This window comes from Acinetobacter sp. YH12100, from assembly GCF_013419135.1.
Classification (GTDB): domain Bacteria; phylum Pseudomonadota; class Gammaproteobacteria; order Pseudomonadales; family Moraxellaceae; genus Acinetobacter; species Acinetobacter pseudolwoffii.
In genome coordinates, this window is the sequence record NZ_VPAQ01000010.1 from 1 (window position 1) to 115343 (window position 115343).

108 protein-coding genes, 1 pseudogene and 1 riboswitch (1 of these 110 running past the window's edge) are annotated in these 115343 nt (G+C 42.7%); of the genes and pseudogenes, 41 read left to right on the forward strand and 68 right to left on the reverse strand.

The window, feature by feature from the left end:
- Window positions 1–552 precede the first annotated feature (552 nt).
- From FTU40_RS08230 to FTU40_RS08255, 6 genes are all read left to right on the forward strand, one after another.
- A complete protein-coding gene (locus FTU40_RS08230) occupies window positions 553–1443 on the forward strand; it encodes a VacJ family lipoprotein (RefSeq protein ID WP_005095841.1) in 891 nt (296 codons plus the stop codon).
- A gap of 102 nt (window positions 1444–1545) precedes the next feature.
- Window positions 1546–2514 (forward strand): RsbU family protein phosphatase GigA, encoded by a 969-nt coding sequence (gene gigA, locus FTU40_RS08235; RefSeq protein ID WP_180040471.1) that lies wholly within the window; start codon window positions 1546–1548, stop codon window positions 2512–2514.
- Between the two features lie 112 nt (window positions 2515–2626).
- Window positions 2627–3145, forward strand: a complete 519-nt coding sequence (gene gigB, locus FTU40_RS08240; protein ID WP_004647542.1) for an anti-anti-sigma factor GigB — start codon at window positions 2627–2629, stop codon at window positions 3143–3145.
- Between the two features lie 20 nt (window positions 3146–3165).
- Entirely contained in the window at window positions 3166–3993 is an 828-nt protein-coding gene (locus FTU40_RS08245) for a carbon-nitrogen hydrolase family protein (protein ID WP_180040473.1), read from the forward strand.
- Window positions 3994–4098: 105 nt separating this feature from the next.
- A complete protein-coding gene (locus tag FTU40_RS08250; RefSeq protein WP_005095836.1) occupies window positions 4099–4524 on the forward strand; it encodes an organic hydroperoxide resistance protein in 426 nt (141 codons plus the stop codon).
- Window positions 4525–4700: 176 nt separating this feature from the next.
- On the forward strand, window positions 4701–5093 hold the full coding sequence (locus FTU40_RS08255; protein WP_005095834.1) for a DUF4951 domain-containing protein: 393 nt from the start codon (window positions 4701–4703) through the stop codon (window positions 5091–5093).
- A gap of 49 nt (window positions 5094–5142) precedes the next feature.
- On the opposite strand, the gene gspE is transcribed toward FTU40_RS08255, so the two are convergent.
- Window positions 5143–6630, reverse strand: a complete 1488-nt coding sequence (gspE, locus tag FTU40_RS08260) for a type II secretion system ATPase GspE (protein ID WP_005172539.1) — start codon at window positions 6628–6630, stop codon at window positions 5143–5145.
- Window positions 6631–6774: 144 nt separating this feature from the next.
- Between gspE and FTU40_RS08265 the strand changes: the two genes are divergently transcribed.
- Window positions 6775–7554 carry a hypothetical protein gene (locus tag FTU40_RS08265; protein WP_167381259.1) on the forward strand — a complete coding sequence of 260 codons (780 nt, stop codon included), beginning with the start codon at window positions 6775–6777 and terminating at the stop codon, window positions 7552–7554.
- A gap of 9 nt (window positions 7555–7563) precedes the next feature.
- On the forward strand, window positions 7564–8487 hold the full coding sequence (locus FTU40_RS08270) for a mechanosensitive ion channel family protein (protein ID WP_180040475.1): 924 nt from the start codon (window positions 7564–7566) through the stop codon (window positions 8485–8487).
- A 47-nt stretch (window positions 8488–8534) separates the two neighbouring features.
- On the opposite strand, the gene FTU40_RS08275 is transcribed toward FTU40_RS08270, so the two are convergent.
- Window positions 8535–11243, reverse strand: a complete 2709-nt coding sequence (locus tag FTU40_RS08275) for a DUF2339 domain-containing protein (protein ID WP_180040477.1) — start codon at window positions 11241–11243, stop codon at window positions 8535–8537.
- Between the two features lie 161 nt (window positions 11244–11404).
- Here FTU40_RS08275 and polA point away from each other — a divergent pair, with 161 nt between their 5' ends.
- The gene (polA, locus tag FTU40_RS08280) at window positions 11405–14167 is read left to right on the forward strand and encodes a DNA polymerase I (RefSeq protein ID WP_180040479.1); all 2763 of its coding nucleotides are present in this window, start codon (window positions 11405–11407) and stop codon (window positions 14165–14167) included.
- A 304-nt stretch (window positions 14168–14471) separates the two neighbouring features.
- Here polA and FTU40_RS08285 read toward each other — a convergent pair whose 3' ends face one another.
- Genes FTU40_RS08285 through ppx form a run of 5 tightly spaced genes read right to left on the reverse strand, consistent with a single transcriptional unit; the run spans window position 14472 to window position 19591 of the window.
- On the reverse strand, window positions 14472–15041 hold the full coding sequence (locus FTU40_RS08285) for a YggT family protein (RefSeq protein WP_005095820.1): 570 nt from the start codon (window positions 15039–15041) through the stop codon (window positions 14472–14474).
- A 19-nt stretch (window positions 15042–15060) separates the two neighbouring features.
- A complete protein-coding gene (gene proC / locus FTU40_RS08290) occupies window positions 15061–15900 on the reverse strand; it encodes a pyrroline-5-carboxylate reductase (protein WP_005095818.1) in 840 nt (279 codons plus the stop codon).
- 2 nt (window positions 15901–15902) lie between these two features.
- Window positions 15903–17279: a tRNA lysidine(34) synthetase TilS gene (tilS, locus tag FTU40_RS08295; protein ID WP_180040481.1), complete on the reverse strand. Its 1377-nt coding sequence runs from the start codon at window positions 17277–17279 to the stop codon at window positions 15903–15905.
- A complete protein-coding gene (locus tag FTU40_RS08300) occupies window positions 17216–18040 on the reverse strand; it encodes an acetyl-CoA carboxylase carboxyltransferase subunit alpha (protein WP_005095813.1) in 825 nt (274 codons plus the stop codon). The genes tilS and FTU40_RS08300 overlap by 64 nt, the downstream gene beginning before the upstream one ends.
- 30 nt (window positions 18041–18070) lie before the next feature.
- Window positions 18071–19591: an exopolyphosphatase gene (ppx, locus tag FTU40_RS08305; protein WP_074384073.1), complete on the reverse strand. Its 1521-nt coding sequence runs from the start codon at window positions 19589–19591 to the stop codon at window positions 18071–18073.
- A 259-nt stretch (window positions 19592–19850) separates the two neighbouring features.
- On the opposite strand from ppx, the gene trxA reads away from it, so the two are divergent.
- From trxA to FTU40_RS08320, 3 genes are all read left to right on the forward strand, one after another.
- Window positions 19851–20177 (forward strand): thioredoxin, encoded by a 327-nt coding sequence (gene trxA, locus FTU40_RS08310; protein ID WP_004278266.1) that lies wholly within the window; start codon window positions 19851–19853, stop codon window positions 20175–20177.
- Between the two features lie 322 nt (window positions 20178–20499).
- The gene (rho, locus tag FTU40_RS08315) at window positions 20500–21768 is read left to right on the forward strand and encodes a transcription termination factor Rho (protein WP_005095808.1); all 1269 of its coding nucleotides are present in this window, start codon (window positions 20500–20502) and stop codon (window positions 21766–21768) included.
- 402 nt (window positions 21769–22170) lie between these two features.
- Window positions 22171–22461 carry a hypothetical protein gene (locus FTU40_RS08320; RefSeq protein ID WP_180040483.1) on the forward strand — a complete coding sequence of 97 codons (291 nt, stop codon included), beginning with the start codon at window positions 22171–22173 and terminating at the stop codon, window positions 22459–22461.
- 102 nt (window positions 22462–22563) lie between these two features.
- Here the strand turns inward: FTU40_RS08320 and FTU40_RS08325 are convergent, their stop codons facing one another.
- The 3 genes from FTU40_RS08325 to pheS all read right to left on the reverse strand — a co-directional run bounded on the left by FTU40_RS08325 (window position 22564) and on the right by pheS (window position 26355).
- The gene (locus FTU40_RS08325; RefSeq protein ID WP_004783565.1) at window positions 22564–22860 is read right to left on the reverse strand and encodes an integration host factor subunit alpha; all 297 of its coding nucleotides are present in this window, start codon (window positions 22858–22860) and stop codon (window positions 22564–22566) included.
- Window positions 22857–25238, reverse strand: coding sequence for a phenylalanine--tRNA ligase subunit beta (gene pheT / locus FTU40_RS08330; protein WP_180040492.1), 2382 nt, complete (start codon window positions 25236–25238; stop codon window positions 22857–22859). The genes FTU40_RS08325 and pheT overlap by 4 nt, the downstream gene beginning before the upstream one ends.
- Before the next feature lie 136 nt (window positions 25239–25374).
- Complete coding sequence (gene pheS, locus FTU40_RS08335; protein ID WP_005095803.1) at window positions 25375–26355, reverse strand: phenylalanine--tRNA ligase subunit alpha; 981 nt, start codon at window positions 26353–26355, stop codon at window positions 25375–25377.
- A 158-nt stretch (window positions 26356–26513) separates the two neighbouring features.
- On the opposite strand from pheS, the gene FTU40_RS08340 reads away from it, so the two are divergent.
- On the forward strand, window positions 26514–27536 hold the full coding sequence (locus FTU40_RS08340) for a hypothetical protein (RefSeq protein ID WP_005095801.1): 1023 nt from the start codon (window positions 26514–26516) through the stop codon (window positions 27534–27536).
- 455 nt (window positions 27537–27991) lie between these two features.
- Here FTU40_RS08340 and rplT read toward each other — a convergent pair whose 3' ends face one another.
- The 5 genes from rplT to FTU40_RS08365 all read right to left on the reverse strand — a co-directional run bounded on the left by rplT (window position 27992) and on the right by FTU40_RS08365 (window position 30169).
- Window positions 27992–28351: a 50S ribosomal protein L20 gene (rplT, locus tag FTU40_RS08345; RefSeq protein ID WP_005095799.1), complete on the reverse strand. Its 360-nt coding sequence runs from the start codon at window positions 28349–28351 to the stop codon at window positions 27992–27994.
- A gap of 11 nt (window positions 28352–28362) precedes the next feature.
- Entirely contained in the window at window positions 28363–28557 is a 195-nt protein-coding gene (gene rpmI / locus FTU40_RS08350) for a 50S ribosomal protein L35 (RefSeq protein WP_004278281.1), read from the reverse strand.
- 196 nt (window positions 28558–28753) lie between these two features.
- Window positions 28754–29176 (reverse strand): YqaA family protein, encoded by a 423-nt coding sequence (locus FTU40_RS08355; protein WP_180040494.1) that lies wholly within the window; start codon window positions 29174–29176, stop codon window positions 28754–28756.
- A 7-nt stretch (window positions 29177–29183) separates the two neighbouring features.
- The gene (locus FTU40_RS08360; RefSeq protein WP_005095794.1) at window positions 29184–29474 is read right to left on the reverse strand and encodes a hypothetical protein; all 291 of its coding nucleotides are present in this window, start codon (window positions 29472–29474) and stop codon (window positions 29184–29186) included.
- A gap of 74 nt (window positions 29475–29548) precedes the next feature.
- Window positions 29549–30169 (reverse strand): glutathione binding-like protein, encoded by a 621-nt coding sequence (locus FTU40_RS08365; protein ID WP_180040496.1) that lies wholly within the window; start codon window positions 30167–30169, stop codon window positions 29549–29551.
- A 281-nt stretch (window positions 30170–30450) separates the two neighbouring features.
- Here FTU40_RS08365 and FTU40_RS08370 point away from each other — a divergent pair, with 281 nt between their 5' ends.
- Together FTU40_RS08370 and FTU40_RS08375 are read left to right on the forward strand one after the other, a co-directional pair.
- On the forward strand, window positions 30451–30906 hold the full coding sequence (locus FTU40_RS08370) for an Hsp20 family protein (protein ID WP_074384066.1): 456 nt from the start codon (window positions 30451–30453) through the stop codon (window positions 30904–30906).
- A gap of 102 nt (window positions 30907–31008) precedes the next feature.
- Window positions 31009–31560, forward strand: coding sequence for a hypothetical protein (locus tag FTU40_RS08375; RefSeq protein WP_074384065.1), 552 nt, complete (start codon window positions 31009–31011; stop codon window positions 31558–31560).
- 43 nt (window positions 31561–31603) lie between these two features.
- Here the strand turns inward: FTU40_RS08375 and infC are convergent, their stop codons facing one another.
- The 4 genes from infC to FTU40_RS08395 all read right to left on the reverse strand — a co-directional run bounded on the left by infC (window position 31604) and on the right by FTU40_RS08395 (window position 36773).
- Window positions 31604–32101, reverse strand: coding sequence for a translation initiation factor IF-3 (gene infC, locus FTU40_RS08380; RefSeq protein WP_004647518.1), 498 nt, complete (start codon window positions 32099–32101; stop codon window positions 31604–31606).
- Between the two features lie 59 nt (window positions 32102–32160).
- A complete protein-coding gene (gene thrS, locus FTU40_RS08385; RefSeq protein ID WP_005095787.1) occupies window positions 32161–34083 on the reverse strand; it encodes a threonine--tRNA ligase in 1923 nt (640 codons plus the stop codon).
- Window positions 34084–34307: 224 nt separating this feature from the next.
- A complete protein-coding gene (locus tag FTU40_RS08390; RefSeq protein ID WP_180040498.1) occupies window positions 34308–35477 on the reverse strand; it encodes an alanine racemase in 1170 nt (389 codons plus the stop codon).
- Between the two features lie 12 nt (window positions 35478–35489).
- The gene (locus tag FTU40_RS08395) at window positions 35490–36773 is read right to left on the reverse strand and encodes a D-arabinono-1,4-lactone oxidase (RefSeq protein WP_180040500.1); all 1284 of its coding nucleotides are present in this window, start codon (window positions 36771–36773) and stop codon (window positions 35490–35492) included.
- A gap of 233 nt (window positions 36774–37006) precedes the next feature.
- Here FTU40_RS08395 and FTU40_RS08400 point away from each other — a divergent pair, with 233 nt between their 5' ends.
- Window positions 37007–38647 carry an acyl-CoA synthetase gene (locus FTU40_RS08400; protein WP_180040502.1) on the forward strand — a complete coding sequence of 547 codons (1641 nt, stop codon included), beginning with the start codon at window positions 37007–37009 and terminating at the stop codon, window positions 38645–38647.
- A 123-nt stretch (window positions 38648–38770) separates the two neighbouring features.
- Here FTU40_RS08400 and trpB read toward each other — a convergent pair whose 3' ends face one another.
- Both trpB and FTU40_RS08410 read right to left on the reverse strand, forming a co-directional pair.
- Window positions 38771–40015 carry a tryptophan synthase subunit beta gene (gene trpB, locus FTU40_RS08405; protein WP_180040504.1) on the reverse strand — a complete coding sequence of 415 codons (1245 nt, stop codon included), beginning with the start codon at window positions 40013–40015 and terminating at the stop codon, window positions 38771–38773.
- The gene (locus tag FTU40_RS08410) at window positions 39996–40640 is read right to left on the reverse strand and encodes a phosphoribosylanthranilate isomerase (protein WP_100329207.1); all 645 of its coding nucleotides are present in this window, start codon (window positions 40638–40640) and stop codon (window positions 39996–39998) included. Before FTU40_RS08410 ends, trpB begins: the two co-directional genes overlap by 20 nt.
- A gap of 144 nt (window positions 40641–40784) precedes the next feature.
- Window positions 40785–40996, forward strand: a riboswitch (cobalamin riboswitch).
- 36 nt (window positions 40997–41032) lie between these two features.
- Here FTU40_RS08410 and FTU40_RS08415 point away from each other — a divergent pair.
- From FTU40_RS08415 to FTU40_RS08450, 8 genes are all read left to right on the forward strand, one after another.
- Window positions 41033–42892, forward strand: coding sequence for a TonB-dependent siderophore receptor (locus FTU40_RS08415; protein WP_180040506.1), 1860 nt, complete (start codon window positions 41033–41035; stop codon window positions 42890–42892).
- Window positions 42893–42984: 92 nt separating this feature from the next.
- A complete protein-coding gene (locus FTU40_RS08420) occupies window positions 42985–43569 on the forward strand; it encodes a cob(I)yrinic acid a,c-diamide adenosyltransferase (protein WP_005172582.1) in 585 nt (194 codons plus the stop codon).
- Between the two features lie 142 nt (window positions 43570–43711).
- A complete protein-coding gene (locus FTU40_RS08425) occupies window positions 43712–44425 on the forward strand; it encodes a glycerophosphodiester phosphodiesterase (RefSeq protein WP_005095772.1) in 714 nt (237 codons plus the stop codon).
- 440 nt (window positions 44426–44865) lie between these two features.
- On the forward strand, window positions 44866–46029 hold the full coding sequence (locus FTU40_RS08430; protein WP_005095770.1) for an acyl-CoA desaturase: 1164 nt from the start codon (window positions 44866–44868) through the stop codon (window positions 46027–46029).
- Between the two features lie 134 nt (window positions 46030–46163).
- Window positions 46164–47609, forward strand: a complete 1446-nt coding sequence (locus tag FTU40_RS08435) for a YdiU family protein (RefSeq protein ID WP_180040508.1) — start codon at window positions 46164–46166, stop codon at window positions 47607–47609.
- Window positions 47610–47682: 73 nt separating this feature from the next.
- Window positions 47683–48054, forward strand: coding sequence for an MmcQ/YjbR family DNA-binding protein (locus FTU40_RS08440; RefSeq protein ID WP_064102305.1), 372 nt, complete (start codon window positions 47683–47685; stop codon window positions 48052–48054).
- A 48-nt stretch (window positions 48055–48102) separates the two neighbouring features.
- A complete protein-coding gene (locus FTU40_RS08445) occupies window positions 48103–49587 on the forward strand; it encodes a DKNYY domain-containing protein (protein WP_064102304.1) in 1485 nt (494 codons plus the stop codon).
- A gap of 164 nt (window positions 49588–49751) precedes the next feature.
- Window positions 49752–50306, forward strand: a complete 555-nt coding sequence (locus FTU40_RS08450; protein ID WP_180040510.1) for a GNAT family N-acetyltransferase — start codon at window positions 49752–49754, stop codon at window positions 50304–50306.
- Between the two features lie 235 nt (window positions 50307–50541).
- On the opposite strand, the gene FTU40_RS08455 is transcribed toward FTU40_RS08450, so the two are convergent.
- Both FTU40_RS08455 and baeS read right to left on the reverse strand, forming a co-directional pair.
- Window positions 50542–51228: a response regulator gene (locus FTU40_RS08455; protein ID WP_004278304.1), complete on the reverse strand. Its 687-nt coding sequence runs from the start codon at window positions 51226–51228 to the stop codon at window positions 50542–50544.
- 13 nt (window positions 51229–51241) lie between these two features.
- Entirely contained in the window at window positions 51242–52894 is a 1653-nt protein-coding gene (baeS, locus tag FTU40_RS08460) for a sensor histidine kinase efflux regulator BaeS (protein ID WP_074384056.1), read from the reverse strand.
- Between the two features lie 135 nt (window positions 52895–53029).
- Between baeS and FTU40_RS08465 the strand changes: the two genes are divergently transcribed.
- The 3 genes from FTU40_RS08465 to FTU40_RS08475 all read left to right on the forward strand — a co-directional run bounded on the left by FTU40_RS08465 (window position 53030) and on the right by FTU40_RS08475 (window position 57697).
- On the forward strand, window positions 53030–53641 hold the full coding sequence (locus tag FTU40_RS08465; RefSeq protein ID WP_180040512.1) for a hypothetical protein: 612 nt from the start codon (window positions 53030–53032) through the stop codon (window positions 53639–53641).
- 303 nt (window positions 53642–53944) lie between these two features.
- Window positions 53945–55747: an acyl-CoA dehydrogenase C-terminal domain-containing protein gene (locus FTU40_RS08470; protein WP_005172595.1), complete on the forward strand. Its 1803-nt coding sequence runs from the start codon at window positions 53945–53947 to the stop codon at window positions 55745–55747.
- A 168-nt stretch (window positions 55748–55915) separates the two neighbouring features.
- Entirely contained in the window at window positions 55916–57697 is a 1782-nt protein-coding gene (locus FTU40_RS08475; protein WP_005172597.1) for an acyl-CoA dehydrogenase C-terminal domain-containing protein, read from the forward strand.
- 62 nt (window positions 57698–57759) lie between these two features.
- Here the strand turns inward: FTU40_RS08475 and FTU40_RS08480 are convergent, their stop codons facing one another.
- On the reverse strand, window positions 57760–57966 hold the full coding sequence (locus FTU40_RS08480) for a hypothetical protein (RefSeq protein ID WP_005095746.1): 207 nt from the start codon (window positions 57964–57966) through the stop codon (window positions 57760–57762).
- Between the two features lie 173 nt (window positions 57967–58139).
- Here FTU40_RS08480 and FTU40_RS08485 point away from each other — a divergent pair, with 173 nt between their 5' ends.
- Window positions 58140–58637 carry a phosphate-starvation-inducible protein PsiE gene (locus FTU40_RS08485; RefSeq protein WP_005095743.1) on the forward strand — a complete coding sequence of 166 codons (498 nt, stop codon included), beginning with the start codon at window positions 58140–58142 and terminating at the stop codon, window positions 58635–58637.
- A 38-nt stretch (window positions 58638–58675) separates the two neighbouring features.
- Here FTU40_RS08485 and FTU40_RS08490 read toward each other — a convergent pair whose 3' ends face one another.
- The gene (locus FTU40_RS08490) at window positions 58676–59131 is read right to left on the reverse strand and encodes an RcnB family protein (protein WP_005095740.1); all 456 of its coding nucleotides are present in this window, start codon (window positions 59129–59131) and stop codon (window positions 58676–58678) included.
- A gap of 179 nt (window positions 59132–59310) precedes the next feature.
- Here FTU40_RS08490 and FTU40_RS08495 point away from each other — a divergent pair, with 179 nt between their 5' ends.
- Window positions 59311–59763: a hypothetical protein gene (locus FTU40_RS08495; RefSeq protein WP_005095738.1), complete on the forward strand. Its 453-nt coding sequence runs from the start codon at window positions 59311–59313 to the stop codon at window positions 59761–59763.
- Window positions 59764–59846: 83 nt separating this feature from the next.
- Here the strand turns inward: FTU40_RS08495 and FTU40_RS08500 are convergent, their stop codons facing one another.
- Complete coding sequence (locus tag FTU40_RS08500; protein ID WP_074384052.1) at window positions 59847–61310, reverse strand: phospholipase D-like domain-containing protein; 1464 nt, start codon at window positions 61308–61310, stop codon at window positions 59847–59849.
- A gap of 105 nt (window positions 61311–61415) precedes the next feature.
- Window positions 61416–63593: a zinc piracy TonB-dependent receptor ZnuD gene (znuD, locus tag FTU40_RS08505; protein ID WP_180040514.1), complete on the reverse strand. Its 2178-nt coding sequence runs from the start codon at window positions 63591–63593 to the stop codon at window positions 61416–61418.
- 137 nt (window positions 63594–63730) lie between these two features.
- Here znuD and FTU40_RS08510 point away from each other — a divergent pair, with 137 nt between their 5' ends.
- The 8 genes from FTU40_RS08510 to FTU40_RS08545 all read left to right on the forward strand — a co-directional run bounded on the left by FTU40_RS08510 (window position 63731) and on the right by FTU40_RS08545 (window position 70685).
- Entirely contained in the window at window positions 63731–64495 is a 765-nt protein-coding gene (locus tag FTU40_RS08510; protein WP_034609136.1) for a DUF4184 family protein, read from the forward strand.
- A gap of 162 nt (window positions 64496–64657) precedes the next feature.
- The gene (aspS, locus tag FTU40_RS08515; protein WP_180040516.1) at window positions 64658–66442 is read left to right on the forward strand and encodes an aspartate--tRNA ligase; all 1785 of its coding nucleotides are present in this window, start codon (window positions 64658–64660) and stop codon (window positions 66440–66442) included.
- 114 nt (window positions 66443–66556) lie between these two features.
- Window positions 66557–66778 (forward strand): hypothetical protein, encoded by a 222-nt coding sequence (locus FTU40_RS08520; RefSeq protein ID WP_004733007.1) that lies wholly within the window; start codon window positions 66557–66559, stop codon window positions 66776–66778.
- An 18-nt stretch (window positions 66779–66796) separates the two neighbouring features.
- Window positions 66797–67660 (forward strand): lysophospholipid acyltransferase family protein, encoded by an 864-nt coding sequence (locus FTU40_RS08525; protein WP_180040518.1) that lies wholly within the window; start codon window positions 66797–66799, stop codon window positions 67658–67660.
- A gap of 97 nt (window positions 67661–67757) precedes the next feature.
- Window positions 67758–68156, forward strand: a complete 399-nt coding sequence (locus FTU40_RS08530; protein ID WP_180040521.1) for an FdtA/QdtA family cupin domain-containing protein — start codon at window positions 67758–67760, stop codon at window positions 68154–68156.
- On the forward strand, window positions 68146–68628 hold the full coding sequence (locus FTU40_RS08535) for an acyltransferase (RefSeq protein WP_180040523.1): 483 nt from the start codon (window positions 68146–68148) through the stop codon (window positions 68626–68628). The genes FTU40_RS08530 and FTU40_RS08535 overlap by 11 nt, the downstream gene beginning before the upstream one ends.
- Entirely contained in the window at window positions 68621–69736 is a 1116-nt protein-coding gene (locus FTU40_RS08540; RefSeq protein WP_180040525.1) for a DegT/DnrJ/EryC1/StrS family aminotransferase, read from the forward strand. Before FTU40_RS08535 ends, FTU40_RS08540 begins: the two co-directional genes overlap by 8 nt.
- Complete coding sequence (locus tag FTU40_RS08545; protein ID WP_180040527.1) at window positions 69729–70685, forward strand: glycosyltransferase; 957 nt, start codon at window positions 69729–69731, stop codon at window positions 70683–70685. Before FTU40_RS08540 ends, FTU40_RS08545 begins: the two co-directional genes overlap by 8 nt.
- 152 nt (window positions 70686–70837) lie before the next feature.
- Here FTU40_RS08545 and FTU40_RS08550 read toward each other — a convergent pair whose 3' ends face one another.
- Window positions 70838–71770: an IS5-like element ISAba12 family transposase gene (locus FTU40_RS08550; RefSeq protein ID WP_063454701.1), complete on the reverse strand. Its 933-nt coding sequence runs from the start codon at window positions 71768–71770 to the stop codon at window positions 70838–70840.
- Window positions 71771–71811: 41 nt separating this feature from the next.
- Here FTU40_RS08550 and FTU40_RS08555 point away from each other — a divergent pair, with 41 nt between their 5' ends.
- Window positions 71812–72801: a glycosyltransferase gene (locus FTU40_RS08555; protein ID WP_180040529.1), complete on the forward strand. Its 990-nt coding sequence runs from the start codon at window positions 71812–71814 to the stop codon at window positions 72799–72801.
- 57 nt (window positions 72802–72858) lie between these two features.
- On the opposite strand, the gene rfbC is transcribed toward FTU40_RS08555, so the two are convergent.
- From rfbC to glnE, 10 genes are all read right to left on the reverse strand, one after another.
- Window positions 72859–73404, reverse strand: a complete 546-nt coding sequence (rfbC, locus tag FTU40_RS08560) for a dTDP-4-dehydrorhamnose 3,5-epimerase (protein WP_180040531.1) — start codon at window positions 73402–73404, stop codon at window positions 72859–72861.
- Window positions 73401–74285 (reverse strand): glucose-1-phosphate thymidylyltransferase RfbA, encoded by an 885-nt coding sequence (rfbA, locus tag FTU40_RS08565; protein WP_180040533.1) that lies wholly within the window; start codon window positions 74283–74285, stop codon window positions 73401–73403. Before rfbA ends, rfbC begins: the two co-directional genes overlap by 4 nt.
- Window positions 74282–75175, reverse strand: coding sequence for a dTDP-4-dehydrorhamnose reductase (gene rfbD / locus FTU40_RS08570; protein WP_180040535.1), 894 nt, complete (start codon window positions 75173–75175; stop codon window positions 74282–74284). Before rfbD ends, rfbA begins: the two co-directional genes overlap by 4 nt.
- Window positions 75176–75189: 14 nt before the next feature.
- Window positions 75190–76257 carry a dTDP-glucose 4,6-dehydratase gene (gene rfbB, locus FTU40_RS08575; protein WP_180040537.1) on the reverse strand — a complete coding sequence of 356 codons (1068 nt, stop codon included), beginning with the start codon at window positions 76255–76257 and terminating at the stop codon, window positions 75190–75192.
- A 74-nt stretch (window positions 76258–76331) separates the two neighbouring features.
- The gene (locus FTU40_RS08580; protein WP_180040539.1) at window positions 76332–77381 is read right to left on the reverse strand and encodes a hypothetical protein; all 1050 of its coding nucleotides are present in this window, start codon (window positions 77379–77381) and stop codon (window positions 76332–76334) included.
- Between the two features lie 120 nt (window positions 77382–77501).
- On the reverse strand, window positions 77502–78311 hold the full coding sequence (locus FTU40_RS08585; protein ID WP_263576593.1) for a glycosyltransferase family 25 protein: 810 nt from the start codon (window positions 78309–78311) through the stop codon (window positions 77502–77504).
- A gap of 2 nt (window positions 78312–78313) precedes the next feature.
- Complete coding sequence (locus FTU40_RS08590) at window positions 78314–79057, reverse strand: hypothetical protein (RefSeq protein ID WP_180040542.1); 744 nt, start codon at window positions 79055–79057, stop codon at window positions 78314–78316.
- Window positions 79058–79095: 38 nt separating this feature from the next.
- Entirely contained in the window at window positions 79096–79818 is a 723-nt protein-coding gene (locus FTU40_RS08595) for a glycosyltransferase (protein WP_180040544.1), read from the reverse strand.
- 128 nt (window positions 79819–79946) lie between these two features.
- The gene (locus FTU40_RS08600) at window positions 79947–80873 is read right to left on the reverse strand and encodes a branched-chain amino acid transaminase (RefSeq protein ID WP_074384043.1); all 927 of its coding nucleotides are present in this window, start codon (window positions 80871–80873) and stop codon (window positions 79947–79949) included.
- Window positions 80874–80897: 24 nt separating this feature from the next.
- Window positions 80898–83648 carry a bifunctional [glutamate--ammonia ligase]-adenylyl-L-tyrosine phosphorylase/[glutamate--ammonia-ligase] adenylyltransferase gene (gene glnE / locus FTU40_RS08605; protein ID WP_180040573.1) on the reverse strand — a complete coding sequence of 917 codons (2751 nt, stop codon included), beginning with the start codon at window positions 83646–83648 and terminating at the stop codon, window positions 80898–80900.
- 198 nt (window positions 83649–83846) lie between these two features.
- On the opposite strand from glnE, the pseudogene FTU40_RS08610 reads away from it, so the two are divergent.
- A pseudogene (locus tag FTU40_RS08610) lies at window positions 83847–84928 on the forward strand (RNA-guided endonuclease InsQ/TnpB family protein).
- Between the two features lie 12 nt (window positions 84929–84940).
- Here the strand turns inward: FTU40_RS08610 and FTU40_RS08615 are convergent.
- From FTU40_RS08615 to mazG, 10 genes are all read right to left on the reverse strand, one after another.
- A complete protein-coding gene (locus FTU40_RS08615; protein ID WP_180040546.1) occupies window positions 84941–86209 on the reverse strand; it encodes a sensor histidine kinase KdpD in 1269 nt (422 codons plus the stop codon).
- Window positions 86210–87131: 922 nt separating this feature from the next.
- Window positions 87132–87665 (reverse strand): ribosome biogenesis factor YjgA, encoded by a 534-nt coding sequence (yjgA, locus tag FTU40_RS08620; protein ID WP_159516241.1) that lies wholly within the window; start codon window positions 87663–87665, stop codon window positions 87132–87134.
- Window positions 87666–87667: 2 nt separating this feature from the next.
- Window positions 87668–87937, reverse strand: a complete 270-nt coding sequence (locus FTU40_RS08625; protein ID WP_034608740.1) for an HPr family phosphocarrier protein — start codon at window positions 87935–87937, stop codon at window positions 87668–87670.
- A complete protein-coding gene (gene rapZ / locus FTU40_RS08630; RefSeq protein ID WP_005172647.1) occupies window positions 87934–88785 on the reverse strand; it encodes an RNase adapter RapZ in 852 nt (283 codons plus the stop codon). Before rapZ ends, FTU40_RS08625 begins: the two co-directional genes overlap by 4 nt.
- Before the next feature lie 18 nt (window positions 88786–88803).
- Window positions 88804–89652, reverse strand: coding sequence for a pantoate--beta-alanine ligase (gene panC / locus FTU40_RS08635; protein ID WP_005172649.1), 849 nt, complete (start codon window positions 89650–89652; stop codon window positions 88804–88806).
- Window position 89653: 1 nt separating this feature from the next.
- Window positions 89654–90463: a 3-methyl-2-oxobutanoate hydroxymethyltransferase gene (gene panB / locus FTU40_RS08640; RefSeq protein WP_005172651.1), complete on the reverse strand. Its 810-nt coding sequence runs from the start codon at window positions 90461–90463 to the stop codon at window positions 89654–89656.
- 53 nt (window positions 90464–90516) lie between these two features.
- Window positions 90517–91002, reverse strand: a complete 486-nt coding sequence (gene folK / locus FTU40_RS08645; RefSeq protein ID WP_005172653.1) for a 2-amino-4-hydroxy-6-hydroxymethyldihydropteridine diphosphokinase — start codon at window positions 91000–91002, stop codon at window positions 90517–90519.
- Window positions 90999–92471, reverse strand: a complete 1473-nt coding sequence (pcnB, locus tag FTU40_RS08650; protein WP_180040548.1) for a polynucleotide adenylyltransferase PcnB — start codon at window positions 92469–92471, stop codon at window positions 90999–91001. Before pcnB ends, folK begins: the two co-directional genes overlap by 4 nt.
- 136 nt (window positions 92472–92607) lie before the next feature.
- Window positions 92608–93021, reverse strand: coding sequence for a ComEA family DNA-binding protein (locus tag FTU40_RS08655; RefSeq protein WP_005172659.1), 414 nt, complete (start codon window positions 93019–93021; stop codon window positions 92608–92610).
- A complete protein-coding gene (gene mazG / locus FTU40_RS08660; protein ID WP_180040550.1) occupies window positions 92981–93793 on the reverse strand; it encodes a nucleoside triphosphate pyrophosphohydrolase in 813 nt (270 codons plus the stop codon). The genes FTU40_RS08655 and mazG overlap by 41 nt, the downstream gene beginning before the upstream one ends.
- Window positions 93794–93883: 90 nt before the next feature.
- On the opposite strand from mazG, the gene FTU40_RS08665 reads away from it, so the two are divergent.
- On the forward strand, window positions 93884–94654 hold the full coding sequence (locus FTU40_RS08665) for an SDR family oxidoreductase (protein WP_180040553.1): 771 nt from the start codon (window positions 93884–93886) through the stop codon (window positions 94652–94654).
- A gap of 22 nt (window positions 94655–94676) precedes the next feature.
- On the opposite strand, the gene FTU40_RS08670 is transcribed toward FTU40_RS08665, so the two are convergent.
- Window positions 94677–95270, reverse strand: coding sequence for a 4'-phosphopantetheinyl transferase superfamily protein (locus FTU40_RS08670; RefSeq protein WP_370982283.1), 594 nt, complete (start codon window positions 95268–95270; stop codon window positions 94677–94679).
- A 307-nt stretch (window positions 95271–95577) separates the two neighbouring features.
- On the opposite strand from FTU40_RS08670, the gene FTU40_RS08675 reads away from it, so the two are divergent.
- Entirely contained in the window at window positions 95578–96147 is a 570-nt protein-coding gene (locus tag FTU40_RS08675; RefSeq protein ID WP_005095685.1) for a hypothetical protein, read from the forward strand.
- 58 nt (window positions 96148–96205) lie between these two features.
- Here the strand turns inward: FTU40_RS08675 and der are convergent, their stop codons facing one another.
- The 19 genes from der to FTU40_RS08770 form a co-directional block, all read right to left on the reverse strand.
- Entirely contained in the window at window positions 96206–97615 is a 1410-nt protein-coding gene (gene der / locus FTU40_RS08680) for a ribosome biogenesis GTPase Der (protein WP_005095683.1), read from the reverse strand.
- Between the two features lie 171 nt (window positions 97616–97786).
- Complete coding sequence (bamB, locus tag FTU40_RS08685) at window positions 97787–98935, reverse strand: outer membrane protein assembly factor BamB (RefSeq protein WP_005095682.1); 1149 nt, start codon at window positions 98933–98935, stop codon at window positions 97787–97789.
- The gene (locus FTU40_RS08690) at window positions 98932–99627 is read right to left on the reverse strand and encodes a tetratricopeptide repeat protein (RefSeq protein WP_005095680.1); all 696 of its coding nucleotides are present in this window, start codon (window positions 99625–99627) and stop codon (window positions 98932–98934) included. Before FTU40_RS08690 ends, bamB begins: the two co-directional genes overlap by 4 nt.
- Window positions 99628–99657: 30 nt before the next feature.
- Complete coding sequence (hisS, locus tag FTU40_RS08695) at window positions 99658–100953, reverse strand: histidine--tRNA ligase (RefSeq protein WP_005095678.1); 1296 nt, start codon at window positions 100951–100953, stop codon at window positions 99658–99660.
- A 3-nt stretch (window positions 100954–100956) separates the two neighbouring features.
- Window positions 100957–102078 carry a flavodoxin-dependent (E)-4-hydroxy-3-methylbut-2-enyl-diphosphate synthase gene (ispG, locus tag FTU40_RS08700; RefSeq protein WP_180040555.1) on the reverse strand — a complete coding sequence of 374 codons (1122 nt, stop codon included), beginning with the start codon at window positions 102076–102078 and terminating at the stop codon, window positions 100957–100959.
- Window positions 102079–102101: 23 nt separating this feature from the next.
- Window positions 102102–102893, reverse strand: a complete 792-nt coding sequence (locus FTU40_RS08705; RefSeq protein WP_074384029.1) for a DUF4115 domain-containing protein — start codon at window positions 102891–102893, stop codon at window positions 102102–102104.
- Window positions 102884–103684 (reverse strand): type IV pilus biogenesis/stability protein PilW, encoded by an 801-nt coding sequence (gene pilW / locus FTU40_RS08710; RefSeq protein WP_005172689.1) that lies wholly within the window; start codon window positions 103682–103684, stop codon window positions 102884–102886. The genes FTU40_RS08705 and pilW overlap by 10 nt, the downstream gene beginning before the upstream one ends.
- A gap of 14 nt (window positions 103685–103698) precedes the next feature.
- Complete coding sequence (gene rlmN / locus FTU40_RS08715) at window positions 103699–104934, reverse strand: 23S rRNA (adenine(2503)-C(2))-methyltransferase RlmN (protein ID WP_005095669.1); 1236 nt, start codon at window positions 104932–104934, stop codon at window positions 103699–103701.
- Window positions 104935–105056: 122 nt separating this feature from the next.
- The gene (ndk, locus tag FTU40_RS08720) at window positions 105057–105488 is read right to left on the reverse strand and encodes a nucleoside-diphosphate kinase (RefSeq protein ID WP_004647460.1); all 432 of its coding nucleotides are present in this window, start codon (window positions 105486–105488) and stop codon (window positions 105057–105059) included.
- A 110-nt stretch (window positions 105489–105598) separates the two neighbouring features.
- Entirely contained in the window at window positions 105599–105799 is a 201-nt protein-coding gene (gene iscX, locus FTU40_RS08725) for a Fe-S cluster assembly protein IscX (protein WP_005172695.1), read from the reverse strand.
- 87 nt (window positions 105800–105886) lie between these two features.
- Window positions 105887–106438 carry a phosphatase PAP2 family protein gene (locus FTU40_RS08730; protein WP_005095663.1) on the reverse strand — a complete coding sequence of 184 codons (552 nt, stop codon included), beginning with the start codon at window positions 106436–106438 and terminating at the stop codon, window positions 105887–105889.
- A gap of 30 nt (window positions 106439–106468) precedes the next feature.
- Window positions 106469–107740, reverse strand: coding sequence for a glycosyltransferase family 1 protein (locus FTU40_RS08735; RefSeq protein WP_180040558.1), 1272 nt, complete (start codon window positions 107738–107740; stop codon window positions 106469–106471).
- A gap of 277 nt (window positions 107741–108017) precedes the next feature.
- On the reverse strand, window positions 108018–108434 hold the full coding sequence (locus FTU40_RS08740) for a hypothetical protein (protein ID WP_180040561.1): 417 nt from the start codon (window positions 108432–108434) through the stop codon (window positions 108018–108020).
- A gap of 13 nt (window positions 108435–108447) precedes the next feature.
- Window positions 108448–110784, reverse strand: a complete 2337-nt coding sequence (locus tag FTU40_RS08745) for a fimbria/pilus outer membrane usher protein (RefSeq protein ID WP_180040563.1) — start codon at window positions 110782–110784, stop codon at window positions 108448–108450.
- 22 nt (window positions 110785–110806) lie between these two features.
- On the reverse strand, window positions 110807–111511 hold the full coding sequence (locus tag FTU40_RS08750; protein ID WP_180040565.1) for a molecular chaperone: 705 nt from the start codon (window positions 111509–111511) through the stop codon (window positions 110807–110809).
- Window positions 111512–111587: 76 nt separating this feature from the next.
- Window positions 111588–112127, reverse strand: a complete 540-nt coding sequence (locus tag FTU40_RS08755; protein WP_180040567.1) for a hypothetical protein — start codon at window positions 112125–112127, stop codon at window positions 111588–111590.
- A 1210-nt stretch (window positions 112128–113337) separates the two neighbouring features.
- Window positions 113338–114354 (reverse strand): ketol-acid reductoisomerase, encoded by a 1017-nt coding sequence (gene ilvC / locus FTU40_RS08760; protein ID WP_180040569.1) that lies wholly within the window; start codon window positions 114352–114354, stop codon window positions 113338–113340.
- Window positions 114355–114461: 107 nt separating this feature from the next.
- Window positions 114462–114953, reverse strand: coding sequence for an acetolactate synthase small subunit (gene ilvN / locus FTU40_RS08765; protein ID WP_004813125.1), 492 nt, complete (start codon window positions 114951–114953; stop codon window positions 114462–114464).
- On the reverse strand, window positions 114950–115343 hold the 3' end of the coding sequence (locus FTU40_RS08770; RefSeq protein WP_034608751.1) for an acetolactate synthase 3 large subunit. It continues 1334 nt past the right edge of the window; the window shows 394 of its 1728 coding nt (coding positions 1335–1728); its start codon lies off the right edge, out of view; it ends in the stop codon at window positions 114950–114952. Before FTU40_RS08770 ends, ilvN begins: the two co-directional genes overlap by 4 nt.

The following is a 115343-nucleotide window of genomic DNA, read 5'->3' on the forward strand; positions in this document are numbered from 1 at the left end:
AAACTCTTCAGTTTAAAATCAGTAGTGCCTAAAGGACACCAATCTTGGCTCATCAATTTTCTGACAAATATTTCTCAAATAAACTTCGAGTAATTTCTACCATCAATCAATGAAAATAATTTCGATCGATCAACCAGTAAAAATCCACACAAGTTGTTCTTCATAATCTCTTAATGATCTTCTTGCTGATTCGTCACCAGCAAGCTAGGTCGGCTATATTACACTGAATTTCTAAAGTGTCAATCCGTAATTCAAATTAATTTGAACTTAACCAACAAAACCCAATCTTAACACCTCGTGCTAAGTTACTGTTTTATCAGAAGTTTTAATCTTCATCACTGCCGATGGATGTGCATTCTACAGCATTTCAGAGCGCTTGCAACACCTTTTTCAAGAAAATTATTTTGCATGTACATTTTTTACTCTTTTTGTGTATTTTCATTCATTTTTTATACAAATTTGCTTAAATGATGTCTATTCGTGAATATAACGTTTATTATTTTTATACTAATAAGTAGTGCTCTTTACTCAGACAAGGCCTCGGGTTTCCTTATGCATCGTTCTATTTACTTATCTATATGCTTATTTTCTCTAGTATCAAGCGTACATGTTTTCGCAGAGGTCAACACGGATGTGGAAAATGAATCTTTGAAAACGCCACTCAGAACCAAAATATCGGCCAAGGCACAACAATTACAGACACAGCTAAAAGTCGATGCCAGTGCAGCACAGGCTGAAGAAGTCAAAGATCCTTTCCAACCGTTAAATAGAAAGATTTATCAGTTTAATGATGCGATTGACCGTACTGTGGTACGTCCTATAGCTGTTCAGTATGTTGAGAAAGTTCCACAGGATGTCCGCGGTAGCTACACCAATTTCCGTAATAACCTGGGTGAACCCTGGAATGTAGTCAATCAGCTGATTCAGGGCCGTCCGACCCGCGCAGCAAAATCCTTGGGACGTTTTACCATTAATACTTTAACGACCTTAGGTTTGGCTGATCCGGCACGTCGCCTTGGTTTAAGTCATGAAGACGAGAGATTTGGAACTACTTTGGGTTATTATGGTGTTGCGTCTGGTCCTTATATTATGTTGCCATTTTTAGGCCCAAGTTCAGTGCGTGGGGTGATTGGTACTGCTGTAGATAGTCAAACCCGCCCACAAAAATATCTTCTCGAAGATGAAGATGGGCTTTACTGGACCGACCAGTTCTGGCGTGCCATTGATAACCGCTCGGAAATACTGGATGTTGAAGGGGTGCTGACCGGTGATCGTTATGCCCAGATTCGGGATATTTACTTGCAACGCACCAACTACGCGATTGCTGAAAAGAAAGGTACAGAACAAGATACCCTATTCCTAGAAGATGACTTCGAAGAAGATAGTTCTGAAGATGTACCTTTTGATGAGAACAATATTGAATCTTCAGAAGAAGATCTTTAAGTTCATGCTTGATGTATGATTGCTAGTGAAATCTGTTCGCTAGCAATACCTTGCTTGTTATAGTACATCGTATAACCAACCCTGAGATCGAATCACTTTTTTATGTATTTCATTCAACCGACTCGTGATATTCCCTATTTAGATCAGGTACTTGATACGCTTCCGCATATTCAGATGATCTATCTGGATGATCATGAGCTGCATGATTCTACGATTATCGCAATTGCAGATGTACATGACTATCTGAAATATAAGTGGAATCTGCCTACCATTGTGCTGGCCTTAGAGCATGAAGGCACAGCGTTGGCTCAGGCTTGGGAGCAAGGGGCGCTGGCAGGCTGGATCTGGAATAAACTTCCTGAAAATCCTGACCTGGCGCTGCAAAAAATTGATGCGCAATATAAACGTAACCAGGATAGCCGTGATCTGCCTTCTGCGGCAGAACTACAAAAAAGATTGTTACCCAACCCGATTAAACTGACCAATTATGAGGTCGAAACTTATTTTCAGCCTTCAGCCTATCTTTCAGGAGATTGGTATGATTACTGGAAAATTAGCGACAAAGAAGTGATTTTCTATTTGGCCGATGTATCTGGACATGGCGTCACCAGTAGTTTACTCACGTCCTGGATGGCTGCTTTTCACGGTCGCTCCAAAACGCCGCGCGAGCTGATTAAAAAGCTTAACGGCATGCTAATGCAGGAAAATATTGAAAAGCACATCACCATGATTGCCGGGATTTTAAATCTGGAAACCCATGTATTAAAATGGTCCAGTGCCGGACATTATCCCCCACCGATTATATTTGAACCTCATCAAGAACCTAAGATTTTCTCTACCAGCAGCTTCCCTTTAGGCCTGACCGAAGAGCTTGAGGTTGAAGAAAACGAATGGGTATTAAGCCCTAATGCCCGTTTTATTATCTGTTCAGATGGTGCACTGGAACCCTTTGATGGTGGATTAAATGAGCAATTTTCGCAATTATTACATCACTTGCAGAATGAGTCATTTCAGGCTCCAGAACATGTGGCCGACGATATCGCCTTTTTAAGCTTTATCCGCGTAAATTAGCAGTATATTTACAGACTTTATAAGCACTTAATTTGATTACCACTTTCAGCTACTTGAGTATCAATACACCCTATGGGATAATTTAATATCCTTCTCTGCAAATGGCATTTATATGTCAACAGGTCATGTTGAATATGCAAGTCTGAATGGAACGCATATTTTTAAGCTTATCGGCGAAGTGCGTGCCCAATCTTGTATTAGTCTAGACAAATTACTGAACAAAATTGAACAGCAGGACAACGTAGTTGGCGCTATCGTTGATCTCACCGAAACCAGTTTTATTGACAGTACCGTACTCGGTGTTTTGGCCAAGTTAGGACTGAAACTCAAGCAAGTACATAATATTCAAGCTGTTATGCTTTCTACCAATTCCGACATTACTACTTTGGCCAACAGTATGGGACTGAGCCAGGTGTTTGTGATTCTGAATTATTGTGGCGATCCGAATGTCTGCACCCGTGCGCTGATGGAAGAACATGTCACGCATCAAAATATGCTAAATACCGTTCTGGATGCGCATAAAACCTTGATGAAGCTAAATCAAAGCAACCAGAATATGTTTGAACCTTTAGTCAAACAGTTACAGAAAGAGCAAGACAATTTAGATAAAATCTCCGAGCAAAAGGTATAACGACTATATAAGAGGACCGCATGACTTTACTTTCTGTTGCACAAATGAATTCTCAAAATGAAATTGACGCCAATTTTGTGGAGATTGAGTCTTTAATTCAACAAAGTAAGGCCAATGGTGCTGAGTTAATTGTTTTCCCGGAAAATTTCGTCTGTTTCGCAGCAGGCAAACAACGTGAAACTGCTGCACAATTTGAAGTCATTCAACAACGTCTAGAACAACTTGCCCATCAATATCAAACCTGGATTGTGGCCGGGACTTTGCCCTGCCCTTATCGTCCGGATGGTTCAATCATTCAAGATGGCCGGGTGCGTACTGTCAGTCTGTGTATCAGTCCTGAACGAACCGAAGCGCGTTATGACAAAATTCATTTGTTTGATGTGCAAGTCGGCGATGCTGTCGGTGGTTATCAGGAGTCTAAATTCTTTGAACCCGGCACAGATGTGGTCGTTGCCAAGACTCCTTTTGGCAATATCGGCTTGATGGTCTGTTATGACCTGCGCTTTCCAGAACTGGCTTTAAGCTTACGTGCTAAGGGTGCAAATCTCCTGACTGCGCCTTCTGCATTTACCTATACCACCGGTGAAATGCACTGGCAGTTATTGCTGCAAACCCGTGCCATGGATAGCCAGTGTTCGGTACTTGGCGCTGCTCAACAAGGCTGGCATGGTGAAAAACGTCAGACTTGGGGGCATGCAGCTGCCACCAATAGCCGCGGCCAACTGTTGAATATGATCCATACTGATGGCGCACATTTGATTACGGTGGACTTTGATTTAAGTGAACAGCAAAAAATCCGTGAATCCATGCCTTTAATGCAACATCGTAAACTGCTACAACTTTCTTAAGAAACCTGCCCGGATACTTGCATAAATTAACAAAATCCCTGCTTATTCTTCAGGCAAAATCGCCGAGCATAGAAGCTCCATGAACAATAAATAGGGATTAAGCTCATGTCATTAGAAAAAGCCGTCTATACCGCACATGCCAAAGCCACAGGTGGTCGTGATGGCCGCGCCACCTCTGACGATCAGATTTTAGATGTACAATTGGCCGTGCCCAAAGAAATGGGGGGACCTGGTGGTGGAACCAACCCTGAACAGCTCTTTGCCGCAGGTTATTCGGCATGTTTCTTGGGTGCGATGAAATTTGTTGCCAATCGTGACAAACTGAATATGAGTAAAGATGCTTATATCGAGGGTGATGTAGGAATTGGTCCAATTCCGACCGGGTTTGGTATTGAGGTGACTTTAAATATCCATCTTGAAGGTATGGATCAGCAAGAAGCGCAAAAACTGGTAGATGCCGCGCATATTGTCTGTCCGTATTCAAATGCAACCCGCAATAATATTGATGTGAACTTAAACGTCATTACTTAATTTTTCGATTCAACCGCTATCCTGAAAAAATGCTTCAGGATAGCTAGAGCGCTATTATAAAATTTTAATCGCTGCATCTTCCCTTAAAGGCCAATTCTATTTTCAAAACAAAAGCAAAAATCTTAATACTTATATATAATGATTCTTATTTGCAATAATTTATTTTAAATCACCTTATGTTTAAATTATTTATTTCTAGTTCTCTCCTGTTCAGCATTGCGACTGCCTCTTTTGCAGAGCTGCAAATTTCAGAAAAAGTTCGCCCCCAAGTAAAATCTGTAGTTAATGCCGAGATTGAACGTCTGCCCATTCCTGCAACACCCAACAATATGATTCTGCCTGAATTTGGTAAAGGTATCATTGGTTGGGGTGCTGGCCCCAAAGATGCCGAAGTCCGTTTCCAGCGTGTCACCACAGCCGATGTTGAAAAAATGAAACAGGATGGGGTTACTTTAGAAATGGCGCAGGCCTGGCAGACCTTCTATGAAAATGAAACTCAGCGGAATCCGGGTAATCCGACTGCACCTTTTCGGGCCCAACTGATGAAAAAAATCGTCAGCCTCTGGTAAATATCCAGATATCCTGAGGACAAGTCATTAAAAGCAGCAGATTAGAAAATTATTCTGCTGCTTCATTGGTGACCCGTAACACTTCTTCAATGGTAGTTTTCCCTGCCAATACCTTGCGCAGACCATCATCCCGAATCGAACCGGATTGCTGCCGTGCATAACTTTCTATTTCGTATTCGGCCGCATTGCCATGAACCAGACGGCGCATATGATCATCGACGGGCACAATTTCATAAATCGCAGTACGCCCACTAAAACCAGTATTGCCACAGCGTTCACAACCCTGTGGTTGCGGCAGTCTTAAATCCTGTGGATGTTCAATATTTTCAAACAGTTTCTTTTCAAAAGCATCTGCTTCATGCCAGGTCGCGCAATGCGGACATAACGTTCTGACCAGACGCTGGGCAATTACCCCAATCAGGGAACTTGAAAGCAGGAACGGCTCAATGCCCATATCCTTCAAACGCGTGACAGCACCAATCGCGGTATTGGTATGCAGGGTCGACAACACCAGATGCCCCGTCAAGGAGGCCTGCACCGCAATTTCTGCGGTCTCCAGATCACGAATTTCACCCACCATCACCACATCAGGATCTTGGCGCAGCATGGCTTTTAAGGCACGTGCAAAGGTCATATCCACTTTGGTATTCACCTGGGTCTGACCAATACCTTCCAGTTGATATTCAATCGGATCTTCAGCGGTGAGGATGTTTTTGGAACCATCATTCAGGTCAGAAAGTGCGGCATATAAGGTGGTGGTTTTACCCGAACCGGTGGGGCCAGTGACTAAAATAATGCCGTGTGGACGATGCACCAGAGTTTTCAGTCGATCATAGTCATTATTCATCAAGCCCAAATGGGTCATATTTAAACGACCGGCCTGCTTGTCCAGCAGACGCATCACCACACGCTCACCATGAGAGGATGGCAAAGTAGATACACGGACATCGACTTCACGTCCGGCCAGACGCAAGGAAATACGACCATCTTGTGGAATACGCTTTTCCGCAATATCCAGTTTGGCCATGACTTTAATCCGCGAGACCAAAAGCGGCGCAAGTTCACGGCGTGGCTGGACAATTTCACGGAGCTGGCCATCGACCCGTAAACGTACCGACAGTTTTTTCTCAAAAGATTCAATATGAATATCGGAAGCCCCGACCCGAATCGCTTCAGACAATAATGCATTGATCAGTCGTACAATCGGCGCATCATCTTCCTGATCCATCAGATCTTCAGCTTCAGGTACGGAATCGGCCAGACTGAGTAAATCCGGATGATCTTCCAGACCCGCAGCCACCTGTTGTGATTCGCCGCTATCTCCGGCAAAACTGGAGCTGAGTAACTGGTTAAATTCCTGTTCGCTGCACAGCTGAAAATGAGCCGGATAACCGAGCAGACGGCGCGCTTCCTGCAATGCAAGCATCGAGGTATTGTCACGACGCAGAATAAAGGCCTGATCTCCCTCATAACGCAACAGCACACCATGGCGCTTGGCGAAGCTATATGGGATTTGTAATTGTTTAAGTACTTGCATCGCGGATTATAATAATGATGAAAAAATTTAAATTGAGTGTACTCTAAGCATATGACAGCGTGAAGTATGTTTTCAAAGATTTAGCAAGAAAGGGTGCCAACATTGCCGCAAGATAAAGATGAATTAATCCCGAATACAGCGAAAATGCGCTGGTGGGGAGAACAGATTTTTGAAATAAATCAATCCAAAGCCTGGCAGTTTGGTTCCTTGCTGTTTCGTCTGACTCGAGGCATTCAGGAATGGCGACTGGAATACTATCGTCCTGTGGTGCAATATGATTATGAGCAGCAATGGCATCAGATTGATGATCCGAACTTTGCCTTTCCAGCGCCGGTGCACATTGAACGTTATATGTTCAAATCCACCCAAAATAAATTACAGTTGATGCCACGTTTGGCAAACCGTTCGGTGGTGATCAAGCCGGTTGATCCGATTTATATTCCTGCCGGACAACGTGGTACGCTTTATATCAGCACGCCCTTATGGATTGCCGGTTTTGTCGAGGGGCAGCGCGAACCAATTTTTGATCTCCCGGTGATCTTGCCAAAAGACACCTGGTTTGGGCCGAATCATCGCTCAGGTGAAATCTGCTATGCCACTGCAGTCGATGGCAGAACTGAACTGAAACAATTGCATCCACGCGCTTTTCGTGCGGTTACACCGATTGAATTTCACAATACCAGTAACCAGCAATTGCGCTTTGACCGGATGAATGTCCCGGTGCCTGCCCTGCCGTTATTTTACAGTGAAAGTACCGGGCGCTTATGGACCTCGCAAATCCGGGTCTTGCATGAAGGTTCGGACCGCCCACCGCGTATTCGGGTGGAGAACCGTACCCCGCCAAATGCCGGTGAAGTCGCCTATCTGCATCCACCGCGTGATCCGGCGGGCGCTTTATTTAATATGTTTGATTCATTTTTCTAAGGGCGTCTGATGCCAAGTTCAAATATTCCGACCGAAGTCACCAACAGCCTGAAGGGAGTATTTACCAATATCAATACCGACCGTTTAACCGAAATTTTGGTCGCGGTGGTGTTATGTTTTATTGGTTTCCTGATTGCGCGCTTTATTTCCAATACCTTTATTCGGACCATTGGTGTACGTTTTAATGCCCATCAGAAGCTGGTCTGGCGCCGCGGGATTTTCTATTTTATTTTCCTGCTGTTTGTAATGGCCAGCCTGAAAGAAGCCGGTTTTAAACTGAGTGTCTTCCTCGGGGCTGCCGGGATTCTCACCGTAGCCTTGGGTTTTGCGTCACAAACCTCGGCATCCAACCTGATCAGTGGTCTGTTCCTAATTGGTGAAGGTTCATTTGAAGTCGGTGATACTATTCAAATCACCTTGATTCGTGGGCATACCATTGAAGGTGAAGTGATTTCGATTGACCTGCTTTCAGTCAAACTCCTCACGCAGGATAATATCTATGTACGTTTGCCGAATGAACAGCTGATTCGGGCGCCGGTACAGAACCTGTCAAAATTTCCGATACGGCGTATTCCGATTACGCTGGCGATCAATTTCCACGAAGATATTATTAAAGTACGAGAAGTGCTGCTGGATGTCGCCAATAAATATCCACTGGTTCTGGCCGACCCGAAACCGGCCGTCACCGTTACTGCGTTCCGTGAATCTTCGATTGAACTGCTGTTTGCGGTGTGGTGCCAACAGGAAAATTATCTGAAAGTACGTGATGAAATGCAGGAACGGATTCGTAATGGCTTTGTCGATAATCAGATTGAAATTCCGGTGCCGAAAATGGGCTTTGTCGACCATCCATTATCTCGCCCCTTAGAGAATGTTGATATTGACCAATATGCCAATGACAAGGCACTCAAAAGAGAGCCTGATCTGAAATAACCCTTCGATTCCCTCTCCTTTTTAAAGGAGAGGCTTAGGGAGAGGATTCAATCAGTTTTCTCTGGCATCGGCGCAATATAGGCAATCAGCAGCATCACCCCACCTGCCAGCAAGAAGGAAATGACTCGCGTCAGGGTGCCAATATGCGACAGGTCAAATAGTACGAGCTTTAAAGTCACAATCACCAGAATACTGCCGCCTAAAATCCACATCGGTTTCAGTTTTTTGAGTGTCGCCGTCCACATGGTAATCCAGGCCAGTAATACCCAGAGTATGGTCAGACTCAGCTGAACTGTTGCATTATTCCATAATGCCAGCTCATTAAACGGCGTGTGTAAATACATATGTAAAGCTCTTAAAACCATATAACTGGAAAGCCATAACAGGCTTAGTACCATTAAAACTGCAATCATGCCTTTATCACGTCCCACCTTGATTTGCTGTAACAGCATCCAGATAAAACTGGCAAACATGGCAATACTGATCAGGTCAAAAGGATTGAGAATCGGCAGCCAGTAATATTGAAAAGCTTGCTGGCTAAACAGCTGTGAACAAACCAGCCAAGTTGCCATCAGCAATAAACAGCTCTTGGTTTGCCAAAGCTGCTGCCAGCCTGACTGCACATCCTGCCGATAGCACCACAGGCAGAATAATAAAGGTAAAATCACCATGCTCAGATAAGGCATGTTCGGGATCAGGCATAAACTTGCCAGAGCCAGGCTGCTAAAAACACCAAAGCTCATCCATTCTTTGGATAGCTGCAAACCAGCCAGCGGTCTGAGCCACAGCATGGCCAGTAATATAGCTGAAAGGGCAAAAACCCCGCGCTCCAGACCGCTATCCCAGACAATCACCGCATTTTGACTACGATCCAGTGTCAGAATCACTGCAATGACCAGCAAGGGTGAGATACCACTCCACTTCGGTAGCAACCAGGACCATTGCTGATTTTTGCGCAGAATCATTTCATTCAACAGCACATAGCCCAGTGTGATGATGAATAAACTCAACACATAGGCATGCTGACTCGAAAACTCATCTTCCAGCAAGGCAAAGAGCATTAAACTGGCTGCAACACTTAAACTACTTAAAAAACTGATACTCAGGCTATCCAGTTGCTGCTGGTATTTTTCTTTAAGCTGACTGATCGCCACCACTGCCACATAACACAGACTCAAAATCCAGAAAATCATCCGCGGTGTGGGATTGATTTCGACCAGATAATACAGGCTGCTAAATCCGGCCATCAACAATAAGCCCATACTTAAATAATGCGCCACCCGGACATTTTTCTCTAAGGCCCATAGATAAATCAGCACCCCTTCCACAGCCCAACCAACCACACTCCATTGTTCGGTCAATAAGATCGGTGGCACCAGTGCCAGAAAAATCAGCATCAGACTCAGATAACTTTGTGAAATAAGCTGAATCGTTTGTTTTTGGCGCAATAAAGTCCAACAAGTGGCAAAGACCCCTGCGAACAACAGACTTAGACCGGCTTGCCAGAGTTTTTGATCGGGCTGATTAAAGTGAATCAGATACAGAAAAATATAAGCAGTAATCGGTGCGGCAAAAATCAAGGCCAAGTCGAGTACCGGTTTTAGCTGAAAACGGGACAAATCCTGTCGTGCCAGCAACTGGCTAAAACGAAAACCCAGCCAGATAAACAGCGCACTATGCGCCAGAATCAGCGCAGTCATGGCATAACGCTCATGAGTATCACCATGAATCAGGCTATACATTCCACCGACAATCGCCGTAATTAAAAAGGCAATCTGATTGAGAATTTTCCAGGGGCGGAAGCTGCTCAGCACTGCCACCCCGACATTAATCAGCAAGTAATAACTGATCAGCTCAACAGCGGAAGCATCTCGGATTGGCAAGGTAAACGGCGCCAGATAAGCAATCAGCAAAGCCATTATGGCCAGTTCGATACTTTCCTGTTTCAGACTTAAATACAGCGTCATTGCCAAAATGATGATAAATACACATGCTGCCAGCGGTAGTGTTGGAATCACCAGATTGTAATAGGCAAAGAATAATGTCAGAAACAAACTCCCTAAACCTAATCCTTCCAGCGCCAGAGCAAAACTGCGGTTTTTAGGAATCAGCCGATAGCCCAGTCCTGTTACAAACAAACTGGCAAGCGCAACCAGACCTAATTTAGCAGCCAGACTCAGCTGCCAGTGCTCGGTGGCAAAACGCAGCAACAAAATAATCCCGATCACTAAAATACTAATGGCGACTTTTAAGACCGGATTGCCCTGAAAGATCCAGCGCTGCACTTGATCGATGAGATTAGGCGTGGACTGAGAATTTAGAGCCGGTTGAGCAGTCACAGGTGCAGCATCAGACCAGTTCGGTGGTGTCGAGGGTGGTGGATCGGCAGAATAAGATTGCGACTGTAACTGTATCAAGCGCCCTTCCAGACGTTGCAGCCATCGGAGTAAAAAGAACACCCAGGCGGTAATCCCGATGCCCATCAACCAGTCAAGCTCGGCCAGCCCACCGACAATGGCAATAATTGAAGAGACATATAAAGGAACTTTCGAATTGCGTTCCAGAGACCTCTGCTGCTGTGCAGCCAGTTGCTGTAGCGGGGCTTCTACTGCGCTGACATATTGCATCACACTGAAGAGAAAACCCACACCACACAGATAAGTCACAATCTGATAATCCAGATACCAAGCACTGATCCCAACAATTAGCAGAGTAATCAGCCAGATCATGCGTAACTCATTGCGTCCTGCAGCCATTCTTATATTTCTCTTTCCTGAATCATTCCATCATACAACAGCTTGTGCTGCTTATTTCATCTTCAGCCGATATTCGCTAAGCTGTAAACTCAGACTCGCCTCAGCGAGCGCAGTAAAAATCACGTACAATAGCGCTGTATTTTGAATAAGGAATTGATTACATGCCACCATTTGTCTTGGTCGATGGCTCTTACTTTTTATTTCGTGCCTTTCATGCACTGCCACCATTAACCACGTCAACCGGTTTACATACCAATGCAATTCGTGGTGCGATTTCTGCTATTCAAAAACTGATGCGTCGGATCCAACCGACCCATATGGCGGTGATTTTCGATACGCCAGAACCGACGTTCCGGCATGAGCTTTCACCGATTTATAAAGGTGACCGCCCGAGCATGCCGACGGAATTATCCGAACAGATTCCTTATTTGCATGCCTTGATTCGTGCACTGGGTATTCCCCTGCATACCTTGCCGGGTGCCGAAGCCGATGACATTATCGGAACATTGGCCAAACGTGCCGAAGCCTTGGGACATCAGGTGCTGATTTCGACTGGTGATAAAGATATGGCGCAATTGGTCACAGACAAAGTGACCCTGGAAGACAGCTTTAAAGAAAAGCCGCTGGATGTCGATGGCGTGTTTGAAAAGTTTGGCGTATGGCCAAATCAGATTATTGATTACCTGACCCTGATGGGCGATGCTTCTGATGGCATCATGGGCGTGCCGGGTGTCGGTGCCAAAACCGCGGCAAAACTGCTAACCGAATATGGTTCGATTGGCGGCATTTTAGAAAATGTCGACAAGATCAAAGGCAAAGTCGGTCAAAATATTAAAGAGCATGTGGAGGGCATTGCACTGGACCATCAACTGGCCAGTATTGTGATCGATCTGGATCTTAACTTTGGTTATGACGATTTAAAACTGGGTGAGCCGAATGTCGAGACCTTACGTCATTTGTACACCGAGCTGGAATTTCGTAATCAGCTACAATCCTTAGATCACCCAAACAACCCGAATCATTCAAATTATAAACAGGCGGCAAGATCCATTACCGCCAAACCGGCAACTCTGCCAGACACCACAGAAGATCATGCTTCTGTGACCAGTGGCGATGATCAGCTAGGTCAAGCAACCTATCATAGTGTGTTAAACCAGCAGGACTGGGACAAGCTGTTTGCGCGCTTAAGTAGCGAAAAACGTTTTGCCTTTGATACTGAAACCACCAGTCTGGATTATCGTATCGCGCAGATTGTCGGCTTCTCGGTCGCCTTTGATGCCAACGATGCTTACTATGTTCCTTTGGCCCATGATTATGAAGGCGCACCGGAACAGCTCAATCGTGAAGTCATCTTGGCACAGATCAAGCCGATTCTGGAAGATGACAGCGTACAGAAAATTGGTCATCATCTGAAATACGATGCGCATGTACTGGAAAATCATGGCATTCATTTGGCAGGCTGGTATTTTGATACCATGCTGGCATCGTATGTGCTGAATTCTGTGGCAACCCGTCATGGTATGGATGATGTGGCGCGTCTGTATTTGAGCCATCTGACCACGACCTATGAACAAGTTGCCGGTAAAGGAGCCAAACAGAAAACCTTTAACCAGATTCCGCTGGAAACCGCTGCACATTATGCTGCTGAAGATGCTCATGTCACTTATCGTCTTTATGAAGTTTTGGATGAAAAACTCAAAGTCCATCCTGAATTAAGTCAGCTTTTGCATCGCATTGAAATGCCGGTGGCACGTGTATTAACGAAAATGGAAGAAAATGGCATTCAGTTAGACGTGCATTTCCTTGACCAGCTCAGTGAAGAATTTGCACAAACCATTCAGAATCTGGAAAACCAGATTATTGAATTAGCAGATCAAAGTTTTAATGTCAGCTCACCAAAACAAGTCGGTGAAATTTTGTTTGATAAGCTGGGCCTCAAAGGCGGCAAAAAAACCTCGACTGGCCAATACAGCACCAGTGAAAGTATTTTAGAAAAACTGGATCATCCGATTGCCGCATTGATTTTGGAATATCGTGGCCTGTCTAAACTGAAAAGCACCTATACCGATGGTTTATGCAAACAGGCCAATAATGACAGTGGCCGCGTGCACACCAGTTATCATCAAGCGCTGACTGCAACGGGTCGTCTATCTTCAACAGATCCAAATTTACAAAATATTCCCATTCGCGAAAAAATTGGCCGTCAAATTCGTAAAGCTTTTGTAGCACCGAAAGGTCGTGTGCTGCTCGCTGCCGATTATTCACAAATTGAATTACGCCTCATGGCGCATTTTTCCCAAGACGAAGCCTTGGTACATGCCTTTAATCACGGTCAGGACGTGCATCGTCGTACTGCAGCAGAAGTTTTGGGCATCGCTTTTGAAGAGGTGACAAATGATCAACGTCGCCAAGCCAAAGCCGTGAATTTTGGTCTGCTCTATGGCATGTCTGAATTCGGTCTAACCCGTCAGTTGGGCTTTACTCGTCAAGAGTCACAAGAATACATTAAACAGTATTTCCATCGTTATCCGGGGATTTATGAATATATGCAACGCACCCGTCAGGTGGCACTCGATCAAGGTTTTGTCGAAACCGTTTCTGGTCGTCGTTTATATACACCGGATATTGATGCTCGTAATATGATGGTGCGTAAAGCAGCAGAACGTGCTGCAATTAATGCCCCGCTACAGGGTTCGGCTGCAGATATCATTAAAATGGCAATGATTGAAGTCGACAAGATGTTGCCAAAAGATCAGGCCAAAATGCTGTTGCAAGTCCACGATGAACTGGTGTTTGAAGTCGATGAAGCTATTGCCGATGAATTGGCACCGAAACTGGCTGAAGTCATGCAATCGGTATTGCAGATTTCTGTACCGTTGGTGGTTGAAGTCGGTAAAGGTAAAAACTGGGATGAGGCGCATTAATGCGCCTTTAAGCCCCTTCCTCCTTATAGGAGATGAGGCATATATTCGGCAAGGGGATGCAGGTTGGTTTTAAACCCCTCTCCCCCTTGCGCAGCAATGCTTCTCATCCCAAAGGAAGAGGAACTTTCATTTACTTATTCCTATGCCTTTCTTGAAGTCCATAATTTTGAGTTGGAAGATGTAAGGTAAAGCCCCTCTTTGAAAAAGAGGGGTTTGGGGAAATTTAAACCCCTCCCAACCTCCCTTTAGAAAAGGGAGGCGCAAATAAAAAGGACGCCTCAGCGTCCTTTTTATTTGAATCCGATTAAAGTCCGGTCAACAATACAATTGCCACCTGATTCATGATCATTTCAATGATGATCAAGGTTAAAATAGCAAAAATTGGAGAGAGATCGATCATCCCCATATTTGGCATAATCTTACGGAAAGGTGCCAGCAATGGTTCAGCCAACTCCTGAACCACTTCAATATACGGTGAACGAGACTGGGTAAACATCACCACCCAACTTAAGATAATCGTAGCGAAAATCAAATAACGACAGAAACGGATCAAGTCCTGCATCATGGTGACAAAGGTCAAAATCAGTAAATGCACAGGACCATTCGGCATGCCACCAGAGAGATACATCATGCCGAAAATTTTCAGCAAATACAGTACCACCAATAATGCCAAAGCGGCAGTATTGACACGGCCTTTGGCCAAAGTTGGGAAAATTCGACCAAACACATCTACAATTTTAGTGGCTTTTACAGTCGAAAGAACCACGGGATTGTAGGGGCTGACAGCAGCCAATTGCATTAAAAATCGGAAGAATACGAGCAAAATCGCGACGTTAATGATAATGCCAAAAATTAGCGCAGAATTTGCACCCATACTTGAACGTTCCTAAAAATTAAACTGAAGATTTGCTGCTTTCACTGAGCTCTTGTGCCAGTTCTTGACTGCGTTTTTGTGCAGCAGCAAGTGCGGCCTGAATATTTTGAGAAATCTGGGCGCGATCGAAGACTTCAAGGGCTGCCTGTGTCGTTCCATTTGGAGAGGTCACATTTTTACGCAGCTCGGCTGGGGTGTTCGAACTGGTGATCGCCATTTGTGCCGCACCTAAAGCCGTTTGCAAGGTCAGCGCCGTAGCCACTTTTTCATCCAGCCCTAAATTTTTGCCCGCACGAATCATACTTTCCATCATATAGAAAAAGTAAGCCGGCCCCGAACCCGATACGGCAGTCACCGCATCAATTTGCGCTTCTGAATTCACCCAAATGGTCAAGCCCGTAGAGGCTAAAACCTGACTGGCCAAATCACGGTCACTATTTTCTACATCTTCGTGGGCGTATAGACCATGCGCCCCGGTTTGTACCAAGGCTGGCGTATTCGGCATGACCCGTACAATACGCGCTGTCCCCAATAAGCTTGCCAATGTCGCTATTTCCGCACCGGCAACAATGGAAATAATCAGCTTATCATTGACCAGACCTTTTAAAGGCTGTAACACTTGTGCCAAAACTTGAGGCTTTACCGCAAACACCACAATATCTGCATCCTGAATTGCAGCGCTATTATCATCGGTCACATTGATTTCTTTTTCCGCAAGTAAGGCACGGACTTGTTCGACCGGATCAGAAACTGTAATACGTGTTGTTGGCAAACCACGCGAAATCAGGCCGCCAATTAAGGCTTGGGCCATATTACCGCCACCAATAAAACTAATATTACAATTTAAAGCTGCACTCATGTTTAATGCTCGTTGTTGAGTTCTAAAGTTGAAGAAACCGAAATCGGCAGCCATCCCCCTGCTTCACAATATGCAGATTGGGCCAACCAAAATCCTTTAGGGGTAAACACGCCTAGCATAACATTATCTGTGCTTAATATTTGAATAGTATGCCGAACCCAAGGAAATATTTGCGCTTCCTGAATGGCTTTTTTCAGCGGCCAGGCGCCAACACGACCATAGAGATGGATCTTTTCACCCCCCTGACGCTGCTGCAAGTATAAGGGCTGCTGCAATAATGCTGTGGATAAACCCACCTTTGCAGATTCAATGACATATTTTCCGGACAAGACCTGCACATGATCTTTTAACGCAATTTTCAAGGTTTTTAGGCCAGTTTGAAGCTGTTGCTGCTCGGCCAAATAAACCTCTTCTGTCAAACGATATAGTTGCTGCTGATAGCGTACATAGTAATAATCTTTCCAGTGTAAGGCCGCCTGCGCATCGGGTTTGGCATGAATTACCTCGCGTTGCAGACGCTCGACCATATCTAAAGAGGGACGATACTGCGCTTCGCCTTTCATCCAGGCGGAGAGTAATTGACGTTGCCGTGATCTTGAAAGTTGTAGAAGTTTAGACAAATCAAGTTGCGTATCGGTTCCACACGCCTGTACATCTTGTTGTAGCACTTCTTGCAAAATTTGCTGGGCATCTTGCATCAGTTCACTGGTGCGTACCAGCGCAGACTGCATTTTCGGATAACGTTCACTCAAAACTGGCCAAAGGGTCTGGCGTGCCCAGGCCCGGTCATAATGGGTATCAGCATTGCTCGGATCTTCAATATTTTGAATATTTAAGTGTTTTGCCCATTGGCAAATCTGCTCACGGGAAATATCCAGCAGTGGCCGCCAAATGGTGAGATTTTCACGTACATCAACCTGTTTCATGGCCGCCAAACCATCCACGCCAGTACCAGACAATAAACGTAACATTAAGGTTTCTGCCTGATCCTGTTGATGATGCGCCAGCACCAGAATTTCATCCGTTTGCAAATGTTGTAAATAAGCCTGATAACGGCAATGACGCGCTTGCTGTTCCAGATTGCCATTTTCGACCCGAACCGGCTGGATGATGCAGGGAATATTCAGTCGCAGGCATTGATCTGCCACGAACTTGCCCCAATCTGCACTAAGAACTTGTAATTGATGATCGACATAAATCGCCCGAACTTTTTCCGGGCATAAAAAAAACATCAGATGCAGTAGCAGCATAGAATCCACGCCGCCACTGCACCCGATGAGAAATTTTGTCTCTGCAGGAAAGCCCTGCAGCTGTTTTAAGAAACCAGACCTAAATTGTCGCTGCCAAACTTCATTAAACGTTGGTAACGTGCTTCGCATCGTGCTTGCGCTTCCATTGGTTGCAGTTCATTCAAAGCTTCTTTTAACACTGCTTTCAAGCTGTTCATGACATGATCCGGATTTAAATGAGCGCCCTCACCTTCATCCACCACATATTCTACAATGCCCATTTTCTGCAATTTTTCTGCAGTCAGCGCCAAGGCTTCACTGGCCTGTTCGGCTTTTTCGGCAGTTTTCCAAAGAATCGATGCACAGCCTTCAGGTGAAATCACTGAATAGATACTGTGAGACAGCATCACCACACGGTCTGCCACACCAATACCCAGTGCGCCACCTGAACCGCCTTCACCGAGTACAGTTGCAATCACCGGTACTTTCAAATTAGAAAGCTGCGCCAGACTGGTGGCAATGGCTTCAGCCTGACCACGTTCTTCTGCACCAACACCAGGATAAGCACCCATGGTATCAATAAAAGTGAAGACTGGCAGATTAAAACGTTCAGCCATGTCTAACAGACGCTGCGCCTTACGATAACCCTCAGGATTACTCATGCCAAAATTGTGCTGTAATTTTTCACGGGTACTACGACCACGATGCTGACCGACGATCATCACAGGTTGACCATCAAAACGCGCCAGACCACCAATCATCGCACCATCATCACCATATAGGCGGTCACCATGTAAAGCATCAAATTCAGTGAATATTTCACCCACATAGTCCAGAAATTGTGGACGTTCCGGATGACGTGCAATCTGCACTGTCGCCCATGCTTTTGATGGAGTCGCTTTATTTTTCATAGGTTAACCGTTTTCATCCCTATAAAGGTATTAATTAACAAACTGTTCGGATTGAATCGAGAGTTCAATCTCCCAATTTTTAAATTGCTGCTGTTCATCATGCAGTTCAGCCACCAGCAATGGCCATTGTCGGGCATCACCAGACACGCTGAGCTGCCATTGTTGCGCATTTTCAACCTTGAGTTCAATGGCAGGAAGCATCTCATCACTACGACTGTGATTGACCAAAACCGACAGACGAAGCAGCAAACATAACCATAAAAGTTTCGATCCACCGACTTTCATCACATCATGCTTGGCATCAACGCGCAATTTGCGGCGATGGTGTGCGACCAAATGTGACAAATGATTTTGGTCGACTTGTGAGAAACCGGCAATATCCGAGTGTTGTAATAAATAGGCACCATGACGATGATAACCACTATGGCTGATCGCCAAACCAATCTCATGCAGATAGGCAGCACGACGTAACAGATCGCTATCCTCTATCGTCAGGCCCAGTTCATGTTCCACGTCATTAAACAGTTTTTGTGCAGTCTGGACCACACGCTCGGCCTGTTTGGCATCGGCATTATAACGACCAATCAGGGCATGTACGGAACGATCACGGATATCTTCATGCTTGAAACGGCCAAGCAAGTCATACATCACGCCTTCACGCAGCGCACCATCCGAATAAACCAGATGATTAATTCCGAGCACATCAAACACAGCATAGAGAATGGCAATCCCAGCCGGCAATACCGCGCGGCGGTCTTCTTTGAGACCTTCGAATTCCATATCCGAGACATATTTATATTTGAGCAGTTTGTCTTTGAGTTTTTCCAGGCCTTCACGGGTGAGCTGTTCTTTGTCATTGCTCCAGCCCATATTGATACAAATCTGACGACAGGCCTTGATCGTGCCACTGGAACCGACCACCGCATCCCAGCCGGCTTCTTTATAGGTATTGGCAATTCCGGAGATTTCTTTACGCGCCGCAGTAACCGCTTTATCAAAAGCTTTGGCACTGATCTCACCATCCTGAAAATAAGCCTTGGTAAAGGCGACACAGCCCATCTGCACCGATTCAGTATGAATCGGCTCGAACTCTTCACCAATAATCAGTTCAGTCGAACCGCCACCGATGTCAACCACCAGACGACGACCACTGTTGGCCATGGTATGCGAAACCCCGAGATAAATCAGACGGGCTTCTTCACGGCCGGCAATAATTTCGATTGGTTTGGGTAGAATTTCTGCAGCTTTTTGAATAAATTCATGCCCATTTTTGGCTTGACGCAAGGCATTGGTCGCCACAATCCGTAAACGATTTGGCTGAACTGCACCTAAACGTCCGACAAAACGTGCCAGACAGGCCAAACCCCGTTGCTGTGCAGCTTCGGTTAAATTTTTATTTTCATCGAGTCCGGCGGCAAGCTGAACTTTTTCTGACATTGATGCCACTTTTTTAACTTCGCCATGATCTACACGTGCGATGGCCAAATGAAAGCTATTTGATCCCATATCGATGGCGGCAAGTAATTCTTCATCAATCAAAAAGTCAGACATTCCGGAAATAAACCTTTAACGAATTGTGCTTAGAGTAATTCACATGCATGCAATTTAAAAGCCATTTGTAGCGACAATTTGATGCATGATTCTTTTTATATCGGGAACAATAGTAGGACACGATCATCACTATCGTGATCATCCATTAGACAAAATAACATTAAGCATTGAAAATTTACAGATTCCCCTACATTGTTAAAGATGGCTATGTAATACTAATAATTAGTTATCTTTAAAATATTAATCTGGAGCACATTCCATGTCTGGCAACATCGTAAACACTACTGACGCAAACTTCGAAGCAGACGTTCTTCAATCAGACGTACCTGTACTGGTCGACTTCTGGGCGGGCTGGTGTGCACCATGTAAAGCAATTGCACCCGTACTAGAAGTGCTTGCTGATGAATACCAGGGCAAAGTTAAAATCGTGAAAGTTGACGTAACTTCTTGCGAACAAACTGCCGTAAATTTCAACATCCGTAATATCCCGGCTTTGTTGATGTTCAAAAATGGTGAAGTTGTTGCAACTCAAGTGGGTGCTGCGCCAAAATCTAAACTGACTGCGTTTATTGATGACAATATCTAAGCCCAGCATTTTCAGTAAAAAATACGCGACTGACAATCGCGTATTTTTTTCGGCTATAAATTGACAAAGCCGACATTTTCTCTTATATTTGCTACTCAAGAGATAAAGGATCTTAAATCCTGCCAATTTCTTACAAGACACATTACATAAGATGCCGCTCGGCAATAGAAATTGTTTTTCACATTTTTCTTTGAAACACTCAAACAGATCTCTGAATTGTTCTTTTGCAAATTCAATTGCTTTCGTTTGAATGCTTGTATGCGGCCGAATGTTACTCCCTTTCTAACCTGTACCTCAGAACTTTGATTCTATCTGACCACCTATGAATTTAACCGAACTCAAGAAAAAACCGATTGGCGAACTCATCAAGATTGCCGAGTTTATGGGCCTTGAAGGTATGGCTCGTAACCGTAAGCAAGACATTATTTTTGCCATCTTAAAACGTCATGCAATGAATGGCGAAGAGATTTTTGGTGATGGCGTTCTAGAAATTTTGTCAGATGGTTTTGGCTTTTTACGCTCAGCCGCAGGTTCTTATTTAGCAGGCCCTGACGATATCTATGTCAGTCCTTCTCAAATTCGTCGTTTTAACCTACGTACTGGCGACACCATTACTGGCACTATTCGTCCACCAAAAGAAGGCGAACGTTATTTTGCCTTACTTAAAGTTAATCAGATTAACTACGACACCCCTGAAAATTCACGTAATAAAATCTTATTCGAAAACTTGACCCCATTGTTCCCGACTGAACAGCTGGTGATGGAACTCGGTAATGGTACCACTGAAGATTTAACCACACGTGTGATCGACTTGGTGGCACCGATTGGTAAGGGTCAACGTTCAATCATTGTGGCACCGCCAAAAGCCGGTAAAACCATGTTGCTGCAAAGTATTGCGCAATCGATTGTTCGTAATAACCCAGAAGCTATTCTGATTGTTCTTCTCATTGATGAACGTCCAGAAGAAGTCACCGAGATGGAACGTACCGTTCGCGGTGAAGTGGTTGCGTCGACCTTTGATGAATCACCTGCACGTCATGTTCAAGTCGCTGAAATGGTGATTGAAAAAGCCAAACGTCTGGTTGAGCACAAAAAAGATGTGGTGATTCTACTGGATTCGATTACCCGTCTGGCACGTGCGTATAACACGGTGATTCCTTCATCAGGCAAGGTTTTGACTGGTGGTGTAGATGCGCATGCATTAGAACGTCCTAAACGTTTCTTCGGTGCTGCACGTAATATTGAAGAAGGTGGTTCACTCACCATTATCTCTACTGCCCTGATTGAAACAGGCAGCAAGATGGATGAAGTGATCTACGAAGAATTCAAAGGTACAGGCAACCAGGAAATTACTCTGGATCGCCGTATTGCTGAAAAACGTGTCTTCCCTGCGATGAATATCAAGAAATCTGGTACTCGCCGTGAAGAACGCCTGATGTCAGAAGACAATCTGCGCAAAGTCTGGATTCTGCGTAAGCTGCTGCATACTCAAGATGAATTGGCAGCGATGGAGTTCTTACTGGATCGTATGAAAGAAACCAAGACCAATGATGACTTCTTTGATCAGATGAAACGTAAAGCCTCGAATTAAAATTTCAAATGAAAGGTCACCTAAGCGGTGGCCTTTTTTTAGGTTGACATAAATTACACAATGAAACAATCGAGCCTCATTTATGTAAACTTATTTTTAAGTTTTTGATTAATAAAATAATCAAATTAAAAATTGTATAACTTTTAAAAACTTAACAAGCCTTTCTCCAATCTAAATGTTTCATTCCATTGTTATTTTCTGTTAAAAACTTATGATTTTTTAGCATTTTTCAGTACTTTTTTGAGTCTTGCTAGTAGCAATTAAAAAGGCGCAGTGATAGCATATTTGCAGACCAGTTAGACTGCTCCTGCGTTGTTAGTCCCTAACACAATTAGGAACAATAAAAGCACTTAACAGACTAACTTAGGTTTTTTTTAATCTCAATTTTTAGAGAGTGATGCCATGTTATTCAAAAAAATCGCTATTGCTGCTGCAGTTGCTACTACTCTAGCTTTCGTTGGTTGTGCTAAAAAAGCTGACGACGCTGCTGCTGACGCTAACCAAGCTGCATCTGAAGCTGTAGAAGCTGCTTCTGAAGCTGAAGCTGCTGCTGACGCTGCTGCTGTAGAAGCTACTTCTGAAGTTGCTGTTGCTGAAGCTGACGCTGCTGTTGCTGAAGCTGACGCTGCTGCTGCTGTTGCTGTTGACGCTGCTGCTGACGCTACTGCTGCTTCTGAAGCTGCTGCTCAATAATCTTTTAGATTATTCAGTACAAAAAAAGAGAGCCTTGAGCTCTCTTTTTTTTATTTTAAAAACTGAAATTTAGAAAAATAACAGAATTTAAAAAAAAGCAGATCAGTTGATCTGCTCATTTCCCACACGTTGACGGAACTTCTGTCCCGCACGGAAGGTCACCACACGGCGTGCAGAAATCGGAATTTCTTCACCCGTTTTAGGATTACGGCCTGGACGTTGACGCTTATCACGCAACTCGAAGTTACCAAAACCCGAAAGTTTTACTTGTTCGCCTGAGATCAGCGCTTGGCTAATCTCATCGAAAAACAACTCAACCATTTGTTTTGCTTCACGACGGTTTAAACTCGTGAGCTCACTTAAATGATCAGCCATTTCTGCTTTAGTTAGTGCTGTCATGAAGCCCTCAATGTCGCTTGGTAAGTGTTTTCTAACACTTGAAGGATATTATCCATACCTGATTTAATTTCAGCATCTTCCAGTGTACGGCTTGGATGCTGCCAGAGAAGTGCAAATGCCAGTGAGCGTTTCCCTTCTTCTACTCCTTGTCCAGTGTACACATCGAATAACCACGTCGAGTCTAAAAGCTCCCCACCTGTTTTTTCGATAAGTCCCTGAATTTCGCTAACATTAATCTTATCACTAATTAAAAGCGCAATATCACGTCGAACCGATGGAAAACGTGATAATTCTGTAAAATTAGATACATAAGTTTGCAAAACAGCCGTTTGATCCAATTCTGCCACCCAAGTCGTTGCCAGATCAAGCTCGTCTTCCAGAGAAGGATGTAGACGCCCTAGGTAACCAATTGATTGACCATTCACGAGAATTTCTGCGGATTGACCTGGGTGTAACCAGCTACGCTCTGAACGTACATATTCCACTTTGACACGGCCGGCAGCCAGAATTTCTTCTACATCACCTTTAAAGTCAAAGAAGTCCATTGCAGCAGGTTTAGCATGCCAAGATTCAACATGACGTGAACCGGTTGCAATCAGCGCAAAGGTTGGAATCTGTTTTAAATCATGAATGCTGCTGGCTTCCTGATAGTCAAAACGTAAACCCAGTTCAAAGAAGCGTACACGGCTTTGCTGACGGTTAACATTGTACTGAACACAAGGGATCAGACTAGACAACAAGGTAGAACGCATGACAGCCAAATCACTTGAAATTGGATTTGCTAATGCTAATGGATTCACACCGGAATTAAGTTGCTTTTCAAGCTTCAAGTCAGCGAAGCTAAAACTGATCGCCTCTTGATAGCCTAAAGTCACCGCCGTTTGACGTAATTGACCCAGTTCAAACTGATCCTGGTATTTTGCCAACTTCACATCAATCACAGGCAGACTGATTTGAATGTTGTCATAGCCATGAATACGTGCAACTTCTTCAATCAAATCCTGATAAATCACCATATCATAACGATGTGATGGCGGAACTACAGACCATTCGCCTTCTGCTTTTACCATCACCGTGCAACCAAGGCGTGTCAAGGCATCAGTAATAAAATCGCTTTCAACTTTATAACCTAATAACTGATCGACTTGAGCTTGGTTTAATTCAATCGCATCACGTTTTGGCAAAAGTTCAGCTTTTTCCGCCACGGTGATTGGTCCAAATTCACCGCCAGCCAGCTCAGAAATAAGCTGAGATGCACGGTGCATTGCAATTAATGGCAATTCAAAGTCCACACCACGTTCATAACGTTGTGAGGCATCCGTATGTAAACCAAAGCTACGGGCACGACCGGCAATATGTAATGGTGCGAAGAAAGCAGATTCCAGGAAAATTTCAGTGGTTGCATCACTGACTGCTGAAGACAGGCCACCCATGATACCGGCAATCGCCAATGCTTTTTCGTCATCCGCAATCACCATCACGTTGTCAGAAAGCTCAACTTCTTGCTCGTTTAAAAGCACAAGTTTTTCGTCCGCAGTGGCTTGACGTACATGGACTGCGCCTTGCACCTTAGCAGCATCAAATGCATGTAGCGGTTGACCCAGCTCCATCAAGACATAGTTGGTAATATCGACCAGAATACTGTGCTGACGAATACCTGAACGTGCTAATGCGCGTTCCATCCATACAGGAGTCGCTGCCTTGGTATTGACGTTTTTGATCACACGACCTAAGTAACGTGGACAGCCTTCAGTGCTGACTACAACCTGCTTTTCATCAGCAATGGTTGCAGTCACTTCTTTAATTTCAGGCGCAGTCACTGGCAATTGGTTAATCACACCAATTTCACGTGCGATCCCGCGAATGCTGAAACAGTCACCACGGTTCGGCGTGATACTGATGTCAATCACATTGTCATCAAGATCCAGATATTCACGAATGTTGACACCCACAGCTGCGTCGTCTGGTAGCTCTAACAGACCGTCAATTTTATCTTCGAGATCAATCTCAGAAGCGCCGCACAGCATCCCTTGAGACTCAATACCACGTAGCTTGCCTTTCTTGATTTTGAAATCACCCGGCAATACCGCACCAATGGTTGCTACAGGCGCTTTCATGCCTACACGTACGTTTGGCGCGCCACAGACGATTTGTAATGGCTCAGCTGTACCGATATTCACAGTGGTCACACGTAAACGGTCTGCATCCGGATGCTGTTCTACTGTCAGAACTTCACCAACCACTACGCCTGTAAATGCTTTTGCTGCAGGTGCAAGTTCATCGACTTCAAGACCTAACATGGTCAATTGATCAGAAAGTTTGTCGCTATCGATGGCTGGGTTGACCCATGTGCGTAGCCAATTTTCGCTAATTTTCATTGATATAAAACCTGTAATTCAAATCTCTAGAATCCCCCTCTGACTCCCCCTTTTCTAAGGGGGAGAACCCCATTTATTTCGTGGAGTCCCTCTCCTTTCTTAAAGGAGAGGTTAGGAGAGGATTAAATAAAAAGTTTTAAGCAAACTGGCGTAAGAAACGCACATCATTTTGGAAGAACATACGTAAGTCGTTCACACCGTAGCGCAACATCGCAAAACGTTCTACGCCCAGTCCGAAAGCAAAACCTTTGTATTTCTCAGGGTCAATGCCGGCAGCTTGTAGCACATTTGGATGCACCATACCGCAGCCCAAAACTTCTAACCAGCGACCGCGTTCATCCATGATATCCACTTCAGCACTCGGCTCAGTGAACGGGAAATAAGATGGACGGAAGCGTACTTTCAAATCTTTTTCGAAGAATTCATTCAGCAGGTTAATCAACAAACCTTTCAGTTCTGCGAAGCTGGTATTTTCAGCCACATACAAACCTTCGATCTGATGGAACATTGGCGAATGGGTTTGATCCGAGTCACAACGATAGACACGGCCCGGACACACGATCTGGATCGGTGGCTGTTGTGTTTCCATCGTACGGATCTGTACACCAGACGTATGCGTACGTAGCAAATGATTTACATCGAAGTAAAAGGTGTCATGCATGGCACGCGCCGGGTGATGCCCCGGAATATTCAGCGCTTCAAAGTTATGATAGTCATCTTCAACTTCAGGACCAGTGGCCACCGTAAAACCGGCTTTGGTAAAGAACTGACAAATACGCTCTTGTACCTGGGTTACAGGGTGGATACTACCCACCTGTTGACCACGACCGGGCAAGGTAATATCAATGGTTTCGCTTGCCAATTTTTGTTCTAACGCCGCTTTATGCAGTTCAGCTTGACGTGATGTTAATGCAGCGGTAATGGCTTCGCGTACAGCATGGATTTGTGCACCGAAGACTTTACGTTGTTCAGGATCCATTTTACCAAGCGACTTAGATTGTTCCGCGAGCTGGCTTTTTTTCCCCGTAAATTGCACTCGTACTTGATCAAGTGCAGCAAGGTCTTCTGCTGCTGCAATCGCAGCGAGCGCTTCAGTGGTCAGGGCTTCCAGTGACATAGTAACTCTCAAAGCAACAGGTTAAAAAATATTTTAAAACCCCACATTCTAACAGTTTTTAGACACTTTGATGAAGATACGTTTTAAGGAAAATTAGATTGGCATGATTAAATATAAAAAGTATAAGATAAACACAATATCAATCAGATCAAATCACTATGGCACTCGATCAAATTTGGAAACAGCAGCTGACCTTGGTCACTTATGGCAATGAGTATCTGACTCAGGACCTGAGTTTCAATCGTTGGATTCAACATTCCATTTTTAATCAGCATCAGTTTGCCTTCCGGGATCTGATGTCACAGCACCTATTGGCCCAGCATTTTCAGATTTGGCTGGAAGGACTTAAAAAACAAGGGGTTCGCCGACTAAGCTTGCATCGCTCGGATTTACTGGTTGATGAAAAAAATCCGAATGCCAATGTCGAGCTGCTACCTCTGGCGCATTTTATCGTCAGCCATGGTGCCAAAGCCAAAACTGCCTGGATTATTGGCAAAGAATTGCCGGAATGGTATAGCGCGGACAATGATTACGAAGCGCCTAAATCGCAGCAGTCCCCTTTACGTCATGAAACATTCTGGTGTTATGAGCTGAATCCCAAACTGGCCAAGCGTATTGACACAGATCTGGAAGCACCGAACTGGGATGATATTCAGGCTTATACCAATTATGAGTTATTTGAAAGCAGCCTAGCTCAAGATTTTATAGAACCGGCATATACCAATCTTCCATACTACGGCACGATACCTGCAATTCAGGCAGATACAGAAAGTCATTTGGCCCTGATTCCAACCGACTATTCAGCTGATTATGCGCATCAGACTTTATACCGGCTAGATGCCTTAAATGAGTTTATTCAAACTAAAATTCAACATCCCTATACGTCAGATGGTGAAGTCCTGAGCTCAGATCAGCAGCTCAATTTACGCCACTTTTCACAAAAAATTGATGATTTAAGTGCCAAATTCATCAGCAAAGTTGCCAACCACTATAAAACTGCACAGCTCACCCCAAAAGTTGCGCCTGACCCATTTGTGGGTATGAGTACCGAACACCGTTCGCCCAAAATATCTAAAGCGGAAAAACCTCAAGATCCGGGCAAATCTAATTCTGCAAATGTACTGACCTTGATTGTGATTACCGTGATTATCTGTCTGATTGGCTACTATTTTGGTCTTTAAGATTTCAGCAAGAAAATATTAACTTCTTGGATAAAACTTAGCCGAATCCAGTGGATATATTGATATTCGACAGCAGAGATGAGCTTGAAATAATGCTGTCGGTTTTCGCGATGAGTTTTGATCATTCATCAAACAATTGAATCTCAACTCAACCAGGGTTTGATATTTTTTCGATTATTTGAATTTAACCGCAATTATTTTTTACTCAGCGCTCGAGATAATGCTCTTTTTATTGCTCAGTAAAGATGGGAATAAAAGGTTAAATTCAAGCAGATTACAGTATTAGTTTCAGCCCATTTTTCTGAAATAGTATCGGTGTCGTTATTCGCAAACTTAACTTTTTTTAGTCTGATCGATGGGCGACCATATTTCACGAAAATCGCGCATTAGCTATTTCCCATTTTTCAGGCAAAAAAAGACCGCCAAATGGCGGTCTTTTTTCAAGTCATAAAGACTTATGCAGCCAACGCATCTTTTGCTTTTTGAGCAATCGCAGCAAACGCAACTGCGTCATGCATAGCGATGTCAGCAAGAACGCGACGGTCAATGATTACTTGAGCTTTTTTCAAGCCAGAAATCATGCGGCTGTATGACAAACCGTTTTGACGTGCACCAGCATTGATACGTGCAATCCACAAAGCGCGGAATTGACGTTTCTTCTGACGACGGTCACGGTATGCATATTGACCAGCTTTGATTACCGCCTGGAACGCTACGCGGTAAACGCGTGAACGAGCACCATAGTAACCTTTAGCGCGAGCAAGAATTTTTTTGTGACGGCGATGAGCCTGTACACCACGTTTTACACGAGCCATTTATAATCTCCTTAGATGTACGGGCACATACGACGAACTGAAGCAACGTCACTTACGTGAACCATTACACAGCCGCGCAATTGACGAATACGCTTAGCAGATTTTTTGGTCAAAATGTGGCGTTTGAACGCTTGTTTACGCTTAAAACCGTTAGCAGTCGCTTTAAAGCGTTTAGCTGCACCACGGCGAGTTTTCATCTTAGGCATAACAACCTCTTTTGAACACCTGTTCGGCTCGTTTGCACCATTACAAAACGACCTGCAGGTAAGGGAGCGAGTATTCTAAAGCATCTTTGTTTAAAACAAAAGCATCTTCATCCAATAAGCGAATTTAAACAGGATGATTTTATAATTTCACTTTAAAAATAGTGCGCAAAACGGAATCAGAAAAATCGCTTCAGGTTTAGAACAGGGCAAAAGCCGCATAAATAAACAGATAACGTCCAATTTTCGCCAGGCTGACAATGAGCAAAAATCGGGCAAAGTTTTCTTTCAGTAATCCTGCAATTAAAGTAATGGGATCTCCAATAATAGGCACCCAGCTCAGCAGCAAAGACCAATAGCCATATTTCTGATATATCACTTGTGCCTTGAGCATCTTGTCTTCTGACACCGGAAACCATTTTTTATTTTTATAATGCTCGATTTTGAGCCCCAGATACCAGTTGACACAGGAACCCAGAATATTCCCCAGACTGGCCACCGCAATTAACAGTGCCACACTATGGCTTGCCTGTACCAAAAGACCAAGCAGCACAGCTTCAGACTGTAAAGGCAGTAATGTCGCTGCACCGAAGGCTGATAGAAAGAGCAGAAACAGGCTCATGCCAGTATTAATGGCTTAAACGCAGTTTTTTCTTGGCTTTGCTATATTCCCAGCTGGACCACAGTACTGCTGCCACCATTGCCATGATCCGTCCCCATTTATACTGCTGAGTAATGGGTTCAATCGCTGCACGCAAAATCTGCTGATCTTTGGTATTGAGAGCAGCAATTACCTGATCGATATGTACAATTTCAGCAATATAAAGCACTAAACATGCAGCAATACCGAAGAGAATACTCCAGTAAATTCGGGTATTGCTTTCAACAATCTTGGTAAAATTCAGAAGAAAATCGTTCATATATCCATCCAATAAAAAACCACCTTAAGGGTGGCTTTATTTGTTTAAGGCTATTTTAGCATAAAGGCTGCAGCTTAACTGACCTGTATGGCGAGCGCTTTCTGAACTGCAGGACGTGCATTCAAGCGATCGATATATTTAGCCACTTCAGGATAATCTGCCAGATTAATCTGCTGCCAGTCGTGTCGCAACAACCACGGGAATATCGCCATATCGGCAATCGAATATTCACCAGCCACATAATCCTGCCCGACCAGCTGCTTGTTTAACACGCCATACAGACGTTTGCTTTCATTGACATAACGCTCGATGGCATAGGCGATACGTTCAGGTGCAAAACGGCTAAAGTGATGATTTTGCCCAAGCATCGGGCCTAGTCCACCCATTTGCCACATCAGCCATTGTTCTACCTGAATACGTTTGATTTCATCTGTCGGATAGAACATGCCGGTTTTACGACCTAAATACTGCAAAATCGCACCCGATTCAAAGATTGAAATCGGCTGGCCATCTGGCCCTTCCTGATCGACCATCGCCGGAATTTTATTGTTAGGAGAAATAGCCAGAAAGTCAGACTGGAACTGGTCATTTTCCAGAATATTAATCGGAAAAATTTGATACTTCAGCCCCATTTCTTCCAAAGCAATGCTAATTTTATGGCCGTTGGGGGTGCCCCAATAATATAAATCGATCATTTTTTTAATACTCCCTGCACTTTATCTATGCCATGATGCATTCAACATAGAGGATTCAGCCAGAAACAACAAGCCTGTATTTCAAAAATATTTTTATATAAATATCATTATCTTAATAAAAATTCATGTATTTTTTTATTTTTTATCTTGAAAATTTTTACAGCAGACACATATTTATTTGTGCATAAGGATTGCGTCAATCTTATGTACTGTCGATGTCTGACATGACAGATCTTATTTTCTTGTTTTTATAACTTTGCTTAATCGAGAAGGTTCTAATCATGAGCAACTTAAATCTTCATCCTCTGTTTCGTCGTAGTATCGGTTTTGATCGCTTGAATGACTTTATTGACTATGCCATGCAAAGTGATGCGCCGAATTATCCCCCGTATAATATCGAAAAGCATGGCGAAAATAATTATCGGATTGTGGTCGCAACTGCGGGTTTCCGTCAAGAAGAACTCGACATTCGTCTGGAAAATAAGTTACTGACCATTTTAGGTAAGCCTGAAAACCAGAACAATGACCATACCGAATTCTTGCACAAAGGCATTGCACGACGTACATTTAAATTGTCTTTACGCCTGGATGAATATATTGAAGTACAACAGGCAGATTATGAAAATGGTCTATTGATCATTGACTTGCAACGTATCATTCCAGAAGAGAAATTGCCGCGCCAAATTCCGATTGGCAATAAACTGCTGATTGAAAATGGTGAAAAATCAGTTGAATAAGCTGGATTTGACTTAAAAGAAGGCCCAAAAGGGCCTTTCTTTTTAACTCCAGATTCTCTAAGCTCATTAAAATAATACGCTTTATGATCATAAAAATAAGCTATGAACGCGTCAGAAAAAATCTTGTTTCATCAGAGTAGTCCGATCATGCGCGCTATCGGATATTTACTACTCTGTTATCCGGTTGGCATATTCAGCATTTTTTATTTAAGCAGTCTGCGTAGCAATTCCAGCTTTCTGCAAGGATTGTTATTTTTATGGCAGGAGTCGCCTGGCTTTTATGTTTATATCGGCGGCTTTCTTGGTCTTTCGCTGCTCATGCTGGGAACCAAACTAAAAATAACGTCTCAGGCAATTTATTATACTTTGGCCGGTTTCCGGATCAGCCTCTGCTTAAAACGACACTCGGTACACTATAGCTTTCTGAATCCGCGATACGATTCTCTCAAAGCCCATCTCAAGCGCTGGCTGAGTAGAACTCCAGCGCATCTCATCAGTCAACGCGATGGCACTCTAGATTTTAGATTATGCCAGCCTGATCTGATCAATCAAATCTGTCTCGGATTTTTCCGGATTCAATTGTCAATGTTTTCCCGGCAACAGGCTCAACAGATTATGCAGGCCATACAAACTGCTTGGAATTTTAGGGCATAAAAAAAGCCCTGCATCTGCAGGGCTTTTTTCGCTTCATGAGTGCTTACTTTTTCTTTTTAGGACCAAGCAGCATACCCATTTGACGGCCTTCCATTTTCGGCATCTGTTCAACAGTACCGAATTCAGCCACGTCAGCTTCAATTTTTTGCAATTGAGCCAGACCCAACTGTTGGTGCGCCATTTCACGGCCACGGAAACGAAGGGTGATTTTCACCTTGTTACCTTCTTCAAGGAACTTGATGATTGCACGTAGTTTTACGTTGTAATCACCAACATCAGTACCCGGGCGTAGCTTGATTTCTTTCACCTGGACTTGATGTTGTTTTTTCTTCGCTTCTTTCTGCTTTTGCTTAAGATCAAACAAATGCTTGTTGAAGTCCATGATCTTACATACTGGTGGCTCAGCATTGGCTACGATCTCGACAAGATCAAGTTCCACACTTTCTGCTGCGCGCAGGGCTTCAGCTAAGCTTACAATCCCTTTTTGCTCACCATTTTCGTCTACAAGACGGACTTCTTTCGCACGAATTTCATCATTCAAGGCAGGACGGTTTGATTTGTTACCGCCCTGTTGATTACGGTCAGGCTGTTTAATCGCTGTTACTCCACAATGTACCGGCCGCGTTCGGCAACGGCTGCTTTTACTAGGTCAACGAAAGCATCGATTGACATAGTACCCAAATTTTTTCCTGAGCGGGTACGGACGTTTACTGTACCTTCTTCAACTTCCCGGTCCCCAAGTACCAGTAAGTAAGGAATACGCTCTAATGTACGTTCACGAATCTTAAAGCCGATTTTCTCATTTCTCAAGTCAGAAATTGCACGAATACCGTTTTCTTTAAGTTTTGCGACAACTGACTCACATGCTTCTGCCTGAGAATCGGTAATATTCATCACACACGCTTGCATCGGCGCCAACCAAGGTGGCATGAAGCCTGCGTAGTGTTCAATCAGTATACCAATAAAACGCTCAAAACTGCCAAGAATTGCACGATGTAACATTACTGGCTGATCGCGGTCGTTATCTTCTGTGACATAAGACGCATCTAAACGTTCTGGCAAGTTAAAGTCACACTGAATGGTACCACACTGCCAGACACGACCCAGACAGTCTTTCAGAGAGAATTCAATCTTCGGACCATAGAATGCACCCTCGCCCGGCTGAAGCTCCCATTCAAGACCCGCAGCATCTAAAGCATCTGCTAAAGATTTTTCAGCCATATCCCAAAGTTTGTCATCACCGACACGCTTTTCAGGACGTGTTGATAATTTCATTTGTACTTCTTCGAAGCCAAAATCTTTGTATACGTCGAGTGTCAATTTGATAAAGTCTGCAACTTCAGGCCCAATCTGTTCTTTGGTACAGAAGATATGCGCATCATCTTGGGTAAAGCCACGTACACGCATAATGCCGTGTAAAGAACCTGATGGCTCGTTACGGTGACATGAACCAAATTCTGCCAGACGTACCGGAAGATCACGGTATGATTTTAAACCCTGGTTGAACACTTGTACGTGACAAGGACAGTTCATTGGTTTAACCGCGTAGTTACGGTTTTCAGAATGCGTGGTGAACATGTTGTCTGCATAGTTGGCAGCATGTCCTGATTTTTCCCACAGCGTGAAATCAACCACTTGCGGGGTACGGATTTCTTCATAGCCGTTGTCTTGCTGAACTTTACGCATGTATTGTTCAAGTACCTGGTAAATGGTCCAGCCGTTCGGATGCCAGAACACCATACCCGGTGCTTCTTCTTGCATATGGAACAAGTCTAGCGCTTTACCAATTTTACGGTGATCGCGTTTTTCTGCTTCTTCAATACGTTTTACATAAGCTGCAAGCTGTTTCTTGTCTGCCCACGCTGTACCATAAATACGTTGTAACTGTTCGTTTTTCGCATCACCGCGCCAGTAAGCACCAGAGATTTTAGTCAGCTTGAACGATTTTAAGAATTTGGTATTTGGTACGTGCGGACCACGGCACATATCCAAGTAATCTTGATGGTAGTACAAGCCCATTTGTGTTTCTTCAGGCATGTCGTTGATCAAGCGTAATTTGTATTCTTCGCCACGCGCTGTGAATTCTGCAATCACTTCGTCACGCGGGGTCATTTTTTTCACAACATCATAGTCTTGATCGATGAGCTTTTTCATACGCTCTTCGATGGCTGCCATGTCGTCTAATGTGAATGGACGTGGCATCCAGATGTCATAGTAGAAACCTTCTTCAATGACCGGACCAATGACCATCTTTGCTTCTGGGAACAGTTGCTTAACCGCATGACCCACCAAATGCGCGCAAGAGTGACGAATAATTTCGACACCGGCTTCGTCTTTAGGCGTAATAATTTGTAAGGTTGCATCTTCAGTGATGAGATCAGACGCATCCACTAAACGGTCGTTTACACGACCAGCAACGGTATTTTTTGCAAGACCAGGACCAATGCTGAGTGCAACGTCCATCACAGATACGGCTTGATCAAACTGTTTTTGATCGCCATTTGGCAAAGTGATAATTGGCATAAGAAATCCTTAAGGAGTGATGCCCCGTACCATGGAGCATGTCACCGCGAGATTATGATCGAGGAAAACCTCAAAAGATAAAAACGGTGGATAAATAAAATCGATTCGAATTTTACACGGCTTGGCCGCATGATTAAACCTTTTCCCCAATAAAAATCAGATTTACTCCCAAATCTTTCCCTGATCTTTAAAGACTTAGGCTCATCTTTTAATTCAAAATGTGGTTATTCCCGGAAAGTCTGCCACTCAATAAATGTTCTCTCACGATAAACATAGAGCTGGGCAAATTGTGGAATGATGGCTTCACTTTGTGTCGGCCTTAAAAACACATAATCATCGACATGAATATTGCATTGCCTAGGTACCTGAAGCATTTCCTGATTACTACTGCGACCATACAACAGATGCGGCCGGCTTTTTTCAGGATAAATATAATCTGCCTGCCAATAGCCACCATAGATAAACAGTGCTTTATGCCGATGCGGCAAATGATTCAGCATTTCCAGACCCGGAATCTGGCTATAAGACAATACCTTTAAAATCGGTGTGGCAATCCAGAGCGCACATTTTAAAACGGATAAATTGTCCAGATCGAAGTCACTGGGTTTGAGCAGCATCGAGCCAAAAGCCAGATCATTACAGACACTCTGCTGGCAGTGCTGCATAAAGGTCGGACTGCCACCACCGTTAAAACACAAATCTGCCCGCCATAAATCGGGGAATTGCTGCTGAATAGTATTTTTATATTGTTGATAAATCTGCTGCGATTGCTGATAACTTTTTTCGGGGCTTTTCAAAATATTCGGCAATTTGGCGACATGTGCATCATAGCCCATCAACCCTGAAAGCCTGAGAGCGTCGGGATATTGCTGAATGAGTTTGAGTAAGGCTATTAACTGTTGCTGACTACTCACCCCACCACGATGTAAGCCGACATCAATTTCAATATTGATATTTAACTGAAGATTAGATTCTTGAGCGAATTGCAGATATTGCTTCAAGCGCTTTATGTCATCGACCAGCCATTGAATATTGCTTTGATCATTTGCTTTATTTTGTTCAGGAACGTTTTGATAAAAACCTTGTACCGCATGAATTGGCATCGGTTTACCCAGCAAGATATCAGCCTGTTCAAATGCTCTCATCATTTCTAAAAGATGGGGTAAATGAAATACCATAAATCGTCGGGTATTCAGCTTTTCACTGGCCAGTTTGAGTAGCGGGATACTGGCTAGAGACTTCACCACCAGACGCGGCTTGAGCTGCGCAGGGATTTTTGCCTGTACAATCTCCAGATTCTGCTGATATTGAGCCAGATCCAGAATCAGTTGCGGTGTACCAGTTCCCTGCTGCTGCAAATCTCGGGTCAGTTGCTGAAAATACTTCGATTGCATAATTCGCTCCTGCTATTCAGACAAAAACAACTGCTGTAAATGCGGATTCAGCCATTTTTGCTGCGGATCCAGTTGCTGGCGCAATCTCATAAAATCATCCCATTTTGGGTAAAGATCACACAGCGAAGCGGCTGTCATGCTGTGCAACTTTCCCCAATGTGGCCGTCCCTGATACTTCTGAAAAATCGGCTCGACCAGATCGAAAATAGCTCGGCAATCCTGTTTATAAAACTGATGAATCGAAATCGAAACCGAATCACGCTGATAAAAAGGACTCAGCCATATCTCATCGGCTTTGACATAACGAAACTCGACTGGAAAGAACATCGGCACATTCTGCTTCCTTAAGGTGGCTAAAACCTCCTGCAGACACTGCAAGCCGGAATCGACCGGAAGCTGATATTCCATTTCATTAAATCTGGTCTGACGCGGAGTCGGAAAAATCCGGGATGACCAATCCACATAACAACTCGGTTTAACAAAAACACCCAATAATTTTTGCAGATAAGGATTAGATGCAGGAATAAATCGGGTCAATTCAGAACACAAAGTCAATAACGCATCTTCAGATGGCCAGTTCTCCTGCCTTGGCTGAATTTCATCATTCGTTTCATCCAGGGTTTTTAGCATGACCTGATCAGAATGAAGAAAAGCCCAAAATTCAATATGCCGGTGCTGATGTTTCCATTGATCGATATGCGCAAATACTTCTTTTAATGGACACAGCCGAATCTGTTCTTTTAATTTATAGCGCGGACGATTTTGCAGGGTAATTTTGGTCAATATCCCCAGACTACCTAACGCCACACGCCCCGCTTGGAAGATGTCCGCATTTTGCTGACGATCACATTGCAACAGCTCTCCATCTGCAGTCAGCAATTCAAAACCGTCCACAAAAGCAGATAAACAGGGTAAATCGATGCCGGTGCCATGCGTTCCCGTGGAAATCGCTCCCGCCAGACTTTGCTGATCAATATCCCCCTGATTGGGTAAAGCTTGATTGATCGGGGCAATATATTCACCTAAATCATATAAACGCGTACCAGCGTGCACGGTACATTGAACTTTTGCCTCATCCAAAGCCACCACACCTTTTAAATGATCGAGATGAAGCAGCACATTATTGGTTTTAGCCAAAGCACTAAATGAATGCCCCGCACCTACTGCACGAATCTTTGCCTGTGACTTCACCAAACCTTGTAATTCGCTTATTTCTCTGGGCTGAAAAACTTGAGGAGCGCTGTGCTGACTCCCTGACCAGTTTCGCCAGACTGCATTCGCCTGTTGTATTTTCATTATTATTCTCTGGCTCATATTATTTTACTGACTCAATTAGAGTAAAATACCTAAAAAATCAAATATGGGAACCCACGGGTTCAAAAAAATCAAATAGGGCTAAATATTTTAATTAATATTCAATGACTTAAAATTTATATTAATTTACTCGACTAAAGCATAAATGCAAGATTTCGAAGAAGTGCATATCTTTTCAAAAGGATATGAAAATAACGATACAACGGAGTTTTACCATGGTTAGCGCATACGATGAATTACCGCGTACCCCCGCAAATTTTGTAGCCTTGTCACCTTTACGCTATCTAGATCGTGCAGCTTATATCTATCCGAATCAAAATGCGATTATTCATGGTCAGCGCCGCATTACCTGGCGTGAAAAATACAATCGCTGCCGTCAGTTTGCCAACCAACTCCAAAAATTAGGCATCGGTAAAAATGATACCGTGTCTGTCCTGCTGCCTAACGTCCCTGCCATGATTGAAGCGCACTTTGCTGTGCCAATGGCAGGTGCGGTACTCAATACCTTAAATACCCGTCTGGATGCCAAGACGCTCGCCTTTATGCTGGAACATGCTGAAAGCAAAGTCTTATTGGTCGACCCTGAATTTACTGCACTTGCGACCGAAGCACTGGCGCTGGTTTCACAAGAAATTTATGTGATTGATGTGGCCGATGCAGAGTTTGAAGGTGAAGACAGCCGTATTGGTCAAATCGAATATGAAGACTGGATTGCCCAAGGCGATGCAAATTTTGACTGGCATTTGCCTCAAGATGAATGGGATGCCATCAGCTTAAGTTACACCTCTGGAACCACGGGTAATCCGAAAGGTGTGGTCTATCATCACCGCGGTGCCTACATTAATGCCGCCAGTAATATCATTGCTTGTGGCATGATGCCGCGTGCCACCTATTTATGGACACTGCCACTGTTCCACTGTAATGGCTGGTGCTTTGCATGGACTATGGCGGCCAACGGCGGAACCAACGTCTGCCTGCGTAAAGTCGATGCCGAACTGATTTTCAAACTAATTGCTGAACATAAAGTCGATTATTTCTGTGGTGCACCGATTGTCCTATCAATGCTGATCAACACGCCTGAAGAGAAAAAGACCAAAATTGACCATCGTGTCGAAGTCATGGTGGCGGGTGCTGCCCCGCCGGCTGCAATTATTGAAGGCATGCGTAATATCGGAATTAACGTGACACATGTCTATGGCTTGACTGAAACCTACGGCCCTTCTGCGCTCTGTGCATCACAGGCCGGCTGGAGTGATTTGTCTATTCAGGAACAGGCGCAATTGCATTCACGTCAGGGTGTGCCATATCCGCTACAAGATGGTATGAAAGTGCTTGATCCTGACACCATGCAGGAAGTTCCGCATGATGGTCAGACCATGGGCGAGATCATGTTCCGTGGCAATATCGTGATGAAAGGTTATTTGAAAAATCCGGAAGCGACCGCAGAAGCTTTTGCCGGTGGCTGGTTCCATACCGGCGATCTGGCCGTGTGTCAGCCTGATGGCTATGCCAAAATTACTGACCGATCTAAAGACGTGATTATTTCCGGAGGGGAAAATATTTCCTCGCTAGAAGTCGAAGAAGTGCTGTATCAGCATCCTGCCATTTTAACGGCAGCTGTTGTGGCCAAGCCGGATCCACGCTGGCAGGAAGTACCATGTGCCTTTGTAGAACTCAAAGCAGGACAAACTGCAACAGCGGAAGAGATTATAGAATTTTGCAAACAGCATCTGGCGCGTTTTAAAGTGCCTAAAGATGTTGTGATTACCGAAATTCCAAAAACCTCGACCGGAAAATTGCAGAAATTTGTTTTACGCGAATGGGCCAAAGAACGCGCTGAAGGTGAGTTTTCTTAATTCCATACCAGTGTGTTTTTTCAAAATCTACTCAATAAAAAATCGTGCCAAGTTTTCTTAGCACGATTTTTTTTAACTTACCTTCTCCAAACCTATCCCATAGGAAGAGGCTGATCAGAACAGTTACATCTCAACCATTTCCACGCCATCAATACGTGCCACAGTCATCAAGTCTTTATCACCACGACCTGAAACCGTCGCAATAATGATTTGATCCTTGTCCATGGTCGGTGCAAGTTTAGACACATAAGCCATGGCATGTGCGCTTTCCAGCGCCGGAATAATGCCTTCAATCTTGGTTAAATCACGGAAACCCTGTAGGGCTTCATTGTCCGTGATCGGTACATAGTTCACACGTTCCATATCTTTCAGGAAGCTATGTTCTGGCCCCACACCCGGATAATCCAGACCGGCAGAAATTGAATGCGTTTCAATGATCTGACCTTCTTTATCAGACATCAGGTAAGTTCGGTTTCCATGCAGTACACCGACATGACCGGCATTCAATGGCGCTGAATGTTTACCGCTTTCAATACCCAAACCCGCGGCTTCTACACCGTACATTTGCACATCTTGATCGTTCAGGAATGGATAGAACAAGCCCATTGCATTGGAACCACCACCAACACAGGCTACCAAGGCATCAGGCAGACGACCAGCTTGCTCCTGAATCTGACGGCGTGCTTCACGGCCAATAATCGACTGGAAATCACGTACCAGCTGCGGATATGGATGTGGGCCTGCCACGGTACCAATCACATAGTAAGTTGAATCGACATTGGTTACCCAGTCACGCATGGCTTCGTTCATGGCATCTTTCAAGGTTTTAGAGCCACTTTGTACAGGCACAACTGTCGCACCGAGCAAACGCATACGGTACACGTTCATGGCCTGACGTTTGACATCTTCAGCGCCCATAAATACAACGCATTCAAGACCTAAACGTGCTGCAATTGTGGCGGTTGCTACACCATGCTGACCGGCACCTGTTTCGGCAATAATACGTTTTTTACCTGACAATTTTGCAAGCAAGGCCTGACCAATAGTGTTGTTGACCTTATGCGAACCGGTATGGTTCAGGTCTTCACGTTTCAGATAAATTTGCGCACCACCCAACTCTTTCGACCATCGTTCAGCATGATATAAAGGACTCGGACGACCGACGTAAAACGCCAGATCACGGTCAAATTCTGCCAAAAACTGTGCATCATCTTTCATACGGAAGTAGAGCTTTTCCAAGTCTTCTAAAGCCGCCATGAGTGTTTCTGACACAAAACGTCCGCCATGAATACCGAAATGCCCGCGTTCATCCGGGAATTGGGTATAGTCAACTGCCTGACTGTTCTGGCTAGTATTTTGCTGATCCACGATGGACTCCTTGCATAAAGCGTTCTATGAGTTGTTGGTCTTTAATACCTTTTGCGGACTCGACACCGCCACTCACATCTACGGCATAGGCCTGTGTGGTGAGAATTGCCTGTTCGATATTGTCAGGATTTAAACCGCCTGCCAAGATCAAGGGAATATCAAGTTTGGGAAATGTCTCCCAATCGAAGCTGTGGCCCGTACCACCTTTCAGATCAGGATGCCATGCGTCTAACAGCACTGCACTCGCACCAGCATCTTGATAACGTTGAATTTCTGTAACTACGTCAAGATCAGGTTTGACCTGAATGGCCTTGTACCAGCGGCGTCCGACCTGTTGAGCGATTGTCTGACATTGTTCCGGCGTTTCATCACCATGGAATTGCACAATATCAAGATGAACCGTTTGCAAGATATCCTGAATCTCATTAGCTGAATGATTCACGAACAGTCCAACCACTTGCACATAAGGTGCAATGGCTTGAACCAGTTGAGCAGCTTGCTCTGCTGTAACAGCTCGGGGACTCGGTGGATAAAATACGAATCCTATCGCATCTGCACCTGCGTTCACCACAGCATGAACATCTTCGACTCGGGTGATTCCACAAATTTTGGCACGGGTTCGCATATTATTCTGGCTCTAGATCTACCAATGTCTTGAACAATCTATAAGATTGGGGCAAATCATTGTAATGCAATTTTTCCGGCTTGCGTAAAGTTCATCCGGATTATTCTCTATGCAGATTGTATATAACTCATACTGACTTTATACTGCGCTCACTTTGCAGCAAGTCCAAGCCTTCAGGCTTTAGGGAAGCTGGTGTAAATCCAGCACTGCCCCCGCAACGGTAAAAAATGAAACGGCTATCAATTTAAACTCTTCGGTTTACACCACTGCATCTTGATGTGGGAAGGTGGATATACAGCAAAGTCGCTGCTTTGCACATTTAAGTCCGGATACCTGCTTGTTGTGTTCTATCACCCAATCATTCACGGGGAAGTGAATGTATGGAGCATTTCATGTCTATTCAATTTCAACCTACTGCCTTAGTAGGTGCAATCGCACTTGCGTTGGGTTTTACTTCATCTGTTCACGCTACTGAACAAAAAATTGCCAAAGCTTCTTTAGATACGATTGTTGTAACGGCAACGCGTTCCGAAGAAAAAATTGAAAATGTGCCTGCACGTATTTCAATTATTGAACCACAAATTATTGATCGCTCACCAATTGCATCACTCCCAGAGTTATTAAAAAGCCAAGCATCCGCCAACATTGTACAATTAGGCGGTTATGGTCAACAAACGTCAATTTTCTTACGTGGGACGAACTCAACTCAAGCACTTATTTTAAAAGATGGCGTTCGCCTAAATTCGGCAACGACAGGTGCTGCATCTCTTCCATTTTTAGATACAACTGATATCAAACAAATTGAAGTGTTAGAAGGTCCTGCATCTGTTTTGTATGGCACAGATGCAATTGGTGGTGTCGTGCAAATGATTACAAAAACACCTGAAAAAACAGGTGCTTTTATTACAGGTGAAATTGGTGAAAATAAAACTTATAAATCGCTGATTGGTGCTGATCTCAGTGAAGATGATTTTTACGCACAAATTCGTGGACAACGTTTAGAAACTGATGGTACTCAACTAAAAGAAATTCAAAACGGAAAACGCGCTGCTTTTGACCAAAAAGGCTATAGCGCCAAAGTTGGTGTAGACAAAGAACAATATGCAGCATCTTTAGATTACAGTGAAAATAAAGGTAACAGCCAATACGACAATTCTGGCGCTTTGACCGATCAGGATTTTAAAAATGAACTTCTGAACCTCAAAGGCCGTATCAATATTGGCTCTCAAGTTGAAGTCAATGCACGGATGTCCCAATTTAAAGATGATCTACTACAAAACCAAAAAAATTATATTGGTCAATATGACTATGTATTCAGTAAAACTCAAGAAGCCGATGTATATGCAAAATGGCAGTTGACACCTGAACAGAATATTGCTTTAGGAAGTACTTATCAGAAGATAAAAGCGGATGCGCTCTCTTATGGGACTAAAATTAATTCAAGTGTTGATTCCAAAGGCTATTATATTCAACATCAATACAATACGGATGGGATTCATACCCAACTCGGCTTACGTCTAGAAGATAATGATAAATATGGAACTAATACCGTAGCCCAAGCTGGTATTCGTTATCAAATTTCACCACTAACAAGTGTTTACACTAATATTGGCAGTGCTTTTAGAGCACCAAATCTAAATGAACTTTATGCGTATGGTGGTAATCCTAATTTAGATCCAGAAAAAAGTATTTCTTATGAAATTGGTTTAGATCAACAACTTAATTACGGCGTTAGTACAGGTGTTTCGACATATAAAACTAAAGTCAAAAACCTAATAGACTCCGAATGTATCTCATTATGTGACGGATATGATGCTGTTTATCAAAATCTCAATATTGATAAAACCACAATAAAAGGTGCTGAAGCTTATCTGAAATGGACAGGTGACCATCTGTACCTGAGCACAAGCTATAATTATATTCGTGCCAAAGATGATTCCACAAATGAAGATTTAAGCCGTCGCCCTCGCCAAAAAGCAGCATTTACAATGGGATGGGATGAGGCTCAATATGGCTTCTCAACAACATTAACGGCAGTCTCATCTTCAGATAATAGCGCTTATGACACAGTTGTAATACCAGGTCATTTCAATATTGATATGAGTGGTTATTATAATATCAATGACATAATCAAAGTATTTAGCAACATTCAAAATGTCAGCGATAGTAAATACCGCACAGGTTATGGGAATAGTAGCTATTACATCAACGGTGGTCGCTTAGCTTCTGTAGGTGTAACGTTTAAATACTAAGTTCAGCGTTTCAATAAATACTTTTGAGCATCATGTCATGCCTATGGCATGATTCTTTTTATATTTAGCATATTAAAAATGAAGGAACTCACATGGGTCACCGTTTAAGTAAAATTTACACCCGCACAGGCGATTCAGGCACCACAGGTCTGGGTGATGGTTCACGCGTCGCCAAAGATGATTTACGTATTGATGCACTCGGTGATGTGGACGAACTCAATGCCGTGATTGGTGTACTACGTGCACAGATTTCAGCAAGCACGATTGAAGATAAAGCCACTTGGGACAAATCTTTAAGCCTGATTCAACACTGGTTATTTGATCTCGGTGGTGAAGTGTGTATTCCGGGTTTTAATCTGGTACAACCTGTGTCGATTGATTTTCTAGAAAATGATATCGACCGAATGAATGAAGCTTTGCCAATGCTCAAAGACTTTATTCTGCCTGCTGGCACTTTAGTCTGCAGCTTTGCCCATCAGGCGCGCGCAGTCTGCCGCCGGGCAGAACGTAGCGTGATGTCAGTCCACTCTCGCGACCAGAATATTCAGGCAGCGTCGCTACAACTGCTGAACCGTTTATCAGACTGGCTATTTGTAGCATCGCGCACCTTGCAACGCAGCGAGGGCGGTTCAGAAGTGCTGTGGCAAAAAAATATCAATGACAGCATCGAAAACTAGAATTATTTCTTGATTCTAAATCTAAAAATACGCGTCAGATGTATCTTGATTTTACAGTGCATCTGACGACAATAAGCCTTATCATCTTTTTGTCACATAGCACGCATACAATGAAATCAACTTCTCAATTTATGGGCAGTCTATGCGCATAATTGGTCATCGTGGTGCACGTGGCGAAGCCCCTGAAAATACCCTAGGCGGTTTTCAATATATTCAAGACATCGGTATTCGCGCCGTTGAGTTTGATGTGCGTCAGCTCAAAGACAATGCCTTAATCATCATGCATGATGATGATTTTGTGCGAACCACAGGTTTGCAAAAGCATTTATATGAATGCAATCGTCAAGATCTTGCACACTATAATCATGCTGTGACCTGGTCAGACTGGAATAAAGTCGAAGCCACTCCCCTTTTAAATCAGACCTTAAATGTCATTCGAGACTTTGAGCATATTGAAGTCGAAATCAAAAGTGTCGATTCCGAAGCTGCGGCTGAGAAAATTGCACTGGGCGTTGCACAGCAACTGCAAGGCTATGAGCAGGCGGCCATCATTACCAGTTTTGATGCCAAAGTCCTGCAAGCCTTCAAACAGCAAAATTCCCGGCTAAAACGCGGTTTACTCATCGAAACCGACCTAAAATATCAAGCGATTGATCAGGCGCTAGAACTGGATTGCTGTCATATTGGCTGGATGAATGAGCTGGCCAGCAAAGACCTGATTCAGGCCACCCAGGCTGCTGAATTGAATATCAGTGTCTGGACGGTCAATGATGTGAGCCGAGCCAAAGAGCTGCGTGATTGGGGAATTCAAGGGCTGATTACCGATTACCCAAAACTGATGCTGCAGCAACTCTAAAAAACAGCCTGATTATTGATCAGTTCAAATCGTTTTATTTAAGACAGCTCGATTTCATGTCAAGCTATTAAAGCGTGTCTGACTTTTAGATTGATTCGACTTGAATGTTAAATTAATTTTCTATGAGATATATTCTGCAAATTTTCTGGCAATATTGTAGAAATGATGAACAGTTAAATCGCTTAATATTAGCCCAATTAAATAGTCTAAAAGACCGATAATCCTCAGTCACTTAGTCGGAAATCAAGCCCCGTCTAGACTGGCAAAATGGTCGTTTTTGCCCTACTTATCCTGTTACTGACAAGTACAATACAACCGTACAATAATGCTAGTGATGCTATAGGCCACATGCTAATATAAACAAGATAGGCTGCTGTTAAAATCAACAGTGGTTTCTGCTTTTTGTTAAACCTTCCGAGGTTCTAGGAGTGCTGTTGGAGATGAATGCTCCCTTACCCAAAGCCCCCATTAACTGGATTGCGGTGTTTGCATTGGTGTTATTACCCATTGTCGCCCTGATTGCAATTCCGTTATATGCGTATCACCATGATTTTAGCGCCGCCGCTTGGATCAGCATGTTTGTTTTACTGGGCGTAAGCAGCCTTGGCATTACAGCAGGATACCATCGCCTGTGGGCACATCGTGCTTATGAAGCCACTCTACCATTAAAAATCATCTTAATGATTATGGGTACATTTGCTGTACAGAATAGTATCTTGTTCTGGGCATCTGGTCACCGTACTCATCATCGTCATGTCGATGATGTGGATCAAGATCCGTACTCGATCAACAAAGGTTTCTGGTATGCACATATCGGCTGGATGTTACGTGATTATCCATCAGGTGTGGCCAATTATAAAAATGCGCCAGATCTGTTAAAAGACAAAGTCGTCATGTTTCAGGACAAATACTATATTCCATTAGTGATTGCCGTTCATGCTGCTATTTTGCTTCCAATTGGCTGGGCAGTCGGCGATGTCTGGGGAGTCTTGCTGCTGGGTGGATTAGTGCGTTTAATCCTGAGCCATCATGTGACTTTCTTCATCAACTCGCTGTGTCACATGTGGGGTAATCGTCCTTATACCGACGAGAACACTGCACGTGACAACTTCGTACTTGCGATTGCCACCTGGGGTGAGGGTTATCATAATTACCACCACATTTTCCAGTACGATTACCGTAATGGCGTGAAATGGTGGCAATACGATCCAACCAAATGGTTGATCTGGACCTGCTCTAAACTGGGTTTAGCCAAAAACTTACGTCGTATTCCTAGCTTTAATATCAAAAAAGCGGAACTGGCGATGAAGTTTAAATATGCTGAACAGGATCTTGCGGTCTATGGTCATGATGTTTCTGAAGACATCATTACTGTGAAAACCAAGATTGCTCAGGAATATGATGCCTTTACCCAAACTTTAAATGACTGGGCCAAACTGAAAGAGCAAGAAATTCAGGTGAAAAAGGCTTCTATGGCAGAAAAAATTCACCAGATGGATGACAAACTGAAAGTTGAATTCCAGCTGGTTGAACAGCGTTTATCCCATCACCGGGCAACCTTGAATTTACTGGTTCGTAATTTGAAAAAATCAGCAGTATCTTAATAAAACTGCTCACAAAAAAGCCCCAATCGGGGCTTTTTTTATGTCTGAAAGATAACTTGAACTCTCGTTTATACAACAGTTTTCTACAGGCAACTTTGTTATAGTCAAGGTATTCCAAGCCTGTACTGAGTGCCATGTATTTTAACTCTCGTTATCAAACCCTTCCTGCTGCCCTTTACCACCATCAAGTTCCGCTACCGTTGAAAGGCGCAAAAGCCGGGCATTTTAACGTAGCTTTGGCAGAACAACTGCAATGGTCAGATGAAGACAAAGCGCAATGGGTCGAGATGTGTAGTGGTCAGAAAGTCTTTGCTGAGTTTCAACCCTTGGCCATGGTCTACGCAGGTCATCAGTTTGGTCAATGGGCTGGACAATTGGGAGATGGTCGCGGCCTGTTAATTGCACAGATCCTTGATCAGGAAGGTCAGACTATTGACCTGCATTTAAAAGGTGCGGGTGCAACGCCCTATTCGCGTATGGGTGATGGGCGTGCAGTACTGCGTTCGGTGATTCGTGAATATCTGGCGGGTCATGCTTTAAATTCTTTGGGTGTAGCGTCGAGCAATGCGGTTGGCTTTACTTCCTCAACGCAAGGCATTCAACGCGAAAAGCTCGAACCCGGTGCAATGATGTTACGTACCTCAGACTGTCATATTCGTTTCGGGCATTTTGAATGGATCAATCAATATCAGCCGGATCTGCTGGCTGAATTTACCCAGAAATGTATTGAATGGCATTATCCGGAATGCCTGCAAGCCGAACAGCCGATTCTGAGCTTTGCCACCAAAGTTATTCAGCGCACTGCCATCATGATTGCCAAATGGCAATTGGTTGGTTTTGCACATGGCGTGATGAATACTGACAACCTGAATATTACCGGTTCAACTTTGGACTTTGGTCCTTATGGCTTTATGGAGCGCTTCCGTCCGAACTGGATCAATAACCACTCGGATTATCAAGGGCGTTATACCTATCAGCAACAACCAAGTATCGGGCACTGGAACTTGTGGCAATGGTTAAACAATCTGGTTCCCCTCTGCCCTGCGGATTATGACAAAGAACAATGGAAACAGGATCTGGCCGGCTGTCTGGAACATTATGAGCCGACATTCTTGGAACATTACAAACACGGTTTAAACCAGAAAATGGGTTTACCAGGTTTCCATAAAGACAGTTTTGACTGTGCGATGGCATTTTTACGAATCTTGCAAAGTGAGCAACTGGATTACACCCAGAGTTTTATCCGCCTGCAAAATAAAGACTATGACGCTATTAAAGATGATTGTCTGGATCGCCGTCAGTTTGAAGCTTTCCTGACACAATATGAAACTATTCGTGCACATCAGGATATTGAAGAACTGGATGCCGCCATGAAGCAAGCCAATCCGCATTATATTCTGCGCAATCACATGGCACAGAAAGCCATTGAACGGGCAGAGCGTGATGATTTTTCCGAAGTCGATCGTTTGTTTAAATTGCTCAGCCAGCCTTATCTGAAACAGCCAGATCTTGAACATGCTGAAGATTTAGCACCATTGCCAAGTGATGTGCCAGAAGTAATGGTCAGCTGTTCTTCTTAATTTATTCACATCTAAAATAAAAACTGTGGATAATTTAAACACTATCCACAGTTTTTTTATTTATTCACAGCTTATGACCTTACACACTCTTACTGCCCAAACTGCTTTAAAACTTCCTGAAGTAACAGTCACCCAGCCTTTTGGCAAGGGCTGTGATGTTTATAAAGTCATGGATAAAGTCTTTATGCTGACTTTTCATTTACAAAGTAAAGCTGCCATTAATTTAAAAGTCGAGCCTGAGCACGGTGCAATGCTGCGGGATATTTATCCATATATTCGTACTGGCTGGCATATGAATAAACAGCATTGGATTTCAGTTTACGAGGAGGAAGATCTGGATGAATCTTTGATTAAAGATTTGGTGCTGAATTCTTATGAGTTGGTTGTGGCAAAATTGAAGAAAGTTGAAAGACAGAGAATTTCTCTATTAAATACTAAAAATTAAATAACCTAATACTTCAAGAATAAAATTTCATTGCTCATGTGAGGATGCATGTCAAATATAAAAATGATAGGGATTGCTTTAACCATACTAGTCTTAATCTATCTATTTCCTCAATTCACCAAACCCACTTTAAGCAAGGAGGAACGCTTAGCGCAATTCTCCCCTCCAGGACTCATCACAGATTATTTTAACCGTACAGGGGTCGCTCTTGTTAAAAATGAATCGTCTCATTTTCAAAAATTTAATAATCAAATTTATTACTTTTTCCCCATTCCACTTGCTCGATATGGCGTTCCCATTCCAGAAGCGGATGTAAACTCATTTAAAACATTGGCTCAACATTTCCATTGGAAAGATTCTTTTGATCAAGATCAAAATCGAAGAAAAAATATAGCCCTAGATAAGAACAATGTGTATTGTGGATTTCAAAAAATTCCTAATCTAAGCCCTTCTCGTTTAATTTATCTGGGAGGGGGCTATCTGACTGATCATCAAAATACTTATTTTTGTGATTGGAATTTTAGGGCAAGTTCAGATTCGATCGATCCTACTTTATCTGAAAAAATAGATTCGATGTTATTGGGGAGAAAAATTGCAAAATCAGGATACCACTACCCTCTATATCAGTTAAAAAATGGTAAGCAAAACTATAAGCTAATAATTAAAAATATCGTGACGAATGGTGAATCGACTTATGTTGAAGGACAACAGTTAAAATCAACAGATCCATATCACTTAAGATATTTAACCTCCTTTCAACCCCATGAAAAAATCTGGCAAGAAAACAGCTATATCACAGATCAAAAAAATGTTTTTTATAAACATGAAATTTTAGATTTAAATTACAATGACGCTTTAAAATCCATTCCATTTGACTTCGAAATTTACTTATATGACCCACTAAGCGATCGCTATTTTTATCAATCACATAAAATTGATTATCCAAATCTAAAGATAATTAAAAAAGATGACAATCATACCTTTTTCCCAATTTTTACTTCTGAGGATCAAATCGCTTTTTTTAATACTCAAAAGCTTCAACTTGAAGTCCTCAACAAAAATCCCTTTATCTCAGACCTTCACAGATTATCCCCAAGTGTATTCAGTAATGGTAAGCACATTTATTTTTTTAGAAAATATCAAACCTTCTCAAGCACTTTATTCATGTTTTTTTCTGAATTATGCTCAACAACTTCAGAAATTAGAATGCTAAACAATATGCCCTTCTCTCAATGGAAAAAAGAGGAAGATGTGTTCATTCAGCATCCCTTATATAAAGGGATTTCGCTCAAAGGGAGTTTTTGGATATATAGAAATCGAATTTTTTACCTTCCAGAATATGGAAGCTGGACTGAATCTGTGTTTGAGGTGAGGCAGAGCACTACAATTGATCAATTACGTAAAAATCAACTGAGCTACCCTCAGGCAGAAGAATTGTTAAAAAACAAGGACATATTCAAGCCAGTAAAAGGTAAAAAATTCAGTAAAATTAAGGATGTTCAACGTTTTTGCTTTAAAAATATTTTGTCCTAATGTCATTTGACCCCCAACCGAATGTGTATTGATGTAAGGCATGACTATTTAACGATGAACTTTTATCAACTGAAAAATTAAATTACTTAGGAACATTTAAGCTGTACTTGAATAAACTGATCATATATTTTTAAACTAAAGCTAGAATTTTAAATTAAATAACTATGAAAACTCGCAAAGTATTAGCTTCGCCTATAAAAACTGATCGTCTAAATTTACGTAAATTTCAGACTGGGGATGAAAATTCTCTCTTTACTGAATATTTCGGAGACTGGGAAGCGAGCAAATACCTCCAGAGAATGCCACATAAAAATATAAGTCAGACAAAAAACATGTTGGAAAATTGGTGTGGGGTCAACTGGGAAGACCCAGATGAAAATTTTGCCTGGATTGTCAGCGACCAGAAAACTGATTTGGCTCTGGGAATTGTATTGTTTTTTAATAAAGAGAATTGTGGGGAAACCCACTTTGGACTAGGAAAAAAATTTCAAGGACAAGGGTTCATGCAAGAGTCACTAAAAGCTGTAATTACCTATTTAAAAAATAATAGCACTCTTGAAAGAATTGAGACTTTTTGTGATGCAGAACATAGCAGATCAAAAAACGCCCTGATGAAATCAGGTTTCACCCAAACAGACATTTTAAAAAATTGGGCAAGATTTCCTTTAATGGGTGAGGATACTAGAGACTGCCTTCATTATTATATTGAAATAAATTAAAATATTGATAGCTTAAAGTTTTTCGCACTCAATCAGAATCTAAAAAAGTAATAAATAATTTAGATCAGAATAAATTCTTAACCATCAAAAACCCTAGGTTTCAGAACCCTTTAAAAATGATCCAGGAGGCATTATACAAGTGTCCTGTTCTTTTCATAAAATCAAAAGAATAATGCTTTATAAAAAAAAGCGAATAAGTACTCACCCATTCGCTTTTCTTAAGCCGGACTAAAAATCAGTCTTCAGGATATTCAAAACGGTAACCGACCCCATACACCGCCTGAATCCACTCATGACGGTTACCGGTTTCAGCTGCATCGGAAATCTTGCGGCGCAGGTTTTTGATATGACTGTCAATCACGCGATCCGCGACATCAAAACTGTCTGGATTGATATGATCCAGCAATTGCGCACGTGAATAGACCTGCCCGACATGTTCCAGGAATAATTCCAGTAAACGGAATTCAGTCGGGGTCAGATTCAAGGCCTTTTGTTGATACCAGATACGCTGTTGGGATTTATCCATACGGAACAGATCATTACTTTCCGGTTCTGATTTACGGTCCAGACGACGTAAGACTGCCTGTACCCGTGCAACCAACTCTTTTGGACTAAATGGTTTACACAGATAATCATCTGCGCCCATATTCAGTCCCAACACACGGTCAATTTCTTCGGTACGCGCGGTCACCATAATAATCGGCAAATCTGACTGTTCACGCACTTTACGGCAAATGGTCAGACCGTCCATACGCGGCACCATCAAGTCCAAAATCATCAGACTCGGTTTACGCTGGGTAAAACTGTTATATGCTTCCTGCCCATCATGAAACATACTGACCTCAAAACCAGCAGCTTCCAGATAGTCTCGCACCAATTGTGCAAGTTCGATTTCATCTTCAACCAGCATGACATGTTTCATCAATATATTTCCTTTAGGGTTTCATTTGTTTAGGAAAACTCAGTTTGCAGCGTAAACCACCGAGTGGTGAATGCGCAAAGCTTAAGCTGCCACCCAGCGCCTGCGTAATTTTACATGATAATGCCAAACCAAGCCCAGTTCCGCCAGTCGCCCGGGTACGCGAATCATCGACACGATAGAAACGCTCGCCAATCCGCGCCAGTTGCTCATCGCTCAAACCAAATGGGCTGTCATCGACATATAAGCTCCATTCTTTCTCATCCTGCATGCTATGAATATGCACCTGCCCGCCCGCTTCAGTATAGCGAATACTATTACTGAGCAAGTTGGCCACAATCTGTTTAAAGCGGTCCAGATCCAGATTTAACTCAGTATCTTCGCCTTCTGCAGTGACCGTCAATTTGGCCTGTTCAAAGTTTGGCTGGAAGTTGATCAGTTCCTGCTGTACCACCTCCCACGGATTCACCGTCGAGAAGTAAAATTGCAATTGCTGCGCATCGGCCTGTGCCAATGCGGCCAGATCCTGTGTCAGTTTTTTCAGGCTGGTGACCTGCGCCAGCATGGAAGCAAAATGTTCAGGGGTGGGTTTACGAATCCCATCCTGCATCGCTTCAATCTGTGCCTGCAATACCGCCAGTGGCGTTTTCAATTCATGTGAAGTATCTGCCACCCATTGACGGCGTGAGGTTTCATGCTGATCCAGAATCACAGCCAAGGCATTTAATTCATTGGACAAATCACCCAATTCATCATTGCGGTTGACTTTGACCTGATACTGATAATTGCCTTGGGTCAGAGCACGCGTACCATTCAGCAAACGTTGAATTGGTTTCTTGAAATAAGTCGCCAATAACAAGGAGGCAATCAGACTGGCCAAAATACTGAGCGCATAGACCAAAAATAAATAACGCTTTTGATTACTAAAAAAATTAATACTTAAGGCATCATCCTGATCCAGAACCGGCTTTAAGCCCAGATAGCCAACAATCTGATTATTCACCATAATCGGACGATAGGAAATCTGCTCATCTGAAGCCTCACCGACCACAAAACGCCGTTTTGCATCATACAATGAAAGACGTGAACTGAGACCAAGACGGTCCGGCATCTGGATAAACTGCTTCTTGCCGGTCGGCTGCTGTGCTGCTTGTTCGCCATTCTTACGGTCAGTTCTAAACAGATTCTGATTGGAACTCAGCGGAAATTTTAGGCCTTCAAAGGGCTGAAACTGCGAGGGTAGATTGGAAGCCAGGAGGCGTAACTCTTCTTCATTGACCTGACGCGGTGGCAAAGCCGGATCGACCATACTGGGTGCGACTTGAACCAGGGTCTGTTCCTGAAAATAGCGCTGCTGCAAGGCAATATCATACTGACGGCGCAGCCACCAGCGTGATAAACGGTCATAATCATCTGGCGCAGCTTCCCCTTCCATTTGTAGAATCTGGGCCTGAATCGCATTGCCCCAGTCCTGATACACCGCATAGACATCCGCCAGATTTTTAATCACATAATCCAGTTTCTGCATTTCGACATCAGCCACATAGCGGGCGAAATTACGCTGCATATTCAGATGCAGTACACCCAGACTCACTGTGGTAATAACCAGCGTGGTCAACAGTACGGTCAAAAATAGACGTAATGCAATCGGAATACGGCGAATGTTCAAAACAGAAATCTCAATTTTTCTTCTATATTCATTATTGTAGCGAACATGGCATCAAAAAACTCTTCATTGTTTCTTCATCTTTATCGTTTAATCTTTACCTGACATAAAATCAGGTTCTTGACGGGAATAAATACAATGCAAGCCATGACAAAAATAGCCTTAATCAGTGCCAGTGTTCTTTCTATGGGTGCTTTGACTGCCTGTCAATCTACCAGTAATGTACCGAACAATGAGCATCGCCAAATGATGAAACATCATCATGAGGGTAAAAAACAGCATCATCTTTCGCCTGAACAGCGCGAGCAGTTTAAGGAAAAGCGTGCGGAACGTCTGCAATTTGCCAAACAGCTGCAACAGGCCTGTGACAATAAAGCCGTAGGTTCAGCGGTTCAAATCAAGGCCGGTGATAAAACCATTGATGGCAGCTGCACTATCGTTTTTAAAGCCGATCGTAAAAACATGCAAGGCCAGCGCGGTGAACACCGCGGCATGAAAGGTGAACATCGTCCAATGCGTGCCGATGTCCGTGGCGGCATGATGCGCGGTGAAGCATTAACTGATGCAAAACGTGCAGAATTGACCAAACAGTTTGATCAACGTCTGGCTCAGCGTCAGGCACAACAACAAGCGATGCTGCAAGCCTGTCAAGGCAAGAAAGATGGTACTGCTGCACAGATCAAAGCAGGTGAACAAACAGTGAATGGTCAATGTCATGTTCGTTTCCAGCCCAAAACATCTGCCTATTAATGCATAGGAATCAATGATTCACGACAAGCACCTTCGGGTGCTTTTTTATTGCGTGCTATTTACCCTGGATAGTTGACTATTCGTATCATACAAAATATGACTAAAGCCTTTATACTCAATATGTTTAATACGTCATGCATATTAATCTTTGACTTTACAGTCACCAAGAAATCCCCCTGAAAAGCTTGTACCGCAGGGGAAGATGTTGCAGGATTAGAATCATTCCAAACCGTGTCAGTGAAGATACGTTTTTAGTTCATCTAAGATTATAACGCTGGTTAAACCAGTATTGAGGAAACCGATATGCCACAATACAAAGCGCCTTTACGTGATATGCAATTTGTGTTGCATGAATTATTAAATGCTGAACAACACTATGCAAATCTCCCTGCATTCCAAGAAAACGTAAGCCGTGAACTGGTAGATCAGTACTTAGAAGCTGCGGCTGATTTCTGTGAAAATGAACTTTCTCCGATTAACCAGGCGGGCGACCGTGAAGGTTGTACCTGGAATGACGGCGTGGTGACTACACCAACAGGCTTTAAAGAAGCGTATCAAAAATACATCGAGCTGGGCTTCCCTTCACTTTCTGCTGAAGAACAGTATGGCGGTCAAGGCTTACCGAACTCTTTAGGGATTACCATCTCTGAAATGGTCGGTACTGCGAACTGGGCATGGGGCATGTACCCTGGCCTGTCTCACGGTGCGGTTCGTACTTTAGAACACCACGGTTCAGCTGAACAAAAAGATGCTTACCTGCCTAAACTGGTTTCAGGTGAGTGGACGGGTACCATGTGCCTGACCGAATCGCATGCAGGTTCTGACCTGGGTATTATCCGTACCAAAGCCGAGCCACAAGCAGATGGCAGCTACGCCATTTCTGGCGAGAAAATCTTCATCTCTGCGGGTGAACACGACATGGCTGAAAACATCATCCATATCGTACTGGCACGTTTACCGGGCGCACCGAAAGGCACCAAAGGTATTTCATTATTCATCGTACCGAAGTTCAACCTGAATGCCGATGGCTCTATTGCCGATCGCAATGGCGTACGTTGTGGTTCAATCGAACATAAAATGGGGATCCACGGTAACGCAACCTGTGTGATCAACTTCGATAACGCGAAAGGCTTCCTGATTGGCCCTGAAAACCGTGGTCTGAACTGCATGTTCACCTTCATGAACACCGCACGTATCGGTACGGCAGTACAAGGTCTGGCAGCGTCTGAAGGTTCTTTCCAGGGTGCACTTGCCTACGCAAAAGACCGTCTGGCGATGCGTTCACTGTCTGGCCCTAAGAGCCCGGAAAAAGAAGCAGATCCAATCATTGTGCATCCAGCTGTACGTAACATGCTGCTAACCCAAAAAGCATATGCTGAAGCAGGTCGCGCACTGGTTTACCTATTGGCGCAATATGCGGACGTGGTTGAACATGCTGTAGAAGAAGCCGATCGTAAATTTGCAGACAATATCTTGTCTCTACTTACCCCAATCGCAAAAGCATTCCTGACTGAAACCGGTTCTGAAGCTGCGAAACACGGTGTGCAGGTCTTCGGTGGTCATGGCTTCATTTCTGAGCATGGCATGGAGCAAATCGTACGTGATACACGTATTGCCTGTTTGTACGAAGGTACCACTGAAATTCAGGCGCTGGACTTGTTAGGTCGTAAAGTGTTGGGTACTCAAGGTGCGATGTTGAAAGACTTCACCAAGATGATCCACAAATTTGCTGAAGCGCACAAAGACAATGCTGCAATGAAAGAATTCGTTGAGCCATTGGCTGCCTTGAACAAGGAATGGGGCGACCTGACCATGCAAATTGGTATGCGTGCGATGCAAAACCCTGAAGAAGTCGGTGCAGCTGCGGTCGATTACCTGTACTTCTCTGGTTATGTCACCCTGGCTTACCTATGGGCACGTATGGCACTGGTTGCTCAAGAGCAACTGGCTGCTGGCACCACTGAAGTTGACTTCTACAATGCCAAAGTGACCACTGCACGCTTCTACTTCAAGAAAATCCTGCCACGCGTTCGTTCACATGTTGACGTGATCGCAACAGGTGTAGAGCCATTGATGAACCTGGATGCAGAACATTTCGCATTCTAAGTTAGAATCAGACTAATCGCATCACAGAAAAAGGACGGTCAATGAACAGACAGTCCTTTTTCTTTATAACGAGTTACAGAATTAACCTTTAGTCGTCTAACATTCAGATTTTGAGTGTTTTAGACTGATTAAAACTTATTTAATCAAACAATAAACAGGTGACACACCATGCCAATTTATAACGCGCCACTTGCCGATATGAAATTCATCCTCAACGATGTCTTTAATGCAGAACAATTCTGGCAAGCCAATGAAAATTTAGCGCACCTCGATGCTGCAACAGCAGAAGCTATTCTGGAAGAAATGGCGAAATTTGCGCAAAACGTGACCCTGCCACTCAACCGTAGCGGTGATGAAGAAGGCGCAAAATATGAAAATGGCAATGTGACTACCCCTGCTGGCTTTAAAGAAGCCTTTAAACAATATGCCGAAGGCGGCTGGATCGGGTTGGGCGCAGATACCGAATGGGGCGGCCAGGAAATGCCGAAAATGCTAACGGTACTTTCTGATGAAATGCTGTTTGCCACCAACCCGTCTTTCATGCTGTATCCGCTGCTGTCTGTCGGTGCAGGTATGGCCTTAAACAGCTATGCTTCACAAGCGCAAAAACAAACCTATTTACCTAAAATTTATTCGGGTGAATGGTCGGGCACCATGTGCTTAACTGAACCACATGCCGGTACTGATCTGGGGATTATCAAGACTAAAGCTGAACGCAATGAGGATGGTAGCTATAGCATCACCGGCACCAAGATTTTCATCACTGGTGGTGACCACGACCTGGCGGAAAACATCATTCATTTAGTTCTGGCCAAAACACCAGATGCACCTGCGGGTTCACGTGGTATTTCCCTGTTCATCGTACCGAAATTCCTGGTCAATGAAGATGGTTCTGTTGGCGAACGCAATCCTGTAGGGCCAGGTTCTATCGAACACAAAATGGGCATTAAAGCTTCTGCGACCTGTGTCATGAATTTTGATGGCGCTAAAGGTTATCTGGTGGGTAAAGAAAACGAAGGTCTGGCTGCGATGTTCGTGATGATGAACTACGAACGCCTGTCCATGGGAATTCAGGGCTTAGGTGCTTCTGAATTTGCTTATCAAAATGCTGCACAATACGCGACCGATCGTTTACAGGGTCGCAGTGCGGCTGGCGTTCAATCGCCAAACAAACCGGCGGACAGTATTCTGGTGCATGGTGATGTACGCCGTATGCTGCTGAATGTACGTGCCAACAATGAAGCGTCTCGTGCCTTTGCAGTCTATGTCGGTCAGCAACTGGACATTACCAAGTTCTCTACCGATCCAGAAGCCGTGAAAAAAGCCAATGACCGCGTGGCACTACTCACGCCAATCGCAAAAGCCTATTTAACCGATACTGCCTTCCAGGCAACATTAGATGCGCAAATGGTGTTTGGTGGTCATGGCTATATCCGTGAATGGGGTGTGGAGCAATGTATCCGTGACCTGCGTATTTCCCAGATCTATGAAGGCACCAACGGCGTACAGTCACAAGATTTAATCGGTCGTAAAACCATTAAATGTGGCGGTGAATATATCTCTGAATATATCTCTGAAATCCGTGACTTTGCCAACAGTCTGGATGCAGACCTAAACTTCATTAAAGATGCCACTTTGGATGCAGCGACTGAAGTCGAATCGGTGACTCAGTTTATTCTGGAAGCAGCAAGAGAAAGTCATGATTTCCCGAACTCGACCGCGGTCGACTATCTGCACGCTGTCGGTCTGCTCAGCTTCTCGTATATGTTCGCGCGTATTGCCAATGCTGCGAAAAATAAAGAGGGCGAGTTCTATCAAAACAAACTGGCTTTGGCGAATTATTTTGTGCAACGCATTCTGCCTGAGCTGGCTCTACGCATCACCAAAGTAAAATCAGGTTCTGACCTGATCATGAACTTCTCTGAAGATTACTTCACGACTCAAGCTTAAGCTGAAACAGCCATAATCAAAAACGCCTGCTTGATGCAGGCGTTTTTATTACAATTCGAAACTTAAACTTTCTGAATCATTAAAGAATCCGGTTGATTATTGCTTTTCGGATTCAGATGTTTATTCACAATTTTGATATTCCCCTCTGACTCTAAAGACTCGCAGAGTTCCACCACCTTTTGCATATCTTCAGCCTTAATGCCTACGCCGAGGATTAATTTTTTTCCGGCTTCTAATTGGTCAATTTTTGTTTGAATTTTATCTAACACTTTTTTCTCCTATTTATTCAATGTACCACCCATACAATATAGCAATTTAGTCTAAAAAAAGCGCAAAAGTTCAAATAATTTAATCTTTATTTTTCATCCAATCATTCTGTGCATAATTTTTGCAGGTTATTCTATAAGTATTGTTTATATCACATAAAAATCAGGAGGATCTTATGCCGAAACCCCATCCCAAAGTTGAAAAACTTGAAGCCCTCCTCGACCGTTTTGGTAATCTTGCTGTAGAAAGTTTTCATTATATTGCGCTGTTTATTATTGGCTGTATGGTGATCTGGTCCGCTGGCCATACCGTCATCGATATTCTGACCGTGAAACAGTTCGCCACCATTGACGATATTCTTTTACTGTTCATCTATCTCGAACTCGGTGCCATGGTGGGGATCTATTTTAAAACCAATCATATGCCGGTACGCTTCCTGATTTATATTGCCATTACCGCACTGACCCGCTTGCTCATTGCGGACATTCAGCACACGCATAAAGCCAGTATGGATCTGGTGATTATTACCGGTTCGATCCTGATTATGGCATTTGCCATTTTAGTGGTGCGCTATGCGTCATGGACCTATCCATCGGTAATTCGTGACAAACACAGCGAGAAACCAGTGCCACAAGGCAAAACGCCTCGTCCGGAAGATGATGAGTTGGCTTGATATAAAAAATCCCCCTTGAATAAAGGGGGATTTTTAACTTAACGATTCGGCACCAGCACATAACGTCCATTTTCATAAATCCAGTAACTGCCACGCGGTGGTGCAGGTAAGCCCAGACGCTGCCAGTCACTGATAACGCTATATCTTGAACTTTCAATTCGAGCCACATTCGGATCGCCATTCACCCAGCTATAGCTATTGGAATTTTGATAAATCGTGGTCGGTGCCTGATACTGGATATTGAGACCACTTTGACTTTGAGCAGGCGGATAACCCCAATGGGTCGGTCGTTGTGGGTAATGTGGTCTAGGTGGCATCGGACGCTGCGGATAAGAGTGCCGTGGTGGATCATAAGAGCGTGATGGTGCAGCGCGGTAATTCGGCTTAGAACGTTCAACCCCTGTATATCCGCCCCAAGCGTTTCCGGCCATCGTCTGTGCAGAAGCCCCCAATAGCAATGCAGCAAATATTGCACTCAATAACACTATTTTCATTTGAGCTTCCTCTCAATCACTCGTTTATATTTTAAACAAAATAAATGCAGAAAATATGAATACGCTTACTGACCCTGCAATTTTTTGTAATGTGCCTGCGTATTTTCAATCTAGCAGGCCCATCGGCAGGCGACTGCTTTATGCTAAAATCACTTTTTTAATGTTTCGAGTTGAATACTGTGTCTGATTTAAATTTCGATCGTTTACATGAATATTTTTCTAAAGTGCCGAGTGTTCAAAAAGAACGGATTGATAGCTATGGTTCAGATGGCAAACAGGCATGGTGGTTTAAATTTCAGATCAATGTAGATCATCCGTTGGCTTGGCAGACCGTACAGGAACTAGGTCATGTCCTGAATTATATTTCTAAAAATGAACGTCTTCCGACTCAGTTCCTGCCAGTATCGCCACCACCGTATATGAATGGTGTCGCCAAAGATTTCTTGTCTTGGGTGATTCAATGTAATCATGCCAATTTCCCGCCAGATGTAGTCTGTGACTGGCTAGAAGCGCGTTTACCCAATCCGGTCGACCATGAAGAGCAATGGAAAATTAAAACGGATCTTGCTGAACTTGAAGCATTGTCCGATAAAGAACTGGATGAACTGGTTCCACCGAATCCGGAGCCTTAAAAAATCCCTCCTACCCTCCCTTTAAAAAAGGGAGGTAAAGTCCCTCTTTTCAAAAGAGGGATTTAGGGAGATTATTAGAGATGCTAAAACGTCGACCAGCCGCTCCATTCCATAAAGCGGTACAGCCAATATTTAGACCATGAATTGTCTTCATATTGTCTATAGTCCACACTCATCACACGGCCATTCAGATTTGACCATGCACCATCAAAATATTGTTGGGCATCTTTAAACACTTCTGCCTGATGCTGACCCAGCACGCGCATATTGGTTTCCAGATTATAGTTTTTCAGATTGCGTGCGGTGAAATTGGCCGAGCCTAAAATCATTTCAGCCTGCTGAGCATTACGCTTCATCAATATTTTGCTATGACATTGCTCACCCTGGGTATTGCACCAGCGTACATCAATGCCTGCCTTGTGCAGTTCCGAAGCCACCTGTCGGTTTGGAATCCCGTTTTTCTCACGGCCAAAGGCATCTTTATTGGGATCGAGTAAAACCCGAACCTTAACCCCGCGTTCATGCGCCGCAATCAGACTTTTAATAATCTTACGCTCGGACAGATAAAACATGGCCAGATCAATCTGTTCATTTTCTTTCGCCGTCTGAATCAGATTTAAAGTCGCATCATAAATGGCTTTTTCCGTCAGTACCTGAACTTGTGGCTGGGTATTTTCTGCCTGAAAATCGCCCGCGATAATGGCTGGCATATTGGCCTGTGACATGATGCCGACCGATTGTTCTGTTCTCAGAATATCCACGGCTGTGGTTCCCCAGACCAATAAACCGATATTGGAATGCCGCGAACTCCCATCATGCGGATTCATGGAGGTGACCAGCGCTTTCCAGCCCTGATCGGTGTCTACCACCAAGGTTTTACGATGATTGGCTTTAAAGTTAAATAAATCAAAATAACTGCGCAGAGTAATTTTTTCTGGGCCAAATGGATTCGGCAACCAGCCTTTTTCCGGATTATTACCAATGCCCTGGCAACATAAATACCAGAACCCCGACCAGCTCGGATTGGACGCCCGCAAAGGGATCAGATTGGTTTCAATTACATCGATACCATGCTGACGTAACTTGCGATACTGCTCGGACTGAATTCCGCCATAGACTGAATTGATCGGATCGGTAATGAACTTGATTTCAACTTGCGGTTGCAGCAGACGTTTACTGATTAAGGCATCGCTCAACTGTTGACTCAATGCCTGATGTTCCTGTGTCGAGGCACCGGTTTGCTGATTAAATAAAAACAGATCCAGTACAATCAGTGATTTGGCCTCTTCAATCATCTTCAGCATTTCATTAAAAATACGATGATCTAAGTGCTGTTTTCCTTCGGCATCCAGATAAGTCCGGTCGGCCAGAAACTTGACTTCGGCATGGCGCAGCTTGCCGGTGTAATTCAGACCTTCCGGCAAAGGCTTATAAGTATGATAAACAGCAGATGCCAGATAACTGACCGCCAGTAGACTGATAATCAATGCCGCATAACGGCGATTTGACCAGTTCAGTTTATTGTGAATTCGTTGAAAGATACGCATAAGAAAAAACCTAACCCAATATGCTCAGGCTAGGTTTTATCAGATGATTTTTCAAGTCAATTTCAGTGACATCTCTTTGATTTGGTCAGTTATTTCATCACTGCTTTAGAAATCATACTGCACACCGACGCTAAAGTTACGACCGACTTGCGGAATATTCGACAGGAACGAGGTATGGGAATAGACCTGATCATCGAGCAGGTTATTGGCCTTGAAATACACCCGATAAGCATTGTTATCTGCAAGGGTATTGGTATAGCTTAAGCCCACATTGACCATGTTGTAGCCTTGGGTTTCCTCTTCATAGCTGGCAATCTTGTCCTGATTGAAGACATGATAATATTCAGCCAGACCTGACCAGCCATCGGCAAAATCTGCTTCCACTTTGCTGCCTAAGCGACCGGCAGGAATACGTGGTGCATTCTCAGCTTCAATTTTGCCACACACGTAATCGCCAAAGATACTCAGCTTGTACATATCATTGATCTGATAACCGGCTTGAGCCTCAGTGCCATAGAATCTGGCCTGGTCTTGGGTATATTGCACGCCGCGCAAATTACCTTTCTGCGCTACCGTTTCGCCATAAATATAATCATCAAACCAGTTGTGATAGACATGCACATGGTAATCCAGTTTATCCCCTGCATAGTGCAGACCTAATTCAAGATTATTTGACCTTTCTTTATCAAGATCAGGATTCCCCAATTCATAGGTATTGGTCGCAAAATGCAGACCATCAGCATACAGCTCTTGCGCTAGAGGCAAACGCTGTTGATGTGATCCCACTACAGACAGTTTGTAATTCGGTGCAAACTCCCAATTCGCAGCCGCAGATGCAGAAACACCCGTACCTGAATAATCTTTCTGCTCCGAATCTACTTTTACTTTTTGATGATCGACACGTGCTCCAAGTTCAACATGAACATCGCCGAACTGCTTATGTTCTAAAGCAAAAAGGCTGTATTTTTGGGTTTTGGTATCTGCCATTAACACATCATGATTATGACCCGCATGCTCACTCTGATCGTGCTCATGTCCTTCATGATCGTGTTCTGCATGACTATGCGATTCTGGAGCCGATAAATTAATTTTCTGCTGTGAAAGCTGGGTGCCAATGACACCTTCCCAACCTGCAACAGGAACATGCACCAGTTCTAAACGTCCATCATAACCCTTACTTTTAAAGTTGCTGATGACTGCATTTTCTTCCAGTTCATCATGTTCATAATCGGTAAAGCTGGCATGCGCACGCAACTTGTCAAAACCGGCAAAAGGTTGTTCTAGCTCGGTACGAACATCATAACGCTCAGAGTTTAAATCTACCCACGGCCCTGCTGTTTCTTCATGATCATGCTCATCTTCACCCGGTTTTGGACAGTGAAAATGATCGCCATGAATTTCACAGCCATGATATTCATGGCTGTGTCCTGGCAGACCATATTGGTCTTGGCGGTTACTATAAGATAAGCCGACAAAACCACGGTCATGGATCCATGATCCACCAATATTCACCGTTTGCCCTTCGGCAAAGGTATTGTCTACACGGCGTTTTTTTACACTATGTTCATGCTCATGTATATGAATCTCACCATTATCTTCAACATGCTCTTCTTTGTGGGTATGCGTATCAAAATAACCAGGGGCAATATAATCATTGGCCTTACGTTTTGAGCCTTCTACACGCAAAGCAAAATTTTCACCAATTCCAGCCGTAATTCCTGCACTGGCCAGTTTCTCATCACTACAGGTGTTATAGCGCAGACCGACTGTACCTTCCAGACCATCTTCAGGCATTTGCGTTGGAATTTTCTGATCGGTGACATTGACCAGACCACCCACTGTTCCTGCTGCATAGAGCAACGTCGATGGCCCACGAATCACTTCGACCTGTTTCGCCAAAATCGGATCGACGGTGACGGCGTGATCTGGAGATAACGTGGAAACATCGGCTGTCTCTGAAGCATGCTGCAAGACTTTGACACGTGGCCCATCTTGCCCACGAATCACCGGACGGCTGGCCCCCGTACCAAACTGGTTAGAATATACGCCCAGTTCATCTGCCAATGCATCTCCAATGGTGGTTGCACGTTCAGACAAGGCTTTCTGATCTACAACATGATCCGCTACCGCAAAGTCCGCTGCAGTCTGCACCAATGGATGAGCTTGCACCTGAATCGTGTCCATGGTCTGAACCGGGATAGAAGAGGAAGATTGCTCTGCAAATACTGTAGGCGCAACTACAGCAAAAATTGAAAGTGTTATTAGATTCTTAGGGAAGGACATGACTGAAGCTCAAATTCACCATTTTGGATGAATGTTATAATATAACATTTCATTGTTTTTGCAATCCTTTACGATAATCCATCGCATATTTTATTAGAATGTGTTTTCTGGTTATTTTCATCTTTAAAAAAACTTTTATGCCCTTTACCCTGTCTCATGCTGTACTTGCGCCACCTCTTTCACGTTTAAGCGGAAACCGGCTTCCGATTGCTGCATTGGCGATTGGCTGTATGGTGCCCGATTTACATCGTCTGTTTAGTTCCAGCAATTCGAATGTTACGCATTTATGGTCCTCGCTGATTCATCCGGACCTGTGGATCGGGTTGGGCTTTTGTGCAATCTGGTATGCTCTATATCGGCCAGCCATTTACCGCTTTGTCGGAATTCAGCATGATCTAAATATTCACACTCTCATTTCAGCATTCAAGTTTTTTCTGGCAGTTTGTCTGGCGGTGATCATCGGTACTGCCACGCATTTAATCTGGGATGGTTTGACTCATGTAGACTTTCGTACTTTTGCTTTTCATGATTTTCTAGCACGACCATTTCAGCTTTTTGGACACAGTTATCCGCTGCATCGAATTTTACAAATCGGCACTTCCTTTCTGGCCTTACCGTTTATGCTGTGGATGAGCGTGCATTACTATAAAAAACATCAGCAATATCTGGCAGTGAACCTGAAAATCAAAGCTTATGCCTGCGGATTATTGCTGTTTTCGATATTCACTGGCCTATTTTCAGTCTGGGATTATGCACGTTATATCTCTACAGAAGTCTGGCAATCCGATCTGTACTATTTTACCGGCCGTTCCATCAATCAATTCAGTCAGGGTTTTCTGATCACTTTTAGTCTGGGCTGTTTGCTGTTTTTATTTTTAGATCGCGATCGCCGGATGGGCTAAGCAAAGTGCTGGCTTTTATCTCATTCACTTTAAAATGATATTGTTTTTGACCCAAGTTCTTGTGACAACATGCCCAAAGAGGCATAATCCTACCTCTACTCAAAGCGGTACGCTGTTTACGTATTCGCTGACCTTAACCCATATAGTTGGATTTCTAACGCTATGATGCGAACTCATTACTGCGGTTCTTTAACCGAAACTCAAATTGACCAGACTGTAACATTATGCGGCTGGGTTCACCGTCGCCGTGACCACGGTGGTGTGATTTTCCTTGATATGCGTGACCGTGACGGTCTTGTTCAAGTGGTTATTGACCCGGATACCCCTGAAGCATTCGCAACTGCGGACAAAGTACGTTCAGAATTCGTATTAAAAATTACAGGCCGTGTACGTCGCCGTTATGAAGGCACAGAAAATGCCAATATGGTGAGCGGTCAGATCGAAGTCTTGGGTAAAGAAATTGAAGTTCTTGCTCAGTCAGACACTCCGCCATTCCCTTTGAATGACGAAAACACCAATATTTCTGAAGAAATTCGTTTGAAATACCGTTTCTTGGACATCCGTCGTCCAGAGATGTTAGATCGCCTACGTTTCCGTTCTAAATTGACCAACCTGATTCGTAACTACTTCGAAGACAATGGTTTCCTGGACGTTGAAACTCCAATTTTGACTCGCGCGACGCCTGAAGGTGCACGTGACTATCTAGTTCCAAGCCGTGTTTCTAACGGTAGCTTCTACGCACTGCCACAATCTCCACAGCTATTCAAACAGTTGTTGATGGTGGGCGGTATTGATCGTTACTACCAGATCGCGAAATGTTTCCGTGATGAAGACTTACGTGCTGACCGTCAGCCTGAATTCACCCAGATCGACGTTGAAACATCGTTCATGAGTGACGATGACATTATGGATTTAATGGAAACTTTAACCGTGAAGATGTTCAAAGAACTTCTAAACGTAGAGTTTGATAAATTCCCACGCATGACCTACAACGATGCTATGCGTGACTATGCATCTGACAAACCAGATATGCGTATTCCTTTGAAACTGGTTGACGTTGCAGACCTCATGCAAGACGTTGAGTTCAAAGTATTCGCAGGCCCTGCTAAAGATCCTAAAGGTCGTATCGTTGCGCTTCGCGTACCGGGTGCTGGTTCACTTCCACGTAGCGCGATTGATGAATACACCAAATTTGTAGGCATCTACGGTGCACGCGGTTTGGCTTACATCAAAGTCAACGAACTTGAAAAAGGTATCGAAGGTCTTCAATCTCCAATCGTGAAATTCATCGAGCCAATCGTGCTTGATCTATTGAAACGTGTTGGCGCTGAAAATGGCGACATCGTATTCTTCGGTGCAGACAAAGCCAAAGTTGTAAACGATGCCATGGGCGCGCTTCGTGTGAAGATCGGTCATGACATGAAACTTGCAACTTGTGAGTGGGCGCCACTTTGGGTTGTTGATTTCCCAATGTTCGAAGAAACTGATGATGGTAAATGGACGTCTGTGCATCACCCATTCACGCTGCCTAAATCTAGCGTAGAAGAAGTGAAGAACAACCCAGGCGCTGCTCTGTCTGTTGCTTACGATATGGTATTGAACGGTACTGAAATCGGTGGTGGTTCACTGCGTATTCACAACCTTGAAATGCAAAAAGCGATCTTTGAAGCGCTTGGTATTGGTGAAGAAGAAGCGGAAGAGAAATTCAGCTTCTTATTAAATGCATTACGTTACGGTGCTCCTCCGCATGGTGGTTTGGCATTCGGTCTTGACCGTCTGGTAATGTTGATGACTGGTGCATCTTCAATCCGTGACGTGATCGCATTCCCGAAAACCAAAACTGCGGAATGTCCATTGACGCAAGCACCGGCACCAGTTGAATCAAACCAACTGCGTGACCTTGGTATTCGCTTACGTGAAAAACCAAAAGCTGAATCTCAAGAATAATTCTTGAAGATTTAAGTGAAAAGCCCTGCCTTGCGCGGGGCTTTTTTTGTGTGATTGAGTCGACTCTGGAACAGTGGCATAATAGCGATAGTTTTTAATCTAAGGTAATTCGCAATGGCTATGCGTCCTGCAGTTCGTAATCGCAGCATTATGCTTATTGTATTTTCAGTGGTTCAATGGCTGTTCATGCGTTATATCCTTGCCAACAACCTGTTCAACCTCGATACCAATGAACGTATTGTGTATTTTTGCCTGAGCAGTATTTTAGGTGCCTTACTGATTTTCGTCGGTTTGATTTATATGGTGCTGAAGGGCAATCCAGATAAAGACCTATAATCTGACGCTCTGGATAGCATGTACACCTTACTCAAAAATTTCTCCAAATTTCCATTAAGATTGATTCAAAATCTTGCGCAACTGGCTGGATCTCTTTTGTATCTCAGCCATTCTTCTGCACGCCGAGTAACTGAGATTAATCTGGCCTCTGCCTATCCTGAACTTTCGGAATCTGAACGCGCTGATTTAAGTAAACGCAGCCTGAAAAGTCAGTGTATGACCTATGCGGAATCGGTCAAGATTTGGGGTTCATCACCCGATTATGCGCTGTCTTTAATTCGAGATGTGCATGGTGCAGATTTATTTATTCAGGCTTTAAAAAACCCGCATGGCTGCTTGGCGGTAGTGCCTCATTTTGGCACGTGGGAGCTGTTGAATGTCTGGGTCAATCAACATACCTCTCCTGTGATTATGTATAAGCCCAGCAAAAATGAAGATGTCGATCGCTTTATGCTGGAAGCTCGGCAACGTCTGAATGCGACACTGGTTCCGACCGATGATTCTGGTGTGCGTGCTTTATTTAAGCATCTCAAACAGGGTGGTTTTTCTGCGATTTTACCGGATCATGTCCCGAAAGAATCTGGTGGAATCTATTCTTATTTTTATGGTCAAAATGCGCTATCTTCTACGCTTCTTTCCAAACTTGCGGCTAAAACACAATGCTCTGTGGTTGGACTCAGTTGTTTAAGACGTGAAGATTTATCGGGTTATGATATTTACGTGACTGAATTATCAAATGATATTTTATCTAAAGACTTACAGCTTTCCGTCGATACTTTAAATAAAGAAATGGAGCGCATGATTAATTACGCTCCGGAGCAGTATTTGTGGGGGTATAAGAGGTTTAGGAAGATAAAATCCGGTGAAAAGATGTATATTTAAATATAAGAATTTATTATTTAATATCAACACAATATAAGTTTCTAATTATCGTTAATTATTGTTAAAATATAAAGGAATTAAACTCTATAATCCGCTTATGCAAATTAAATTAATTCCATTACAAACTCATGGTGATGAACGCGGCTCACTTGTAGCATTAGAGCAGGATAAAAATATCCCCTTTAAAATTAAACGTGTTTATTACCTCTTTAATACAGTTGAAGGTGTGCGGAGAGGTTTTCACGCACATAAAAACTTATCACAAGTCGTTATTGCTGTTAGGGGATCATGTCGGTTTCTTCTTGATGATGGAAAAGAAAAAATTAACTTACTTCTAGATAATCCAGCACAAGGTCTACTCATTGAGTCTGCTATTTGGAGGGAAATGTATGATTTTTCAGAAGATTGTGTGCTTATGGTTTTAGCCAATAACTTTTATGATGAAGCAGATTATATTCGTGATTATAATGAGTTTTTAAAAATCTATGGACAATGAGTTAAATTTTTACCAACACCCCTTAAGTGATAATCAATGTAAAAATATCGGTAAAAATACTAAAATTTGGCAATTTGTTGTAATTTTACCAAAAGCCCAAATTGGCGAAAACTGCAATATTTGCGCGCACACCCTAATCGAAAATGATGTAAAAATCGGAAATAATGTCACAATTAAATCTGGTGTTTTTATTTGGGATGGCATTACTCTTGAGGACAATGTATTTGTTGGTCCAAATGCAACTTTTACCAATGACCTTAAACCACGGTCTAAAAAATATCCCGATAAATTTTTAACCACCCTTGTGCAAAAAGGTGCATCTATTGGAGCCAATGCAACAATGTTACCAGGTATAACTATTGGCCATAATAGTTTAATTGGTGCTGGGGCTGTTGTTACTAAAGATGTGCCACCATATGCTATTGTCGCTGGAAATCCAGCTCAAATTATAGGACATACAAATCGTGATTAACTTTTTAGACTTAAAAAAAATTAATCAACAATATCGTCAAGAATTAATAGAAGCATCTACTCGTGTGATTGATTCTGGTTGGTATATCAATGGAAATGAATTAGCGCGATTTGAAAATAATTTTGCACAATATTGTGGTACCCAACATGCAATTGGTGTTGCAAATGGGTTAGATGCGCTTATTTTAGTACTACGAGCATGGAAAGAACTTGGAAAACTCAACGATGGCGATGAAATTCTTGTTCCAGCAAATACCTACATTGCGAGTATTTTAGCCATATCTGCAAATAATCTAAAACCAGTTTTAGTCGAACCCGATATTAATACTTATAATTTAGATCCGAAGCTAATTGAAGAAAAAATTACATCAAAAACAAAAGCCATTATTGCAGTTCATTTATATGGCCAATTGGCAAATATGCCACACATTATGCGAGTTGCAAAAAAATACAACCTTCTAGTTCTGGAAGATTCAGCTCAAGCACATGGCGCAGAAATTGAAGGTAAAAAAGCTGGAAATTGGGGGGATGCATCTGGATTTAGTTTTTATCCAGGAAAAAATTTAGGTGCATTGGGAGATGCTGGTGCAATTACAACTAATTGTGATGAGCTGGCAGAAGTATTGGTTGCACTTAGAAACTATGGCTCACATGAAAAATATGTAAATAAATATATAGGCATGAATAGTCGCTTAGATGAAATACAAGCAGCTCTTTTAAATGTAAAGTTAAAATATTTAGATATAGATACACAGGCTAGACGTAATATTGCTCAAATTTATCAAAGTAATTTACAGAACTTAAATATAGAACTCCCTACTATTAGCAATATATTAGATAATAAAAGTCATGTTTGGCATCTTTTCGTCATTCGTTGCAAACATCGTGAAAAACTACAGGAATATTTATCTAGGAAGAATATTCAGTCACTCATTCACTACCCTATTCCACCACATAAGCAACAAGCATATGCTCATTTAAACCATCTAACATTTTCAATTACTGAAGAAATTCATAATAGTGTGTTAAGCCTACCTATATCTCCTTGTCTAACTGAAAGTGAGGTTCTTTACACATGTGAAATGATTAAGAGTTTTTTTAATGACTAACAATATCCAGCAACGCCCAGTGCCCTCTGTCACGATTGCTCTTTTTTGCTATAACCAAGAAAGCTATATTGAAGATGCTTTAAACTCGGTTTTGAACCAAGATTACTCCCCCTTAAGCATCATAATTTCAGATGACTGTTCAAAAGATAATACTGTTAAAATTATTTCAACAGTCCTTAAAAATTATCAGGGGCCACATACAGTAGTTTTTAATCAAAATGCTCAAAACCTTGGATTAATAAAGCATATTAATTATGTAAGCAGTTTAGTCGATACAGATTTATTAGTTGCCGCTGCTGGTGATGATATATCATTACCAAATCGTGTTTCTGAAATTATCCATGCTTATTGTTTAGCACCAACACAACCAACCTCTATTTATTCATCCGTCACAAAATTAAGTCCTGAAGGCGTGTTATCTGATATTTGGGAACCACCTATTAAGAATATAGGACATTCAATTGAAAATTGTGCACTTGAGGGTGGCCTAATTATTGGTGCTGCACATGCATGGCATAAATCAATTTATGAAGTTTTTGGTGAAATTACTGAGCTAGGAGCTTATGAAGACTTAGTTATTGCTTATCGTAGTGCAATCTTAGGAGGCTTACTATATATCGACAAACCGTTAGTTAATTATAGAACAGATGTTGGTATATCTAATCTAGGCACTCAAAATTTAAATCATGTTGAACAATTTACTCGATATCAAAAAATTATGCTTCCTGTACTAAGACAACGACTCTTAGACTCAGCAAAAATTTCTAATGATCAAACTAGAGAGAGCATTAAGAAAAAAATTGAAAGAAAAATTAATGCAATTTATTTAGAAAAAGCATTTAATCAAGGAATACCTATCAAAGAACTTGTATCACAAGCATTTAAATCAAATACATTAATGCATTTATTTAAGCTTTTTCGTAGAAAAATCAAAAAAAAATTAGTGTAAACATCTACAATTTAAGCTTAATAGGTTAAAATTTTATATACTGAATACGTTGATATAGACAGCAAAATGCAGATAACACCAATTTTTTTCAGTTTTGATAGGCTTTGTTGCACAAAGATTTGAAATGCAAAGCGCCCCTAATTGAGCCAAATTTAAGGCGTAACTTGGGTAAGTGGTCGACCTAATTCCGTAAATCTGTTAAGGACTGCTACACGTGCATGGATCTCATTCACTTGGCTATCAAAACTCCTTGCACTAAGTTTATCTCCTAATAATTTGATGCAATGCATCTTAGTTTCAACCAAACTTCGCCGATGATAGCCTGACCATTTTTTCCATAGTGTCCTACCTAAACGTTTAATTGTTCGAAGTAATTCATTTCGCTCTAGCGAGCTACTCTTTGTATCTTTCCATGGTTTCGCATTTTTTCTAGGTGGAATCACCGCATGCGCTTGCCGATCTGCAATGACCTGACGGCATTGCTTGGTGTCATAAGCTCCATCGGTATAAACAGAGTTAATCTGCTCATCTTGTGGAATCTGATTAAGTAAATCACCAAGCACCTGTGAATCACTGACATTATTGGTTGTAAGCTGAACTGCTCGTATTTGTAGGGTTTTAGCATCTATACCAATATGAAGTTTACGCCATTGGCGACGATATTCAGGTCCATGTTTCTTGCGTTTCCATTCGCCCTCACCTAGAAACTTCATGCCTGTAGAGTCCATGAGTAGATGCAGCCCATCGCTACTTTTTTGGTAGCTGATTACAATATCAATATGCTTTTGTCTTCTACAAAGCGTGGTGTAATCTGGAGCTATCCAATTTAATCCGCAAAGTTTAATCAGACTTTGCACAAAGCCAGTGACCATACGTAAAGACAGACGGAATAAGGATTTAATCATTAAGCAGCATTGGATGGCTGCGTCGGAGTAGGTTTGATTTCGCCCTTGTTTGCCTTTTGATGGCGCATACCATTGCGTAGCAGGATCAAACCAAATGGCAATATTTCCGCGACTCATGAGTGCTCGGTTATATGCGGGCCAATTGGTTGTGCGGTAGATTTTGTGTGTAGGCTTCTTCATTTGAAAATTATATCGCTGAAAAAGCCTTTACAGATAGGTTTGTGCAACAAAGCCGTTTTGATAACAATTATGTTCCTCAGGCTGCTGTCACTTTTGAAAGTTTACTCACCAATGCTAAACCTGACATATTTTATAAACTTTATGTTATCCATTCTGGCATCGACACTTCGAATAGAAACGCATTATTAGCGCAAGTTTCAATACATCAAAATGCAACATTAGACTTTATTGATGTTTCGGGTAAATTCAATATCGATTTCTCAAATCAAAAATTTTGCACAGGTCATGTAGGTTCGATATTCACAGTTGAAACTTTGTACAGATGCTTACCTATGCTTCTTCCTGAATTTGATCAATACGATCAAATTATTTATTCAGATGTTGATATTGTCGTTGTTGATGATATCTCCGAATTATCTTCTATTAATATTACTAACTCTTATATCGCTGGTATTCATTTACCACACTTTCTAAACCATCAAGTAAGTCATTTACCTCAAAATATTCAAGATACTTACATAGGTGGTGGTCTTTGGATTATGAATTTAAAAAAGATGAGAGAAGCTAATCTTGGAAAAAAAATCTTAGATATTCTCGAAAATCCACCTTGCAGACTCATATGGAATGACCAAGATGTTATTAACTTAGCATGTAGCCCACATATTCAATATATTTCATACAGATATTGTTCAATTCCATCATGGCGTGAGCTATTAAAAGAAATGCAATATGAAGATGAGCGATATCCAAATAAAGCATTTTACGATGCAACTTATCGACCAAAAATCATCCACTATGCTGCTCAAAAACCTTGGGCAAAAATAGATAGACCACCTTTATCAGATATTTGGTATTATTGGTTAAGCAAAACATCATTTGCACATTTATTTAATGAAAATATCGAAAGCTCAAAGCCAACTGTTTATTTACTGAATTTTATTAAACTTCCTCTTTCTTGGGTCAAAATTAAAGGAAATCAAATAAAAGTGAAGTGCTTTGGCTTTATCCCGTTATTTAAACTTAAAAAGTAACCAACCCCAAAAGGATCTATCGATATAGATCCTTTAAACAATACACATTCAGTATTATTAAAAAAAAGCAGCTAACTCATCCTTTTTACTCACCAACACTTCATCAACTTGATCTAAAGGCCATTCAATAGCAAGCGTTGGGTCATTCCACATGATCGCGCGCTCACTGTCTTTATGATAATAGTTGGTAGTTTTATACAAGAACTGAGTATTCTCTTCTAAAGCCATAAAACCATGCGCAAAACCTTCTGGAATCCAAAACATGGTTTTATTCTCAGCACTCAGCTCGACACCCACCCACTGACCATAGGTTGACGATTCAGGGCGCACATCCACTGCGACATCCCATGCGCGACCTTGTACAACACGCACAAGCTTACCTTGACCATACGGTGCCAGTTGATAATGTAGGCCACGTAATACGCCTTTTTGTGATAAGGAATGATTGTCTTGTACAAAGTGTGGAATTGGCAAATTCAGTTCTTGTAAGGCTGTCTCAAAACGCTGTTGGTTAAAGCTTTCCATAAACCAGCCACGCTCATCCCCAAATACCTGTGGGTGAAGAATGAGTAAGCCTGCAATTTTGGTGATTTCTACCTTCATTGCGCATCGTCCAACAATTTAAACAAATACTGACCATAGTCAGTTTTCTTTAAAGCTTCGGCACTTTCACGGAGTTCATCTGAAGAAATCCAACCTTGTTGGAAACCAATCTCTTCTAAACACGCAACTTTTAATGATTGACGTTTCTCAATGGTATAAACAAATTGCCCTGCTTCGAGTAACGATTCATGTGTACCTGTATCAAGCCATGCAAAACCACGCCCCAACAATTCCACATTGAGCGATTCATCGTTTAAATAGGCATTATTGATGTCGGTAATTTCGAGTTCACCACGGTGTGATGGTTTCACTTGTTTGGCAAATTCCACCACACGATTGTCATAGAAATACAAACCAGTCACCGCATAAGGGGATTTCGGTTGTGCAGGTTTTTCTTCAATACTGATCACTTTACCTGTCGCATCAAATTCCACCACGCCAAAACGCTCAGGGTCAGTCACGTGATAGCCAAAAACAGTCGCACCATGACTCACATCATTGGCTGCTTTTAATTGCTGGCTAAAGTTTTGACCATAGTAAATGTTATCGCCTAAGATCAAACACACTGGATGCTCACCAATAAATTCTTCACCAATAATAAAGGCTTGTGCTAAACCATCTGGAGAAGGTTGAACTTTATAACTGAGTTTGATGCCGAACTGATGACCATCACCCAGTAATTTTTCAAAATTCGGTAAATCTTCAGGCGTAGAAATAATCAAGATGTCACGGATACCCGCCAACATGAGTACCGACAATGGATAATAGATCATCGGTTTATCGTAAATAGGCAACAGCTGTTTCGACACCCCTTTGGTGATTGGATGTAAGCGTGTTCCCGAACCGCCCGCAAGAATAATACCTTTACGTTGTAAGCTCATTGAATTAATAACTCCGAGATTGTTCGTTGCACATGGGTCGTCCACTCAGGCACATGTAGCTGAAACGTGTGTTGAATTTTTTGAATGTCTAATCGTGAATTATGCGGCCGCTTAGCAGGCGTTGGATAATCTGCTGTAGAAATCGCGTTAACGGTTTGCACTTTGAGTGACATACCCTGCTGTTTAGCCTGCTCAAATACATAATTGGCATAGGCGAACCATGAGGTTTCACCTGCAGCCACCAAATGATAAATCCCGACTTTGTTGAAATCGGCCATTGTCTGTACAATTGCATGTGCTGTGATGTCCGCGATCAACACTGCCGAGGTCGGTGCCCCGATTTGGTCATCAATAATACTGAGTTGTTCGCGTTGTTGCGCCAAAGACAGCATGGTTTTTAAGAAGTTTTTGCCCTTGGCGGCATAGACCCACGAGGTTCGAAAAATCAAATGTCGACATCCTGATGCCACAATCGCCTGCTCACCTTGTAGTTTTGTTTGTCCATAGACGTTTAAAGGCTGCGTCTGATCAGTTTCTTTAAATGGCGTTGTGCCTTGGCCGCTAAACACATAATCCGTTGAATAATGCACCAACAGGATATTTAGACTTTTGCACACTTCAGCGATTTGCGCCACAGTATCTGAATTGATCAGCTGCGCCATCTCTTGGTTCGATTCAGCCAAATCCACTGCAGTATACGCACTGGCATTGACTACAACATCGGGTTGAATCTCACGAATAGTGCGTAGCAAGGCCTCAGGCTGAGCCAAGTCACCGCACCAGCCGCCTAAGCCATGACGATCCAAAGCAATCAGCTCAGCCACTGGCGCTAGCGCACGTTGTAACTCCCAGCCCACTTGACCATTTTTTCCAAGCAAAAGAATTTTCATACGTTTGCCTTGCTTTAGCCTTGGTACTGCTGGTCTAACCAATTTTGATACTCACCGCTTTGCACACGCGACACCCACTGTTGATTGGCCAAGTACCACTGCACGGTTTTGCGTAAACCAGTCTCAAAGGATTCTTCAGGCACCCAACCGAGTTCTTTTTTAATTTTTGAAGCATCAATCGCATAGCGCACATCATGCCCTGGACGATCTTTGACATAGGTAATTAAATCTTGATACTGGGCAACACCTGTCGGCTTGTTTGGCGCCAATTCCTCTAGTAATGCACAGATGCCATGCACCACATCAATATTTGCTTTTTCATTGTGCCCACCAATATTATAGGTCTCACCAATGGCACCCTCGCTCACCACTTTAAACAGTGCGCGCGCATGGTCTTCCACATATAACCAATCACGAATTTGCTGACCATTGCCATACACAGGTAATGCTTTGCCCTGTAAAGCATTTAAAATCATCAGTGGGATCAATTTTTCTGGGAAATGATACGGTCCATAATTGTTCGAGCAGTTGGTTACAATCACGGGTAAGCCATACGTTCGATGCCACGCACGTACCAAATGATCTGAACTGGCTTTAGACGCAGAATAAGGTGAACTTGGTGAATATGAGGTCTCTTCAGTAAATAGATCTGTCGTCCCTTCTAAGTCACCATACACTTCATCGGTTGAAATGTGATGAAAACGGAAGGTCGCTTTGGCTGCCTCAGGCAAGTTGCTCCAGTACTGGCGCGCAGCTTCTAACAACTGATAGGTGCCAATAATATTGGTTTCAACAAAATCAGACGGGCCTGAGATCGAACGATCAACATGTGATTCAGCGGCCAAATGCATCACGGCATCAGGCTGAAACTGATTAAAGAGCGTATCAAGTGCTGCACGGTCACAAATATCAGTATGGCTAAACTGATAACGTTCACTCCCTGCAACCTCAGCCAATGATTCTAAATTCCCTGCATAGGTGAGTTTGTCGATATTTAATACATGATGCGAGGTATGCTGAATAATATGGCGAATCACTGCTGAGCCAATAAAACCTGCACCACCGGTAACAATAATATTCACATTTAATCCTTCAATTACTTTATCTCTAAGCGGTCTGAAATGGCCCATGCCAAGCTCAAACCCTACAATTCATCTTATGTGGTCGTCATCTTGGGTAAATCAATCGGCGTATAGTCACCCAAATCCAATACATAACGAATCCAATTGGCAAAATGATATTTGCGTGCAATCTCATCAGTGACCGTGTTATACGGCTGCGCTAAAAACTGTTGTAGTACACTCGTGTCTTTGCCATCCCACACGAAAATATTATCAGGATGATAAAAGTCATAATGCACAATCGACGCGTTATTGGTAATCAATTTCTTCTTAAACATCAGCGCTTCAAATGTTCTAAACGACAATCCTGTATGCGCTCCAATCACCAAATCAATCAAAATATCGGCATTTTGCACATGAGCCAAATTATCATTGAATTCAATATTTTGTGTAATCTTACTAATTGGCAAATCGAGATATGCCTGCGCAGGCGCATGATTAATAAAGCACTTAATCTCTACGTCATGCTGCGCTAATTCGCCGACCAATTGCTCAATCGCCTGTTGTCGACTCGGATTATGATACCCGACAAAATAAACGATAGGTTTTTGATTGTCTGATATTTTTTGATCAACGACCAATACATCATTCATACAGAAATTGGTGAGCGGTAAAACACGCGCATTACTATTGTTTTGATAGTCTTGCGGATCAAAGACAAAAAAGCGATCAAATAACTTGATACGATGCGAGACATTTGGAAAACGCGTCAGTCCATCCCACTGATAACCCGCAAAGGTTTGATGCGTGCGTGATTTTAATAGCGCCAGCACCTCATCACTAAACATGTCAGCGCGAATGACCAAGGTGTAGTCGCTATAGCCACCCCATGCCTGCAGCTGCTGATCAATATGCTGCATATTTATGGCATTGCGTAAGGTCATTTTATAACTGGTGTCTTTATAGACTGTTTTACGATAGCCCTTATAGATCCGTGAAAACAGATTCGGGTATTTAAAGGGTTCAGGCGACACCAGCTGGTCAAAGCACATCACTTCAAAACCCTGCTGCTGCAAACTTTTTGCAACCAAATGAATCAATCCCAAATGATCGGGCATGGCTAAAATAATTCTAGGTTTTGACATATTGCTTTCCAAAATGACACTCTCAGGTCATCAAATCACATGAGCATCTGCTCTAAAGCTGTGTAAAACCCCATATTTTCTACACGTATTTACAGCATCAACGCCATTCTTATCATCGCGTTAGTTTTTAAATTGCGTCTGATCCAATCGAATTTCACGCTTTTGCGCTTTAAACACAACACTGGCATAGCGACACGCCATCGCCCATTGTCCGGCAAGACGGCGCATTTTAAATGTTCTTTTTTCAGCAGCTGACGCATACACGGGCTTATGATGCTCTGAACGACCAATCACCGATTCAAACTGTTCAGCAGGCACTAAACCATATGCTGACATTTGGTCTTCTTGAATGATTCCAGCAGGCTCTGCTTGGAGGCAGTGCAAGCCATAATGGCTAAAGATAAAACCATCCGCAATTGCGGGTGCTGTTTCTGCTAGACGTTGCAGCAGTTTTTGCGCACCCGATGGATACAACACATAACCTGCTGCTCCAGTACGATCTTGATATAATTCATATAATTCGACCTGAGTAGAACCTAAGATACACACGGGTGTTCGACTAATAATTTTTTTACGACTTCTTACTTCTAGATTAATTAAGTCCACATCTGAAAATTGATGCTGTTCAATTTCGTTTAAAATTTCTTTTGTATTGGAAGCCAATACGGCATCATCTTCAAGAATTAAACAGGGCTGATTCCTTTTTATTACTTCTTCCCAGGCTTTTTGGTGACTGAGAAAGCACGCTACCTCAACTTTACGCAAAGGCCTTTGCCAGCCAAAACCGAATTTTTGGTATTGTTCTTCACTTAAATCGGCAACTGAAAATGCTTCTAATATTTCAAAATCCAGTCCTAATTTCCCAAATTGTCTTTTTTGAAAATCACGACGATCCTGTGAACTTTTTAAATTGATAATTAAAGTATTCACAATTACCACCATCTCGTCTTTTCACGAGTATGACGCTGTTTAAAACGTGAATAAACATTCTCATTCTGCTCAAGTTGAAGACGATCAAAAATTTCTATCACGATTTGACCAAGCTCATGAGCTTTACACACTTGTTCTAGTCGCCAGCGCATATTACGTAAAGTATCATCTGTTCCAACTGCAAATGCAGAAGTACCATCAAATAAGGCATAGCGCTGTTGTTGTAATAACTGCTGATGCTCCTGATTTACAGTTAAAGACTGATCACACAAAAAACGTTCTGTTTCCTGTAACTTAAGCGTATTAATCAATACCACTGCATTCATCAGAATGGCTTTTAGAGTTACGTCTTCATCAAAATCAATAAAAGTATCACAGGCTGAAATCAGCCAGCGTATATTCAATGACTGTACAAGAAAATTTCGTTCAGCCATCCATAATGCCTTGAATTTGTCATAATTATTTTGAGTATCGACTTCACGGCGAATTAAAACAATCAGACTGGCATGGAAATGATTTAATGCAGACTGCCCCACAAACTCCTGTTTGAGTTGCTCAATATGCTCATTGAGATCTTTGGCCGAACCATGCGTATATTGAATTTGATCCCCATCAATGATGGTATTTTTTAACTGATTTAAATCGGCTTGACCAAATTGCGCATAAATCTTTTCAGCACCAAAACGACGCTGATGACGACTAAATGAAAACCATTGTTCGAACTTACTTTTCTTTCTTACCGGCATTTGAAATTAAATCTCTTTCAATTTCTCATTGATTCAGCTTACTGCCAAGCATCCTTAATCCACTGCGATGGCAACACATAACGGTACCATTTCCCACCACCACCATTGACTGCATCTGGCGGATTAATTTCACCATGGAATACAATAATTTTGGCACCTTCAGGCTTCACAGGGGGCTTAAAGTAAGCCATCGGGATTTTTTGCAGGCAATGATACTTATAGCTCTTGCACCAGCTTTCCGGCCAATAGGTCTGTTTACCTTCACGGTCTACATACCAAGACAAATAGGCTTGCTCATTACGGAATTTTTTACGGATTTCATCAAAATTTTCACGGAAATACGGTAAAAGTCCCGGAAATGCACCCAGTTTAAAACGATACACCGAACTGTTACCAGTAATCCGCCAAGGACGTTTCCAGTCATGAATAATCAGAAAATCACCCGGATAGCTAAAGAACTCATCGATGTTATCGACAATCACCACATCAAGATCGAGAAATAGCGCATTGCCCTCTAAACCATATAAATCCGGTTCAAAAGTAGACAGCTTATTCCAGCCACGCTCAGGCGCACCTTCAGGCAATGCCAAAGGTGGAATTGGGAAACATTGTACTTCAGAATTAATTCCTTCCGTACGATCCGTCAGACAGACCATTTTGAAATCGACTGTTGTATGTCGTTTAACCATGTTGTATAAACGATTGACGTATTCAGAACCGTATTTGGTTCCCCATTTCATACAAATAACGATGTTACTCATTGCGTATGCCTAAGCTCATCTTAAAATCTTCTGGATACCGAATATGATGACATAAGTTCGGCAGAATAAGTATATCCCTTAAAAAAAACCTCTCAAATGAGAGGTTTTTTCAATCAGTAAATTATTACTTATTTCACGTAAGTTAGCCAATGTGCATATTTAGGATCTTTACCCTGAACTGCATCAAAATAAGCTTTTTGGATTTGCGTCGTGATTGGACCACGGACACCTTCACCAATTTGACGGTCATCATATTCACGGATTGGGGTCACTTCCGCAGCAGTACCGGTAAAGAACGCTTCATCGGCAATATAGAATTCATCACGGGTAATACGGCGTTCAACCACGTCATAACCCAAGTCTTTGGCAATGGTAATAATGGTTTGACGGGTAATACCATCCAGCGCACCACCAGCAATATCAGGGGTATGAATTACACCGTCAGTCACCAGGAATACGTTTTCGCCTGAACCCTGGCATACATAGCCTTGTGGATCAAGTAACATGGCTTCGTCATAACCCGAATGCGCGACTTCCTGATGCGCCAGAATCGACAGCGTGTAGTTCCCAGATGCTTTGGCTTTACACATGGTCACGTTTGGATGATGGTGGGTAAATGATGAAGTTTTCACGCGAATACCCTTCGCCATGGCTTCTTCACCCAAGTAAGCACCCCAGCTCCATGCCGCAACCACAGCATGAATCGTGTTATCAGTTGCAGCAATACCCAGTTTTTCAGAGCCAATAAAAAGGATTGGACGTAAATAGCAAGATGCCAGTTTATTTTCACGCACCACATCAATTTGCGCTTGTTCTAATGTTGCATGATCAAATGGAACTTTCATTTGATAAATTTTTGCAGAATTCAACAAACGCTTGGTATGTTCTTTTAGACGGAAAATAGCCGTTCCATTCGGAGTTTCATAAGCTCGGACGCCTTCAAACACACCCATGCTGTAATGCAAAGTATGGGTTAATACGTGGGTTTTCGCCTCACGCCAGTCAACCAGTTGTCCATCTTGCCAAATAAAACCATCACGATCAGCCAAATTCATGCCACAAACTCCAATTTTTCACAATTATTCACTATCCAGCGCAAAGCTTGCACTTGGATCAATTAGTCTTTGCCATAACTTGCAAACGGTCATTCGGGTATCGTGCCAGTCGCTTGCAGACACTTGCATGGATTGATTTGCAAGGGCTAAGCGGTGGCTCTCGGCGCGTTCACTGAGATAAGCTTGAATCAGAGCAGTCGCATCGTCGCTGGATAAGCAACCTGATTTTGCGGTATCCTCAAGAATTCTTACATTGTCGGAGAAATGGGCGAGATCTTTATTCGTCCCACTCCAGGCCAACACCGCATACTGTGCCATAAATTCGATGTCTACGATACCACCTGTATCTTGTTTTAAATGAAAAATTCCATCTTTTTTCTGCGCTTTGGAGGAGCCCAGATGATCCTTCATTTTCTGACGCATTTTCAGCACTTCTGCCCGCACATAATTTTCATCACGAGGCTGAATCAAAATATTACGGCGTAAGATTTCAAATTTTTGTCTTAGGCTTAGCTCACCCGCAATTGGACGCGCGCGCACCAAGGCTTGATGCTCCCATAACCAGGCACTCTTAAGCTGATATTGTTCAAAGGCTTTCAGACTGGTGACCAAGAGTCCTGCTTCACCTGAAGGACGTAAACGGGTATCGACTTCATAGACCCGCCCATCCAGGGTTTGCGTGGTCATCAATGACATGAATTTTTGTGCCACGCGCATGGCAAACTCAAAACCACTAATCGGCTTGAGTCCATCCGTATCGGCCTGTTCTCCCATAAAATGAATAAACACTAAATCCAAGTCCGAGCCATAACCCAGTTCAATGCCACCGACCTTGCCATAACCAATGACCGCAAAGGCAGTATGCTCGATTGAACAGCGCTTGCCTTCGGCATCGAGGGGAAAACCATGCCTTTTGGCCACCATCTGATAGGCCAAATGCAGAGCTGCATTGACAGATACTTCGGCAATATCGGTTAAGGCATCAGAAACTTTCATCAAAGGACTTTCAGCCAGAACATCACTGGCTGCGACGGCCAAGACATTGGATTTTTTAAACAGGCGCAATACCCGCATCTGATCTTCAACCTGATCAATCTCAATACGGAGTAATTGCTGGCGTAAAGAATCTTCCAGATCCTGTCGTTTCGGCAACTCAAAATCCATCGACAGAAACTCATCCAGCAATACCGGATATTGCGAGAGTTCTTCACAAATCCAGGGACTCACCGTGGCCATTTTGACCAGTCGTTGCAGTGCGCCTTTACTTTCAATCAGCATGACCAGATAGACAGTACGGCGCATCACCGACTCAACCAAGGGCATGAGACGCAACAACGCCATTTGCGGCTTGGCAGACTCCAGAATCGCTTCAATCAGATAAGGCCAAAAGGTTTTTAAACGTTGAACCGCCTTGGCCGGCAACTTTTTCAATGCATGACCATGCCAGAATTCATGAACCAGATTCTTGGCGGCATCATCCAGAACATCGTTGAGCTTCTTTTCCAGCTGGACAAAACTTTCGACCTGGGTTTCCGGTTCATTTTCCTTAATCAGATGCTCAAACTGATAAATGACTTTGGCTCGCTTCTGGTTCAGGACAGTCATAAAATCTGACCAGTCTGCAAAACCTAAGGTTTCCACCATTCGCTGACGTAAATCAGGCTCAGTCGGTAAAGATTGGGTTTGTTGATCGTTTAAGGCCTGAATCGCATGTTCCACCCGGCGCAGGAACAAATAGGCATCTTCCAGATCTTGGACTGCCTGTTCATCCAAGAGTTCAGCATCATCGAGATGGTTCAGATTGACCAGACATTGGCGATCCTGCAATTCAAGTTTGGCTCCACCATAAATCAGCTGAAAGACCTGCACGATAAATTCAACTTCGCGAATACCGCCAGCACCGAGCTTGATATCATCTTCAATATTACGCCGCTGGACTTCACGCTCGATCATGGTTTTCATTTCGCGCATGGCTTCAAAAGCACTGTAATCCACGTATTTACGAAAGACAAAAGGACGGGTCATGTCAAGCAGAGCATCACCTTCCGGACTTGGATTGACAACACGCGCCTTGATCCAAGCGTAGCGCTCCCATTCCCGGCCATGCTGACTTAAGTATTTCTCTAAGGCCACATGACTAATGGCCAGGGCTGAACCATCACCCCAAGGACGCAGACGCATATCGACCCGAAACACAAAACCATCCGCCGTGATCTGATCCAGCAGGTGAATCAGTTTTTGTCCCCACAGGATGCAAAACTGCTGCACATCGATACATTTGCGTCCATCGGTTTCACCCTGTTCATCGAAGGCAAAAATCAGGTCAATATCACTGGAAAGATTAAGTTCTTGCGCGCCGAGTTTGCCCATAGCGATGACAATAAGATCCTGAACTTTACCGTTATAAGCAATCGGCTGGCCATACTTGGCAGCAATCGGCATACGGGCAAAATCTTTGGCTGCACAAATACAGGCATCGGCAAAATCGGAGAGTTCTCGGGTGAGGGTGATGACATCGGTCAGTTGATTGGCATCCTGCCAGATCCAGCGAAACATCAGGCGGGCCCGCAGAATACGCATGGCGCGCATCCAGGCGGCTTCGTCTATAATATTCAGGATACAGTGCTGCACCAGCTGATCAATATATTCCCGACTGAGTGCAGCCTGAAACTGGTCAATTGCATAATCCTGTTCCAGGAGGCTCTGGTGATTGGCCAATACCTGTTCAGCATATTGGCTTGCTCTTAAGGTTTTTTGCAATTGTGCCGCATTCATCACTCAACTCTTCCCCCGAAACGTTCTGCCTAGTTATAGCAGGAGTTTTGTCTCAGGGGGAGGGTTTTAGTTTGAAATTTATCAAATGAAGCGTCAAACTCTGTCCTTCAGAGCAGAGATATAAGCGACACGACATAAAATGTCGTTTTAAGAATTGCCCAACATAGGGTATAGAGAAAAAATTTTTAATATAACCACATGAAAACACTTAAATTACGCATAAAAGACAAACATTGCAAGGTGCTAGATCAATTAGCATCTGAGGTGAACTTTGTTTGGAATTATGTCAATGATTTAGGGTTTAAGCATCTAAAAAGAAAAGGTGAATTTCTATCAGCTTATGATGTTGCCAAATACACCAAAGGCGCATCGAAAGAATGCAATCTACATAGCCAAACCATTCAGGCTGTTACAGAAGAATTAATCACTCGAAGAAAACAGTTCAAGAAAGCAAAGCTGAAATGGCGTGTGAGCAATAAGAAATCAGCGAGAAGATCACTTGGTTGGATTCCTTTCAAGAAAGTAGCCATCAAATACGCTGATGGATATGTTCAGTACGGCAAGCATCAATTCAAGTTATGGGATAGTTACGGATTAAGTAAATACAGCGTGAGAACAGGCTCATTCGTTGAGGATAGTCGTGGACGGTGGTATGTATGCCTTGTAGTGGATTCATCTAAGCAAAATAAACCTACTGCAACTAAAGCGATTGGTATTGATCTAGGTTTAAAAGACGTTGCCACCTGTTCTGATGGTACTGTAATTTCAAATCCTAAGTTCTATCGGAAATATGAACAGAAATTAGGTATTGCTCAACGAGCCAAGAATAAAAAACGTGTACGTGCATTACACGCTAAAATTGCCAATTGTCGTAAAGATCATTTGCATAAGGCAAGCACCATGCTTGTGAGAGAAAATGCACTGATTGTTGTTGGCGATCTGAGCGCGGGTAAACTTGTAAAAACTAAAATGGCAAAATCTGTTTTAGATACAGGTTTTTCAGCATTCAAAACAATGCTCAAGTATAAATGCGAGAACGCAGGGGCAATGTTTGAAGAAGTAAGTGAGAGATTCACAACCTGAGAAACATTGTTTCGCAAGGTTCGTGCTGTGGTGAGATCACTTCTAGCAGTCCGAAAGGTAGAGCAGATTTGCGAATAAGAGTATGGGAGTGTGAATGCGGAAGTTCCAATAACAGGGACGAAAACGCAGCTAAGAACATACTTGCGCTTGGGCATAAGCGTCTAGTAGTAGGAATCACCTCTGTTTCAGGGAGGTGAGGATGTCAACTTTTAGGATTTCTCAGCATGCAGATCTTCAAGCACCAGTGCCTGATGATCATTGGTGACCATTGGCAAACGCACCGTAAAGGTCGTACCTCGACCTTCTTTAGAATCCACCGCGATTTGACCATGATTCAGATCAATAAAGCGCTTGCACAATACCAAACCTAAACCAGCACCTTTCTCTTCAGCAGTACCTCGAACACTCACCATCAACGTCGGCTTGAACAGATTCTGTATCTGCTCTTCAGTCATGCCCAGACCGGTATCCTGAATGGTGATTTTAACCTGCTCACCGTCCATTTCTGCCTCTAAAATGACTTTACCGCCTTGATTAACCGGGGTGAATTTCAGCGCATTGGAAACCAGATTCTGCAACACTGAAGTAATCATATTGATATCCGCATGGACTTTAATGTCTTCGGGAATATTGTCGATTAATTCAATTTTTTTATTCAACGCCAGACTGTGCAATACACTGCAGACAATTTTACTGGATTGCTTGAGTTCATAATTAATCGGATGATATACAAAGCGTCCGCCCTCGGCCATGGCCCAGGTCAGCAAGCTTTCCAGCAGGTTATAAGTCGATTGTGCATTATCATATAAATAATCCGCGATACTCTGAATACTGGACTCATCCAAGGTATCACGTTCCTGCGCCAGAACTTCGGAAAAGCCCAGCAGGCCATGAAATGGCGCACGCAGATCATGTGCGATGATCTGGAAAAATTTGGTTGTACTAAAGTTTTGTGCACATTGCTGTTCGTATAGCTCTTTCAGCTCAGTATGTTCTTCATTGAGTTGGATTCGAATCACTAAACTTTCAGCAAATTGTTTGATGGTGGCAATATCGTCCTGATCAAACAGTTCGGTCTGATCATCAAAGAAAATGACCTGTCCAAAAGACACACCGCTACTTGATTTTAAATTAAAGGCGACTAATCTCTGATGCGCTACACCGAGATCTTTCACATAATTTGACAATTCTGTATAAGCAGGATGCGTCTGATCGATGACATCTGCCTGTTGCAGATACGTAGGCACATTCACGTCCTGCGGGGCATGCAAGGCCCGGAAACCGCGCGGACAGCTGTACCAGATATACGGTTCCATGTGGAAGCTAATAATGCTGGTTTTAACGTTTAAAACTTTACGGGCGATCTTACAAAAGGTGTCTAATAGGTTGTTGGAGGTATAGACACCTAAAATGAGAGATATACGGCACGAGCTTAATTGCTCCGTATTCTGACCGACCTCTAGCAGTTTTAGTTCCATGTCTGCCTCTCTGAATGTTTATGGAATATAGAAAACACAGCCGACCAAATTCATACAATTAATAACAAAGATTCTATATTTACTCAACGATGAAAACTCACCTATAGGTTAAAGGATTTGTTAACCTGTTTCTATCCAAATACATTCTTAACTGCAAAGCACTGATATTTAATTGATTAAGAATAACTTGAAAATTTACTATTCGAAAAAAATCTACATAAGTATTTGAAACTCAATATCTAAGCTAAAATTAAGCATGTTTATTTGTATTTACTTTAACACACTCTTGACCAAAAAATACTCAGCATCGATTTTTATCCCCTTTTAAATAAAAGTTAATGGTTTTTCAACTATATAGATTTAAATTTCGTTTAAAAAATACTTAACAATGATCTTGAGTCTCAACTTAAAGTCTCAAAAAAACTGTCTGAAAGATAGCCTTTGAATTGTAAAGAAATTACAGTCTTTAACAAATTAATTGCGAAATTTTGTGATTTTTTATCACTCAAGCTTACATTAAAAATGGAAATTTCATGCTGAGGAAGAATGAATCCAATTCAGGGTATTTTTTACACAAGGAACAGTGCACTTAAGGTAAAGACAAAAAAAGCGGCCTAAAAAGACTAATGCTGATCAGTTAAGGAGTTTAGAAATAGACTCTTTAACTTTTTAGTCGTTCACGACGGAGTCTTAAATTTATAAATCAAATACTTAAAAATAATTTGTTACTTTGGTTTCGCCCAAATGAGAAGCGAAGCTTCGCAAGGAAGGCATCTTGTGGTGCAATACACCTCATGCCTCAAACAGTTGCGGATGACTTTTCTATCTATCAGATATAATCATGAATTTGAAAAAGAAAATGCCAGTCAATTCCTTAACTGACTGGCATTAGCCTAAAAAGACCGCTTTTTTTAACGAAGAATTATTTGTCTGAAATTAACGCCACTTGCTGTACATAGTTAAATAACTTTAACTTAGACGCATTGACCTCTGCTTCAGGTGCTTGATTCTTTAAATCACGATGTACGCGAAGATAATGCTGACGCAAGGTATGACGCTCTGTGGCATTATAGGTTTTGGTAAATTCATTAATGGCTGGGTCACCATCTTTGACAATTCGATCGACCCAACGCTGTAATTGGGCTGTCTTTTTAAGACCTTGTTTTGGTGTTAAATAAGATAAAATCACCGTTTCATTTTCATTGCGCAGTAATTTACCAATACGTGAAAATTGACGGCGACGTGCTTCATGTGAGGTAAATTCCTGTACATCGAGCAATGCTTCAATCAAACGCTCTTCAACAGGCAAGTTTTTAATTTGTTTAGCACTCAGCTCAGCCAGCTGTGCACCCAAAGCCGCCATACGCTGGACTGCTTTTTTCTGTTCGGTTTTACTTGCGCGTCCCTCTAAAGAATCGAAATCTTCTTCAGTTAAACTGTTCGGTCGACGTGCCACGATTAATCTGCCTCATAAAATTTTGCTGCAAATAGTGCCTGAATTTCAGATAAGGCTTTGTCCTCATCCGCTCCTTCAATCACCAAGCGTAAAGTAGTTCCTTTGCCCGCACCGAGCATCAGCAAGGACATGATATTTTTTGCATCTACCAGTTTGTCCGTTTTTCCAATCTGGATACTGGAACGAAATTTGGTAGTCACTTCTATAAGTTTACCAGATGCGCGTGCATGTAAACCCAGTTTATTAATTACGTCAACAGTGGTATCAATCATGACCAGTGCTTCATTTCTCGATGGAGGACTTGAATAGACCATTTTGCCTCAAGGGCTTTTTTTAGTCTATCCACAATGTAAACAGAACGATGCTGGCCACCGGTACAGCCAATTGACACAGTCATATAATGACGATGCCCTTCAGAAAAGGTTGGCAACCATTTGTCCAGAAAATGGTAAATATCATTAAACATATCTTCGACCTGATCGCTCTTTTGCAAAAACTCCTGCACCGGTTGATCGAGTCCTGAAAATTTTCGTAATTCCAGTTCCCAATGCGGATTCGGCAAATGCCGGACATCAAAGACATAATCGGCATCCAGTGGAATGCCATGCTTATAACCAAAAGACTGCAAAATCAGGATCAGGTTATCGGTCTGTCCCAACTTGGTCAATAAGGTATGTTTCAGGTCATGCACGCTTTTATCTGTAGTATCGATGTGCACGGTAGAACGCAGCTGGATGGGCATTAGCAGGATTTTTTCTTCCTGAATGCACTCGTTCAGACTCTTAAAGCGCGAAGCTAGAGGATGCGGCCGACGCGAGGCACTAAAGCGCGCAATCAGTTCCTGATCCTGCGTGGTCAGATAGATAATATCGACCGAGCCATGCTGTTGCAGCTGTTCAAAGACATGATCAAATTCTTGCAAATCGGCACGGGTACTGCGTACATCAACACCCAAGGCCAACTGCTCCAGATTGTTCTCACTGTGCAGTTTCGCCACGATTTCGGGAAGCAATGCCAAAGGCAGATTATCAATACAGTAATAACCCAGATCCTCAAGCACCTGCAATGCAGATGATTTACCTGAACCAGATTGTCCCGTGACAATTAAAATGCGCTTCATACATGCTACCCTTTCATCCTATCCGGCAGTGTATTTGACCTGCAGGTTATCGATCAGACGTGTATTACCTATCTTTGCAGCTACAAATAACACAACATCTTGATTAAACGTATGAATTTTTTGTAATTCTGGCGTTCGTGCTTCAACATAGTCTACGACAAACCCGACATCTGTTAAAGTCTGGCGAAGCTCGGCCAATACCGTATCCAGTTCAATCGCAGCATGGAGCTGCTGTTCAGCCTTTTGTAAGCTTTGATAAATGACCGGTGCGATTGCACGATGCTCTTGGCTTAGGTAACCATTTCGAGAACTTAAGGCTAAACCATCTTCTGCACGGGCAATTGGCACGCCAATCACTTCTAATGGAATATTCAGGTCTTGTACAAACTGGCGAATCACTGCCAACTGCTGATAATCTTTTTGCCCAAAGAAAGCATAGTTTGGCTGAACAATGTTAAACAATTTGGTCACCACCACCGCTACACCATCAAAATGGCCGGGGCGCTGCAAACCACACAAGTCATCAGTAATGTCAGAGATACTGATATTGGTCAGACGCGGTTTTTTGCCATACATTTGCTCAACCGTTGGCGCGAAGACGATATCACAACCGACGTCTGCCAAAAGCTGCTGGTCCTGCTCCAGCGTACGCGGGTAGTTATCAAAATCTTCATTGGGTCCAAACTGGATCGGATTGACAAAGATACTGACCACCACCACATCACACAGCTTACGCGCTTCACGTACCAGATTTAAATGACCCTGATGCAGATTGCCCATGGTGGGCACAAAACCAATAATCTTGCGGTTGGCACGTGCCGGATTAAGTGAGGCCGCGAGTCCCTGAATGGTGGTTTCTGTTTTCATCTTACAATTCAACCTGAAAAGTTTGTGCGGGTGCCGGGAAAGATCCATCCAAAACTGCAGCATGGTAAGCTTTAAAAGCATCCAGAATGGCAGTAGCACCCGATTGTTCCTGCATAAAATTACGGACAAATTTTGCAGTATGGCCAAAGGTTAAACCCAGCATGTCTTGTACTACCAAGACCTGACCATCAGTGGCTGCGCCTGCACCAATGCCAATCACCGGAATTTGTGGAAACAGTTCCGTGATTTCCTGACCCAATTGTGCCGGTACACATTCCAGCAATAACAGTGCAGCACCTGCTTCAACCACTGCTTTACAGTCTGCAATCAGTTGATCCGCTGCTGCACGGGTACGGGCTTGCAGCTTATAACCGCCAAAGACATGTACCGATTGTGGCGTTAGTCCCAAGTGCACACAGACTGGAATACCGTTACGGGTCAGCACCTGCACGGTTTCTGCCAGCCATGCACCGCCTTCCATTTTCACCATTTGCGCACCGGCCTGCATCACGGTTTTGGAACTTTGCAAGGCATCATTTAAGGTGGCATAACTCATAAACGGCAAGTCAGTCATGATAAAGGCATGCTGGTTACCACGGCGTACCGCAGCGGTATGATAGGCCATATCTGCAACAGTCACTGGTAAAGTCGAATCGCGGCCCTGAATTGACATTCCCAAAGAGTCGCCAATCAGAATACTGTCTACTTCTGCAATTTCCATGGCTTTGGCCATGCTGGCATCATAGCAAGTCAGACATGAAAATTTGCGTCCATCTGCTTTGAAGCGTCTTAAGTCACTCAGACTGACCATGAAGATGTTCCTCTATGATTGAAGTTCTCGCGAACATACCCATAACTCAAAAATTAAATATTTGCCCAGTTTGTGTCATCGAGTACCGTTAAGGTCGATTGCTTGACGATGTCCAGGTCTTTTAAGGATGTAGCATGAACCTGTATTTCAGCATCAATGTCCAGCAACGGAATGAGTACGAAATCACGCTCTAACACGCCGACATGCGGTACAGTCAGGCGTTGATTCTGTATCTGTTCATCTCCGTAGATCAGCAAGTCCAGATCCAGCGTACGCTCGCCCCAATGACGCAAACGTACCCGACCGGCTTCCTGCTCGAAGGCTTGCAAATAATCCAGCAAGCTTAAAGCTGCCAGATTAGTATTCAACTGCACCACAGCATTCAGATAATTTGGCTGATCCTGTGGCCCCATCGGTGGACTTTGATACAGATGCGAAGTTTTCACCTGACCCAATGTCGCCAGTTTCTGTACAGCTTCTGCCAAAATCTGGCGTGAATCGCCCAGGTTACTGCCCAAGCCAATATACGTCACGATCATTGTGTTGGCCCAAACACCACCTGGCTTAAATCACGTTGCACCCGCTTACGTTTCATAATCGGATGATCTGCGCCAATTTCACCACTGGCACTGGCTGCCACATGTGACAGGGTTTTCGCCTTATCTTCAAACTTGGCTTTACGCACCCGGCGGTTACGTGGTTCAGGTTCATTGACTAAAGGCTCAATCTCGGCGAGATCCTGTTGTGCCGTCAGTTTCTGTTCCAGATGTTCTTCTTGAGTGGCCTTACGACGGCTCTTGGCACGTTGACGGTTGTACTGGCTAATCGCCCGCTCTTTCTCGTCACCGCTCATTTGCTGATAAGCATCCCACCAGCTGCCCATGCCTTGCGCCGTTGCATCGCCTGATTTTTCGCGCAACAGCAAAAAGTCAAATCCGGCACGGAAACGCGCATGACTAGACAAGGCCTCAATTTGTTGCGGTTTTGGACTCAGCAAACGGGTCTGCATTTCCCAGACTTCACGAATGAAAGTCTCGGCGAAGCGAGGAATAATGGTTCGGGTTGCCTGACGTTTCAAAACATCCAGACCCGCTTGGGCACGTGCTTCTGCTGCGACCACGCCTTTATTCAGATAAAACTCACAACGCTCGAGGAATGGCTGCCATAACAGTACCGCGTAGAAAAATGCAGGATTGATGGTCTTGCCAATCGAAATACGCTGATCGGTATTTTTCGCGGCACGCTCCATAAACGGCGTGATTTCAGCTTTGATATCGGCGAACAGCTGATGCCAGATTCCGAAATCAATCAGCATGGGCAACACACGATTCAGATGCCCCATGGTGAATAACTTTTGTGATTCATCATAGAGTCGATGCGGAGAGACATCACGCAGCAGCTGGGTCATTTCCGGGGTAAAGATATCCAAAATTGCTTCATCAATATTGAAATTCAATTTGGCAGCAAAACGTAAGGTACGTAACATCCGCACCGGATCTTCTTCAAATCTTAAGGCCGGATCACCGAGCAAACGTAAAGTTTTGCTGTGAATATCATCTACAGCATTGCAGAAATCCAGCACAATCGCTTTACGCGGCTGGTAATACATTGCATTGATCGAGAAGTCGCGACGGGCAAAATCCTGCTCGATGCTGCCCCAGTTATTATCACGCAGAATCATCCCCGCGGCCGAGGTGACTGCTTTTTTTGGAGGTGCCCGGAAAGTGGCCACTTCAACCAGTTCCCGCCCTGAATAGACATGCGCCAGTTCAAAACGCCGTCCGATAATTCGACAACGTCGTCCGAATACTTCCTTGACCTGAGCCGGGGTTGCATTGGTAACTGCATCGAAATCTTTAGGATTCAAACCTAACATCAGATCTCGAACACCACCACCCACGATATAAGCTTCATAGCCTGCCTTGTTTAAGGCATCAATCACATCGAGAATATAAGAAGGTAATTGAGCGGTTGATAAACCACATTTTGACGCGCGCAAAGTTTGCAAAAGACGCTGTCTCCTACGTCTGAACGTAAAATTCTAAGATGACGCTAATCATATCGCTTACACGACTAAAGGGCAATTTGATTATGTCAATCCTGCCGCTCAGATTGATTCTGTATTTTGCATCAATTCAGTCTATTCACAACGCGAGTCTGGCCTTGTTTTTGGCAAATAATGCCGGCCCAATGCCTTTGACCAGCTGAATATCTTCAATGCTTTTAAATTTCCCATTTTTCTGCCGATACTCAACAATGGCTTGGGCTTTCTTTTGTCCCACGCCATGCAACTGTTGCAATTGTTCAATATTTGCACTATTTAAACTAATTCTATCACCTGTCGCTTGTACCGAAAGTGCCGGTTTTGCCAGATAGTGATCTGCTTTAGTCGATGCATTCTGTTGTTTGAGCCGCGCATCATGTTGCTGTTGTCTGGTCTTCCATTCCATATAATCGGTCGCAGTTGCATGTGCAGTTCCAATAGCAATATAGCCTAGCCATAAACCCAGAAGAAGATTAATCCACGCCGGACTTGTTCGATGTTGTTGTTTGTTCATGCGCCGCTCTTTGTTTTAATTCTAATTTGGCCTGTTCCCAGAGCTGATCCAATTCAGCCAGTGACAAGCGGTCTATATTGAGTTGTTGTTTTTCCGCCTGATGTTCCATCAAGGCAAATCGAGTACGAAACTTATGGATCGTGCCTAATAATGCCATTTCACTCGAGATTCCAAGTTTACGGCCAACATTGACCAGAGAAAATAAGCAGTCACCAAATTCTTCCTGTATTTCATCGGAATTCTGGCTTGCCAAAGCTTCTTTTAACTCGGCCAGCTCTTCTTCTACTTTGTCATATGCCCCAGTGACATCGGGAAAATCAAAACCAATTTTCGCGACATTTTTCTGGATTTCATCTGCCTGTACCAAGGCCGGTGCATGCTTGACCTCATCTAAACGGGAACGTGGCTTGCCCTGCTTTTCTTGCTGTTTAATTTCTTGCCAGAGCTGAGAGACATCTTCCGGGCTCAATTTTGCAAACTGTTCAGCCTGAAATACATGCGGATGACGGCGGATAAGCTTGTCGCTAATGGCCTGCACCACATCCTGAAAATCAAAAGCGCCCTGCTCGCTGTACATTTGCGACTGGAACACCACCTGTAACAGCAGATCGCCCAGTTCATCGCGAATCTCGTCAACATTTCCAGAACGTACCGCAGCTTCTACTTCATAAGCTTCTTCAATCGCATATTGGGTCAGAGATTCGGGAGTCTGCTGCTGATCCCATGGACATTTTTCACGTAATTCACGCATGATATTAAGCAATTGTTCCACTTTTAAAACCTCTTCTTTACCAAATAGTCGCGTCAAGCTGCCTGTTTCTTGTTATGCTCAAGAAAAAAAGACAATAAGGAGATCAAGCACATGCACAGTATATTGATTAGTGGGGCAGCACAAGGAATTGGCGCAGCGACAGCCATGCTATTTTACCAGCACGGCTATAAAGTCGGTATTTATGATATCAATGTGGTACAGGCCGAACAGCTGGCCCAGCAACTGGGCGAACATGCCAAAGCAGGCTTTCTGGATGTGGCAGACTATACTTCCTGGGAAACAGCTTTGGCGGAGTTTTCAGCCTGGGCCGGTGAAATCAACATTCTGGTGAATAATGCCGGAATTTTATATTCAGGGCCTTTTGAAGACACCACAATTGCAGCGCATCATCGCACGCTGGAGATTAATGTTAAAGGCCTCCTCAATGGTTGTCATGCCACTTTCCCTTATTTAAAAGAATCTTCATTTGCTCGTGTCATTAATTTATCTTCGGCATCCGCCATTTATGGACAGGCTGATTTGGCCTCTTATGCGACCAGTAAATTTGCCGTGCGCGGTCTGACTGAAAGTCTGGATATTGAATGGCAACCCTATGGGATTCGGGTGCTTGATGTGATGCCACTTTTCGTCGGTACAGCCATGGTGAAAGATATGCAGGCAGAAAGTATTAAAAAAATGGGGGTACATTTGAAAGCAGAGGATGTCGCACAGGATATTCTAAAACTGGTACAGCTTAAAGACTCTATCTGGCAAGCTACGCACCATCCGGTTGGATTAAAAAGTAAATTTTTATTTCATCTATCACGTATGAGTCCACAGTTTGTGAACCGAATCAGCAACCTGTTGATTGCCAGACAATAGAGTCTATTTCTACTCTGCTGATTTAAACAGATTGGTGAATCTGGATTAGCGGAAATCTGAAACCCTTGCATGAATGCTCACTTTGCCAGGCCACGGTGAGCATACATCCTGCCATATTATAATTTTGATAGGCATAGACGCCGATCTCTGGATGTTCACATCTTCCACCATTCTGATCTGGATGAATCTGGGTATTTAACTCATTCAGGTTGATGCGTATGCCCAGTCCTGAGGCCTTTAATACAGCTTCCTTGGTGGTCCAGACCTTAAACCAGTATTCGGAATCATAGTCCAGTGCCTGCCACTGTTTAAGCTCTTCAGGATGAAAGGCATGTTGTGCCATGGCTTCAAATCGAACCTTACGGCTCAGCTCTTCAATATCAATTCCCAAATTTTGGACATTATTGCTCGTTGCCAGAGCATAGAAATTTTGACTATGGCTATGGTTAAAGTTGAAGTCTGGATGAGTGTGGAGATAGGGTTTGCCGAATTCAGTAATGCTAAAATCTGAAGATTGGATAAGATAATTAAGTTGATCTGAAAGCAATTGGTTACGATGGGCATAAATAATATTTTTACGCTGTTGAATATAGTCTTTACGATTATTTTGGATCAAATTTGCCAATAAAGGCTCTAGAGGAGTCCAATGAATATTGATATTTCGTTTCAATATTAAATGCCTACAGGCTTATTACAAAGCTTATTTCTAACATAAAATTTCCTAGATAGCTGTATCTGACGTCGCATTATCTAATCCTAAGTATTGTTCAAGCATCTGTTAATCTCCCACACAAAAATCAATGCTTATTAAAATTATTTAAAAAATTAAAATTAAAATACTGTTATTAAATGTCATTTAAAATTTATACAAACATTAGTTACAATTCAATTACAATTTCACACATACAAAAACAGAGGGTCACATGTTTAAACAAATCATACTCAGCACTACTCTTGCAGTATCATCATTTTCAATACAGGCCGCCTCTTGGTTAGAAGCTGCAACAGCGGTGATGGGAGCAAAAAATGGCGCGATTATGGATCAGGCCGAAGCTAATATGGAGCGTAGCCGTGCACAGGCGAATGCTGCTGTGGCACGAGCAGACCGCACATATGCTTTTAACTATAATAATGCTTCACAGCAGAATAATAGCGTCTACTCAACCGCATACTTAAAAGGTTTAGATTGTACTGATTTAGCGGTAGAAGCACGCAGCTTTGAACGCACTCTAGAAGCCAGTCAAAATGCACAAAACCAGGCAAATGCTCAAGCCAATAATCCTGTTTCAAAATTAGCTGGTATTGCAAGTGGTGCATTGTCTGCTTTTGCAGGTCAATCACAAACAGTTGCACGTGCAAGTGAAATTACGAATGCCTTTTCTGGCAATAATAATCAAAATAATTTAGCCGCTTCTCAAGCCGATGCAGATGTTGCTTTAGCTAATCTTGAAAATATCCGTATTTATCAAAAAGCAAAAAAATGCACTATCTAAATGTAGCCGATAAAAAGCCTGCATCAGCAGGCTTTTTATCGAAAACTAAAAAAAGAAATTAACGTTTAAATTTCTTCTCGGCTTTCTTGAACTTCTGTACATAACGACGTTTACGCGCTGCAATACGCTCATCCATCACCGTCTTACGCCCTTCAAACGGGTTTTCAGAGGTTTTAAACTCGATTTTAATCGGCGTACCTTCAAGCTTGTATACTTTACGGAATACGTTTTCAAGATAACGACGGTAATCCGCAGGGGTTTTATCGACCTTGTTACCATGGATCACGATGGTTGGTGGATTCTGTCCGCCCATATGCGCATAACGCATTTTAATACGACGACCCTGAACCATAGGCGGTTGGTGGGCATCTGTTGCATCATTTAAAATCTGGGTGATTTTTGCCGGTGATACTTTCAAACGAGATGAATCATAGGCACGGTGAATCGAAGGATAAAGCTCACCCACACCCGTTCCATGCAATGCAGAAATCAAATGCACTTTTGCCCATGGAATGAAATCGAAGCGACGCTCTACATCGAGCTTACATTGCTTGCGATCATATTCAGTCATGTTATCCCATTTGTTGACAGCAATGACCATGGCACGACCCGCTTCAAGCGCATAGCCAATCAGATGCAAATCTTGCTCTACAATACCATCACGTGCATCGACCACAACCACAATCACGTTGGCATCTTTCATCGCCTGCAAAGTCTTAACAATCGAGAATTTCTCAATCATTTCATCCACTTTACCTTTACGACGCACCCCTGCAGTATCAATCAGGGTATATTGACGGCCATCACGCTCGAATGGAATATAAATCGAGTCACGTGTTGTACCCGGCTGGTCAAATGCCACCACACGCTCTTCGCCGAGCAAACGGTTCACCAGCGTAGATTTACCCACGTTTGGACGACCAATAATCGCTAAACGCAGACCAGTGTTTTTATCATGCTCTTCCGGGTTTTCATCTTCCGGTACATCGGCAAGCACGTCTTCCAGCATTTGCTGAACACCACGACCATGGCTGGCAGCGACTTGTAGCGGCTCGCCCATGCCGAGTTTGTAGAATTCAACCAAGGCAGCTTCAGCATGTACGCCATCGACTTTATTGGCCGCCAGAAAGACCTTTTTGCCTAAAGTACGCAGTTCACGTGCAATCTGCTCATCGGAAGCCAGCAGTCCGGCACGCGCGTCGACCACAAAAATGATAATATCGGCTTCATGAATGGCAGTTTTAGATTGCTCTGCCATATACGAGTCAATACCGCCTTCATTTTCACCAATACCACCGGTATCAACCACAATGAAAGATTTATTTTGATAGGTTGCATCGCCATATTTACGGTCGCGTGTCAGACCAGCAAAGTCTGCCACCAATGCGTCACGGCTCTTGGTAATCTGATTGAACAGAGTTGATTTTCCGACGTTCGGACGACCAATGAGCGCAATTACGGGTTTCATAGAGTAACCTTTATTCAATAATCAGGCAGTCAAAGTGGCCTGAACATCAGAAAGTATAGGAAGATATAAGGGGAAAAATACCCTAAATAAAAACACGGGGCATTGATTTTTCAATCACCCCGCGTTCACAAAAATACGGTTGCGGCTAGTTTAACATAAGGCTCGTTAAAATTAACGGTTCTGCCAAATGCTTAATGCGCCCTTGCGTGTAGAAACATAAAGCTGGTTGTCGATCACGCGTAAGTTACGCACTTCACCAGAGGTTTTCGAACGACCAGTAATTTGTCCGGTACGCGGATCAATCAGGTGCAACACACCATCCAGATCACCGACCACCAAATCCGTGCCTAACATCACTGGATTACTGAGCTGACGATTCAACAATTGATCATTTTCCCAAAGCGGTTGACCCGAGCTAATCTCAAAAGCTTTAATTTTGCCATCAGTTTGCGCCACGAATACGCCATTGCCGACAACTTCTGGACGCTGGATGCTGCTGGCATCTTCACTCCAGATGACTTGCTGTGAAGCCAAGTCCAGTACAGTCACCTGACCTTGATAACTGGTCGTCACCACAAACTGGCCTGCAACGACCGGCTCACCGTCAATATCGACCAGACGCTGAATATCAGAACGGCCATCCGACACGGCGACACGACGCTGTAACTTTGGTACGCCACTTAAGGCATCCAGTGCATAAATATACGCATTTGAAGATGCAATCAGCACATTACGCGCATCTAATGGCACAGGAGCCGCCATACCACGCAGGCTGAATTGTACATTAGGCAGGTTATAAGTCCAAACTTGTGCACCGCTTGCCACTTCATGCGCATAGACCATACCGTCATTGCTCACACTAATCACACGACCTGCATGAATCAGTGAAGGCGCCAGTAAAGCACCCGTCAATTGTGCAGTCCATTTTTGCTCACCGGTTTGCTGATCGAGTGCAAACAGTTGGCCCTTCTGGCTACCCACAACAACCAGACCCTCGGCCGCTTCAACACCAGAACTTAGATTATCTTTGCTGACTTTTTTCTGCCAGAGACGCTGTTTGCCCTTAAATGCAGACACCTCGCCTTTTGGATCAATCGCAAAAACCACACCATTGTCTGCATCCAGACGTAAACGCAATGGATCGGCAGCATCTGTCGCAGATACACTGGTGGAAAATACAGGAACCAGTGTTTTGGCTTGGGTCAGTTTTGGAAGTGGGTTCGGTTTTACTTCTGGAACTTTATTTGTTTTACCTGCACAGCCAGCCAGTGCAAGCGTTAAAACAGTCAAGGCACAGGTAATTTTGTATTTTCTATTCATGCAGCTTCTTCCGCTTGTGTTTCTATAATTGGGCGTTCGATTTCTGGATCATCGACCAACACGCCTACGCTTTCGAGCTTAATTTGTAAAATCTGACGTTCTTCTTTACGTTCAATCAAGGCATCCCATGCACTTTGATATACTTTTTTCGCATTTTCAATATCATTTTTGGCAACATAGATATCGCCACGTGCTTCATCGGCAGTTGCTTTAAACGCAGGTTCAGTCACTGCTTCTAAAGTTTTCAATGCAGCATCATATTTTTTCTGTGCCAGTTGCGCATAAGCCAGACGAAGTTTGACCACCTGAACCAGACCTTTATCGTCTAGTGTCGAGTTTTCAACTTTTTGTAGCGCTTTCTCAGCCGCAGCATAATCTTCTTTGTCATAGGCCAGTTTCGCCATGACCAGCTGAGTCTGAATGGCCTGAGCTGAATCTGGTGCTTCTTTGACAATTTTGTCCGCAGTTTCAGACAGCTTGGCAAAGGCATCGCCCTGCGTCGCCTGTGCATCATCCATCAACTGCTGAACCTTGGCAGTGTGCATTTGCGACTCTGCCAGGTTTTTCTTCTGCCAATATTCCCATCCAAAAAAGGCAATCAGCGCAATCAAAATCCCTGTAATGATCGAAGAACCATATTTCTTCGTAAAGGATTTTAAGCTTTCAAACTGTTCATCACCCACTGCGCTCATGAGACTACCCTTTTCCTGATGTTTTATCGATTATTTTAAAGAAATTTTAGCACTAAAAAATGCAACGAAGTCCGTAAATGGCACATTCGATTGCTCTGCGGTTGCCAGTTCTTTCACCGTAAAAGTCTGCGCTTCAAGTTCACGCTCACCTAAAATCGCAGCAAACAAAGCACCGGCCTGATCGGCCTTTTTCATTTGCGACTTCATTGAACCTTGAGAGCCCACTTTCAAACGCACCTGACTCCCCGCTGCTTCCAACTGATCACGGATCTGTTCAGCAATGACCAAGGCTTGACCTTGAGAAGCCGGTTCAGCCACCAGGAATACTTCACAATCACGCGTTGGTGTATTGTCTTCAACCTGTTCAAGCAGAAGCAATAAACGTTCGATACCCATGGCAAAACCAACCGCAGGTACAGACTGATCAGGCTTGCCCTTCAATTGACCAACAAGACCGTCATAACGGCCACCGGCACACACGGTTCCTTGTGAACCTAAATGTGTTGTGGTCCATTCAAACACAGTTTTGTTGTAGTAGTCTAAGCCACGTACCAGTTTTTGGTTGATCACAAAACTCACGCCGGCATCAGTCAGGTACTGTTGTAACTGGGCAAAATGCGCCAGAGTTTCTTCACCCATAAAGTCATGCAGTTTCGGTGCATTTTCTAGGATGCTTTGGGTTTTGGCATCTTTAGAATCCAGAATACGCAGTGGATTTGTGGTCAGACGGCGCTGAGAATCTTCGTCCAGATCGGCTTTATGTGACTCTAAAAATTCAACCAAGGCTGCACGATAGGCTGCACGTTCATCCGATTCGCCTAAAGTATTTAATTCAAGTTGAACCTTGTCCGCTACGCCCATACGTTTCCACAGACGTGCAGTCATCAAAATCAGCTCTGCATCCATGTCCGGAGTCGCCACACCAAAGGTTTCTACACCAAACTGGTGGAACTGACGGTAACGACCTTTCTGTGGTTTTTCATAACGGAACATTGGCCCGATATACCAGACGCGAGGAGTTGCACCACGAAGCAGATTATGCTCCAGCATGGCACGTACACAGCCTGCAGTTCCTTCAGGGCGTAGTGTCAGAGACTCAGGCGGATTACCTTTGTCCAGAAAGGTATACATTTCTTTTTCAACGATATCGGTGGCATCACCGATCGAACGTTTGAACAGATTGGTCTGTTCAACGATAGGCAAACGGATTTGTTGATAGCCATAAGCATCCATCAAACCCGACAGATGCTGTTCAAGACGTCTCCAAGCTGGGCTTTGCGTTGGGAGAATGTCATTAAAACCTTTGATTGCGACGATTGAACTCATGATCTACTCAGAAAAACTTGTACGAATAATTTCTTTAGATTTAGCTTCTTCAAGCTCGGTAACGCGTTGACGAACCATATTTTCGATTTCATCAACCAGTTGATTGGTATCAATTAGATGGCTTTTTTCACCATTACGATACACCAGTGAACGTGGCGCTGCACCTACGACACCGATATCGGCTTCTTTAGCCTCGCCCGGCCCATTTACTTTACAGCCAATCACCGACACATCCATTGGAGTACGAATATCTTCCAGACGTTCTTCAAGCTGCTGCATCACGGAAATCACATTAAATTCCTGACGTGAACAGCTTGGGCAGGCAATAAAATTAATGCCGTTAGAACGCAGACCCAGCGATTTTAGAATATCAAAACCGATTTTAATTTCTTCTTCAGGCTCGGCAGCAAGCGAAATACGCATGGTATCGCCAATGCCTTCCATCAGCAAACCACCCAAGGCGATTGCAGATTTAACCGAACCTGTACGGTAAATACCGGCTTCGGTTACACCCAAATGCAGCGGATTATCAATTTGCTGAGACAGCAAACGATACGCATCCATGGTCAGGAACACATTAGATGCTTTAACTGAAATTTTAAATTCCTGAAAATCCAGACGGTCTAAAATGTCGATATGACGCATCGCAGATTCAAGCAATGCTGCGCCTGTCGGCTCGCCATATTTCTTTTGAATGTCTTTTTCGAGTGAACCGGCATTGACACCAATCCGCATTGAAATATCATTATGACGTGCTGCTGCCACCACTTCACGAATCTTTGCTTCTGAGCCGATATTGCCCGGGTTAATCCGCAGGCAGTCTGCACCCAAATCGGCAACTGCCAAAGCAATTTTATAGTCGAAGTGAATATCCGCCACCAAAGGCACATTCACCTGCTTACGAATTTCACCAAAGGCTGCCGCCGCTTCCATCGTAGGCACAGAAACCCGCATGATGTCTGCACCGGCATCGACACAGCGCTGAATCTGTGCAACCGTGGCTGCCACATCACAGGTTTCAGTATTGGTCATAGACTGGATACTGATTGGTGCATCACCACCCACATAAACTGAACCGACACGAATTTTACGTGTTGGACGACGTTTAATTGGATTTACGATCATGGTTTTGCTCTACTCTTGATCTGTTAAGGTGACAAACGGAATTCTGCTTTTCCGTTTACGGTATAAGGTGACAATGAAATATTTTCATTATTCAGGCTGAGTGATACAGCTGCCGCATCATCAAGACGAATCTGGAATGGTGCTTCACCATTGAGTTGCAAACTCGATGCCTGACGGCCAGTCGCTAAAACGTTACCGGCTGAATCGACGATATGCACAGAGGTCGGACGGTTAAAATCGAGTTTTAGCTGGTCGCCAGACAGTGCGGCGCCTGCATCCAGATTCAGAATCTCGATATTGGAAGCACCGACTCCAGAAACTTCACTGCTATTTTGCGAATTACTGCTCGACCAGTTTTGAATCATGGCAAACAGTGCGCCCAAAATTAGCAGCAAGACCAGCGTAATAAAAATGCGCTTTAACCATTTACGGTTACGGTCACGCTTGGAACCTGGCAATTTCCCCATAATTTTGATGGGGGAATTATTCAGCGCATGATTGGGCAACAAACCCGTATCATTGGTATAAATTTCATCAAAACGCTGAATAATAGTCGACGCATCTACACCCAAAAGTTTGGCATAGATCCGGTAATAGCCTTTGATAAAAGTCGCCTCAGGCAAAGACTTATATTCATCCTGCTCAAGTGCAGTCAGGGTTTTGACCGGAATATTCAGCTCTTTGGCCACATTTTCCAGATCACGTTGCTGATTGAGACGAATCTGGCGCAAGTACTCGCCCGGACGTTGAATATTTCCTAACGCATTTGGAGCTACGCTCGAATGATTCGAAGGTGAATTAGGATTTACTTCCATACGGCCTCAGTACTGTACTGTAATTGCAAATAACGTTGGTATTCCTGGCTTTCAGGAAACAATGCACGTAACTGGTTCACCAATACCTGCATCCCCAACTGATCACCACTGGCACGCGCAGTGCGAATGCCAACCCAGAGCGCACGGGCACCCTGATTTTTCTGTCCCACACCACGCGCAAACTGTTGATACAGTTGTGTCGCTGCCGGGAACTGCTGGTTTAAATAAAAAATTTCTGACAACTCTAACATTGATATATATGAATCGCGATTCGCCTGAAGCGCCTGTTTGAATGATTTTTCAGCATTCACCACATCGCCCATTTTCAGGTAAATACGTCCCATATTTTCCAGCGCACGGAAACGCTGATCATAACCTAAAGTTGCACCGGCAATGTTAAACTGCTCGATCGCATCATTATAGCGTTCTAGCTGATATAAATACGTGCCATAGTTGTTGCGTGCCTGTGCATTTTTCGGATCTGCCGAAATTGCACGCTTGAAATAAGCATCTGCTTTCTCAAGATTGAGCTGACTACCTTCCTGTTGCAATAGCACGCCCATCATCATATTCGCTTGCGAATCACGCGGAGTCGTTTCGAGTGCCTGATCCAGCGCACGTTTGGCTGCATCTAGGTCACCTGTTCTTAAATATTCTGCCGCCAATTGGGTACGGACTTTGGTGGCTTTTTCAGGATCTTTCTGACCTAAATCTGGCGTTTGACATGCAACCAAAGCTAAAGACACACATACTGTTGAAATCAAAGCAATTTTAGATGTTAGATTTCTCAACTGGCGACCTCTTATTATCCTTGTGAACGCATAATCTCATTTGACTGCGCAATTTTCTTTTTCCACTGTTCCGCACGACGGGTACGATCAGCCACTTGACCTACAAGCTGTCCACACGCCGCATCAATATCATCACCGCGTGTCTGACGAATCGTACACACAAAACCGGCATCAGACAAAGTTTTTTGGAAAGAAATAATGCGGTTACGGCTTGAACGCCCATAAGGCGCGTGCGGGAAAGGGTTGAATGGAATCAAATTAATCTTGCTCGGCAAGTTCTTCAGCAGCTTAATCATTTGCTGTGCATGTTCAGGATGATCATTCACACCATCCAGCATCACATATTCAATGGTGACGTGTTTACGTGAACTTTCATTACCATCTTTGGCAATATAACGCTGACACGCCGCAATCAGTTGTTCTAACGGATATTTCTTGTTGATTGGCACCAGTTCATTACGCAGTTCGTCATTTGGTGCGTGCAATGAAATTGCCAGTGCCACATCAATGTCTTTGACCATTTGATCGATTTTCGGCACCACACCTGATGTCGATAAGGTCACACGACGTTTCGACATGCCATAAGCAAAGTCGTCCAGCATAATGCGCATGGAATTGAGTACGGCATCGTAGTTAAGCAGTGGTTCGCCCATGCCCATCATGACCACATTCGTGACTGAACGTTCACGATCTGCCACAGGTACATCTTCCATATAGGAATAGTTCGCCACCCACAACTGACCAATGATTTCTGACTGATCTAAATCGCGCTGAAAACCCTGTTTACCGGTTGAACAGAATGAACAGTCCAGTGCGCAGCCCACTTGAGACGAAATACACAAGGTACGACGTAGGCCGCTACGATGTTCAGCAGGAATCAATACAGTTTCGACAAGAGAGCCGTCACCATCACCGACACGGAAGACCCATTTCCGGGTACCGTCTTTAGAATAATTTTTATGCACCACTTCGGGCGCTTTAATTTCACAAATACGTTCCAGTTTTTCACGCAGTTTGCCCGAGATATTGGTCATCTCGGCAAAATCGGTCACGAAAAATTGGTGAATCCATTTCATGACTTGCCCGGCACGAAACTTCTTCTCCCCCATATCCTCAAAGAATTTCTCCATTTGCGGACGAGACATGCCGAGTAGGTTCACTTTTTCCACAGCATTCTGCTGTGTGGGAGTGGACGGAGATGGTTGCTGTGCAGCTGAAACTGCAGATACAGCGACGACTTCAGTACTCATGTGTATTACCTAAACCATGTCTAAAGATCAAAGGAGAAGCTCAATATGTGAGCAAAGAATTATTCAAAGAATAAAAAAACCAGATAAGTATAATAACACTTATCTGGTTTGAATACTGCGAATTAACGAGTACGTGGAGCAATCTCAGTTTGAGCGAAGAAGTAGTTAACTTCACGGTCAGCTGATGCTACAGAGTCAGAACCGTGAGCAGCATTTTCGTCGATGCTTACAGCGAAATCTGCACGGATTGTACCAGGAGCAGCTTCTTTAGGATTCGTCGCGCCAAGGATGTCACGGTGAGCAAGAACAGCGTTTTCACCTTCAAGAACTGAAACAACCACTGGACCAGAAGTCATGAAAGCAACAAGATCAGCAAAGAAACCACGTTCTTTGTGCTCAGCGTAGAAGCCTTCAGCTTCAGCTTGAGTCAAGTGTTTCATTTTAGTTGCAACAATTTGAAGACCAGCTTTCTCGAAACGAGCAAAGATGTCGCCGATGTGGTTTTTAGCAACTGCGTCTGGTTTTACGATAGATAAAGTACGTTCGATAGCCATGATAGGCTCCTTAAGTCAATTGTTGACATGAAAATTTGGCGCATTATACCGAGATAATGCGCACTTTTCTGCTTTTACACTGTAAAAATATGCTTTTTTCAATCGGGCACTTAACGCGCTTCGTCAATCCATGCCATTTGAATCGCTTCCAGCAGACCTTCTGTGGATTTAGTCGGGTCATCTGCAAACTCAGGCAAGGCACATACCCAGGCGTGTAAATCAGTAAAACGAATCCACTGCGGATCCACATCTGGATGCGCTTCGTAGAGTTCAATCGCGATATCGAGGGTATCAGTCCAACGTAAACCCATCTCTATTTCTCACCATATTTGCTTTAATGCTGTACTTTAGCAAATTTATAAAAATCTGCGAGCTTTCGCCTCAGTTTTCACTTATTTTTACAACATAATATTGAGATAAGGTGCGCTCAGCACAATGACCACGGCCATCATGCCTCCGATCATTGCCCCAACTGCGACATCACTTGGATAATGCAATCCCAGAATCATGCGCGATAAAGCCACCAGCAGCGTAAAAGGGAGCATCAACAGCAATAATAGCGGTGCAACATAACCCAAGACCGTGGTTGCCATTACCGCATGCAAGGTATGTCCAGACGGAAAACTAAAATGATCCAGCGGCCGCTCACCCAGTCGAATCACCTGATGCACTTGATAAGGTCTTGGACGTACAGTTTTTGTTTTGAGAATTTTATAAATCAGCGTACCGAACGTTCCGCCCAAAATGATATAGAGCATCTGTAGCCCATACTCCAAGCCACGAAGTCCCCATGCAGCAAAACACATCACATACCAAAACACGCCATCCCCCAAACGGCTAATGATTTTAAAAAAAGCAGCGATTCGATTTGAGTGGGAGAGATGATTGAGGTAGACACAGCCTTTTAAATCTATTTCTAAAAATTTGAGTTTGGCATTGTGGATTTTCATCATGTTGCTCCCGCTCTTGTTTTAATTAGGTCATTTATTTTGCCTTGTGATTGAGTACAGAACCTGTTCAAACTGCTCTACAGGATGTTGCCATCCGACCTTCTGTGCACAGTGTGAAGCATACACACCCATTCTTCTAAGTGTGTGATAATCTGGTAACTTTAAGATATTGGCTGTTAAATCTTCTTGCAGACCCAGTGAGCTGAGCCAGCCTGTTCGGTCGTGTTGTACATGTAGATGTGCACAAGCATAATCATAAGCAATAACCGGCAGTCCACTGGCCATCGCCTCCAATACCACATTGCCAAAGGTTTCAACCTGACTCGCAAAGCAAAACACATCGGCACTGGCATAGGCTTCAGCAAGCTGTTGACCACGCAAACTCCCGGTAAACACAATCGAAGCATCATGATTCAACTGCTCTAAGCGCTGTCGGTCTGGACCATCTCCGACCACCACCAGACGCACATCCTGACAATGCATATGACGCAATGTGAAATATGCCTGAATCACCACTGGTATTTCTTTTTCAGGCGATAAACGCCCGACATACAACATGACACGGGTCTCTTTGGAAGCTCCCCAGCTCTGGCGTAGGGAATCAGAACGCCATTTAGGTGAAAAGGCTTGTGTATCTACCCCTCGCCCCACCACAACCAGTGGACACGTCACTCCAAATTTGCGGAGTACTTCGGCAGTCTCACGACTCGGTACACAGGTAATTGCGGTATGATTATGAAACCATTTGAGATAATGCTGAATGGGTTTAACCAAGAATGCCAAATCAAAGAAACGGCTAAATTCCTGAAATGGAGAGTGAAAGCCGCTTGATACAGGAATTTCAAGGAATCTTGCAGTTTGCTGCGCGGCAAGCCCTAATGGGCCTTCTGTGACGATATGCACTACATCGGGTGCAAAGGCTTCTACCGCATGGCGAACCTTTAGAAACTGCGGCCAACCGAACTGTAAGCCTGAATATTTGGGAATACGCTGTGCTTTAACCAAACATTCCCGATAGGGTTGAAATTCAGCACAGATGCCTTTTTGCTCGGGTCGAATCAATAAAATTTTATGCCCCTGTTTTTTCAGCCCTTTGCAGAGTTGTAACAGTGAATGGGCTACCCCATTAATTTCAGGTGGCCATGTTTCGGTCACAATTGCTATTTTGAGACGAGGACGAGTCAACTCTTCCAAAGGCAGGGTCATTTTTGTTTTTTGCTGTCGCAACTGTTTTAAGTCAAAGCTAATATTTTGAAGTGCAGACATTTTTTTCGATAACGCTGAGGTGCAGGGCTGTTCCATATCACACCTATGTGATTATATTTTAAGCTAGAGTCTAATGCTTGTTTATTGCATTTTAATGATATTGTCCCCTTCTTTCATTTTATTCGGAAGTTTATGTACTTATAGAGATATCTAATTCACTCGACTAACAATTAACAGCGTTGACAGTAAATTAACTTACCTATTCACAACCATAGCTTATGCCTAAAAAATCCAGACAGAAAGCCTCAAAATCTGGCTAAAGGACTTAAATAGACCAAAGTTTAATTCCCTGTTAAGAGCTAGCTAAAAGAATTCAGTAGATAAGATCAACATATAAACTGTCCTTATAAACTCCAGCTGGGGTCAAAGCAGAAGGTTGTTCAGCCAGTTGTACCAATACAACAAATTTACTTAGGCTAGTTGCCGGTTGGGATATCGGCATATTCCAACGGGATGAGGTTGCTCCAGAAATATACATTTGTGTTCTTATTTTATGATTGCGCTCATTAACCAAATAACTGCTGCCATTAGTGCTGGTTAAGTTTCTAGAATTAAATTGAATAGCATAACTGCTATCACACCTTACGATAAATGAAGTCGCAGCCTGGCTCAGATAAGAGGAGTTCAATTTGAGTTCTGATGCTGTCGACCGATCAATCTGACAACGTTGGGCATGACTTAGGCTGGTCAATAATAGAGTGAACATAAGTACAGTAAATTTAAGTTTCATTATTTTTCATCCTTTATTTACAAATAAGCGTAGACAGTCCGCTTTCTTCTTTTTGATTTTCTGTAACCGTCAATTGTGCAAAGCAAGTTTTAGATTCGGTGCTGATGATTTTAATATTGTAAGTATTTGGAATAAGCCCATATAGAGTGACCGTACCGTCCGATGAGATAGGATAAACCTCCCCACCATCATTATCGATATATAACTCTGAACCGGCTGTAAATTTATTATTATTACTATCTACAGGTAAAATCGTGACCTGTTTTGTATTGTATATAGGAAAATTAATAATATAGCCCCGCTGATCTAAAGCAGTAAGCCTCTTGGTTGCATAAGGAATCTTATCTTCAACTGGTAACTGATTCTGATCAAAACCAATATCATAATTTACATAAGGAATAATATCATGAACAAAGGTATAGCCTTTCTTATTCGTTTTATCCACTACAGATAAAGACCTTAAAACATCGACATCCTGATAATCTCCCACACTAACAACAGAAAATGCATTATCAACTAACTTGGTAAAATTAAATTTATTATTAAGAAAAACAACCGCACCACGATAGTTTAATTGTGATTCAGACTCATTATCTCCCTCTATATGATAAAAACTTAAATCCCCAACATCTGTTTTCAATCGCCCATTGAAATTATATAGTGTTTCATCTTCGAGTCTATTTACACCTGTTTCATAGTCAAATCCAACCTGATTAGGATTACTTTTAACAAATTGCAATTTAGTTCTTTCATCTGTTGAATGACTAAAATAAACTGCTTTATCATCATCAAAACTATAGCTAAGTGATAAGACAACTCCAGAATCCCGATCATCACCGAATGAGCTAAAATAACTTAAACCTAGGCTTCCCTTCCTACCTAGCCGACGATTAAACCCTAAATTTAAAGTTTTACGATCATTTTGAAAAAATAAAGGAATCTCATCTTCCACGCGTATTTCTTGCTGATGAAAACTCTGGGCAGCATAATTCAAATAAATATTATGCAAGAGAGGGACATTGCTCATTCCTGCATAAATTAAATATTCATACTTAGGATAACTATAAAAATTATCCAGTTCATCACCTAAATATTTAAAATCTCTTTCTGTATATTTTGCACTGGCACCAAGTGAAACTCTTCCGAAATCCTTTGCAGCAGATAATCCATATGAATAATTAAAATTATTAAGTTCATCATGTGAAGCTTGAACTACACTATCCAAAACCAAATAATGACTAATCGCTTGAGTCCATAGAAAGCCTAAATTTTGCAAGTCTTCGCTATAAGCAAAATTAGAACCAAGGGTTGTCCAATTAGATACCCCATAACGATAATAAAAGTTAGAGAAAAAATCACGATAGTCATCACTTTCTATATTATAATTATAACGCAACTTTCCTAATGAAACATTATATTCACTAAGATCAGGTCTTAATAACCGATTCGTCACCAGAATAGGAAAACTTTGTACACTCCTATTCCCTAACACATCTTCAACAACAATTTGTGCATTTCCTGCCTGTTGAATTTGTGCACCAGTTTGAAGATTAAAATCACCAGGACTGACTCTTTGGCTATATATACTTACCCCATTAATATACAAATCAACTGTAGAAGGAACACGCGCACTCCCCTGTAAGGTTGGAGTATTCCAATAAATAAAATTTGGTCGCTCAGTAAAATTAGTTCCCCAGTTTAAACCGGCAAAACGTAAAGAATTAATTAATGGATTATATACTGTAGTTGTATCTCCTAAAGTAAGCTGAGTCATACTTTTAGGAAATTCAAAGTCAATACTAGTACTGAGTCGAGTAAAATATTCATTCAAAGGATGATTATAATATGCTATTGAGTTCTTAAAAATCCAATAATCTTTAAAAATACCCAGCTCTGTCAGGCCGTTATATAAAGAATTCGTCTCTCTGTCTATTTTTGCATTTAAATAGGTAAAATCATAATTTACGAAACCTCCAAAGCTGGCTCTCTCTGGCATAGTCTGCAACTGGGAGATCTGTGTACTTGATTTAAACAGTTGGGTAGGTATCGTGAGATTAATTGTTTGCTTAGAGGCATCAAAATTAGATTGAATATTCCGATCCGAAATAAGACAAAACTCATCCCGAGAAGCCATTTTTGATAATTTAGATATATCAATATCTCGTTCCGACAATATATTGCACTCTATATAAAAATTATCATTACTTTTTATTAAAATAATATCTATATTATGATCAAGCTCGTTTATCCAGAGATTAGCAAAAAATTCATCATCAGGATTCTGGTTAGCATTAGCATTACACAAGAATAAAATATTAACTAGAATAATTATTTTTCTATTTAACTGCATAATATAATCCTTAATTATAATTTTAATCCATAAGCTTTAACTCTATTTCCTCATGCGACTTATCTGTCATTACTTTAACAAAATAATTACGAGGATTATTTATCTTAACCCCTTCTAACTCATAGAAAATATTCTTGTCTTTAAGGGCATATTTCATATTATTACTAGTAAAAACTTCTTTCTTATTAGAATCTAAAATTTGTAACTTTGAAATTTGAATATGAGATTCTGCTTTGTTTTTAACAATAAGCTTATCATTCTCAATATTGAAATTTAATTTTAGGTTATCTTGCTTTCCAATAAATAATGGCAGGTTAAAATTCATCAAAAAAGTAATAGATGATTCTTTTACAGGCTGAGGTAATTCCTCAATTATAATACGCCAGGCACCCTCTTCCCTACCATCTAATACAGATGCTATTGGACGATTAAACCCAACACGTATAACTTGTTTTCCATTAGGTTTCAAAATAAAATTTCTTGGATTAATAATAAGAGTGTTATCCTTCTCCAACACGTCTTCACCTTTATTATTTTGATCCCATTTAAATGCTTTTATTTCAAATATCTTTTTTTCTGCTTCATTTATAGATTCTAAAGTAAGTGTTGTTGTTTTTTGTTTTGTATCATTAAGTATATACATTTGTACTGGATCAATTGCCACATCAGCCTTTACCCCAGTCATAGAAAAAAAAGATATAATAAATAATTTAGCTATTTTTCTCATATTATAATTTTCCACTTAAAAATATAATAAGGCAACCTAACCCAACATAAATGTTAGGTTAGGTTGATTAAATAAATTAGTAGTAAGCTTTGATTAGATAGCGATCGGTATAATTACCTGCTAACTGTGTAGCATCAACTGCAGCATTAGTAACTGCAAGTGTATAATTATCAACTGCTTGACCGTTATGATTTGAATTACCAAACGGAACAGCGCCTGCACCTTGTTTAGTTGTCACAATTGTTGTAGCAATTGTTTCAGATGCATCTGTTTCATGTCTAACAAACGTATTATTACTAGCGCTAGCATTTGCAGTTTGCAAATTCAGAACATAAGGGGTGTTTGTTGTAATTGAATAATTTGTAGTTTGGGTTCCACCAGCAGCAGATAATACTATTGCATTTCCACCAGTTAAAATACATTTCTTATTAATTTTAAGTGAAATTGGAATTTCTTTTTCACAACCTAAAGTATTACATTTACTCCAGTCAATTGGTGGTTTAGGATTATGACCTGGGCGTCCTGCAGCTCCCATATCTTCTGCATAAACAACTGTTGAGCCAAAACCAAAGCTTAGTGCTAATGCTGCTAATACTGTTTGAGTCATTTTATTCATGATCTTCTCCATTCTTTAAAAAAAAGAATATATTTATTTGTTTGGGTCGCGCTGATATAAAAACTCTTTCTTATTATGAGTAAGGCTATACAGCGTGTAGTTATCTTACTATCATTAATAAAAAAACATACAGATACTTTATTATTCACAATATATTTTCCTATTTCCCTGGATTAGTATTTTTTTGTATGTCATTATTTTATATACAATTATTTAAAAATAATAATTATTACATGTAATTCCTACGAAACTCCCCATAAAGCTAAAAAAGAACTTAAAAAATTGAAGATAATCAAATAAAATTTAACTATATGATTTTCATATTTTTTAAATAATAATAACCCCAAACTATTTGCATTATTTACAAAGATTTACAACTTACCCTCGGATAGGTAAAAAAAGTGTGATTCCGTTTTGTTTTTTTTGTTATTTTTCATACATCATCGCCTTTAGTAAAAATCCCCCTCCTATACTTACTATTAATCTCACTCTGAAAACTTATTGTTAAATTAATACATTCATTTAAATCTTTTGATTTCATAACATCCTAATCAACACCTATATTTTTATAAAATTTACACTCTTTGAATCATCTTACAATTCAATTAATTAATTTAATATCTTATTGAATGAAAATTCTCATTAAAACTATACTTTATATTCTTTATCCCATTTAAATCAATTAAATAACTATACTTCTGATAGATTCAATCAACTATTTAAAGAATATTTATCCCTATTATTAAAAATAATCTATTTTAAATAAAAACTAGCGATCAACTTATATAAAAATTTGGCTCATCTTTCGTTTCCCACAATATTATATTATTTTTTTAATACACTATCTGATCTTCTTCTCATAAAAGTCTGAAAAAAATTTGACATTATCTCTCAGATTTAACTAAAAACTTGCAATAAAAAATCCACTCAAATTGAGTAGGTTTTAGCATCAAATCAATTGATCAAGAACTTAGTTCTTTTCTTTGTCTACAATCTTGTTCGCTTGAATCTAAGGTATGAACAAGTACAAAATACTGTTTTGTACGAAGTGCAAGGAGGCAAGCACTACTTTGAATGAAACGCAAGAAGTGAAAACACTGCTTTCTTCTATTTGAGGCACGCAGTTCAACTCAAATAAGTCATTTTATTTTTACAAGACATAAAAAAGCCCCTGTTAAAAGCAAGGGCTTTTTGACTTAGAAATCAGAACTTAGTTCTTTTCTTTATCAACGATCTTGTTCGCTTGAATCCAAGGCATCATAGAACGAAGTTTGTTACCTGTTACTTCGATACCGTGAGCAGCGTTTTGACGACGACGAGCAGTCATAGAAGGATAGTTCAACGCACCTTCTTGAATGAACATCTTCGCGTATTCGCCAGATTGAATACGTTTCAGTGCATTACGCATTGCTTCACGAGACTGTTCGTTAATTACTTCAGTACCAGTTACATATTCGCCGTATTCAGCGTTGTTCGATACTGAGTAGTTCATGTCCGCAATACCGCCTTCGAACATTAAGTCAACGATCAATTTAAGTTCGTGTAGACATTCAAAGTACGCCATTTCTGGAGCATAACCAGCTTCAACCAGAGTTTCGAAGCCCATTTTAACCAGTTCAACCGCACCACCACAAAGAACTGCTTGCTCACCGAATAGGTCAGTTTCAGTTTCTTCACGGAATGAAGTTTCGATGATACCAGTACGGCCGCCACCCACGCCCGAAGCATAAGAAAGAGCAACGTTACGCGCATTACCAGAAGCATCTTGGTGAATCGCGATAAGATCAGGAACACCTGAACCACGTTGGTATTCAGAACGTACAGTGTGACCAGGCGCTTTTGGAGCAACCATGATAACATCAAGGTCAGCACGTGGAACAACTTGGTTATAAAGAACAGAGAAGCCATGAGCAAATGCTAGAGTCGCGCCTTGCTTGATGTTTGGCTCAATCTCGTCACGGTAAAGTTGAGATTGGAATTCATCAGGTGTCAAGATCATAACTACGTCAGCTTGCGCTACAGCAGCAGCAACTTCAGCAACTTTAAGACCAGAATTCTCAGCTTTTTTCCAAGAAGTAGAGTTCGCACGCAGACCAACAGTTACGTCAACACCAGAATCTTTAAGGTTAAGCGCATGTGCGTGACCTTGTGAACCGTAACCAATGATCGCTACTTTCTTCGATTGGATGATAGATAAGTCGCAGTCTTTATCGTAAAAAATTTGCATTGCTGTCTCCGCTTAATGCTTGTTTGTCTGTTTAAATCAGGCAGTGACCTTTGTATTTACACTGCCTGATACCCCCTTCTTATTAGGATGAGGAAATACTTTAAAATTTAGATGGTGAGTACTTTTTCACCGCGTGCGATACCTGAAACACCTGAACGCACCACTTCTAAAATGGTGTGTTCTGCAAGTGCATCAATAAATGCATCAACTTTTTCAGTCGTACCTGCAATTTGAATGGTATAGGTTGTCGGCGTTACATCGACAATCTGACCACGGAAAATATCTGCGGTACGCTTAATTTCGTCGCGAGATGAACCCAGTGCTTTGACTTTGATCAGCATCAGTTCACGCTCAATGTGAGCACCTTCAGACAGGTCAACCACTTTCACCACTTCAACCAGTTTGTTCAATTGCTTGGTGATTTGCTCAATCTTGTGATCATCGCCATAAGTGGTCAAAGTCAAACGAGAAAGTGTTGGATCTTCAGTTGGCGCAACGTTTAATGTTTCGATGTTGTAGCCACGCTGTGAGAATAAGCCCACTAAACGGGAAAGCGCACCTGCTTCATTTTCAACAAGTACAGAGATGATATGTCTCATGCTGTGCGCTCCCCTTTTGCTAACCACATATCTTGCATCGATTGACCTGCAATCAACATCGGATAAACATGCTCAGTACGATCAACCATGACGTTAATAAATACGCACTTGTCGTTAATTGCCATCGCTTCTGCAAGTTTCGACTCAAGCTCATCGGCATGATCAATCTGAATACCGACGTGACCATACGCTTCCATCAACTTGGCAAAGTCAGGCAGTGACTCTACATAAGAGCTAGAATGACGACCTTCGTAATTCATGTCCTGCCATTGTTTCACCATACCTAAAGCACGGTTATTCAGGCACAAGATTTTTACGTTCAAGCCATATTGCTTACAGGTCGAAAGCTCTTGGATACACATCTGAATCGACGCTTCACCCGTAATACAC

What these genes read in the sequence shown, in the direction of transcription:
- FTU40_RS08230 (WP_005095841.1), top strand. Translation starts at nt 553, where the DNA reads ATGCATCGTTCTATTTACTTATCTATATGCTTATTTTCTCTAGTATCA.
- gigA (WP_180040471.1), top strand. Translation starts at nt 1,546, where the DNA reads ATGTATTTCATTCAACCGACTCGTGATATTCCCTATTTAGATCAGGTA.
- gigB (WP_004647542.1), top strand. Translation starts at nt 2,627, where the DNA reads ATGTCAACAGGTCATGTTGAATATGCAAGTCTGAATGGAACGCATATT.
- FTU40_RS08245 (WP_180040473.1), top strand. Translation starts at nt 3,166, where the DNA reads ATGACTTTACTTTCTGTTGCACAAATGAATTCTCAAAATGAAATTGAC.
- FTU40_RS08250 (WP_005095836.1), top strand. Translation starts at nt 4,099, where the DNA reads ATGTCATTAGAAAAAGCCGTCTATACCGCACATGCCAAAGCCACAGGT.
- FTU40_RS08255 (WP_005095834.1), top strand. Translation starts at nt 4,701, where the DNA reads ATGTTTAAATTATTTATTTCTAGTTCTCTCCTGTTCAGCATTGCGACT.
- gspE (WP_005172539.1), bottom strand. Translation starts at nt 6,630, where the DNA reads ATGCAAGTACTTAAACAATTACAAATCCCATATAGCTTCGCCAAGCGC.
- FTU40_RS08265 (WP_167381259.1), top strand. Translation starts at nt 6,775, where the DNA reads ATGCGCTGGTGGGGAGAACAGATTTTTGAAATAAATCAATCCAAAGCC.
- FTU40_RS08270 (WP_180040475.1), top strand. Translation starts at nt 7,564, where the DNA reads ATGCCAAGTTCAAATATTCCGACCGAAGTCACCAACAGCCTGAAGGGA.
- FTU40_RS08275 (WP_180040477.1), bottom strand. Translation starts at nt 11,243, where the DNA reads ATGGCTGCAGGACGCAATGAGTTACGCATGATCTGGCTGATTACTCTG.
- polA (WP_180040479.1), top strand. Translation starts at nt 11,405, where the DNA reads ATGCCACCATTTGTCTTGGTCGATGGCTCTTACTTTTTATTTCGTGCC.
- FTU40_RS08285 (WP_005095820.1), bottom strand. Translation starts at nt 15,041, where the DNA reads ATGGGTGCAAATTCTGCGCTAATTTTTGGCATTATCATTAACGTCGCG.
- proC (WP_005095818.1), bottom strand. Translation starts at nt 15,900, where the DNA reads ATGAGTGCAGCTTTAAATTGTAATATTAGTTTTATTGGTGGCGGTAAT.
- tilS (WP_180040481.1), bottom strand. Translation starts at nt 17,279, where the DNA reads ATGCGAAGCACGTTACCAACGTTTAATGAAGTTTGGCAGCGACAATTT.
- FTU40_RS08300 (WP_005095813.1), bottom strand. Translation starts at nt 18,040, where the DNA reads ATGAAAAATAAAGCGACTCCATCAAAAGCATGGGCGACAGTGCAGATT.
- ppx (WP_074384073.1), bottom strand. Translation starts at nt 19,591, where the DNA reads ATGTCTGACTTTTTGATTGATGAAGAATTACTTGCCGCCATCGATATG.
- trxA (WP_004278266.1), top strand. Translation starts at nt 19,851, where the DNA reads ATGTCTGGCAACATCGTAAACACTACTGACGCAAACTTCGAAGCAGAC.
- rho (WP_005095808.1), top strand. Translation starts at nt 20,500, where the DNA reads ATGAATTTAACCGAACTCAAGAAAAAACCGATTGGCGAACTCATCAAG.
- FTU40_RS08320 (WP_180040483.1), top strand. Translation starts at nt 22,171, where the DNA reads ATGTTATTCAAAAAAATCGCTATTGCTGCTGCAGTTGCTACTACTCTA.
- FTU40_RS08325 (WP_004783565.1), bottom strand. Translation starts at nt 22,860, where the DNA reads ATGACAGCACTAACTAAAGCAGAAATGGCTGATCATTTAAGTGAGCTC.
- pheT (WP_180040492.1), bottom strand. Translation starts at nt 25,238, where the DNA reads ATGAAAATTAGCGAAAATTGGCTACGCACATGGGTCAACCCAGCCATC.
- pheS (WP_005095803.1), bottom strand. Translation starts at nt 26,355, where the DNA reads ATGTCACTGGAAGCCCTGACCACTGAAGCGCTCGCTGCGATTGCAGCA.
- FTU40_RS08340 (WP_005095801.1), top strand. Translation starts at nt 26,514, where the DNA reads ATGGCACTCGATCAAATTTGGAAACAGCAGCTGACCTTGGTCACTTAT.
- rplT (WP_005095799.1), bottom strand. Translation starts at nt 28,351, where the DNA reads ATGGCTCGTGTAAAACGTGGTGTACAGGCTCATCGCCGTCACAAAAAA.
- rpmI (WP_004278281.1), bottom strand. Translation starts at nt 28,557, where the DNA reads ATGCCTAAGATGAAAACTCGCCGTGGTGCAGCTAAACGCTTTAAAGCG.
- FTU40_RS08355 (WP_180040494.1), bottom strand. Translation starts at nt 29,176, where the DNA reads ATGAGCCTGTTTCTGCTCTTTCTATCAGCCTTCGGTGCAGCGACATTA.
- FTU40_RS08360 (WP_005095794.1), bottom strand. Translation starts at nt 29,474, where the DNA reads ATGAACGATTTTCTTCTGAATTTTACCAAGATTGTTGAAAGCAATACC.
- FTU40_RS08365 (WP_180040496.1), bottom strand. Translation starts at nt 30,169, where the DNA reads ATGATCGATTTATATTATTGGGGCACCCCCAACGGCCATAAAATTAGC.
- FTU40_RS08370 (WP_074384066.1), top strand. Translation starts at nt 30,451, where the DNA reads ATGAGCAACTTAAATCTTCATCCTCTGTTTCGTCGTAGTATCGGTTTT.
- FTU40_RS08375 (WP_074384065.1), top strand. Translation starts at nt 31,009, where the DNA reads ATGAACGCGTCAGAAAAAATCTTGTTTCATCAGAGTAGTCCGATCATG.
- thrS (WP_005095787.1), bottom strand. Translation starts at nt 34,083, where the DNA reads ATGCCAATTATCACTTTGCCAAATGGCGATCAAAAACAGTTTGATCAA.
- FTU40_RS08390 (WP_180040498.1), bottom strand. Translation starts at nt 35,477, where the DNA reads ATGCAATCGAAGTATTTTCAGCAACTGACCCGAGATTTGCAGCAGCAG.
- FTU40_RS08395 (WP_180040500.1), bottom strand. Translation starts at nt 36,773, where the DNA reads ATGAAAATACAACAGGCGAATGCAGTCTGGCGAAACTGGTCAGGGAGT.
- FTU40_RS08400 (WP_180040502.1), top strand. Translation starts at nt 37,007, where the DNA reads ATGGTTAGCGCATACGATGAATTACCGCGTACCCCCGCAAATTTTGTA.
- FTU40_RS08410 (WP_100329207.1), bottom strand. Translation starts at nt 40,640, where the DNA reads ATGCGAACCCGTGCCAAAATTTGTGGAATCACCCGAGTCGAAGATGTT.
- FTU40_RS08415 (WP_180040506.1), top strand. Translation starts at nt 41,033, where the DNA reads ATGTCTATTCAATTTCAACCTACTGCCTTAGTAGGTGCAATCGCACTT.
- FTU40_RS08420 (WP_005172582.1), top strand. Translation starts at nt 42,985, where the DNA reads ATGGGTCACCGTTTAAGTAAAATTTACACCCGCACAGGCGATTCAGGC.
- FTU40_RS08425 (WP_005095772.1), top strand. Translation starts at nt 43,712, where the DNA reads ATGCGCATAATTGGTCATCGTGGTGCACGTGGCGAAGCCCCTGAAAAT.
- FTU40_RS08430 (WP_005095770.1), top strand. Translation starts at nt 44,866, where the DNA reads ATGAATGCTCCCTTACCCAAAGCCCCCATTAACTGGATTGCGGTGTTT.
- FTU40_RS08435 (WP_180040508.1), top strand. Translation starts at nt 46,164, where the DNA reads ATGTATTTTAACTCTCGTTATCAAACCCTTCCTGCTGCCCTTTACCAC.
- FTU40_RS08440 (WP_064102305.1), top strand. Translation starts at nt 47,683, where the DNA reads ATGACCTTACACACTCTTACTGCCCAAACTGCTTTAAAACTTCCTGAA.
- FTU40_RS08445 (WP_064102304.1), top strand. Translation starts at nt 48,103, where the DNA reads ATGTCAAATATAAAAATGATAGGGATTGCTTTAACCATACTAGTCTTA.
- FTU40_RS08450 (WP_180040510.1), top strand. Translation starts at nt 49,752, where the DNA reads ATGAAAACTCGCAAAGTATTAGCTTCGCCTATAAAAACTGATCGTCTA.
- FTU40_RS08455 (WP_004278304.1), bottom strand. Translation starts at nt 51,228, where the DNA reads ATGAAACATGTCATGCTGGTTGAAGATGAAATCGAACTTGCACAATTG.
- FTU40_RS08465 (WP_180040512.1), top strand. Translation starts at nt 53,030, where the DNA reads ATGCAAGCCATGACAAAAATAGCCTTAATCAGTGCCAGTGTTCTTTCT.
- FTU40_RS08470 (WP_005172595.1), top strand. Translation starts at nt 53,945, where the DNA reads ATGCCACAATACAAAGCGCCTTTACGTGATATGCAATTTGTGTTGCAT.
- FTU40_RS08475 (WP_005172597.1), top strand. Translation starts at nt 55,916, where the DNA reads ATGCCAATTTATAACGCGCCACTTGCCGATATGAAATTCATCCTCAAC.
- FTU40_RS08485 (WP_005095743.1), top strand. Translation starts at nt 58,140, where the DNA reads ATGCCGAAACCCCATCCCAAAGTTGAAAAACTTGAAGCCCTCCTCGAC.
- FTU40_RS08490 (WP_005095740.1), bottom strand. Translation starts at nt 59,131, where the DNA reads ATGAAAATAGTGTTATTGAGTGCAATATTTGCTGCATTGCTATTGGGG.
- FTU40_RS08500 (WP_074384052.1), bottom strand. Translation starts at nt 61,310, where the DNA reads ATGCGTATCTTTCAACGAATTCACAATAAACTGAACTGGTCAAATCGC.
- znuD (WP_180040514.1), bottom strand. Translation starts at nt 63,593, where the DNA reads ATGTCCTTCCCTAAGAATCTAATAACACTTTCAATTTTTGCTGTAGTT.
- FTU40_RS08510 (WP_034609136.1), top strand. Translation starts at nt 63,731, where the DNA reads ATGCCCTTTACCCTGTCTCATGCTGTACTTGCGCCACCTCTTTCACGT.
- aspS (WP_180040516.1), top strand. Translation starts at nt 64,658, where the DNA reads ATGATGCGAACTCATTACTGCGGTTCTTTAACCGAAACTCAAATTGAC.
- FTU40_RS08520 (WP_004733007.1), top strand. Translation starts at nt 66,557, where the DNA reads ATGGCTATGCGTCCTGCAGTTCGTAATCGCAGCATTATGCTTATTGTA.
- FTU40_RS08525 (WP_180040518.1), top strand. Translation starts at nt 66,797, where the DNA reads ATGTACACCTTACTCAAAAATTTCTCCAAATTTCCATTAAGATTGATT.
- FTU40_RS08530 (WP_180040521.1), top strand. Translation starts at nt 67,758, where the DNA reads ATGCAAATTAAATTAATTCCATTACAAACTCATGGTGATGAACGCGGC.
- FTU40_RS08535 (WP_180040523.1), top strand. Translation starts at nt 68,146, where the DNA reads ATGGACAATGAGTTAAATTTTTACCAACACCCCTTAAGTGATAATCAA.
- FTU40_RS08545 (WP_180040527.1), top strand. Translation starts at nt 69,729, where the DNA reads ATGACTAACAATATCCAGCAACGCCCAGTGCCCTCTGTCACGATTGCT.
- FTU40_RS08550 (WP_063454701.1), bottom strand. Translation starts at nt 71,770, where the DNA reads ATGAAGAAGCCTACACACAAAATCTACCGCACAACCAATTGGCCCGCA.
- rfbC (WP_180040531.1), bottom strand. Translation starts at nt 73,404, where the DNA reads ATGAAGGTAGAAATCACCAAAATTGCAGGCTTACTCATTCTTCACCCA.
- rfbA (WP_180040533.1), bottom strand. Translation starts at nt 74,285, where the DNA reads ATGAGCTTACAACGTAAAGGTATTATTCTTGCGGGCGGTTCGGGAACA.
- rfbD (WP_180040535.1), bottom strand. Translation starts at nt 75,175, where the DNA reads ATGAAAATTCTTTTGCTTGGAAAAAATGGTCAAGTGGGCTGGGAGTTA.
- FTU40_RS08580 (WP_180040539.1), bottom strand. Translation starts at nt 77,381, where the DNA reads ATGTCAAAACCTAGAATTATTTTAGCCATGCCCGATCATTTGGGATTG.
- FTU40_RS08590 (WP_180040542.1), bottom strand. Translation starts at nt 79,057, where the DNA reads ATGCCGGTAAGAAAGAAAAGTAAGTTCGAACAATGGTTTTCATTTAGT.
- FTU40_RS08595 (WP_180040544.1), bottom strand. Translation starts at nt 79,818, where the DNA reads ATGAGTAACATCGTTATTTGTATGAAATGGGGAACCAAATACGGTTCT.
- FTU40_RS08600 (WP_074384043.1), bottom strand. Translation starts at nt 80,873, where the DNA reads ATGAATTTGGCTGATCGTGATGGTTTTATTTGGCAAGATGGACAACTG.
- glnE (WP_180040573.1), bottom strand. Translation starts at nt 83,648, where the DNA reads ATGAATGCGGCACAATTGCAAAAAACCTTAAGAGCAAGCCAATATGCT.
- FTU40_RS08615 (WP_180040546.1), bottom strand. Translation starts at nt 86,209, where the DNA reads ATGGAACTAAAACTGCTAGAGGTCGGTCAGAATACGGAGCAATTAAGC.
- FTU40_RS08625 (WP_034608740.1), bottom strand. Translation starts at nt 87,937, where the DNA reads ATGATTGATACCACTGTTGACGTAATTAATAAACTGGGTTTACATGCA.
- rapZ (WP_005172647.1), bottom strand. Translation starts at nt 88,785, where the DNA reads ATGAAGCGCATTTTAATTGTCACGGGACAATCTGGTTCAGGTAAATCA.
- panC (WP_005172649.1), bottom strand. Translation starts at nt 89,652, where the DNA reads ATGAAAACAGAAACCACCATTCAGGGACTCGCGGCCTCACTTAATCCG.
- panB (WP_005172651.1), bottom strand. Translation starts at nt 90,463, where the DNA reads ATGGTCAGTCTGAGTGACTTAAGACGCTTCAAAGCAGATGGACGCAAA.
- folK (WP_005172653.1), bottom strand. Translation starts at nt 91,002, where the DNA reads ATGATCGTGACGTATATTGGCTTGGGCAGTAACCTGGGCGATTCACGC.
- FTU40_RS08655 (WP_005172659.1), bottom strand. Translation starts at nt 93,021, where the DNA reads ATGAACAAACAACAACATCGAACAAGTCCGGCGTGGATTAATCTTCTT.
- FTU40_RS08665 (WP_180040553.1), top strand. Translation starts at nt 93,884, where the DNA reads ATGCACAGTATATTGATTAGTGGGGCAGCACAAGGAATTGGCGCAGCG.
- FTU40_RS08675 (WP_005095685.1), top strand. Translation starts at nt 95,578, where the DNA reads ATGTTTAAACAAATCATACTCAGCACTACTCTTGCAGTATCATCATTT.
- der (WP_005095683.1), bottom strand. Translation starts at nt 97,615, where the DNA reads ATGAAACCCGTAATTGCGCTCATTGGTCGTCCGAACGTCGGAAAATCA.
- bamB (WP_005095682.1), bottom strand. Translation starts at nt 98,935, where the DNA reads ATGAATAGAAAATACAAAATTACCTGTGCCTTGACTGTTTTAACGCTT.
- FTU40_RS08690 (WP_005095680.1), bottom strand. Translation starts at nt 99,627, where the DNA reads ATGAGCGCAGTGGGTGATGAACAGTTTGAAAGCTTAAAATCCTTTACG.
- hisS (WP_005095678.1), bottom strand. Translation starts at nt 100,953, where the DNA reads ATGAGTTCAATCGTCGCAATCAAAGGTTTTAATGACATTCTCCCAACG.
- ispG (WP_180040555.1), bottom strand. Translation starts at nt 102,078, where the DNA reads ATGATCGTAAATCCAATTAAACGTCGTCCAACACGTAAAATTCGTGTC.
- FTU40_RS08705 (WP_074384029.1), bottom strand. Translation starts at nt 102,893, where the DNA reads ATGGAAGTAAATCCTAATTCACCTTCGAATCATTCGAGCGTAGCTCCA.
- rlmN (WP_005095669.1), bottom strand. Translation starts at nt 104,934, where the DNA reads ATGAGTACTGAAGTCGTCGCTGTATCTGCAGTTTCAGCTGCACAGCAA.
- ndk (WP_004647460.1), bottom strand. Translation starts at nt 105,488, where the DNA reads ATGGCTATCGAACGTACTTTATCTATCGTAAAACCAGACGCAGTTGCT.
- iscX (WP_005172695.1), bottom strand. Translation starts at nt 105,799, where the DNA reads ATGGGTTTACGTTGGACTGATACCCTCGATATCGCGATTGAACTCTAC.
- FTU40_RS08730 (WP_005095663.1), bottom strand. Translation starts at nt 106,438, where the DNA reads ATGAAAATCCACAATGCCAAACTCAAATTTTTAGAAATAGATTTAAAA.
- FTU40_RS08735 (WP_180040558.1), bottom strand. Translation starts at nt 107,740, where the DNA reads ATGGAACAGCCCTGCACCTCAGCGTTATCGAAAAAAATGTCTGCACTT.
- FTU40_RS08740 (WP_180040561.1), bottom strand. Translation starts at nt 108,434, where the DNA reads ATGAAACTTAAATTTACTGTACTTATGTTCACTCTATTATTGACCAGC.
- FTU40_RS08745 (WP_180040563.1), bottom strand. Translation starts at nt 110,784, where the DNA reads ATGCAGTTAAATAGAAAAATAATTATTCTAGTTAATATTTTATTCTTG.
- FTU40_RS08750 (WP_180040565.1), bottom strand. Translation starts at nt 111,511, where the DNA reads ATGAGAAAAATAGCTAAATTATTTATTATATCTTTTTTTTCTATGACT.
- FTU40_RS08755 (WP_180040567.1), bottom strand. Translation starts at nt 112,127, where the DNA reads ATGAATAAAATGACTCAAACAGTATTAGCAGCATTAGCACTAAGCTTT.
- ilvC (WP_180040569.1), bottom strand. Translation starts at nt 114,354, where the DNA reads ATGCAAATTTTTTACGATAAAGACTGCGACTTATCTATCATCCAATCG.
- ilvN (WP_004813125.1), bottom strand. Translation starts at nt 114,953, where the DNA reads ATGAGACATATCATCTCTGTACTTGTTGAAAATGAAGCAGGTGCGCTT.